107 protein-coding genes, 2 tRNA genes and 2 pseudogenes (1 of these 111 only partly in view) are annotated in these 94,625 nt (G+C 64.2%); 45 read left to right on the top strand and 66 right to left on the bottom strand.

The features are described 5' to 3' along the window. Together L867_RS28250 and L867_RS0111680 are read right to left on the bottom strand one after the other, a co-directional pair. Positions 1–162: pseudogene (locus tag L867_RS28250) on the bottom strand (IS110 family transposase); the annotation flags it as partial. A 390-nt stretch (positions 163–552) separates the two neighbouring features. Beyond that, a complete protein-coding gene (locus L867_RS0111680) occupies positions 553–1,434 on the bottom strand; it encodes a branched-chain amino acid aminotransferase (protein WP_028737055.1) in 882 nt (293 codons plus the stop codon). Between the two features lie 147 nt (positions 1,435–1,581). Between L867_RS0111680 and L867_RS0111675 the strand changes: the two genes are divergently transcribed. Further along, a complete protein-coding gene (locus L867_RS0111675; protein WP_028737054.1) occupies positions 1,582–2,622 on the top strand; it encodes a zinc-dependent alcohol dehydrogenase family protein in 1,041 nt (346 codons plus the stop codon). Positions 2,623–3,083: 461 nt separating this feature from the next. On the opposite strand, the gene L867_RS0111670 is transcribed toward L867_RS0111675, so the two are convergent. The 3 genes from L867_RS0111670 to xylF all read right to left on the bottom strand — a co-directional run bounded on the left by L867_RS0111670 (position 3,084) and on the right by xylF (position 6,393). Further along, a complete protein-coding gene (locus tag L867_RS0111670) occupies positions 3,084–3,869 on the bottom strand; it encodes an ATP-binding cassette domain-containing protein (protein ID WP_028737053.1) in 786 nt (261 codons plus the stop codon). A 12-nt stretch (positions 3,870–3,881) separates the two neighbouring features. After that, positions 3,882–5,192, bottom strand: coding sequence for a sugar ABC transporter permease (locus L867_RS0111665; protein WP_028737052.1), 1,311 nt, complete (start codon positions 5,190–5,192; stop codon positions 3,882–3,884). 160 nt (positions 5,193–5,352) lie between these two features. Then, the gene (xylF, locus tag L867_RS0111660) at positions 5,353–6,393 is read right to left on the bottom strand and encodes a D-xylose ABC transporter substrate-binding protein (protein ID WP_028737051.1); all 1,041 of its coding nucleotides are present in this window, start codon (positions 6,391–6,393) and stop codon (positions 5,353–5,355) included. Between the two features lie 244 nt (positions 6,394–6,637). On the opposite strand from xylF, the gene L867_RS0111655 reads away from it, so the two are divergent. The 4 genes from L867_RS0111655 (at position 6,638) to L867_RS0111640 (ending at position 9,699) form a co-directional block, all read left to right on the top strand. Then, the gene (locus L867_RS0111655; RefSeq protein WP_028737050.1) at positions 6,638–7,867 is read left to right on the top strand and encodes an ROK family transcriptional regulator; all 1,230 of its coding nucleotides are present in this window, start codon (positions 6,638–6,640) and stop codon (positions 7,865–7,867) included. Positions 7,868–7,943: 76 nt separating this feature from the next. Then, a complete protein-coding gene (locus tag L867_RS0111650) occupies positions 7,944–8,594 on the top strand; it encodes a haloacid dehalogenase type II (protein ID WP_028737049.1) in 651 nt (216 codons plus the stop codon). Between the two features lie 14 nt (positions 8,595–8,608). Beyond that, complete coding sequence (gene tam / locus L867_RS0111645) at positions 8,609–9,379, top strand: trans-aconitate 2-methyltransferase (RefSeq protein WP_028737048.1); 771 nt, start codon at positions 8,609–8,611, stop codon at positions 9,377–9,379. 74 nt (positions 9,380–9,453) lie between these two features. Beyond that, the gene (locus L867_RS0111640; RefSeq protein WP_028737047.1) at positions 9,454–9,699 is read left to right on the top strand and encodes a DUF982 domain-containing protein; all 246 of its coding nucleotides are present in this window, start codon (positions 9,454–9,456) and stop codon (positions 9,697–9,699) included. A gap of 54 nt (positions 9,700–9,753) precedes the next feature. Here the strand turns inward: L867_RS0111640 and L867_RS0111635 are convergent, their stop codons facing one another. Together L867_RS0111635 and L867_RS0111630 are read right to left on the bottom strand one after the other, a co-directional pair. Then, positions 9,754–10,281, bottom strand: coding sequence for a cupin domain-containing protein (locus tag L867_RS0111635; protein WP_028737046.1), 528 nt, complete (start codon positions 10,279–10,281; stop codon positions 9,754–9,756). Positions 10,282–10,310: 29 nt separating this feature from the next. Continuing rightward, complete coding sequence (locus L867_RS0111630) at positions 10,311–11,342, bottom strand: trans-3-hydroxy-L-proline dehydratase (protein ID WP_028737045.1); 1,032 nt, start codon at positions 11,340–11,342, stop codon at positions 10,311–10,313. A 174-nt stretch (positions 11,343–11,516) separates the two neighbouring features. Between L867_RS0111630 and L867_RS0111625 the strand changes: the two genes are divergently transcribed. Next, positions 11,517–12,341, top strand: a complete 825-nt coding sequence (locus tag L867_RS0111625) for an aldo/keto reductase (RefSeq protein ID WP_028737044.1) — start codon at positions 11,517–11,519, stop codon at positions 12,339–12,341. Between the two features lie 68 nt (positions 12,342–12,409). Here L867_RS0111625 and L867_RS0111620 read toward each other — a convergent pair whose 3' ends face one another. Beyond that, positions 12,410–12,709: a DUF2798 domain-containing protein gene (locus tag L867_RS0111620; protein WP_028737043.1), complete on the bottom strand. Its 300-nt coding sequence runs from the start codon at positions 12,707–12,709 to the stop codon at positions 12,410–12,412. Next, positions 12,706–13,011, bottom strand: coding sequence for a putative quinol monooxygenase (locus tag L867_RS25110; RefSeq protein ID WP_169734073.1), 306 nt, complete (start codon positions 13,009–13,011; stop codon positions 12,706–12,708). Before L867_RS25110 ends, L867_RS0111620 begins: the two co-directional genes overlap by 4 nt. Positions 13,012–13,115: 104 nt before the next feature. Here L867_RS25110 and L867_RS0111610 point away from each other — a divergent pair, with 104 nt between their 5' ends. The 3 genes from L867_RS0111610 to L867_RS0111600 all read left to right on the top strand — a co-directional run bounded on the left by L867_RS0111610 (position 13,116) and on the right by L867_RS0111600 (position 16,735). Then, complete coding sequence (locus L867_RS0111610) at positions 13,116–13,967, top strand: LysR family transcriptional regulator (RefSeq protein WP_028737042.1); 852 nt, start codon at positions 13,116–13,118, stop codon at positions 13,965–13,967. A gap of 114 nt (positions 13,968–14,081) precedes the next feature. Then, positions 14,082–14,225: a hypothetical protein gene (locus L867_RS27355; protein WP_156951561.1), complete on the top strand. Its 144-nt coding sequence runs from the start codon at positions 14,082–14,084 to the stop codon at positions 14,223–14,225. Between the two features lie 332 nt (positions 14,226–14,557). Beyond that, complete coding sequence (locus L867_RS0111600) at positions 14,558–16,735, top strand: KAP family P-loop NTPase fold protein (RefSeq protein WP_028737041.1); 2,178 nt, start codon at positions 14,558–14,560, stop codon at positions 16,733–16,735. Positions 16,736–16,852: 117 nt separating this feature from the next. On the opposite strand, the gene L867_RS0111595 is transcribed toward L867_RS0111600, so the two are convergent. After that, positions 16,853–17,242: a hypothetical protein gene (locus tag L867_RS0111595; RefSeq protein WP_028737040.1), complete on the bottom strand. Its 390-nt coding sequence runs from the start codon at positions 17,240–17,242 to the stop codon at positions 16,853–16,855. A gap of 267 nt (positions 17,243–17,509) precedes the next feature. On the opposite strand from L867_RS0111595, the gene L867_RS0111590 reads away from it, so the two are divergent. From L867_RS0111590 to L867_RS0111575, 4 genes are all read left to right on the top strand, one after another. After that, entirely contained in the window at positions 17,510–19,081 is a 1,572-nt protein-coding gene (locus L867_RS0111590; protein WP_028737039.1) for a helicase HerA-like C-terminal domain-containing protein, read from the top strand. Between the two features lie 532 nt (positions 19,082–19,613). Next, on the top strand, positions 19,614–19,838 hold the full coding sequence (locus L867_RS0111585) for a cold-shock protein (RefSeq protein WP_084638528.1): 225 nt from the start codon (positions 19,614–19,616) through the stop codon (positions 19,836–19,838). 230 nt (positions 19,839–20,068) lie between these two features. Beyond that, the gene (locus L867_RS0111580) at positions 20,069–21,124 is read left to right on the top strand and encodes a fatty acid desaturase (protein WP_051438938.1); all 1,056 of its coding nucleotides are present in this window, start codon (positions 20,069–20,071) and stop codon (positions 21,122–21,124) included. A gap of 74 nt (positions 21,125–21,198) precedes the next feature. Continuing rightward, entirely contained in the window at positions 21,199–21,486 is a 288-nt protein-coding gene (locus tag L867_RS0111575; RefSeq protein WP_028737036.1) for a hypothetical protein, read from the top strand. 409 nt (positions 21,487–21,895) lie between these two features. On the opposite strand, the gene L867_RS0111570 is transcribed toward L867_RS0111575, so the two are convergent. Further along, entirely contained in the window at positions 21,896–22,942 is a 1,047-nt protein-coding gene (locus L867_RS0111570; RefSeq protein ID WP_028737035.1) for an NAD(P)-dependent alcohol dehydrogenase, read from the bottom strand. Between the two features lie 70 nt (positions 22,943–23,012). After that, positions 23,013–23,411 carry a (R)-mandelonitrile lyase gene (locus L867_RS0111565; protein WP_028737034.1) on the bottom strand — a complete coding sequence of 133 codons (399 nt, stop codon included), beginning with the start codon at positions 23,409–23,411 and terminating at the stop codon, positions 23,013–23,015. Between the two features lie 123 nt (positions 23,412–23,534). Between L867_RS0111565 and L867_RS0111560 the strand changes: the two genes are divergently transcribed. Then, a complete protein-coding gene (locus L867_RS0111560; protein WP_028737033.1) occupies positions 23,535–24,437 on the top strand; it encodes a LysR family transcriptional regulator in 903 nt (300 codons plus the stop codon). On the opposite strand, the gene L867_RS0111555 is transcribed toward L867_RS0111560, so the two are convergent. Further along, positions 24,419–24,679, bottom strand: coding sequence for a hypothetical protein (locus tag L867_RS0111555; protein ID WP_146086598.1), 261 nt, complete (start codon positions 24,677–24,679; stop codon positions 24,419–24,421). The two genes, L867_RS0111560 and L867_RS0111555, sit on opposite strands and share 19 nt — an antisense overlap. Positions 24,680–25,052: 373 nt before the next feature. Between L867_RS0111555 and L867_RS0111545 the strand changes: the two genes are divergently transcribed. The 5 genes from L867_RS0111545 (at position 25,053) to L867_RS25105 (ending at position 27,161) form a co-directional block, all read left to right on the top strand. Next, positions 25,053–25,262, top strand: a complete 210-nt coding sequence (locus L867_RS0111545; protein ID WP_028737030.1) for a cold-shock protein — start codon at positions 25,053–25,055, stop codon at positions 25,260–25,262. A 140-nt stretch (positions 25,263–25,402) separates the two neighbouring features. Next, on the top strand, positions 25,403–25,687 hold the full coding sequence (locus L867_RS0111540; protein ID WP_028737029.1) for a hypothetical protein: 285 nt from the start codon (positions 25,403–25,405) through the stop codon (positions 25,685–25,687). Positions 25,688–25,742: 55 nt separating this feature from the next. Beyond that, complete coding sequence (rpsU, locus tag L867_RS0111535; protein ID WP_028737028.1) at positions 25,743–25,982, top strand: 30S ribosomal protein S21; 240 nt, start codon at positions 25,743–25,745, stop codon at positions 25,980–25,982. Positions 25,983–26,054: 72 nt separating this feature from the next. Beyond that, positions 26,055–26,288, top strand: a complete 234-nt coding sequence (locus tag L867_RS0111530) for a hypothetical protein (RefSeq protein WP_028737027.1) — start codon at positions 26,055–26,057, stop codon at positions 26,286–26,288. A gap of 192 nt (positions 26,289–26,480) precedes the next feature. Beyond that, positions 26,481–27,161 (top strand): phosphatase PAP2 family protein, encoded by a 681-nt coding sequence (locus L867_RS25105; protein WP_051438937.1) that lies wholly within the window; start codon positions 26,481–26,483, stop codon positions 27,159–27,161. Positions 27,162–27,201: 40 nt separating this feature from the next. Here L867_RS25105 and L867_RS0111520 read toward each other — a convergent pair whose 3' ends face one another. The 5 genes from L867_RS0111520 to L867_RS0111500 form a co-directional block, all read right to left on the bottom strand. After that, a complete protein-coding gene (locus L867_RS0111520; protein ID WP_028737026.1) occupies positions 27,202–27,693 on the bottom strand; it encodes a hypothetical protein in 492 nt (163 codons plus the stop codon). A 184-nt stretch (positions 27,694–27,877) separates the two neighbouring features. Then, a complete protein-coding gene (locus L867_RS0111515) occupies positions 27,878–28,654 on the bottom strand; it encodes a VOC family protein (protein ID WP_028737025.1) in 777 nt (258 codons plus the stop codon). A gap of 99 nt (positions 28,655–28,753) precedes the next feature. Beyond that, entirely contained in the window at positions 28,754–29,227 is a 474-nt protein-coding gene (locus tag L867_RS0111510) for a VOC family protein (RefSeq protein ID WP_210163636.1), read from the bottom strand. Between the two features lie 120 nt (positions 29,228–29,347). Further along, positions 29,348–29,836, bottom strand: a complete 489-nt coding sequence (locus L867_RS0111505; protein ID WP_028737023.1) for a DUF1579 domain-containing protein — start codon at positions 29,834–29,836, stop codon at positions 29,348–29,350. 28 nt (positions 29,837–29,864) lie between these two features. Then, positions 29,865–30,593 carry a DUF899 domain-containing protein gene (locus tag L867_RS0111500; RefSeq protein ID WP_028737022.1) on the bottom strand — a complete coding sequence of 243 codons (729 nt, stop codon included), beginning with the start codon at positions 30,591–30,593 and terminating at the stop codon, positions 29,865–29,867. 62 nt (positions 30,594–30,655) lie between these two features. Between L867_RS0111500 and L867_RS0111495 the strand changes: the two genes are divergently transcribed. Beyond that, on the top strand, positions 30,656–31,105 hold the full coding sequence (locus L867_RS0111495; protein WP_028737021.1) for a MarR family winged helix-turn-helix transcriptional regulator: 450 nt from the start codon (positions 30,656–30,658) through the stop codon (positions 31,103–31,105). Positions 31,106–31,379: 274 nt separating this feature from the next. Here L867_RS0111495 and L867_RS0111490 read toward each other — a convergent pair whose 3' ends face one another. The 3 genes from L867_RS0111490 to L867_RS0111480 all read right to left on the bottom strand — a co-directional run bounded on the left by L867_RS0111490 (position 31,380) and on the right by L867_RS0111480 (position 33,318). Next, a complete protein-coding gene (locus L867_RS0111490) occupies positions 31,380–32,141 on the bottom strand; it encodes an RES family NAD+ phosphorylase (protein WP_028737020.1) in 762 nt (253 codons plus the stop codon). After that, positions 32,101–32,487 (bottom strand): MbcA/ParS/Xre antitoxin family protein, encoded by a 387-nt coding sequence (locus tag L867_RS0111485; RefSeq protein WP_028737019.1) that lies wholly within the window; start codon positions 32,485–32,487, stop codon positions 32,101–32,103. The genes L867_RS0111490 and L867_RS0111485 overlap by 41 nt, the downstream gene beginning before the upstream one ends. A gap of 408 nt (positions 32,488–32,895) precedes the next feature. Beyond that, complete coding sequence (locus tag L867_RS0111480; RefSeq protein WP_028737018.1) at positions 32,896–33,318, bottom strand: organic hydroperoxide resistance protein; 423 nt, start codon at positions 33,316–33,318, stop codon at positions 32,896–32,898. A 144-nt stretch (positions 33,319–33,462) separates the two neighbouring features. Between L867_RS0111480 and L867_RS0111475 the strand changes: the two genes are divergently transcribed. Continuing rightward, on the top strand, positions 33,463–33,912 hold the full coding sequence (locus tag L867_RS0111475; RefSeq protein WP_037173145.1) for a MarR family winged helix-turn-helix transcriptional regulator: 450 nt from the start codon (positions 33,463–33,465) through the stop codon (positions 33,910–33,912). A gap of 157 nt (positions 33,913–34,069) precedes the next feature. Here the strand turns inward: L867_RS0111475 and L867_RS0111470 are convergent, their stop codons facing one another. The 3 genes from L867_RS0111470 to L867_RS0111460 form a co-directional block, all read right to left on the bottom strand. After that, positions 34,070–34,795 carry a L,D-transpeptidase gene (locus tag L867_RS0111470; RefSeq protein WP_028737016.1) on the bottom strand — a complete coding sequence of 242 codons (726 nt, stop codon included), beginning with the start codon at positions 34,793–34,795 and terminating at the stop codon, positions 34,070–34,072. Between the two features lie 183 nt (positions 34,796–34,978). After that, the gene (locus tag L867_RS0111465) at positions 34,979–35,812 is read right to left on the bottom strand and encodes a L,D-transpeptidase (protein WP_084638527.1); all 834 of its coding nucleotides are present in this window, start codon (positions 35,810–35,812) and stop codon (positions 34,979–34,981) included. A gap of 102 nt (positions 35,813–35,914) precedes the next feature. Next, positions 35,915–37,468 carry an MDR family MFS transporter gene (locus L867_RS0111460; RefSeq protein ID WP_037173143.1) on the bottom strand — a complete coding sequence of 518 codons (1,554 nt, stop codon included), beginning with the start codon at positions 37,466–37,468 and terminating at the stop codon, positions 35,915–35,917. Positions 37,469–37,591: 123 nt separating this feature from the next. On the opposite strand from L867_RS0111460, the gene L867_RS25100 reads away from it, so the two are divergent. Then, positions 37,592–38,137 carry a MarR family winged helix-turn-helix transcriptional regulator gene (locus L867_RS25100; RefSeq protein WP_051438936.1) on the top strand — a complete coding sequence of 182 codons (546 nt, stop codon included), beginning with the start codon at positions 37,592–37,594 and terminating at the stop codon, positions 38,135–38,137. A 179-nt stretch (positions 38,138–38,316) separates the two neighbouring features. Here the strand turns inward: L867_RS25100 and L867_RS0111450 are convergent, their stop codons facing one another. Then, positions 38,317–38,523: a hypothetical protein gene (locus L867_RS0111450; protein ID WP_037173140.1), complete on the bottom strand. Its 207-nt coding sequence runs from the start codon at positions 38,521–38,523 to the stop codon at positions 38,317–38,319. A 213-nt stretch (positions 38,524–38,736) separates the two neighbouring features. On the opposite strand from L867_RS0111450, the gene L867_RS0111445 reads away from it, so the two are divergent. Together L867_RS0111445 and L867_RS25095 are read left to right on the top strand one after the other, a co-directional pair. Then, positions 38,737–40,110, top strand: coding sequence for a TIGR03808 family TAT-translocated repetitive protein (locus tag L867_RS0111445; RefSeq protein WP_028737012.1), 1,374 nt, complete (start codon positions 38,737–38,739; stop codon positions 40,108–40,110). Positions 40,111–40,255: 145 nt separating this feature from the next. Beyond that, positions 40,256–42,082, top strand: coding sequence for a bifunctional diguanylate cyclase/phosphodiesterase (locus tag L867_RS25095; RefSeq protein WP_051438935.1), 1,827 nt, complete (start codon positions 40,256–40,258; stop codon positions 42,080–42,082). A gap of 93 nt (positions 42,083–42,175) precedes the next feature. Here L867_RS25095 and L867_RS0111435 read toward each other — a convergent pair whose 3' ends face one another. Beyond that, positions 42,176–42,700 (bottom strand): DUF2087 domain-containing protein, encoded by a 525-nt coding sequence (locus L867_RS0111435; protein ID WP_028737011.1) that lies wholly within the window; start codon positions 42,698–42,700, stop codon positions 42,176–42,178. A 304-nt stretch (positions 42,701–43,004) separates the two neighbouring features. Here L867_RS0111435 and L867_RS0111430 point away from each other — a divergent pair, with 304 nt between their 5' ends. Continuing rightward, positions 43,005–43,664 carry a glutathione S-transferase family protein gene (locus L867_RS0111430; protein WP_028737010.1) on the top strand — a complete coding sequence of 220 codons (660 nt, stop codon included), beginning with the start codon at positions 43,005–43,007 and terminating at the stop codon, positions 43,662–43,664. A gap of 53 nt (positions 43,665–43,717) precedes the next feature. Here L867_RS0111430 and L867_RS0111425 read toward each other — a convergent pair whose 3' ends face one another. Beyond that, complete coding sequence (locus L867_RS0111425) at positions 43,718–43,933, bottom strand: KTSC domain-containing protein (protein WP_028737009.1); 216 nt, start codon at positions 43,931–43,933, stop codon at positions 43,718–43,720. A gap of 184 nt (positions 43,934–44,117) precedes the next feature. Here L867_RS0111425 and L867_RS0111420 point away from each other — a divergent pair, with 184 nt between their 5' ends. Further along, entirely contained in the window at positions 44,118–44,537 is a 420-nt protein-coding gene (locus tag L867_RS0111420; RefSeq protein WP_028737008.1) for a VOC family protein, read from the top strand. A 98-nt stretch (positions 44,538–44,635) separates the two neighbouring features. Here the strand turns inward: L867_RS0111420 and L867_RS0111415 are convergent, their stop codons facing one another. After that, on the bottom strand, positions 44,636–44,992 hold the full coding sequence (locus L867_RS0111415; protein WP_028737007.1) for a hypothetical protein: 357 nt from the start codon (positions 44,990–44,992) through the stop codon (positions 44,636–44,638). Between the two features lie 130 nt (positions 44,993–45,122). On the opposite strand from L867_RS0111415, the gene L867_RS25090 reads away from it, so the two are divergent. Further along, positions 45,123–45,911, top strand: coding sequence for a DeoR/GlpR family DNA-binding transcription regulator (locus L867_RS25090; protein WP_051438934.1), 789 nt, complete (start codon positions 45,123–45,125; stop codon positions 45,909–45,911). Here the strand turns inward: L867_RS25090 and L867_RS0111405 are convergent. Then, on the bottom strand, positions 45,891–46,796 hold the full coding sequence (locus L867_RS0111405; RefSeq protein WP_028737006.1) for an AraC family transcriptional regulator: 906 nt from the start codon (positions 46,794–46,796) through the stop codon (positions 45,891–45,893). The two genes, L867_RS25090 and L867_RS0111405, sit on opposite strands and share 21 nt — an antisense overlap. Before the next feature lie 98 nt (positions 46,797–46,894). Between L867_RS0111405 and L867_RS0111400 the strand changes: the two genes are divergently transcribed. Further along, on the top strand, positions 46,895–47,644 hold the full coding sequence (locus tag L867_RS0111400; RefSeq protein ID WP_028737005.1) for an SDR family oxidoreductase: 750 nt from the start codon (positions 46,895–46,897) through the stop codon (positions 47,642–47,644). On the opposite strand, the gene L867_RS28200 is transcribed toward L867_RS0111400, so the two are convergent. The 3 genes from L867_RS28200 to L867_RS0111385 all read right to left on the bottom strand — a co-directional run bounded on the left by L867_RS28200 (position 47,591) and on the right by L867_RS0111385 (position 48,924). Further along, positions 47,591–47,878, bottom strand: a complete 288-nt coding sequence (locus L867_RS28200) for a hypothetical protein (RefSeq protein WP_028737004.1) — start codon at positions 47,876–47,878, stop codon at positions 47,591–47,593. The genes L867_RS0111400 and L867_RS28200 overlap by 54 nt on opposite strands. Before the next feature lie 202 nt (positions 47,879–48,080). Continuing rightward, a complete protein-coding gene (locus L867_RS0111390; protein ID WP_028737003.1) occupies positions 48,081–48,584 on the bottom strand; it encodes an SRPBCC family protein in 504 nt (167 codons plus the stop codon). Then, the gene (locus L867_RS0111385) at positions 48,577–48,924 is read right to left on the bottom strand and encodes an ArsR/SmtB family transcription factor (RefSeq protein WP_028737002.1); all 348 of its coding nucleotides are present in this window, start codon (positions 48,922–48,924) and stop codon (positions 48,577–48,579) included. Before L867_RS0111385 ends, L867_RS0111390 begins: the two co-directional genes overlap by 8 nt. A gap of 659 nt (positions 48,925–49,583) precedes the next feature. Between L867_RS0111385 and L867_RS0111375 the strand changes: the two genes are divergently transcribed. Continuing rightward, a complete protein-coding gene (locus tag L867_RS0111375) occupies positions 49,584–49,973 on the top strand; it encodes a cupin domain-containing protein (RefSeq protein ID WP_028737000.1) in 390 nt (129 codons plus the stop codon). A gap of 387 nt (positions 49,974–50,360) precedes the next feature. On the opposite strand, the gene L867_RS0111370 is transcribed toward L867_RS0111375, so the two are convergent. The 5 genes from L867_RS0111370 to L867_RS0111350 all read right to left on the bottom strand — a co-directional run bounded on the left by L867_RS0111370 (position 50,361) and on the right by L867_RS0111350 (position 55,930). Further along, positions 50,361–51,134 (bottom strand): hypothetical protein, encoded by a 774-nt coding sequence (locus tag L867_RS0111370; RefSeq protein WP_028736999.1) that lies wholly within the window; start codon positions 51,132–51,134, stop codon positions 50,361–50,363. Between the two features lie 2 nt (positions 51,135–51,136). Further along, the gene (locus L867_RS27350; protein WP_104368049.1) at positions 51,137–51,652 is read right to left on the bottom strand and encodes a hypothetical protein; all 516 of its coding nucleotides are present in this window, start codon (positions 51,650–51,652) and stop codon (positions 51,137–51,139) included. Between the two features lie 364 nt (positions 51,653–52,016). Then, a complete protein-coding gene (locus L867_RS0111360) occupies positions 52,017–53,024 on the bottom strand; it encodes an asparaginase (protein ID WP_028736997.1) in 1,008 nt (335 codons plus the stop codon). A 322-nt stretch (positions 53,025–53,346) separates the two neighbouring features. Then, complete coding sequence (locus tag L867_RS0111355) at positions 53,347–55,278, bottom strand: O-linked N-acetylglucosamine transferase, SPINDLY family protein (protein ID WP_051438933.1); 1,932 nt, start codon at positions 55,276–55,278, stop codon at positions 53,347–53,349. 97 nt (positions 55,279–55,375) lie between these two features. Next, positions 55,376–55,930: a TetR/AcrR family transcriptional regulator gene (locus tag L867_RS0111350; RefSeq protein ID WP_037173137.1), complete on the bottom strand. Its 555-nt coding sequence runs from the start codon at positions 55,928–55,930 to the stop codon at positions 55,376–55,378. 91 nt (positions 55,931–56,021) lie between these two features. Here L867_RS0111350 and L867_RS0111345 point away from each other — a divergent pair, with 91 nt between their 5' ends. After that, the gene (locus L867_RS0111345) at positions 56,022–56,765 is read left to right on the top strand and encodes an SDR family NAD(P)-dependent oxidoreductase (RefSeq protein ID WP_028736994.1); all 744 of its coding nucleotides are present in this window, start codon (positions 56,022–56,024) and stop codon (positions 56,763–56,765) included. A 194-nt stretch (positions 56,766–56,959) separates the two neighbouring features. On the opposite strand, the pseudogene L867_RS26830 reads toward L867_RS0111345, so the two are convergent. From L867_RS26830 to L867_RS0111315, 7 genes and pseudogenes are all read right to left on the bottom strand, one after another. Beyond that, a pseudogene (locus L867_RS26830) lies at positions 56,960–57,070 on the bottom strand (zinc-binding dehydrogenase); the annotation flags it as partial. A gap of 119 nt (positions 57,071–57,189) precedes the next feature. Then, a complete protein-coding gene (locus L867_RS0111340) occupies positions 57,190–57,732 on the bottom strand; it encodes a hypothetical protein (protein WP_028736993.1) in 543 nt (180 codons plus the stop codon). Positions 57,733–57,944: 212 nt separating this feature from the next. Further along, positions 57,945–58,946, bottom strand: a complete 1,002-nt coding sequence (locus L867_RS0111335) for an NAD(P)H-quinone oxidoreductase (RefSeq protein WP_028736992.1) — start codon at positions 58,944–58,946, stop codon at positions 57,945–57,947. A 112-nt stretch (positions 58,947–59,058) separates the two neighbouring features. After that, positions 59,059–60,861 (bottom strand): bifunctional diguanylate cyclase/phosphodiesterase, encoded by a 1,803-nt coding sequence (locus L867_RS0111330; protein ID WP_028736991.1) that lies wholly within the window; start codon positions 60,859–60,861, stop codon positions 59,059–59,061. A 184-nt stretch (positions 60,862–61,045) separates the two neighbouring features. Beyond that, the gene (locus L867_RS27345) at positions 61,046–61,186 is read right to left on the bottom strand and encodes a hypothetical protein (RefSeq protein WP_156951560.1); all 141 of its coding nucleotides are present in this window, start codon (positions 61,184–61,186) and stop codon (positions 61,046–61,048) included. Between the two features lie 16 nt (positions 61,187–61,202). Beyond that, complete coding sequence (locus L867_RS25085; RefSeq protein ID WP_084638524.1) at positions 61,203–61,739, bottom strand: RrF2 family transcriptional regulator; 537 nt, start codon at positions 61,737–61,739, stop codon at positions 61,203–61,205. 46 nt (positions 61,740–61,785) lie between these two features. Then, positions 61,786–62,250: a group III truncated hemoglobin gene (locus L867_RS0111315; RefSeq protein WP_028736990.1), complete on the bottom strand. Its 465-nt coding sequence runs from the start codon at positions 62,248–62,250 to the stop codon at positions 61,786–61,788. Positions 62,251–62,483: 233 nt separating this feature from the next. Between L867_RS0111315 and betB the strand changes: the two genes are divergently transcribed. Further along, positions 62,484–63,947: a betaine-aldehyde dehydrogenase gene (gene betB / locus L867_RS0111310; protein WP_028736989.1), complete on the top strand. Its 1,464-nt coding sequence runs from the start codon at positions 62,484–62,486 to the stop codon at positions 63,945–63,947. A 317-nt stretch (positions 63,948–64,264) separates the two neighbouring features. Further along, positions 64,265–65,917: a choline dehydrogenase gene (betA, locus tag L867_RS0111305; protein WP_028736988.1), complete on the top strand. Its 1,653-nt coding sequence runs from the start codon at positions 64,265–64,267 to the stop codon at positions 65,915–65,917. A gap of 3 nt (positions 65,918–65,920) precedes the next feature. Here the strand turns inward: betA and L867_RS0111300 are convergent, their stop codons facing one another. The 7 genes from L867_RS0111300 to L867_RS0111270 all read right to left on the bottom strand — a co-directional run bounded on the left by L867_RS0111300 (position 65,921) and on the right by L867_RS0111270 (position 71,147). Continuing rightward, positions 65,921–66,220 (bottom strand): type II toxin-antitoxin system RelE/ParE family toxin, encoded by a 300-nt coding sequence (locus tag L867_RS0111300; protein WP_028736987.1) that lies wholly within the window; start codon positions 66,218–66,220, stop codon positions 65,921–65,923. Next, a complete protein-coding gene (locus L867_RS0111295; protein ID WP_028736986.1) occupies positions 66,217–66,489 on the bottom strand; it encodes a YlcI/YnfO family protein in 273 nt (90 codons plus the stop codon). Before L867_RS0111295 ends, L867_RS0111300 begins: the two co-directional genes overlap by 4 nt. A 70-nt stretch (positions 66,490–66,559) precedes the next feature. Next, positions 66,560–67,597 carry a sulfate/molybdate ABC transporter ATP-binding protein gene (locus L867_RS0111290; protein WP_028736985.1) on the bottom strand — a complete coding sequence of 346 codons (1,038 nt, stop codon included), beginning with the start codon at positions 67,595–67,597 and terminating at the stop codon, positions 66,560–66,562. 12 nt (positions 67,598–67,609) lie between these two features. Next, positions 67,610–68,491, bottom strand: coding sequence for a sulfate ABC transporter permease subunit CysW (gene cysW, locus L867_RS0111285; protein ID WP_408605973.1), 882 nt, complete (start codon positions 68,489–68,491; stop codon positions 67,610–67,612). Further along, positions 68,475–69,329: a sulfate ABC transporter permease subunit CysT gene (cysT, locus tag L867_RS0111280; protein ID WP_028736983.1), complete on the bottom strand. Its 855-nt coding sequence runs from the start codon at positions 69,327–69,329 to the stop codon at positions 68,475–68,477. Before cysT ends, cysW begins: the two co-directional genes overlap by 17 nt. Before the next feature lie 98 nt (positions 69,330–69,427). Beyond that, positions 69,428–70,453, bottom strand: a complete 1,026-nt coding sequence (locus tag L867_RS0111275) for a sulfate ABC transporter substrate-binding protein (RefSeq protein WP_028736982.1) — start codon at positions 70,451–70,453, stop codon at positions 69,428–69,430. A gap of 247 nt (positions 70,454–70,700) precedes the next feature. Continuing rightward, the gene (locus tag L867_RS0111270; protein ID WP_028736981.1) at positions 70,701–71,147 is read right to left on the bottom strand and encodes an RrF2 family transcriptional regulator; all 447 of its coding nucleotides are present in this window, start codon (positions 71,145–71,147) and stop codon (positions 70,701–70,703) included. A gap of 259 nt (positions 71,148–71,406) precedes the next feature. Here L867_RS0111270 and L867_RS0111265 point away from each other — a divergent pair, with 259 nt between their 5' ends. From L867_RS0111265 to cysN, 3 genes are all read left to right on the top strand, one after another. After that, entirely contained in the window at positions 71,407–72,156 is a 750-nt protein-coding gene (locus L867_RS0111265; protein ID WP_028736980.1) for a phosphoadenylyl-sulfate reductase, read from the top strand. Positions 72,157–72,365: 209 nt separating this feature from the next. Then, positions 72,366–73,316: a sulfate adenylyltransferase subunit CysD gene (gene cysD / locus L867_RS0111260; protein ID WP_028736979.1), complete on the top strand. Its 951-nt coding sequence runs from the start codon at positions 72,366–72,368 to the stop codon at positions 73,314–73,316. Between the two features lies 1 nt (position 73,317). Continuing rightward, entirely contained in the window at positions 73,318–74,793 is a 1,476-nt protein-coding gene (cysN, locus tag L867_RS0111255) for a sulfate adenylyltransferase subunit CysN (RefSeq protein ID WP_028736978.1), read from the top strand. Between the two features lie 82 nt (positions 74,794–74,875). On the opposite strand, the gene L867_RS0111250 is transcribed toward cysN, so the two are convergent. Both L867_RS0111250 and L867_RS0111245 read right to left on the bottom strand, forming a co-directional pair. After that, on the bottom strand, positions 74,876–75,157 hold the full coding sequence (locus L867_RS0111250) for a DUF6522 family protein (RefSeq protein WP_028736977.1): 282 nt from the start codon (positions 75,155–75,157) through the stop codon (positions 74,876–74,878). A gap of 194 nt (positions 75,158–75,351) precedes the next feature. Continuing rightward, positions 75,352–75,428: transfer RNA gene (locus L867_RS0111245), tRNA-Pro, on the bottom strand. Between the two features lie 313 nt (positions 75,429–75,741). Here L867_RS0111245 and L867_RS0111240 point away from each other — a divergent pair. Beyond that, positions 75,742–76,140 (top strand): hypothetical protein, encoded by a 399-nt coding sequence (locus tag L867_RS0111240; protein ID WP_028736976.1) that lies wholly within the window; start codon positions 75,742–75,744, stop codon positions 76,138–76,140. A 92-nt stretch (positions 76,141–76,232) separates the two neighbouring features. Here L867_RS0111240 and L867_RS0111235 read toward each other — a convergent pair whose 3' ends face one another. Further along, positions 76,233–77,195, bottom strand: coding sequence for a flagellin N-terminal helical domain-containing protein (locus tag L867_RS0111235; RefSeq protein ID WP_408605972.1), 963 nt, complete (start codon positions 77,193–77,195; stop codon positions 76,233–76,235). Positions 77,196–77,499: 304 nt separating this feature from the next. Between L867_RS0111235 and L867_RS0111230 the strand changes: the two genes are divergently transcribed. Together L867_RS0111230 and L867_RS0111225 are read left to right on the top strand one after the other, a co-directional pair. After that, positions 77,500–77,760 (top strand): hypothetical protein, encoded by a 261-nt coding sequence (locus L867_RS0111230; protein ID WP_146086600.1) that lies wholly within the window; start codon positions 77,500–77,502, stop codon positions 77,758–77,760. 126 nt (positions 77,761–77,886) lie between these two features. Next, the gene (locus L867_RS0111225) at positions 77,887–78,216 is read left to right on the top strand and encodes a hypothetical protein (RefSeq protein WP_037173133.1); all 330 of its coding nucleotides are present in this window, start codon (positions 77,887–77,889) and stop codon (positions 78,214–78,216) included. 94 nt (positions 78,217–78,310) lie between these two features. Here L867_RS0111225 and L867_RS0111220 read toward each other — a convergent pair whose 3' ends face one another. Then, positions 78,311–78,550, bottom strand: coding sequence for a DUF2798 domain-containing protein (locus tag L867_RS0111220; protein WP_028736972.1), 240 nt, complete (start codon positions 78,548–78,550; stop codon positions 78,311–78,313). 271 nt (positions 78,551–78,821) lie between these two features. Between L867_RS0111220 and L867_RS0111215 the strand changes: the two genes are divergently transcribed. Beyond that, on the top strand, positions 78,822–79,127 hold the full coding sequence (locus L867_RS0111215) for a hypothetical protein (RefSeq protein WP_028736971.1): 306 nt from the start codon (positions 78,822–78,824) through the stop codon (positions 79,125–79,127). A 145-nt stretch (positions 79,128–79,272) separates the two neighbouring features. On the opposite strand, the gene L867_RS0111210 is transcribed toward L867_RS0111215, so the two are convergent. The 3 genes from L867_RS0111210 to L867_RS0111200 form a co-directional block, all read right to left on the bottom strand. After that, positions 79,273–79,584 (bottom strand): hypothetical protein, encoded by a 312-nt coding sequence (locus tag L867_RS0111210; protein WP_028736970.1) that lies wholly within the window; start codon positions 79,582–79,584, stop codon positions 79,273–79,275. A gap of 19 nt (positions 79,585–79,603) precedes the next feature. Further along, positions 79,604–80,272: an SH3 domain-containing protein gene (locus L867_RS0111205; RefSeq protein WP_028736969.1), complete on the bottom strand. Its 669-nt coding sequence runs from the start codon at positions 80,270–80,272 to the stop codon at positions 79,604–79,606. A 159-nt stretch (positions 80,273–80,431) separates the two neighbouring features. Further along, positions 80,432–80,506: transfer RNA gene (locus tag L867_RS0111200), tRNA-Gln, on the bottom strand. A 303-nt stretch (positions 80,507–80,809) separates the two neighbouring features. Between L867_RS0111200 and L867_RS0111195 the strand changes: the two genes are divergently transcribed. The 3 genes from L867_RS0111195 (at position 80,810) to L867_RS0111185 (ending at position 83,033) form a co-directional block, all read left to right on the top strand. Further along, complete coding sequence (locus L867_RS0111195) at positions 80,810–81,370, top strand: type 1 glutamine amidotransferase domain-containing protein (protein ID WP_028736968.1); 561 nt, start codon at positions 80,810–80,812, stop codon at positions 81,368–81,370. A gap of 440 nt (positions 81,371–81,810) precedes the next feature. Then, entirely contained in the window at positions 81,811–82,107 is a 297-nt protein-coding gene (locus tag L867_RS0111190) for a cupin domain-containing protein (protein ID WP_028736967.1), read from the top strand. Next, a complete protein-coding gene (locus L867_RS0111185; protein ID WP_028736966.1) occupies positions 82,104–83,033 on the top strand; it encodes an MBL fold metallo-hydrolase in 930 nt (309 codons plus the stop codon). Before L867_RS0111190 ends, L867_RS0111185 begins: the two co-directional genes overlap by 4 nt. Positions 83,034–83,037: 4 nt before the next feature. Here the strand turns inward: L867_RS0111185 and L867_RS0111180 are convergent, their stop codons facing one another. Continuing rightward, positions 83,038–83,949 carry a DUF1499 domain-containing protein gene (locus tag L867_RS0111180; RefSeq protein ID WP_028736965.1) on the bottom strand — a complete coding sequence of 304 codons (912 nt, stop codon included), beginning with the start codon at positions 83,947–83,949 and terminating at the stop codon, positions 83,038–83,040. A 361-nt stretch (positions 83,950–84,310) separates the two neighbouring features. Then, entirely contained in the window at positions 84,311–85,414 is a 1,104-nt protein-coding gene (locus tag L867_RS26415; protein ID WP_051438932.1) for a hypothetical protein, read from the bottom strand. 125 nt (positions 85,415–85,539) lie between these two features. Between L867_RS26415 and L867_RS0111170 the strand changes: the two genes are divergently transcribed. Further along, entirely contained in the window at positions 85,540–85,869 is a 330-nt protein-coding gene (locus L867_RS0111170) for a hypothetical protein (RefSeq protein WP_146086601.1), read from the top strand. Positions 85,870–85,885: 16 nt separating this feature from the next. Here the strand turns inward: L867_RS0111170 and ppdK are convergent, their stop codons facing one another. The 5 genes from ppdK to L867_RS0111145 all read right to left on the bottom strand — a co-directional run bounded on the left by ppdK (position 85,886) and on the right by L867_RS0111145 (position 92,260). Further along, entirely contained in the window at positions 85,886–88,564 is a 2,679-nt protein-coding gene (gene ppdK, locus L867_RS0111165) for a pyruvate, phosphate dikinase (protein WP_028736963.1), read from the bottom strand. Between the two features lie 149 nt (positions 88,565–88,713). Next, on the bottom strand, positions 88,714–89,154 hold the full coding sequence (locus L867_RS0111160) for an Ivy family c-type lysozyme inhibitor (RefSeq protein WP_051438931.1): 441 nt from the start codon (positions 89,152–89,154) through the stop codon (positions 88,714–88,716). A 148-nt stretch (positions 89,155–89,302) separates the two neighbouring features. Further along, positions 89,303–90,058: an ABC transporter ATP-binding protein gene (locus L867_RS0111155; protein ID WP_028736961.1), complete on the bottom strand. Its 756-nt coding sequence runs from the start codon at positions 90,056–90,058 to the stop codon at positions 89,303–89,305. Continuing rightward, a complete protein-coding gene (locus L867_RS0111150; RefSeq protein ID WP_028736960.1) occupies positions 90,052–91,119 on the bottom strand; it encodes a FecCD family ABC transporter permease in 1,068 nt (355 codons plus the stop codon). The genes L867_RS0111155 and L867_RS0111150 overlap by 7 nt, the downstream gene beginning before the upstream one ends. A 1-nt stretch (position 91,120) precedes the next feature. Beyond that, entirely contained in the window at positions 91,121–92,260 is a 1,140-nt protein-coding gene (locus tag L867_RS0111145; protein ID WP_028736959.1) for an ABC transporter substrate-binding protein, read from the bottom strand. Positions 92,261–92,367: 107 nt separating this feature from the next. On the opposite strand from L867_RS0111145, the gene L867_RS0111140 reads away from it, so the two are divergent. Both L867_RS0111140 and L867_RS0111135 read left to right on the top strand, forming a co-directional pair. Then, positions 92,368–93,165 (top strand): class I SAM-dependent methyltransferase, encoded by a 798-nt coding sequence (locus tag L867_RS0111140; protein WP_028736958.1) that lies wholly within the window; start codon positions 92,368–92,370, stop codon positions 93,163–93,165. 157 nt (positions 93,166–93,322) lie between these two features. Next, positions 93,323–94,234 (top strand): sensor domain-containing diguanylate cyclase, encoded by a 912-nt coding sequence (locus L867_RS0111135; RefSeq protein ID WP_028736957.1) that lies wholly within the window; start codon positions 93,323–93,325, stop codon positions 94,232–94,234. Positions 94,235–94,275: 41 nt separating this feature from the next. Here the strand turns inward: L867_RS0111135 and L867_RS0111130 are convergent, their stop codons facing one another. Further along, a protein-coding gene (locus tag L867_RS0111130; RefSeq protein WP_028736956.1) for a chromosome segregation SMC family protein crosses the window boundary here: on the bottom strand, positions 94,276–94,625 show its 3' end. It continues 3,118 nt past the right edge of the window; only the last 350 of its 3,468 coding nucleotides appear in the window; its start codon lies beyond the right edge, outside the window; its stop codon occupies positions 94,276–94,278.

Below are 94,625 nucleotides of genomic sequence, written 5' to 3'. Positions count from 1 at the left end.
GGCCAGCATCCGCTTCAACTGGCGCATCCCGGTCTTGTCATTGCCAAAGCGCCGGCTTTCGCCGAGCGGATGGAGGTGAATGTCGAGCCACTCTTTACACACGTCCACGCCGACGTAGACTGTCGCCATCGCGTTTTCTTCGAACGAAACCTTGCCTTGCATGCGGGACTTGCTCCCCATCATCTGTTCAGGACAAACGCGAGGACGGCCGGACCAATCTCATCCCCGGTTCTTGCCAAGGGGCGCGCGGTCCCGACCGTCCGCTCTCCGGCGGATGGCCATCCGCCGGAGAGCGCATCAATCATCCAACAATCGATGCAGTTTGAACATGCAAGGGGGGCGAAGCCAATTGATGACGGCGCACTTGGCCCCCTCATCGCCTCGCATTCGCTCGGCACTTCTCCCCGTTGGGGAGAAGAGGTGCGCGACCGACACCGCGACACCCGGTAATCACATTGGGAGGGAACACTGACCAGGTCACCGGCAGTCCGGCGCACGGGCTCCCTGCCCTGCGCGCCGGAATCGCTCTTGTGGTTGGTGAAAAAAGGTTGGTCAGCCGACCCGGGTGCTGCGCGCCCAGTCCATGTAGAGTTCGAGCGCCTTGCGGGCGACCGGGCCTTCCTGCAGTTCGCGGCTGTCGAGCCTGTTGACCGGGGCGACCTTGGAATAATTGCCCGAGGTGAAGATCTCGTCGGCGTCCATGAACTCCTCGATCGACAGCGTGACTTCGCGCACCTCGTAGCCCGCCTCGCGCAGGAGCCCGATGACGCGGGCGCGGGTGATGCCGGCGAGGAAGGTGCGGTTGGCGGCGGGGGTGAAGACCACGCCGTCCTTGACCAGGAAGACGTTGGACGAGGCCGTCTCGACAATATTGCCGTTCATGTCGCGCACCAGCGCATTGTCGAAGCCGCGCGCGCGTGCCTCGAGGATCATCCGGCCGGAATTCGGATAGAGGCTGCCGGTCTTGGCATCGGTCATGGCGCATTCCGGCGTCGGGCGGCGGAAGGGCGACAGCGTCAGCGAATGCGGCTGGGCCGTGTGCATCGGCGCCTCGAACAGGCAGAGCGCGAAACGGGTCGAGTCCGGATCGGCGGCGACGACGGAGCCGGGCATGCCATGTTCGGCCCAGTACATCGGCTTGATGTAGATCGCCGTCTTGCCGTCGAACTTCTTGATGCCTTCCCAGGCCAGGCGCTCGATCTCCTCGGCCGAAACGGTTGCCTTCATGCCCATATTGGCCGCCGAGCGGTTGACGCGGCGGCAATGGGCGTCGAGATCAGGCGCGATGCCGTCGAACCAGCGCGCGCCGTCGAACACGGTCGAGCCCAGCCACATGGCATGCGAGACGGGACCGATCAGCGGCGGATTGCCGGAGATCCATTCTCCATCGACATAGGTCCAGGTGGTGGTGCGGGCGGAAGTATCGACAGCCATTGGTTCATCCTCGTTTCTTGTCTTTCGCTCCCTCCGCTTTATCCGGAAAAAGCAGCACTGGGGTGAATAAATCGATCAAAAATACTCATAACCCAATCACGGCGCCCTGCGGTAGGTTGCGGCGAAATCCGCCAGGGGAGACGACCGATGAGAGCGATGTATTACGAGGCCTTCGAAGCCATGCCGGAGATCCGGGTGGTGCCCGACCCGACGCCGACGGAGAACGGCGTCGTCGTCAAGGTCGAGGCGAGCGGGCTCTGCCGCAGCGACTGGCACGGCTGGATGGGCCACGACCCGGATATCCGCCTGCCGCATGTGCCGGGCCATGAACTGGCCGGCGTGATCGCCGCCACCGGCCGCGGGGTGATGCGCTACAAGGTCGGCGACCGGGTGACCGTGCCCTTCGTGTCCGGCTGCGGGCGCTGCGGCGAATGCCGCTCCGGCAACCAGCAGGTCTGCGAGGCGCAGTTCCAGCCGGGCTTCACCCATTGGGGCTCGTTCGCCGAATATGTGGCGATCGATTTCGCCGACCAGAACCTCGTGCATTTGCCGGAGAGCATGGATTTTGCCACCGCCGCCAGCCTCGGCTGCCGCTTCGCCACCTCGTTTCGGGCGGTGACCGACCAGGCTCGGGTGCGCGGCGGCGAATGGGTGGCGGTGCATGGCTGCGGCGGCGTCGGCCTGTCGGCGATCATGATCGCCGCAGCCCTCGGCGCCCTGCCCATCGCCATCGACATCTCGGAGGAAAAGCTCGCATTCGCCCGCACGCTTGGCGCCGTCGCCGCGATCAACGCGCGCGACACCGACGACGTCGCCGGCGCGGTGCGCGAAATCACGCAAGGCGGCGCGCATGTGTCGATCGACGCGCTCGGCTCGCCCGTCACCTGCTTCAACTCGATCAAGAATCTGCGCCGCCGCGGTCGCCATGTGCAGGTCGGCCTGATGCTCGGCGCGCATGCCACGCCGCAAATCCCGATGGCGCAGGTGATCGGCCACGAACTGGAGATCTACGGCAGCCACGGCATGCAGGCCTGGCGCTACGACGCCATGCTGTCGATGATGGCCGCCGGCAAGCTCGACCCGAAACGGCTGATCGGGCGGGAGATTTCACTGGATGAGGCCGTGCCGGCGCTGGTGGCGATGGACGGCTCGACGGATCTCGGGATCAGCGTGATCACGCGGTTTTAAGGGGCCAGGGATCCTGGATCTCCCAGTCAACCGGAAAAGCCCGCGGGGCAACCCGGGGCCTGTCACGCGACACCCCGCCTCTCCCTTGGTGGGAGAGGTTACAAAATCACGGCCTTGGCGCGAGCCAAGTCGTAGATTTTGTTGGTGAGGGGGTGGGTATCCTCGCGGGGCGTATCCCCCTCACCTGCAATTTCTAGCACTTAGCTGAAGCTAAGATGCTGAAATTGCTTCCTCTCCCACGAGGGGAGAGGAAGAAAGCGTCGAGCGCCGTGGCCTCTTCTCCCCGTTGAAGGAGAAGAAGCGAAATCGGTGCCTTAGCGCCAGCTAAGTGCCAGATTTAGCAGATGAGGGGGTTGGGCGGTGCGTGGCAAATGATCCCCCCCTCACCTGCAATTTCTAGCACTTAGCTGACGCTAAGATGCTGAAATTGCTTCCTCTCCCACAAGGGGAGAGGACAGACCTCACGCCACCTGCATCGCCCCCGGCCCCGGGATTGCTCCCGGCGGGCATTTGCCGAGGATGATCATGCCGAGCACTTCGTCCTTGGTGACATCCTGGGTTCGCGCCTGGCCGACCACCTTGCCGTTCTTCATGACGAAGACGCGGTCGGCGAGGTCGAAGACGTCGTGGATGTCGTGGCTGATGAGGAAGATGCCGATGCCTTCGCGCTTCAGCTGCTGGATCAGCTCGCCGACCTGGGCGGTTTCCTGGGGCCCGAGCGCTGCCGTCGGCTCGTCCATGATCAGGATGCGGGCGTCGAACAGGATGGCGCGGGCGATCGCCACCGACTGGCGCTGGCCGCCGGACAAGGCCTTTACCGGTTCCTTGAAGCGGCGGAAGTTGGGGTTGAGGCGCCCCATCACCTCGCGAGCCTTCGCCTCCATCGCCACGTCGTCGAGCGTGCCCCAGGGGGTGCGCAGTTCCCGGCCGAGATAGAGATTGGCGGCGGCGTCGACATTATCGGCAACCGCGAGCGTCTGGTAGATCGTCTCGATGCCGTATTGCTTGGCGTCGCGCGGATTGGAAATGTCGGCCGGTTCGCCGTCGATCAGGATCTCGCCCGCGTCGCGGCGATAGGCGCCCGACAGGATCTTGATCAGCGTCGACTTGCCGGCACCGTTGTGGCCGAGAAGCGCCACGACCTCGCCGGGATAGAGATCGACCGAGGCGTTCTCGACCGCGTGGATGCCGCCGAACGAGATGGAAACATTGTTCATTTCCACGAGCGGAGTGCGTTTGTCAGTCATGATGAAATCCTCTTATCTCGCCCGCGCGCGGTAGATCGTGTCGAGCCAGACGGCGACGACGAGAACGACGCCAACGACGATGCGCTGGAACGGCGTGTCGATGCCGACGAGCACCATGCCCGACTGCAGCGACTGCATGACGAGCGCACCAAGCATGGCGCCGGCGACGGTGCCCATGCCGCCCGAGAGCGAGGTGCCGCCGATGACGGCCGCGGCGATGGTGTAGAGTTCGTCGAGCTCGCCCTGCGCATTGGTCGCGGCGTTGAGGCGGGCGGTGGAGATCGCGGCGGCGATGGCGCAGAGCATGCCCATCAGCGCAAAGATCTTGACGGTGACCCAGCGGGTCTTGATGCCGGCGAGTTCGGCTGCTTCCGGATTACCGCCGATGGCGAAGACATAGCGGCCGAAGCGCAGGCGGGTGGAGATGAAGGTCATGACGATGCCGACGCCGATGGCGATCAGCACCGGAATGGCGATGCCGTGCGAGATGAACAGGCCGCCTTCGGGCCAGGCGATGCCGTTGGCGTCGGCGAACTTGCGGGCGATCGCCACCGGCCAGGGATAGTTGTTGAAGACATAGACGGTCGCCAGAACCAGGAAGCAGCTGACGCCGGTGAGGAAATATTCGGCCCAGAGCGGGCGCAGCGGAAAGCCGAAGCGACGACGCTGCTTGCGCGAATTGACCAGCGTCGCGACGATGGCAAGGCAGGCGACGATGCCGACGATCCAGCTGGCGGTGGCGCCGATCGAGCCGTCGGTGCCGCCGCCCATCAGGCGGAAGGTCGCATCCATGGGAGCGACCGTGCGGCCCGAGGTGACGAACCAGGTGGCGCCGCGCCAGACCAACAGGCCGCCGAGCGTGACGATGAAGGACGGAACGTTGAGGAAGGCGATGATGATGCCATGCAGGGCACCGATCGACGCGCCGAGAACGAGGCCTGCGGCCAGTGCGATGACCCAGGTCAGCGGATGGTCGAAGCCGAGGATCTGCGGCAGGAGCTCGGCCTGCAGCACGCCCATGAACATGCCGACGAAACCGAGTACCGAACCGACCGAGAGGTCGATGTTGCGGGTGACGATGACCAGCACCATGCCGGTCGCCATGACAGCGACGGAGGCGGTCTGCACCGACAGGTTCCACAGGTTGCGCGGGGTCAGGAACAGACCGCCGGAAATGATGTTGAAGCCGATCCAGATGATCAGCATGGCGCCGATCATGCCGAGCAGGCGGGTGTCGATCTCGGTGGCGCGGAAAAAGCGCTTCACCGGGTTTTCGCCCGCGCCGGCGCGCGCGGCCTGCGTGGTATTCGTGATATCGGCCATGCCGTGCCGTTCTCCCACTTTTCGTAATCCCTTGCGATGGCGCGCCGCCGCAGCATGTGCGGCAATGGCGGCCGGGCCTCCCTCCGATCCGAAGAGACGCCGCGACCCTGTCCGGGTCGCGACGCTCGGAGGCTCATGAGGCCGTCAGGTCAGGCCCGTGTCAATTGCAGGCTGCAACCGAACCGGCGGTGACGCCCTGGCAGGCGGCTTCCTTGGTGATCCAGCCGGCGTCGATGACGACGTTCAGGTTGTCCTTGGTGATCGGCAGCGGTGCGAGGAAGACCGACTGCATTTCGACACCCTTCGGACCGCCGGAGAACGCGGTCACGCCTTCGATCTCGTTCAGCTTCTTGCCGCCGGCGAGTTCGACGGCGATTTCGGCTGCACGCTTGCCGAGTTCACGGCTGTCCTTCCAGACCGACACGGTCTGGGTGCCGAGCGCCACGCGGTTGAGCGCCGCGAAGTCGGCATCCTGGCCGGAGACCGGGACCGAGCCGGCGAGACCCTGGGCCGAAAGGGCCGCGACCACGCCGCCGGCGGTGCCGTCGTTCGAGGCGACGACCGCGTCGACCTTGTTGTCGTTGGCGGTCAGGAACTGCTCCATGTTCTTCTGGGCATTTTCCGGCTTCCAGCCGTCGGTATAGGCTTCGCCGACATTCTTGATCTTGCCGGCGTCGACGGCTTCCTTGAGCACTTCCATCTGGCCGGCGAACAGGAAGTCCGCATTCGGGTCGGAGGACGAGCCCTTGATGAAGACGTAGTTGCCTTCGGGCTTGGCCTTGAACACTTCGCGGGCCTGCATGCGGCCGACTTCCTTGTTGTCGAACGTGATGTAGAAGGCGGCCGGATTTTCGATCAGGCGGTCATAGCCGACGACCGGGATGCCTTCGGCAGCGGCCTTTTCGATCGCCGGGCCGATGGCTTCGCTGTCCTGAGCCAGAACGATGATGGCATTGGCGCCCTGGGCGATCAGGCTCTCGACATCGGTCAGCTGCTTGGCGGCGGAGGACTGGGCGTCGGCGGAGATATACTTGTCGCCGGAGGCCTCGAGCGCTGCCTTGATGGCGCCTTCGTCGGTCTTCCAGCGCTCTTCCTGGAAGTTCGACCAGGAGACGCCGACCACGAGGTCCTTGGCGTTGGCGACGGTATGCAGGCTGGTGATGACGGCGGCGCACGCCATCAGCTTCAAGACGGATTTCATAAAAGCCTCCCTTTGAAAGACGCGGCACGCCGGCGAACCTCCCGTTCACCCCCTAAAGCGGCCCGTCGAAGAATACTGCCTTGCCCCTGGCCGAGTGGCCGATGGTTTTTCTCGACAGTCGAGAAAATAAATGTCAGAAGAATCCGAGGCTGTCAACATCGCTCCTCGCGGCTTGCAAACCGCCCCTTCTGGTGATCTTTGTGACGGGCATATCGAGAAGGACCACGATGAACGGACGCCTGCCATGCTGACGAAATCGAGCACCGAAATGGTGCGTCAGCAAAACAGCGCGCTGGTGCTGTCCGCGCTCCGCCGCCAGGGGTCGCTCGCCCATACCGACATCGCCGCCGCCACCGGGCTTGCCTCGGCCACCGTTTCGGCGATCACCGCCGAGCTGGAGCGCATCGGGGCGCTGGAGCGGCACGAGCAGCCGGCGACCGGCGGGCGCGGCCGGCCCCGCGTGCTGTTCGGGCGCAAGCGCGATTTCAGCTATCTGATCGCCGCGCGCATCTCGTCGGACAGCGTGCAATATTCGCTGGCCGATTATACCGGCACGCTGATCGACCGGTTCGAGGAACCGCGCGACCATGCGGCGGGGTCGGGCCAGTGCTTCATCGCCGGCTTTCGCGAGGCGCTGACGCGCATGGCGAGCCGCTCGCGGCTTTCCCCCGAGCGTATCGCCGCGGTGTCGATCAGTTCCAAGGGCATGGTCGATGCCGACGGATCGCGCCTGCTCTGGTCGCCGGTGTTCGGCCGGGAGGAGATCGATTTCTCCACCGCACTTGCCGTCTCGCCGCAAACCCGCATCCGCCTCAACAACGAGACGCTGCTGGTCGCCCATGCGCTGGGGCTTCGCGCCGACAAGGATGAGGACCGCCCGTTCCATGCGCTCGCCACCCTGTCGCTCGGCCATTCGATCGGGCTCGGCATCGCCAGGCGGGGCCATTCGGGCGAACTGGAGGTCAGCGCGCCGAACTTCGGCCATATGCTCAACGCCTCCGACGGCAAGCTCTGTCGCTGCGGCTCGATCGGCTGCGTCGAGGCTTCGGCCGGCTTCTACGGCATCCTCAGGACCGCCTTCGAAGTGCCGCCCGACACGATCCCGGCGAAGTTCGTGCCGCTGGCCGAAATGGACAAGATCGCCGCCCGCGCCCGCCAGGGACACCGCATGTCGGAATATGCCTTCCGCCAGGCGGGTCTGGCGCTCGGCCAAGGGCTTTCGCGGGTCCTGAGCCTCTACGAAAACATGCCGATCGTCATCACCGGCCACGGCACGCGCTATATCGACCTGCTTAGCCGAGGCCTCGACGAGGGGCTGTCGCAATCGCTGCATGTGCGCATTTACGGCGCGCCGGACATCACCATCGTGCCGGAAGAGGCGACGCTGGTGTTCGAAGGCCATCTCGACCGGGCGCTGACCGAGATCGACCACGACGTGGCGGGGCTGAGGGCCGAAGAGGTAGCTGCGCGCTGAACCGAGCCGAATGGCGCCCTTGCCGCGCCGCCGCCCGCGTCCTATCACTGCGATGCAGTCGACCGAGGGAGGAGCGATGTCCGCCGCAGCTTATGTTTTTGATGCCTATGGCACGCTGTTCGACGTGCATGCGGCGGTGCGCCGCCATGCCGAGCGGGCGGGGCCCGAGCATCAGCGCTTTTCGGATATGTGGCGGGCCAAGCAGCTCGAATATTCCTGGGTGCGCACGCTGATGGGCAGCTATCGCGACTTCTGGCAACTGACCGAAGAGGCGCTGGACTATACGCTCGCCCGGTTTCCGAGCGTCGAGCGCAGCCTGCGCGCCGACCTGCTGTCGGCCTACTGGACGCTCGACTGCTATCCGGAAGTGCCGGCCGTGCTGAAGGATCTGAAGAGCCGCGGCGCGAAACTCGCCATCCTCTCCAACGGCTCGCCGGACATGCTGAAGGCGGCGGTGAAGAATGCGGCGCTCGACGTGATCCTCGACGACGTGTTTTCCGTCGACGCCATCCGCGCCTACAAGACCGCGCCGCAAGTCTACGACATGGTGACGACTGCCTATCGGCTCTATCCGGATGCGGTGTCCTTCCAGTCGTCGAACCGCTGGGACGTGGCCGGCGCGCAGAAATTCGGCTTCCGCACAGTGTGGATCAACCGGCTCGACCTGCCGGATGAATATGCCGATCACGGTCCGGACCTGATCCTGCGCAGTCTCGAAAGCCTCTGACGAAGGAAGGCGCCATGGCCTGGTCGGCAACGCAATATCTGAAATTCGAGGAAGAGCGGACGCGGCCGGCGCGCGACCTGCTGGCGCAGGTGCCGCTCGGCACGGCCAGACACGTCTACGATCTCGGCTGCGGGCCGGGCAATTCGACCGAGCTGCTGATCGAGCGCTTCGGCACAGAGGCCGTGGCCGGCCTCGACAGCGATGCGGACATGCTGGAGAAGGCGCGGGCGCGCCTGCCGGGCACGGCTTTCGTTGAGGCCGATCTTTCCACCTGGCGGCCCGAGGCGCCGGCCGATCTGCTCTATGCCAATGCGGTGCTGCAATGGCTGCCCGATCATCTCACGCTGATGGAGAGCCTGATCGACCATCTGGCGCCGGGCGGGGTTCTCGCCGTGCAGATGCCCGACAATCTCGACGAGCCGACGCACCTCCTGATGGAGGAGACCGGGGCAGCCGGCCCCTGGGTACCGGCCTTTGCCGGCGGCAGGCTGCGACGCGCGCGCCTCCCCTCGCCCGCCGCCTATCTCGAACGCTTGTCGGCGACGGCCGCGCGCGTCGATGTCTGGCACACGATCTACTACCACCCGATGGCCAATGCCGAGGCGATCGTCGAATGGGTGAAGGGCACCGGCCTTCGCCCCTATCTCGATGCCGCGGGAAAAGACCATGCCGAAGCCTTCCTGACCGACTACACGGCGCGCATCAGGAAAGCCTATCCGCCGATGACCGACGGGCGGGTGTTGCTTCGGTTTCCCCGTCTGTTTGTCGTGGCGGTCAAGAGATAACTTCGCTAGAAGGCAATCCCGACCCATGACGGCGCGTGCGCCGACGCCAACCGACTTTTGAAAGCCTTTAGCCGATGAGCACCCTCTGGAAGCAGCCCGTCACCCTTGCGCTCGGCGAAGAGGGCGAGGACGTGACGATCGACAGCACCGAAGCCGCCTCCTGGGCGATGATCGAGGACTGGCCGACCGAGGACGGCCCGGCGCTCGACAAGGCGCTGCTGGTCTGCATGGACGTGGTCGCCGGCAAGAAGAAGGACGAGGATGCGCGCAAGGCTTTCATCGCCGCGGCGATCGAGGCCGGGATCGTCATCCGCGACTGAGGGCGGACGCCCGAACCCGCGCACCGCGAACGGTCCGGCAAGGCCCGCGGCCCGTCAGTCGTCCGTCTGCTTCGCCCGCTCGGCCCTTCGCGCATCCGTCAATCCGTCGTGGTCGCCGATCTTCCGCTCCGGCCAGCCCTGCCACCAGTCGCGGCGCTTCGTCTCGAGGTCGCGGTTCTTCGGATAGTAGATGCGGTTTTCCGGTTTGGCCGTCTCGCCGACCACCAGCAGCGTCACCTCTTCCTCCGTATTGTTGAGAAAGCTGTGGCACTGGCCGGTGCCGGCCGGGAAGCCGACGGCATCGCCGGGTTTCAGCCGATGCAGCGCGCCGTCAAGCCAGACATCCGGCGTGCCGGTCAGCACATAGACGAATTCCTCCTCGGCGCTTTCGGCATGGGGGTAGGAAGTGCGGCGGCCGGGCGGCAGGCGTTCGTGGTGGATGCCGAGCCGGGTCAGGCCGAAATGGCGGGCCAGCGGCGCGCCGATCGCCATCAGTTCGTCGTCACCGTCGTAATGCCCATCGTCAGGACCCTCGACCTCGCGCCAATGGGCAATGCAGGCCGACCGTTCTTGCTTCGTCATGTCCATGCCTCCCGTTTCGGGTTCAACCTTCAGAGCTTCGGCCAGGTGTCCGACAGGCGGTAGCCGGCCGGCCACGGATCGTCCGGATCGAGCATCAGCTGTTGCGTGCCGGTGATCCAGGCGCGGCCGGAAATGGTCGGCACGATCGCCGCCCGGCCGCCGATCTCGGTTTCGGCCTCGATCGCGCAGTGGAATTCGGAGCCCATGATCGAGCGGCCGACGAAGCGGTCGCCGACCTTCAACTCGCCGCGGGCATGGAGCACCGCCATGCGGGCCGAACAGCCGGTGCCGGTCGGCGAGCGGTCGATCTTGCCGGGCTTGATGGCCACCGCATTGGCGCCGGTCGCCACGCCGTTTTCCATCACCACCGGCGCGGTGATCTGGCAAAACGAGATGTGGTTCCAGTTGCGATCGGGATCGGGATGGGAAAAGCCGAGCTGCTGGTTGGCGGCGTCGGTGATCTTCATGCCCATGACGGCAATGTCGCGCGCCTCGTCGGGGGCAATCGAGAAGCCGAGCGCCCGGCCGTCGGCGATGACGAAGCTGTCGCCGCCGAATGCGGTGTCGACGGTCAGCGTGCCGACCCCTTCCACCTCGATCACGGCGCCGAGCCGGTCGGCAAAGGACGGCAGGTTGCGCACCGTGATGCGCTCGGCCTTGCCGTTGCGGCACTGGGCGGTCACTTCCACCACGCCGCCCGGCGCCTCGAGCACCAGTTTCGTCACCGGCTCGGTCATCGGCAGGATGCCTGAGTCGAGCAGCACGGTGGCGACGCAGATGGAATTGGAGCCGGACATGGGCGGGGTATCTTCCGGCTCCATGATGATCCAGCCCATCTGGGCGCGCGGATCCTTGGCCGGCACCAGCAGGTTCACATGGCGAAACACGCCGCCGCGCGGCTCGTTCAGAACGAAATTGCGCAAGGTCTGGTCACTCGCGATGAAGCGCGACTGCTCCCACAGGGTTTCGCCCGGCGGGGGCGCTACGCCGCCGACAATGACGTCGCCCACCTCCCCTTCGGCATGGCAATTGACGACGTGGATGACCTTGGTGCTGCGCATGGGTGCCTCATTTTTGCGAGACCACGCTAGCAGCCAAGGCCGGCGGCGGCAATCGACCGGCGTGGCGTTTCGCCGGCTTGAAGCGGGCGGCAAAAGGGTCATGTTAGAGGGGTATCGATCGCAGCCGGGGCCTCGGGCCCCGCCGCCGCGCCGGCGCAGAAAAGGAGTTTTCCCATGAAATATGTCACCGCCAACGGCGCGCATATCCCGGCGCTCGGCTTCGGCACCTTCCGCATGCCCGGCGCCGACGTGCTGAGGATCCTGCCGCTCGCCCTGAAGGCCGGCTTTCGCCACATCGACACCGCGCAGATCTACGGCAACGAGGCCGCCGTCGGCGAGGCGATCGGCCGCTCGGGGCTTGCGCGCGGCGACATCTTTCTCACCACCAAGGTGTGGGTCGACAAGTTCGCCAGAGGTGACATGGGACCCTCGGTCGATGAAAGCCTGAAGAAGCTGGAGACCGACCATGTCGACCTGCTGCTCCTGCACTGGCCGCAAAGCCCGGTGCCGCTCGAAGAGCAGATCGAGGGCTTAAACGCGCTGGTCGATGCCGGCAAGGTGCGCCATATCGGCGTGTCCAACTATAATTGCGCGCTGATGGGCGAGGCCGTGCGGCTGTCGAAGGCGCCGATCGTCACCAACCAGATCGAATATCACCCCTATCTCGACCAGACGGCGGTGCTGATCGCCGCCCGGTCCTACGGCATGTCGGTGACCGCCTATTACGCCATGGCCGATGGCCGGGTGCCGAAGGACGAACTCTTGCAGGACATCGGCGCCCGCCACGGCAAGACGGCGGCTCAAGCTGCGCTCCGCTGGCTGATCCAGCAGCAGAACGTGGCGGCGCTCACCAAGACCGCGACCGAAAGCCGGCTCGCGGAAAATTTTGCCGTCTTCGACTTCTCGCTCGACGCCGAGGAAATGGACGCGATTTCCGGCCTCGCAAGGCCCGACGGGCGGATCGTCAACCCGGGGCATCTGGCGCCGGAGTGGGATTGAGGGGGGAGAGGTCGCCGCACAGGCGAGCCGCCGGCTCTCTGCGGCGGCTCCCGCGATCAAAGTGCCGCTCAGCCCTTTGCCTGCGGCGCCTCGACCAGGCGATCGACGATCCAGCGGACGATCGGCATGACCACCAGGGCGGAGGGGAAGGCCACCACATAGGACATGGCCCAGGCCTTCAGGATGCTGGATGCGAGATCCGGCGCGAGCCCCAGCGCGCGGATGGTGGCGATCGAGGCGACGAGGCCGGACATCAGGAACGAGAGGATCATGGGCGTGACGACAAAACGGCTTTTCGCCGGGAGCTTGGTCAGCCTGAACGGACGCGCCTTGCGCGCGCCGGGAGCTGCGGGGGAAATCTGCGTCATGCCAGCCATTCCTTTGCAACCGGCTCTGCGCTCTGGAGCAGGTTGAGGCCGAAAAAGGCGCGGGTGTGGGGCTCTTCCATATGCCGCGCCAGCGCCGCCTCGTCGGCAAAATCCTCGATCAGCACGAAGGCGCGCTCGTCCGCCAGCGATTGGAAGAACTCGAACTCCGCGCAGCCGGGCTCGGGAAGGGTGGCCTTGCGCAGTTCAAGCAGGGCCAGGCGCGCCTCGCCACCCCGGCCTTCGGCCATGGTGAGGCGGACGATGCGGCGCAGGCGGGCGGGGGATGATGGTCGATCGGTCATTTGCAGAACTCCTGTCTGTCTCGCTGTCGATGACGATCTCTTGCCTGACGGGCCCGATGCGCGCTATTCCCCAATAAGACACATCAAATGCGCGGAAATGCACGATGCTGGATTGGGACGACCTGCGCTTCTTCGTGGCGCTCGCCGACGAGGGCTCGCTTTCGGCGGCGGCGCGGCGGCTGAAGGTCGATCACGCGACCGTGGCGCGGCGGATCGCGGCGCTGGAGGCACGGGTCAATGCGCGGCTGGTGGATCGCCGGCCGCGCCGCTACCTGCTGACGGCCGAGGGCGCACGCATAGCCGAGCACGCCCGGCGCATGGAGGCGGAAGTCTTTGCCCTCGAACGCGGCACGATGCCGGCCGATGCGGCGCGGATGGTCGAGGTGTCCGTCAGCGCGCCGCCGATGATCGCGCTCACGCTGGTTGCGCCGCGCATCGCGCCCTTCCAGGCCGCGCATCCGCATATCCGCTTCAAGCTACTGGCCGAGGTGCGCCACGTCTCGCTGGTCCGGCGCGAGGCCGACGTGGCGCTCAGGCTCAGCAGGCCCACCGATCCGACGCTGGTGATCCGCAAGGCGGGCACGATGCGCTACCGGCTCTATGCGGCGCGATCCTATGGCGAAGGCCGCGCGCCGGAGGACCATGGCTTCATCGCCTTCGACGAGACGCTCAACGACACGCCGCAACAGCACTGGATGAAGGGCATCGCCGGCGCGCGGGAGATCGTGCTCACGACCAATGATCTCGGCGTGCAATGCGCGGCGGCCGCCGCCGGCCTCGGGATTGCCGCCCTGCCGGATTTTCTCGGCGAACTCTACGGGCTCTGTCCGGTCGGCGACGGGGCGGAACACATCGACCGCGACGCCTTCGTCACCTATCACGCCGACCTGCGCAACAACCGCGCCGTCACCGACGTCGCCGCCTTCCTCGCCACCTGCCTGCCCCGCCCGCGCTGAGCTGCGAAACAGGGGAGCCGGAGGGGTGTGGGGTAGCTGACGCCGGAGGGGGATTGAGGGCCTTGATCGCGACGGCGGAGGTTGTCATTCTGGTATCGGGAGCGGGAGACGCCGATGAGCGAGAACAGCAAGCCTCAACCGAACGCCGGGCCGGACCCGGACGACGCGCCTGACCTCAGCCAGGCGCCGTGGCGCGAAAAGCTGGACGCGGCGGCGGTTCGCGAGGGGCGGCCGAAGGGGGCGGGTAAGAAGGGTTGACCGGCCTCAAGCTGGGCCGGAGGGCGCGGCTTTGTCGCGAGAGCGGCCCCCCGGCTGGCAATCGCGCATCAATGCCGCGCTGCGCGACTGGCTGGCGGAGAAGGGTGAGAGGGAGCGGCGAGGTATAAGAGATGAAAGCGAACACCACACTCACGGATATCGTGGTCCGCGATCGCGCGTGAGACTACACAGAACCCTGCTTCATCGGTTTGGCCGTAACATTTTGAGATCTTGAGAACTACGCACTCAATATGACGCGAAATATGTTGTGCGTCAGTGTAGATTGAATTTGTATCAGTACTCACCTGAACAGCAGATTTTCCGGAGGTTTCTTGACCGAAAAACATGTGCTTGGCGATGATTTGCCAAAGGACAACCCTTGGCGGGATGACAAGCTGAACTACGCCCCCTTCGCGGCGCGGATCGCCAAGGTGATCATCTCGCTCACAGCGCCAAACGGTTACGTCATTGGACTTCATGGTCAGTGGGGGAGCGGCAAGTCGACGGTAATCAACTTTATTCTCGCACACCTCAAAAAGCACAATGCCGAGCATGAACTTGACCAGGTTATCCATATCGACTTCCGGCCTTGGATCGTATCCGGGCATCAAGATCTCATAACGGCTTTCTTCAAAATCTTGTCGGAGCGTCTCGGTCCAAAGGAATGCAAATGGGATCGATACAAGCGCCGCGCGCTCAATTTCCTCCATGGTACGACAGACAATTTGGTCGACGCTGCTGCCACTGTGGCACTAAGCGTCGACCCTACCGGCGCTGCGGCAGGTTTTGGTGCGAATTTGGCCAAGAAGTCGGTCAACGCTCTACTGGGGCGGTTCCTCGAAGACCCATCGCTGCAGGCCGCATACGAGAGTTTGAAGGATCAACTTGGGAGAAGTGGCAAGCGCTTCCTCGTAACGATCGACGATATCGACCGCCTCGAGAACGAACACGTCCGCTCTATCATGCAGATGGTGAAAAGCATCGGCCGGTTGCCCAATGTGGTTTACCTGCTTTCCTATGATCGTGACATCGTCTGGGATGCACTAGACCAAGGGGGAAGCCACGTAGGGCCTCGTTTCGCCGAGAAAATCGTCCAACAGGAAATCGAGTTGCCGAAGCCATCCCGCAACGCCCTACTTACCATACTGGACGGAGAGATTTCCTTCCTCACCGGCGCCGCGCCAAACACCACTCGTTGGCAATACCTTGTTCGAGACGGCGTGCACAGGTGGATAAGATCGCCCCGCGACGTTGTGCGCCTATCAAACGCGGTGAAATTCTCTTGGCCGGCGATGGAAGGAGAGATCGACCCACAAGATCTCTTAGCCATGGAGGGTCTGCGCTTGTTCGATACCTCTGCATTCGTCTGGGTACGAGAAAATCGTGACTTCTTGTTCACAGAAGGGCGCTTCATGATGTCGACAGACGAAGTGAAGCAAGAAGCTGTTGAGGGGCTAAAAAAGCGAGTACCTCCGGACCTTCAGTCTCAAGTGTTGCACATCCTTGCCCTCCTTTTCCCGCAGGCCGGAAAGTGGTTCGAGGGTCGAGATTCTTTTGGCGAAGAAGCGTTTGTCGAGACTACACGGAGAAGAGGCATGGGCAGCGAAGCAGGTTATGACACCTACTTCGGCCTTCATCCGTCCTCCGATGCAATACCCAGAGCGGTCATTAACGATCTAATGTCCAAGCTGGACAAAGCGGACGATATTGAGCGCATCATCCGCGGCTATCTCGGTAGGACAAACAGCCGCGGCGAATTGATGATCGCGAAGCTCCTCGATGAACTCCGAGTCCAATTCCGGGCACCTCGGCCGGCCCAGCCCGAGCAAGGGCTACTGGATGCGTTGTTTAGCGTCGGCGAGGCGATTATCTCGATCGATCACGATGCTGGCATGTTTGAACTATCTCCTCGGGCGCAATTGCTGTTCCTGATCAGAAACATGCTTGAGAAGTGGGGTCCAAAGGACGCTGAAGATCACATGATCGAAGCATTCCGCAAGTCCAAATCAGTTATGTTCATGGCGGAGCAGTTGGTAGACCGGGGACGAGAACTCAACGTCTTCAAGTCGAATTCCAGTGAGCCCCCCACTATAACGACGGATGCATTCGATAAGCTTGGCCGAGAATTCTTGGTCAAGCTTCGACAAGCGCTGGCTGAAGGCACGCTTAGCGATGCAGCTTACTACTTCAATATTGTCCGGGCTTGGGCGCATATAGCAGGCAGCGATCAGCCCAGACGCTGGCTAACAGAAGGCATGCTGAGCAGTGGTGAGTTCATGGCCAAGGTCGCCCGTGGCCTGGTAAATTACAGTATTGGCACACCACTTCGGCACTATACGATGCGAGATCTCCCCGAGACCGATCTGTTTGACTTGGACACGGTGATAGAGGCGGGCCACAAACACCTCTCCTTTAGTGATCTTACGGATGACCAACGTAGCATCCTGACAGCAGTTGTTCGAGGCTCAGAGAACGTTAAGCGTGGACGATCGCCCGAAGAGCCGGCTTAGACTTCCCGCAGACCGAGCTGATGGCCGCATAGACCTTCAGAGACAAAGTCCCCCAAGCACAAAAAAACCGCCGGATCGCTCCGGCGGCTTCTTCAAACTCAACTGCCTGCGCCCGTCTCAGACGAACTGGCTCAAGCCCGGGACCGAGGCGACGACTTCGTCGACGACTTCGTCGCCGGCATATTCGCGGGCAGCCGCCATGGTTTCCTTGGCGAGCTTGGAGATTTCGCCCATGCCGAGGCCCTGGGCCATCAGCTGCTGGCCAAGCCCCATGATGCCGCCGCCGCCGAGCGCGCTCATCAGGCCGCCGAGCAGGCCCTTGCCTTCGCCTTCGCCATTGTACTTGGCGACGAGGTCCAGCGCGCCGGGCACGGATTCGATCATCTTGGCGACCGGACCGTCGGCTGCTTCGCGCTGCAGGAAGCCCAGCATCATGCCGACGGACTTTTCAGCGAGGGCCGGTTCGATGCCGACCTTGTCGGCGATGCGGGTTACGAGTTCATTCATGGTGAGCCTCCTGGCGTGAAATTGACGTTAACGTCAACGTAATTCAAGTTTTCGCTGAACTCAAGCGGCCAAGGCCGCCGCCGGCCGAATTTGTCCGCGGCCGAATTGTCCAAGCCCGACGCCGGCCGCGCGGCCTTCGGGCTGTTGTCGATGTTTCACACTATCCTTATAACAGCAAGGTGACGATTCAGGGAATGACGGGGGACAGGGCCGGCGCAATTGGCCGATCTGCCCCGGTCGACGAAACAAGGGACGGGAACGAGGCGCATGCTCGAAGACGGAAAGCTCTATATCGGCACCAGCCGCAATCCCGACGACAGCCTCAACAAGGGCGAATATCTCGATCTCAAATACGGCAACCGCCACGGCATCGTCACCGGCGCCACCGGCACCGGCAAGACGGTGACGCTGCAGGTGCTGGCCGAGAGCTTTTCCAATGCCGGCGTGCCGGTGTTCTGCGCCGACATCAAGGGCGATCTCTCGGGCATCGCCGCGATGGGACAGTCGAAGGACTGGGTCGACCAGCGCGCCAAGCAGATCGGCTTTGACGATTTCGCCTACCAGGAATTCCCGGTGATCTTCTGGGATCTCTACGGCGAGCAGGGCCACCGGGTGCGCACCACCGTCGCCGAGATGGGCCCGCTTCTGCTGTCGCGGCTGATGGATGCTTCGGAGGCGCAGGAGGGCGTGCTCAACATCGCCTTCAAGATCGCCGACCAGGGCGGCCTGCCGCTGCTCGACCTGAAAGACCTGCAGGCACTGCTGAACTATATGGGCGAGCACGCGAGCGAACTGTCCAACCAGTTCGGCCTCATTTCCAAGTCCTCGGTCGGCTCGCTGCAGCGCGGGCTGCTGGTGCTGGAACAGCAGGGTGCGGAACATTTCTTCGGCGAACCGGCGCTCGCCGTCACCGACATCATGCGCACCACCAATGACGGGCGCGGGGCGATCTCGGTGCTGGCCGCCGACAAGCTGATGATGAACCCGCGGCTCTATTCGACCTTCCTTCTTTGGCTGCTGTCGGAGCTGTTCGAGGAACTGCCGGAAGTGGGCGATCCGGACAAGCCGAAGCTGGTGTTCTTCTTCGACGAGGCGCATCTCTTGTTCAACGACGCGCCCAAGGTTCTGATCGAGCGCATCGAGCAGGTCGTGCGGCTGATCCGCTCCAAGGGCGTCGGCGTCTATTTCGTCACGCAGAACCCGCTCGACGTGCCTGACACCGTGCTGGCGCAGATGGGCAACCGCATCCAGCATGCGCTGCGCGCCTATACGCCGCGCGAGCAGAAGGCGGTGAAGACGGCGGCGACCACGTTTCGCCCCAACCCGGCCTTCGACTGCGAAACCGCGATCACCATGCTCGGCACCGGCGAGGCGCTGGTCTCGACGCTTGGGGCCAAGGGCATTCCCTCGATCGTCGAACGCACGCTGGTGCGCCCGCCGGCCAGCCGCCCCGGGCCGATCAGCGAGGCCGAGCGCCGCGCGGTGATCAATGTGAGCCCGGTCGCCGGGATCTACGACAAGGACCTCGACCGGGAATCGGCCTATGAGATCCTGGCTGCCCGCGAGCAGAAGGCAGCCGAAGCCGAGGCCGCAAAGCGCGCCGAAGAGGAGCGCGAGGCGCGCGGCGAGGAAAAGGATTCAGCCGCCGGCCGCTGGTCGCTTCCGGGCTTCGGCGACAGGGACGAGGACGACCGCGCGGCAAAGCCCACGACGCGAAAGACTTCGGGCTATCAGCGCGAAACGGTGATCGAGGCAGCGATGAAAAGTGCCGCCCGCTCGGTCGCCACCTCGGTCGGACGCGCCATCGTGCGGGGGATTTTGGGAAGTTTGAAGCGGTAGGGCTTCCTGGCTTTCTTGCCGTTTGCCCCTTCTGCGAGGCTTCGCCTTACCACTCTCAGTACACCCTTGCCCCTCACCCTACCCCGACCGGGGCCGAGCCGCGTGTCTCGACCCGTCCTTCGGACCCCCGTAAACGGGGAGAGGGGATGGCCGCGGCGGCGCCACTCGTCCCTTCTCCCCGTTCACGGGGAGAAGGTGCCGGCAGGCGGATGAGGGGCCGGCGGCCAACGGCACATGACTATCAGCCTGCGTCCTCTTTGCATCCTCAATCGCCGAAGAGACGCGCCCCCTGTCCGGTACGCCAGCGGCAAAACCTCGCCGTAGAAGTGCTCTGCGGACAAATACAACCAAAAGAAGAACACAAAAGGAACACAAACAAAAAGTTGACGCCGGACAGCCGGGCGTGTATCAAGGCTCATCGATACTTTGTTTGCCGATATTTGTTTATGGCGCCTCGCGCCTCTGGACGAACTTCCCCCTCTCAAAAGTCGAAACAACCGTCGGGCGTCGTTCGGCGGAACACAATGTTGCTATGAAAGGGTTCGTCATGACCACCGGCACAGTAAAATGGTTCAATTCCACCAAGGGCTTCGGCTTCATTCAGCCTGACAACGGCGGCGCGGACGTCTTCGTCCACATCTCGGCCGTAGAGCGCGCCGGCATGCGCGACCTCGTCGAAGGCCAGAAGATCTCCTTCGAGCTGGAACGCGACAACAAGTCGGGCAAGATGTCCGCCGGCCAGCTGCAGGCCGCTTGAAGCTTCAGCTAGCCGCGACCACGGATGTACTGGCGTGGCAGGCTTAAAGAAGTTGAGAAGGCCAGGCGGATGTCTGGCCTTTTTGCGTTTGCAGGACCTTGAACGCTAGGGATGCAAACGAAACAAAGCGCACTACAGGATTGTATATCTCGAGCTCGCGCAATGATGCGCACGGCGGCGGGTCAAGCCAAGCGACGGCTTGCCGCGCCGACAGAAACGGATCGGACTTCATGAACGCCGCTATCAACATCCACGCACCTGATGCACCTGCTGCACCCACCGACGACAATGTCGGAGCGTGGTTGAAGATCCTGGCGCGCTACCGCCAGCCGCGTCTGGCGCGCAGCGTCTTCGAACTGATCGTCACGCTCGTGCCGTTCGCCCTGTTCTGGGCCATCGCCTATGTGTCGCTCATCAACGGCGTGTGGATCGGCCTCCTCGCCATCCTTCCGGCCGGCGCCTTCCTGCTGCGGCTGTTCATGATCCAGCACGATTGCGGCCACGGCTCGTTCTTCGCCCGCCGCCGGCTCGACGACTGGACCGGCCGCCTGATCGGCGTGCTGACGCTCACCCCTTACGATTACTGGCGCCAGGCCCATGCCGCCCACCACGCCACCGCCGGCAATCTCGACGAACGCGGCGTCGGCGACATCACCACGCTGACGCTTGAGGAGTATCGTGCGCTTTCGCCGCGCGGCCGGCTCGGCTACCGCCTCTATCGCCACCCGGTGGTGATGTTCGTCATCGGCCCGGCCTATCTCTTCCTGTTCAAGCAGCGCCTGCCCTTCGGCATGATGAAGGACGGCGCGCTGCCGTGGATCTCCACCATGGGCACCAATCTCGGCATTCTCGTCTTTTCGGCGCTGATGATCTGGGCCGTGGGCCTCGTTCCCTTCCTCGTCATCCACCTGCCGGTCGTGCTGATCGCCGGCGCCACCGGCATCTGGCTGTTCTACGTCCAGCACCAGTTCGAGGAGACGCACTGGTCGAAGGGCGATGACTGGAAGTTCCCGCAGGCCGCCCTGCACGGCGCCTCGCATTACGACCTGCCGCTGGCACTGCGCTGGATGACCGGCAATATCGGCATCCACCATGTGCATCACCTGGCCAGCCGCATTCCCTATTACCGCCTGCCGGAGGTTCTGCGCGACTATCCGGAGCTCGCCGGCATCGGTCGCATCACCCTGTGGCAGAGCCTGTCCTGCGTGAAGCTCGCCCTGTGGGACGAGAAGAGCGGCAAGCTCCTCTCCTTCCGAGAAGCCGAACACGCCGGCGCCACCGCCTGATTTTGCTGCCGTGGCCGGCACCAGGCCGGCCGCCGCGCCACCCCGACACGACCCTACCTTTTCAAGGAACGACCATGCACGAACTTACCCCCACCCAGATCCGCGGCCTGAAGCTTGCCAAGGACGGTGACCTCTTTCCCGCCGAGGGCAAGAAGTGGACGCATCTCAACGCCGAGATCACCTATGCGCGCAGCGACCGCTTCAAGGAACGCCCGCAGAAGATCAAGTTCCTGAAGACCGCGACGCTTAACGAACTGCGCGACTTCGGCCTCCTGCAGACCCTCAACCCCGACGTCGACGTCGAGGAATCCGCCCATGGCATCACCATGGCCGGCAAGATGTGGCTGCTGCGTAACAAGTAAGCGGGCGGAGGGCCCTTTTCGGAGAGCCTTGAAGGCCAACGTCCCGTCGGCAGCGGCCCAATCAGCCTGTTGCCCCTCATCCGCCTGCCGGCACCTTCTCCCCGCAGGCGGGGAGAAGGGACAAGCGGCACCGCCGTGGCCATTCCCTCTCCCCGCCTGCGGGGAGAGGGCTAGGGTGAGGGGCAAGGGCGCCTCGGCGAGGCGAAGCCATATGATATCGGCGCACGCCGCCCCCATCGCCTCACTGCGTTCGGCACTTGTCCCCGCTGGGGAAAGAGGGCGTGATCCGCCGGGGCTCCCCCTCACCCCGCCTCCGCTTCGCTCGGCGGACCTCTCCCCGCTGGGGCGAGGAGGCCGGACACGTCGCAGCGCGCGTCCTCCTCCCCGTCGGGAAGAAGAGGGAATTCCCTCAGAGCGTCGCGCTGTCGATGACGAAGCGATATTTGACGTCGCTCTTCAGCATCCGGGCATAGGCCCCTTCAATCTCCGCTGCCGCGATCATCTCGATGTCGGCGACGATGCCGTGTTCGGCACAGAAATCCATCATCTCCTGGGTCTCGGCAATGCCGCCGATCGTCGAACCGGCGATCGAGCGGCGCTTCATGATCAGCGGGAAGACGGCCGGCGACGGATGCGGATGTTCGGGCGCACCGACCAGCGTCAGCGTGCCGTCGCGCTTCAGCAGATTGACGAAGGCATCCAGATTGTGGCTGGCGGCAACCGTGTCGACGATCAGGTCGAACGAGTTGGCATGGGCCTTCATCTCGTCGGCATTGCGCGACACGACGACCTCGTGGGCGCCGAGATCAAGGGCGGCCTGGCGCTTGTTCTCCGAGGTGGTGAAGGCCACGACATGGGCGCCGAGCGCGCGGGCGAGTTTCACGCCCATATGACCGAGACCGCCGATGCCGACAATGCCAACCTTCTTGCCCGGTCCTGCCTTCCAGTGGCGAAGCGGCGACCACAGCGTGATGCCGGCGCAGAGCAGCGGCGCCACGGCGGCGAGCTTTTCGGCCGGATGGCGGACCTTGACGACGAACTTGTCCTTGACCGTGATCGACTGCGAATAGCCGCCGAGCGTGTGGCCCGGCTTGTCCGGGGTCCTACTGTTGTAGGTGAGGGAGGGGCCGTGCTCGCAATATTGTTCCAGACCGTCGTCGCAGGCGTAGCAACTCTGGCAGCTGTCGACCATGCAGCCAACGCCGACCGTATCGCCGACGGCAAAGCCGGTGACGGCCGAGCCGACGGCGCTGACATGGCCGACGATTTCATGGCCGGGCACGCAGGGGTACTGCGTGCCGGCCCATTCCGAGCGCACGGTGTGCAGGTCGGAATGGCAGACGCCGCAATAGGCGATGGCGATCTGCACGTCGTTCGGCCCCACGTCGCGGCGGGGGATTTCCATCGGTTCAAGCGATTTGTCGGCGGCATAGGCGCCGAAGGCCTTGGTCAGCATGGCAGTCTCCAATGATGTTGAGGGGATGAAAGACCCCGGAAGTCCGGGGCGAAGCCGGCCGCGGGGAGGATCAGCGGCCGGAATACTGGTCGTCGGTGACCTGTTCGAGCCAGTCGACGGTCTTGCCGTCGAGGGCTTCGTGGACAGCGATATGGGTCATGGCGACGGTCGCCGATGCGCCGTGCCAGTGTTTTTCGCCCGGCGCGAACCAGATCACGTCGCCGGGGCGGATCTCCTCGACCGGGCCGCCGTCGCGCTGGACAAGGCCGAGGCCCGCCGTGACGATCAGGGTCTGGCCGAGCGGATGGGTGTGCCACGCGGTGCGGGCGCCGGGTTCGAAGGTGACGGCGGCGCCGGCCGCACGGGCCGGAGACGGCGCCTGGAACAGCGGGTCGATGCGCACGGTGCCGGTAAACCAGTCCGACGGTCCCTTGCCGGAGGGCCGCGATCCAACTCTCTTGATGTCCATGATGTGCTCCTGCGGGCCGTGTGATCGCAGACGTGCGACCACACCCACCTAACAACTATAGCCGACGAGATTTATTTCAATTAGACCATATAAAAAGATTGTACTTATACCGAGGATTAATGAATGCGGCGCGAGGACCTAGGCGACCTGATGGCTTTCCAGAGCGTGGCGGAGGAACGCAGCTTCACCCGGGCGGCGGCACGGCTCGGCACGTCGCAATCCTCGCTCAGCCTGATCGTGCGCCGCCTCGAGGAGCGGCTCGGCGTGCGCCTCCTGACCCGCACGACCCGCAGCCTAGCGCCGACCGAGGCCGGGGAACGCCTGTTGGCGACGCTCGCCCCCGCCTTCGGCAGTATCGAACAGGAGCTGGAGGCGCTTGGCCAGTATCGCGAAAGGCCGGCCGGGAACTTCAGGATCACCGCCACCCAGCATGCGATCGACACCGTTCTGTGGCCAGCGCTGTCGAAGGTACTCCGGCGCTATCCCGACATCAAGGTCGAGCTGTTCTCCGACCTGGCGCTGACCGACATCGTCGCGGAGCGCTTCGACGCCGGCGTGCGCTTCGGCGAACAGGTGGAGAAGGACATGATAGCGGTGCGGATTGCCCCGGATGCCCGCCTCGTCGTGGTCGGCGCACCGGCGTATCTGGCGGACCGCCCGACGCCGCTGACCCCGCGCGACCTGACCCAGCACGACTGTATCAACACCCGCCTGCCGACCTATGGCGGCTTCTATGCCTGGGAGTTCGAGAAGGACGGCCAGGAAATCCGCGTGCGGGTCGAGGGTCAACTGGTGTTCAACGATGTCGGGCAGGTGCTTTCGGCGGCGCTGGACGGCTATGGCCTGGCCTTCCTGTTCGAGGACATGGTGCGGGACCATCTGGCGGACGGCCGGCTGGTTCAACTGCTCGACGACTGGACGCCGCCCTTTACCGGCTACCACCTCTACTACCCGAGCCGGCGCCACGCCTCGCCCGCCTTTTCGCTGCTGGTGGAAGCGCTGCGGTATCAGAGACCCGGCCCCTGACCCCGCCGCCGCTGGCGCCACGCCTGGAAGAAGGTCAGCGCCACGCCGAGGGCGAAGCCCGGAAGGGCGGCAAGCACGCCGATCGAGACGGCACCCATTTCGCAGCCTCCCGAATCGCCCGGCGTGCCGCAACTCGGATCGAACAGATGGGCAAGCGCCAGCACCAGAAGCGTCGTTATGATCGGCAGGCAGATCAGCCCGACCAGTCCATAGATCAATGCCCTCACCACCGTCCAAACCATTGCGCCCTCCCCGGCCACGCCCGTCGTCATCAGCAAGAGAATCATATGCCATTGCGGCGCGCCTGGGAAATCGCCACGGCGGGATGGCACTGGCGGCAGGCCGGATGGCTTGCGAAAGAATTCCTCCGCAGGGTCGGCATTTCCCTTGCCAAAGCCCGGTATTCGGGCGATTCTGCCATGCGCGCAGAAATCGAAATGCCGAAGAATCTTCATTCCTTCATTGCAATCTGTGGCAAATAGCCTATATTGCGAGCATCGAAGATTGCTAGTGTGTTTGTCTACGCGCCTTGGCGCACCGTCAGATTTCCTCTCAACGTCGATCAAGCCGGACGAATATCTCACCGGCGAACCAAACGATTGAAAGGATATCGTTATGAATACTGGCACCGTAAAGTGGTTCAACAGCACCAAGGGCTTCGGCTTCATTCAGCCTGACGAAGGCTCGACCGACGTATTCGTTCACATCTCCGCCGTTGAACGGTCGGGCATGCGCGAACTCGTCGAAGGCCAGAAGGTTTCCTACGACATCGTGCGCGACAAGAAGTCGGGCAAGAACTCGGCAGACAACCTCCGGGCTGCGTAATTGTCATTCGCCACGGCTGACCACGGATGTACCGGCAGTCAAGGCTTTGAGTGACAGGAAGAGGTCGGGGTAACGCCCGGCCTTTTTGATTTGTCCCAGGTTCTCGTGTTCCGCGGGACAGGTCAAGAAAGGACCTTATCATGCGCAAATCGTATCCCCGCGTGGGCGATCGGGTCCTGCTTCGGGACGGCATTTCCGGCACCAGCCGGGACAGGCTGGCCTGTCGCATCGTTACGGTTTTGCCCGCCGAACATGGCGAGCCGGAATACCGCGTCCGTTTCGACGCGGAGAATTTCGAACGCCGCGTCACCCTGTCCGACATCGACGGCATTGAAACGTCGTCGGGAACAGTGGAGAAGCAGCAGCAGGCGACGGTCAAGGCCGAACCCTGGCTGAAGCCCTCCTCGATCCGCGTCGGGCGCTAGTCTTTCAACCCTCAACCACTAAACGGCGCTCGGGCGCCGATGGAAAGGAAATCCCTTGCAGGTTCTCGTTCGAGACAACAATGTCGACCAGGCACTCCGGGTACTGAAGAAGAAGATGCAGCGCGAAGGTCTCTTCCGCGAAATGAAGGCCCGCAGCGCCTTCGAAAAGCCTTCTGAAAAGCGCGTTCGCGAAAAGGCAGAAGCCGTTCGCCGCCTGCGCAAGCTGGCCCGCAAGAAGATGCAGCGCGAAGGCCTGCTCCCGATGCCGAAGAAGGCTGCTGTCCGCACCCGCTAATGGCCTCACCCGCGGCCTGCGCCCGGTATCGGGCGCAAGCCGTCCTCCGTCCCCTTTCGGAAGGCTGATCCCATGACCGCGACCAAAGACAAATTCTTCAAGCCCGGCAAAGTCGACGCTCGCGACAAGGCAGCGACGACGGACCACACAGCCCGCGCCATCATCGCGGCGGAATCGACTGCGCGTGACAAGAAGACCGAAAAGCTGAAGGCGCTGCGCATGTTGCGCGAAGCCGAGGCCAGCCCGGACGTTGCGGCAAAGCCTGCCAAGCGGGCGACCAAGAAGGTCGCGTCGAAGGCCGACTGACGGCTCGACGACCGGCGTAGCGTTCGACCGCAGCATCATTTTCCCCACATTGCCAAACGGCCTTGAGATCTGACCGAGCCTGCGCAGGCGTTGCGCACGCGGCCGGCTGCGGTCTACAAGACCAGCCAGACGCCATCCGGCTCGTTCGGGTGTGCGGTTTTTCGGCGCGCTGGAAACGGAAAAGCACGACAGATGATCTGGAACAAAGGCGGCGGCTCAATTTCCTCCTATGCCGGCGGTGCAGCACTTGCCGCACTCCTTGGCGGCTTCGGCCTGATCGCCGACGAGGTGAGCGAGGGCGAGACGATGAAGATCGATCAGGCCGTGCTTCTGGCGCTGCGCACGCCCGGCGACCCGAGCGACCCGATTGGTCCCGCCTGGGTGGAGGAAGCCGCCCGCGACATCACGGCACTCGGCAGCTTCTCGGTGCTCTTCATCCTGATCACCGTCGTCGTCATCCACCTCTTCCTCATCGGGCGGATTCGGACGGGATGGTTTCTCACGGTGTCGGTGATCGGCGGCACGCTCTTGAGCAGCGGGCTCAAATCCCTGTTCGACCGGCCCCGCCCCGATCTCACCGGCGTCGCGCGCGTCTTCACCACCAGCTTCCCGAGCGGTCATGCGACGGTTTCGGCGGTCGTCTACCTGACGCTCGGCGCGTTGCTTTCGGAAATGGCTGAGAGCCGCGGCCAGAAGATCCTCTATCTCGGATCGGCGGCGCTGCTCACCGTCATGGTGGGGCTCAGCCGGATCTATCTCGGCGTCCACTATCCGACCGACGTGCTCGCCGGCTGGTCGATCGGCGCCGGCTGGGCGCTCGCCTGCGCGATGCTCGCGCATCTCTACCGGCAACGCATCGCCAGCAAAGCGTAGCAGGCGGCCGCGGCCGGGGGCCGGCGACCGCCCGGGCCTGTTACTTCACCGGCTTGATCGACGCGATGATGCCGACGAAGTCGTTGAGGTGCTTTTCCTGGTCGCCCTTCGATCCCCAATAGGTCATCAGCAGGAGCTTGCCGGGCCTGGGGGACAGCATGGTCACGCCGACCGAAACCGGGCCGTCCTCGTCTTCGCCTTCCCATTCGATGGTCGAGACATCCATGCCGTTCAACTTGTTGTCGGCCTCGCTCTGCGTTGCCGGGTCGACCTTCACGCCGTTCTCCTCGAGAAAGGCGAAGATGTCCTCGATGATCTTGTCGGTGGTCTTTTCGTCCGCGACTTCGATCGACAGATAGACGGCATCGTCGCCGGAGACGGCTTCGACGCCATGGTCGATCTCGGTCGGGTTCCAGCTGTCGGGAATGGTGACGCTGGCGACCGGGGCGTCGGCAGGCAACTGTATGTCGGCCGCGAGTGCTGCGACCGGCAGGGCGAAGGCGAGGAAGGCGGCGATAAGGGTCGATTTCATGAACATATCCGTGGTTGAACCAGAGCTATCCCGGGGCACGACAAAGGGTTTCGTCGCATCCGGCTCCAGCGCCATAACAGGATTTGGTTGAAAATCGGGTAAGGGCGATATGGATTTCGCCCGATCCGACCAGGATTGGACCGGGCGAAACAAGATCACGGCGAAACCGACGCGGCGCGGATCGTCAGCGCTTCGACGCGGTGAGCGCGAAATAGGCGCCCTGCGGGTCCTCGCATTGCAGGATGAAGCTGCCGCCGGGCACGGCCTCGGGCCCGAAAATGACCTTGCCGCCAGCCTGTTTCACGCGCTCGGCCGCCGCGTCGATGGCCTCGACCGTGATGTAATAGCCCCAGAAGGGTGCGGTCACCATGGGCGGCTTGGTCATCATGCCGCCCAGCACCTTGCCGTCCTTGGCGAAGCACTGGTAGGTGCCCATCGCACCCATGTCGACGGCCATGTCCTTCTCCCAGCCGAACATCTGCTGATAGAAGGCGAAGGCCTCTTCACCATTGCCGGCCATCAGTTCGGTCCAGCCGAAGGTGCCCGGCGTGCCGGCGTCGGGTTCCGGCGGCATCGGGCCTTCCGGCATGATGACCTTGAGGAGGCTGATGACCGCGCCATGCGGATCGGCCACGACGGCGAAGCGTCCGACACCCGGAATGTCCTCCGGCCCGTGGTGGACCGTGCCGCCATTGTCGGCGAACTTCCTGGCCATGGCATCGACGTCATCGACGGCGACGTAGCCCGTCCAATGGGGCGGAATGCCCCTGGCCTTCATCTCCTCGGTGAGCTGCATCATGCCGGCGACGCCCATGTCGTAGCCGGGAACGCAGAGGATGGTGTAGTCGACGCCGGGCATACCGCTGTCCCTGGCCGTCCAGCCGACAACCTTGGTGTAGAATTCAGCGGCGGATGCCGCGTCGGTGGGCATCAGTTCGTACCAGATGAAGCTGCCTTGCATGGCCGTTCCTTTCTCTTCTGTTGCGCAATATGGGTCAGATCCATGCTGCAGAGCGACCAGCGTCGCTTGTGGACCGCTGCAACATGCGTCGGTCAAGCGTCAGCCCCGGGCCGCGGCCTCGAGCCCGGCAATGTCGAATTTCACCATCTTCAGCATGGCCTCGGTGACACGCTTTGCCCTGGCCGGATCCGGGTCCGACATCAGTTCGCCGAGCCTGGTCGGCGTGATCTGCCAGCAGAGGCCCCAGCGGTCCCTGAGCCAGCCGCACTGCTCGGTCGCGCCGCCCTCGCTCAGCGCATCCCACAGGCGATCGATCTCCGCCTGGCTGTCGCAGCCGACGATGATGGAGAAGCTGTGGTTGAACGGATCGAGCGGCCCGGCCTCGATGGCCATGTAGCGCTGGTCGCCAAGCGTGAAGCCGGCGAGCTTGACGCTGCCGGCCGGGCCGCTCGGCGTATCGGCGGGAATGGCGGAGACCCATTCGACCGCGGAGCCGGGGATCAGCGACGTATAGATGCGCACGGCTTCTTCCATGCCCTTCTCGAACCAGAGATGCTGGGAGACCTTCATCATGCGTTCCTCTTCTTGGTTCCTGGCGGCCGGACCCGCGGGGCATGCGTCAGTTGGGCAGGTCGGGCTTTGCGCGGACGGACGACCGCGCCCATGGCGCGGTGTCCGGCATTTTTCCCATACTCATGCCCGGCGCTGCATCTCGCTGGTCATGAACGTCTTGAACGTGCCGTCCGGCAGACGCACGCTGCCGGAGAAGGTGCGGCGGTCATCATCGATGAAGCTGATGACATCATGATAAACGTCGGTCTTCTGCGGATCCTCAAAGCTCGGGCCTTCCGCCTCCAAAGTCAGCGTCCTGCCGTCCGGCTCGATCCAGCCCTTGTAGGTCCACAACTTGTCCATCATCGAACCGATCCAGGTGCCGACATAGTGGCCGAGCCTGGGGTCGTAGCCGAGCGTCATGATCATCTGACCGGGAGTGCCGTCCGGCATGGCGCCCCTGCCCTCGGCGATGAACCAGAGGCCGCCGACAGAGCGGACCGTCTCGGTCCACACCTTCGCCGGATCGTTCGGATCGTAGTTTTCATGGCCGGTGCTTGAGGTGACGACCCAGTCGCCGACGAGCCTTTCGAGAAAGCGGTGTTCCTCGCGCGGCTTGGAAAACTCCATGATTTTTCCTCCTCGGTTCGGGTCGTCTTCAATGGCAGCAGGCCGCCGCCTTCGACCGGGTCTCGTACTCATCGTGGCGCTTGACGAAGTCCATGGTCGAGCCCTCGTTGCGGCCGAGGGGCGCGCAGTCGAGGATCATCATCGTGCCGAGCATTTCCTCGCCGCCGCGGGCATAGTTGGAATAGGTGTGGAAAACGGTCCCATCGGTATCGCGGTAGAAGGACGACAGGCCCGGCAGTTCGTCATGGGCCTGCTCCGGCGGGGTTTCGCGAAAATTGTAGGTGACCGGGCCGGCGGCGAGTTCCTCCCTGGTGAAGGAGACGTGGTAGTCGAAATTGAACTCGGAGCCGAAGGACGACACCCATGGGAAATGCCAGCCCATGCGGCGCTTGTAGGCCTCGATCTTGTCGAGCGGGGCGCGCGACACGCAGACGAACGAAACGTCGTGGTTGTTGAGATGGACGATGGCGCCGTCCAGATGATCGGCGAGGAAGGAGCAACCGGGGCAACCGGCCTCCCAGTCGGGTCCGAACATGAAATGGTAGATCACCAGCTGGCTGCGGCCGTCGAACAGCTCGGCCAGAGTCCTGGCGCCGGTGGGCGTGGTGAAGACGTAATCCTTGTCGACCTTGACCCAGGGCAGTGCCAGGCGCTCGGCATTGATCCGGTCGCGCATCCGGGTCATTTCCTTTTCCTTCGCGAGAAGCGCGCGGCGTGCTTCCAGCCATTCCTCGCGGGATACGACAGAATGTTCCATTCTTCCCTCCTCCAGGACCGGTTTCATCTTGACAAATAGGTTGGTATCAACATATTTGATGCATGTCAACCGAGCCTCTGATTCCTTATTCCACCACCATTCATGTGCGCGATACGTGCCTGTGCCTGCATGCCCAGCGGGCCGCGCGGGCGCTGGCGCGCCGATTCGACACGGCGCTGAAGGCGCTCGGGCTCACCAATGGCCAGTTCTCGCTGATGATGTCGCTCAACCGCCCGGAGCCGCCACCGATGGGGCCGGTGGCACAGCTGCTCGCCATGGACCGCACGACGCTGACGGCAGCGCTGAAGCCGCTTGAGCGGCGCGGCTGGGTGTCGATCGAGACCGACCCCAAGGACCGGCGCGGCAAGCGCCTGCGCCTGACCGCCGACGGCGCCGCCGTCCTCTCGGCCGCCATGCCGATCTGGCGCGAAACCCATGCCGCGGTCGAGGCCGAGCTTTCCTCGGGCGACGCGGAAGGATTGCGGCGGGATCTGCTGGAGATCGCACGATGATTTTGCCACCTCCCCCTCCCCTTTGAGGGGGGAGGTCGACGCGAAGCGGCGGGTGGGGGTGACTTCTTGCTCGCCAGGGAAACACCCCACCCCGGACCTTCGGTCCGACCCTCCCCCTCAAGGGGAGGGTGTTGCCCCCCTCGTCCGCCTGCCGGCACCTCTGCCAGCCCTTCGCTTGGGTTCAGGGCGCTCGTCATTCCTCACCCCCGGAAGCGGGGAGAGGGTCAGGGTGAGGGGCAGAGATCTGGTCACGGCCGCTAGTGTGAACTGCTCCTCAGCCGAACCTTCCGTTCAACCGCGCATCTCCGGCAAAATCGGCGATCGCGAAGCCAACAAGGCGGCGGGGGAAGTCGCAGAGGGCCTGGACGCCCGTCGAGGAGAGCCGGATGCGCCAGGTCTGGCGTTCGACGGGCTCGCGCGCGGCGAAGGCGTTTGCGGTCAGGAGCGCGATGTTCTTGGCCCCCTTCGGATCGCGGACCGAACGATAGAGGATGGCTTCGATCCCGCCCGCCCGCGCATTGTCGGCGAGCACCTGACAGGCGGAATAATCGACAGGATCGATCCAGGCCGGCTCGTCTCTCGCCAAAGGCGGCAGGGTGAGGTCGATGGCACGCGCGGTGGCGATCCGGGCGGAAAAGGCGGTGTAGTCGCTGGCATTGGCAGGCAGCGGCGTGGCGGGCGATTCGGCGTAGAACAGCAGGCGGTAGAAGGCCATTTCGGCGAGCGCCGTGTCGACGTGTTCCGCCGCGTAATAGACGCCGAGCGTGCGGCCGGCGCGGCGGAAGCGCGAGCCGTGCGGATAGACACCGCCATAGCGGAACGGGGTCGCCAGCAGATAGTCGAGCCCGGCGCATTCGGGCGGGAAGGCCGGTTTGGTCTCCTCCAGCAGGCTTTCGAGCAGGGTCTGCTCCTCGACGCTGTCGACCAGCTTCATGGTCGAGACCTGATGCTGCGCCTCGACCAGCCGCCAGAAGGCGCCGGCTGCGGCGGCAGCCTCAGACGAGAGCGCGGCGGGCGTCCAGATAGGAAAGGACATCGACGAGCCCCGAGACAGTTGCGATCTTGATGAGGGGGGCGCCGCCGAGGACTGTGTTCTCGGCCTTCAGCCAGGCGCGCGCGACGGCTTCGTCGCCGCCGGTGATGGCATCCAGCGAGCGGAACAGGCGGATGAAGAGCAGCGACAGCTCGAACGGCTTGGTGCCGCGTTCGAGACGGAAGTCCAGCCGCTTCATGCGCGAGATGCTGGCTTCCGACACGCCGATGACGGCCGCCAGCTGACGCGCCGACAGGCCCAGCCGATCGGCGGCGGCGATCACCGCCTTGGTGACGGTCGCGGCTTCCGAGACAGGCGGTTTTGCATAGTCGAGCGGTTGATGCAGCATGGCACTATCCTTTCCCTGGAAAGAATATAGTGCATTTTTGTCTGAGGGCAAAGATGGAAACGCGAACATCCTTGAATTACCGCTTGTGCCCACCAGGGAGAAGCGCCGAGGGTGAGCGAGGCGATGAGGGGGCAAGTGCCCCGAGCCCTCACGAGCTTCGCTCCCCCTCATCCGGCGCGACGCGCCACCTTCTCCCCGCTGGGGAGAAGCGGAACGGACACCGCTCGCCAAGCCAAGAAATGGCCCACCGCGGTTCAAATCTGATGGAGAGATAACTTTTTCCGGCAGTCAGAAGGCCGGCACGGGGCCGGCCTTCTGGCGGTGGATCGGTTTGGAAATGCTGGGAAGGCGATGAAGCCGGGCGGCAGGCCTACTGCCTACTGCCTACCGGCTACTGCCCCCTCCCCCTCAGGCAACCGAGACCGGAACTTCGGTCGAGGTGCGCATGGCGTGGCTGTAGGGGCAGACGATGTGGGCGGCGGCGACCAGCTTTTCGGCCAGTTCGCGCTCGATGCCGGGGAGTTCGGCGGTGATCGCCACTTCGATGCCGAAGCCGGTGCCGTCTTCGCGCGGGCCGATGCCGACGCGGGTGGTGACGGTCGTTTCTTCCGACAGCTTCACCTTTTCCTTGCCGGCGACGAATTTCAGCGCGCCGAGGAAGCAGGCGGAATAGCCGGCGGCGAACATCTGCTCGGGATTGGTGCCGGTGGCGCCGTCGCCGCCGAGTTCCTTCGGAACGGTCAGGGTCACGTCGAGGACGCCATTGTCGGAAACGGCGCGGCCGGCGCGGCCACCGGTTGCGGATGCCTGGGCGGTATAGAGGATTGCCATGGGGATGCTCCTTGTTTCGCGTTGATATGAATGCTATGTATTACACAATTCAATTGTGCGCAATATGTTTTTTGCGCATTGCCCCCGAGCCGAGAATTGGCGACAGTTCTCCCGGGGATTTCGAAAGGGGCTTCGTCGACCGACATGAATGATGCGGATCTGGAAAAGGAACTGACGCTCGACCGCCAGCTGTGCTTTGCGCTCTACGGCGCAGCGCACGCCTTCAATCGCGCCTACAAACCGTTGCTCGAACCGCTCGGCCTCACCTATCCGCAGTATCTGGTGATGATGGCGCTGTGGGAAGAGGACGGGCAGCAGGTCAAGGCGCTCGGCGAAAAGCTCGGGCTCGATTCGGGCACGCTGTCGCCACTGCTGAAAAGGCTGGAGCAGGCCGGCTATGTCGAGCGCCGGCGCGATACGGCCGACGAACGGCAGGTGTTCATCACGCTGACCGAGCCCGGCCGGGCGATGAAATCCCATGCCGTCAAGGTCATGCGGGCGATCGGCGAACAGACCGGCTGCACCATGGGCGAAATCGGCACGCTGCGCGACAGTCTCAACACGTTGAAAAAGCGATTGGGCGCGCTGGAATAGACGATATCAGCCCTGCCCTCTTCGACCCGTGGAGCAGCCTGCCGGGTACCGAACCGCAGCTGATTTGCCGGCGACGGCGACTGCGTCCTCCATCAAAGCAAATCGGCGCCCGCGGCCGAAGCCGGGGCGCCGAGAATTCAAAGCGCAGAGGGCAGGTTTACTGCCAGACCAGGATGCGCGCCTTGTTGGGCACGCGCTCGTAAAGGTCGATGATATCCTGGTTGAGCAGACGCACGCAGCCCGACGAGACGGCCTTGCCGATCGAATTCCATTCCGGCGAGCCGTGCAGGCGATAGAGCGTGTCCTCGCCGTTCTGGAAAATATAGAGGGCGCGCGCACCGAGCGGGTTTTCAAGCCCCGGCGGCATGCCGCCATTGTCGGCCGAATATTCGGCCAACTCCGGCTTGCGGGCGATCATCTCGTCCGGCGGGGTCCATTTCGGCCATTTCTGCCGCCACTGGATGACGCCGGTGCCCTGCCAGGCAAAGCCCTCGCGGCCGATGCCGACGCCGTAGCGCATGGCCGTGCCGCCCGATTCGACGAGATAGAGGAAACGCGACGGCGTATCGACGACGATGGTGCCCGGCGGCTGGCCGGTCGGATCGACCACGCGCTGGCGATAGAAACGCGGGGCGATCTTCTGGTAGGGCACGGCCGGAATGACATAGCCGCCATCATAGATCTCGCCATACATGGCATCCAGCTCGGCCGACCCGCCGGCCAGCGGCCGATCCGTGACGCTGCGACCGTCGCGATAGGTGATGGTGGTGGTCATGTCCCGGCCGACCGGACCGGTGGAGGCGCAACTGGCAAGCAGGCTTGCGGCGCCGACGCCGGAAAGGGAGAGAAAGGCGCGGCGCGAAAGGGGATCCGAAGAACGCATGGATAAAGAGGCTTCCTGTGAACGACAAGGCGGATGGAACGCAGCTAAAGACGCGAGCGTCAGCTTTGTTCCGATCATGACGCAATGCAGCAGGAAAGCGGCCGGGTTGCAACCGCTATTGCCGGTCAACTCTTCGAGAGGCCTTCGTTTTGCGGCCGCGCGTGGCGGGCGATCTACAGTCGCTCAGATGACCACGATCGGCGCCTTGGCGCCCACCCGGTCGTAGAGGTCGATGACGTCCTGGTTGAACATGCGCACGCAGCCGGACGAAGTCGCCCGACCCACCGACTGCCAGTCGGGCGTGCCGTGGACGCGATAGAGCGTGTCCTTGCCGTCCTGATAGATGTAGAGCGCGCGGGCGCCGAGCGGATTGTTGAGGCCGGCTTCGAGGCCGCCCTCTTCCGCCGAGATGGGACGCAGGTCGGGCTGGCGCGCCACCATCTCGTTCGACGGAGTCCAGTGCGGCCATTTCTGCTTCATCTGGATCGTGCCGCGGCCGGACCAGGAAAAGCCGTCGCGGCCGATGCCGACGCCGTAGCGGATCGCCTTGCCGCTGGCCTGCACGAGATAGAGATAACGCGCCTTGGTATCGACGACGATGGTGCCGGGGGCCTCGTTGGTCGAATAGTCGATTTCCTGGCGCAGATAGGAGCGGTCGACCCGGTCAAGCGGGATGGCCGGCAGGGTATGGCCGTCGTCACGGATCATGCCGTACATGACGCGGTGCAGCGGATTGCTGACCGGCAGGCCGTAGGTCTGATGGAACTGGGTGGTGTAGAGTTCGCGCTTCTGCGGCACCGGCTGCGGATCGGCGGGCTGGACGCGGGCCGGGTCGTAATAGACCGGCGCCACCTCGTCCTGAAAGACGTCGATATTCATGCGGCTGGTATCGGTGACGAACAGGCATCCGGACAGCACCGACAGCAGGGCCGTGCCGGAACCGAGGCCGACCAGGCGGCGCGCCCGCGCACCGGTGCCGGCCGAAAGGAACTGCTTGGAAAATCGCTTGGACAACATCGTTCACCGCTTCATGCCGAGATATTGCCGGCAGTCTGGCAAACGCGGCTGGCGCGAAGCTGTCCTGCAGCATTCGCGCCGGCCCGTTTCTATCCCTTCGCCTTACTTCCCCTTGCCCGCGACCGGCAGGCGCACGTTCTTCAGCATCAGCGCGGCGACAAGGCCGATCGCGACGATGCCGGAGGCCGTGAGGAAGAGCGGGAAGAAGGCGTTCGCATAGGCCTCGGCGACCGCGGCCCGGCTTGCCTCCGGCAGGGCGCCCAGCATTTGCGGGGTCAGTTTCTGGAAATCGTCGACGCCCGGGATCTGGTTGGTCAGATGCGACAGGCCGGAGCCGATGATCGCGCCGTAGATCGAGATGGCGATCGCCGCACCCGACATGCGGGCGAGCGTCACCGTGCCGGTGGCGGCACCGACATCGTCGCGCGAGGCCGCGTTCTGCACGCCGAGCACCGGTACCTGCTGGCCGATGCCGATGCCGATGCCGTGCAGCAGCATGACGGCGGCGATGACGGCGACCGGCGTTCCGGCATGCATCTGGCTGAAGATCGCCAGACTGACGATGCCGACGGCCGTGGAGGCAACCGAATAGGGCTTGTAGAGCCCGCTCTTCGAGATCCGCCGGCCGGCCCACAGCGAGCCCGCGGCAATGCCGCCGGTCATGGCGATGAACAGCAGGCCGGCAAAGGTCGGGGTCAGCCCCGTCGTGGTCTGCAGGAACAGCGCCACATAGTTGACCGAGCCGATGCCGATCGCGCCCGAGGCCAGCGAGACGACCAGCATGAGATTGATGGTCCGGTTGGAAAACAGCGACAGCGGCACGACCGGTTCGGCGACACGCCGCTCGACGGCGACCCAGCCGAGGGCGCAAACGAGACCAAAGGCGATCACGACGAGGCTCTGCGTGGCGACCAGCGAGCCGAAGATCTGGGCGCTGTCGGCCCACAGCACGACGCTGGCAACGGCGCCGGCCAGCAGGATCGCGCCGGCATAGTCGATCTTCGGACGGCGGTGCGGCTTGCGGTAGGGCAGCAGGACGGCCAGGCCGGCCAGCACCAGGATGCCGATCGGCAGATTGACCAGGAAGATCGAGCGCCAGCCGAACAGGTCGCTCAAGGTGCCGCCGAGCACAGGGCCGACGGCGCCCGAGGCCATCAGCGCCAGGCTGGCATAGCTCTGGTAGCGCGCCCGCTCGCGGGCCTCGAACAGGTCGGCATTGATCGAGAAGATCGACACCATGATGCCGCCGCCGCCGAGCGCCTGCAGCACGCGGGCGGCAATCAGCGTGTCCATGGAGATGGCCAGGCCGCAGACCAGCGAGCCGAGGGTAAAGATCGCCACCGCCGCCATGATCACGTATTTGCGGCCGAACAGGTCGCCGAGCTTGCCGTAGAGCGGCATGACGGCGCTCGAGGTGAGCAGATAGGCCGAGCCGATCCAGCCGAAGCGTTCGAGCTCGCCGAATTCGCCGACAATGGTCGGCAGCGCGGTCGAGACGATCTGGTTGTCGAGCGTCGCCATGAACAGCGCCGTCAGCAGCAGGACGAAGACGACGACGCGGCGACGGGGGTCGGCGACGAGCGAGACGAAGGGCGGCGCGGCAGGCGGAGCGGGAACGGCCGGCGCGGCCGTTTGCGAAGGCGATTTCATGTCCATGGCGGGGGTCCAAGTTTGAAGTTCGTCAATTTATGTGCGTTTAGCATGTATTTGTCAATCGCACTTACATGACGCTCGCATGAAATTTGTTGGAACGCCGTCGAACATCTGTTATCAAGGGCCATGACAGACGAAACGACACCACCCTCCCCGCCCGGCACCGGGCCTGCCGCCGACACCATTGCCAGCATCGGCAGCGCCATGGCGCGCATGCGGCTGATGATCGGCCGGCGCTTCATCGGCAATCTTGTGCTCAGCCGCGTCGGCGGCGGCATGGAGCTTTCGCATCTCGACGTGGTGGGCACGGTGCGGCGGCTTCAGGCGATGCAAGAGGCGACCGTCGGAGCGATTGCCGAGGAACTGCGGGTCGATCCCTCGCGATCGAGCCGGATCGTCGCCGATCTGGTGCGCCAGGGATTGCTGAAAAGGGAGGTTTCGCAGGAAGACGCGCGGCGCACCATCGTGGTGATCACGCCGGTCGGTCACGACCTGTTGAAAAAGGCGGACGAGGTGAAGCGGGACACGATCCGGGAGATCGTCGCGGATTGGCCGGCCGAGGACGTCGAGCGCTTCGCCGAACTCTACGACCGCTTCATTTCCGGATTCGACCGGCGCCGGCAGCAATTCGAGATGGAAACGCAGGACGCGACTGGTGACGCAGAAGGCTAAGGCCAGGTCGCCGCGAAGAAGAACAGACAGTATTGCCGACAGCCAAAAACGATCCGACCGGTCCCATCCGCTAGAAGGACGGGACCGGTCGTGCCGTGCGCGCATGCAGCCACGATCCACCAGCGCCAGTCCGCCCCAGGGGACGCCGGCAGGCGCAGCGCGCGTTCAGACGCCTGCCATCAGGCCGGCGTCGAAGTGGACTTCATCGCATTGTACATCTTGCGGCCGAGGATGGCCGAGATCGGCAGGGCGACGACGCAGCCCGCTGCAAACGCACCGGCAATCTGCCACCGTTCCATCATGTTCATGGCGAGCACGGCCGTCACTGCCCCGCCGGCCAGTACCGTTGCGACGAGAATATAAAGCACTGCAGAAAGACGAAGCATCAAGCCCTCCATCGATTTACTTTCTAAGGGAAATATTAGGCTTCGCTGAAGCCTTGGCATTGATCTGGCGCAAACTGTTCCGGCCGGACGGACGATGGATGATTTGTCGCAGCCCTGCTTGCCGCGCCCGGCACTTTCGGCCAAGGTTTCGGAGATCGGATGCGCGGGCAGCCGTCTCTGGCTGCGCGGGCCAGTCTTCAACAGGGAGCGGTGATGCTGAAAAGGCGTGACATTCTGGGTGCTCTGGCAAGCCTGCCGGCCTTGCGGCTGGTGTTTTCCGCGCCCCACGCTTCCGCCCAGTCGCAGCCGATCGCCGCCGACCTGCGCGGGGCGCTGGATGCGGCGGAGGCCGGCATCGTGCCGGGCGCCGCGGACAACCAGAGCCGCAAGCTGCAGGCGCTGCTCAATGCCGCAGCCGCCGGCGGCCAGCCGGTCTTCCTGCCGGCCGGTACTTACGAAGTTTCCAATCTCGACCTGCCCGACGGCACACGTCTGATCGGCGTGCCGGGCGCCACCCGTCTCTCCTATAGCGGCGACGGCCATCTGGTAACCGCGCGCGACGTCCGCCATGTCGCGCTTTCCGGCATCACGCTCGACGGCGCCAATCGCTGGCTCGCCGACTATGCCGATGCGCTCGTCTCCTTTCGCACGGTCGATGCGGTGGAGATCGTCGACTGCGAGATCGTCGGCAGCCGCAAGCATGGCCTGCAACTGGAGCGCTGCGGCGGACGGATCAGCGACTGCCGCATCACCGGCGCCGCCGATGCCGGACTGCTGGCGATCGAGACGAGAGCGCTGGCGATCAAGGACAACGACGTCTCCGACTGCGGCAATGGCGGCATCCTGGTGCATCGCTGGACCAAGGGCGAGGACGGCGCCATGGTGAGCGGCAACCGCATCGCCCGGATCGCCGCCCGGGCCGGCGGCACCGGGCAGAACGGCAACGGCATCAACCTGTTCCGCGCCGACAATGTGCTGGTTGCGGGCAATCACGTCTCCGACTGCGCCTTCTCGGCGATCCGCGCCAACTCGGCGTCGAACGTGACGATCGCCACCAACCAGTGCCTGCGCTCGGGCGAGACGGCGATCTATGCGGAGTTCTCCTTCGAAGGCGCGCTGATCGCCGACAATCTGGTCGATGGCGCGGCCAACGGCATTCTCGTCGTCAATCTCGACCAGGGCGGCCGCCTCTCCACGGTCTCCGGCAATATCGTGCGCAACCTGAAGCTCGAAGGCCCCTACCCCCATGACGGCGCCGGCTTCGGTTTCGGCATTGCGGTGGAGGCAGACACGGTGGTGACCGGCAATGTCATCGAAAACGCGCCGAAATGGGGGGTGATGCTCGGCTGGGGTCCCTATTTGCGCAACGTGGTGGCGAGCGCCAACATCATCCGCAATTGCCCGGTCGGCATTGCCGTCTCGGTGGTCGAGGGCAGCGGTACGACGCTGATTTCCGGAAATGTGATCAGCGAAGCGAGCGACGGCGCCATCCTCGGCTATCGCTGGAACGACAAGGCGGGTGGCGAGTTGATCGAGGGTGCCGGTGACTTCGGACACCTGACGATCGAGGGAAACCGGCGTGGCTGAGGCCTCGGCCGCGGGCGGCTCGCCATACGGGCTCAGATGCAACATGCGCGCGAAAACATCGTTACATTGCTATTTTAGGGTCCTCGTAACAACTGCTTAAGGCCGACGTGGTTGTATTCGCGGACAGACAACCTCGCGTACGGCCATGCTGACAAAGCTGCAAAACAAGATCCTTGAAATGATTGCCACGGGCGTTCCGCTCGGGGAGACGGTCGATCTGCTGTGCCGCACCGTCGAAGAGATCGTCCCCGGCATCGTCTGCTCGGTGCTGGCGCTCGATCCGCAGAACCGGCTGCGCCACCTTGCCGGCCCCTCGCTTTCCGCCCACTACGCTGCGGCGATCGACGGCGTGCAGATCGGCCCCGGCGTCGGATCGTGCGGCACGGCCGCCTTTACCGGCAAGCCGGTGACGGTCACCGATATTGCCAGCCATCCCTACTGGGCCGACTTCAAGCAACTCGCCCTTCCTCTCGGGCTCGCGGCCTGCTGGTCGACGCCGATCATCGGCTCGGGCAAGGTGCTCGGCACCTTCGCCTTCTATTTTCACACGCCGCGTGGCCCTTCCGAAGTCGAAGAGAAGATCGTCGAAGCCTGCGTGCATCTCTGCGCCATCGCCATCGAGCGCGACCAGCGCGTGGCCGAACGGCGCCGGCTTGCCGAAACCGATGCGCTGACGCAACTGCCCAATCGAGGCCGGTTCAACGACGTTGTCGCATCGCAGGACCAGAGCGATTGCCCCTGGGGCGTACTGCTGGCCGACGTGGACAATCTCAAGCTGGTCAACGACACCTTCGGTCACCGGGCGGGCGACGACCTGATCCGCAATGTGGCAGCCCGCATCGCCTCCGTCGGCGAGGCCGGCATGAGCTTTCGCCTCGGCGGCGACGAGTTCGCCATCATTGTCGCCGGCGACGCGAGCAAGGATCTCTCCGCCGTCGCCGCCCGGGTGCTGGAGGCGATCAGACTTCCCTGCACCTGCTCCGACCATGTGATCTATCCGTCGGTCACGCTCGGCGGTGCTGTGGCCATGGCCGGCAACAGCGCCGAACAGGTGCGCCAGAACGCCGACTACGCGCTTTATCATGCCAAGGAACGGGCGCGCGGCAACTATATCGAATACGTGCCGGGCCTGGGCACCGCGATCGTCAAGCGGTTCCGGGCGATCCAGGACGTAACCGAGGCGCTGCGCGAAGAACGCATCGAGGCCTACTACCAGCCGATCGTCGACCTGGCGACCGGTCGGATCGCCAGCCTCGAGGCGCTCTGCCGGATGAAGACGCGCAACGGCGAAATGCTGGCGGCGGCGCATTTCCACGAAGCGACCAAGGACGCCAACATCGCCTTCGAACTGACCCGGCGCATGCTCGGCAAGGTCGCGGCCGACACGCGGCGCTGGATGGATGCCGGGATCGACTTCGGCCGGGTCAGCGTCAATTTGTCCGCCGCCGACTTCTACCGCACGGGGCTGGCCGATCGGGTCGCTTCCTATTTCGCCGAGGTGGGCGTGCCGTTGAAGAAGGTCACAGTCGAAGTGACCGAAAGCGTCTATCTCGACCAGCGCGACCAGATCGTCGCCGAGCAGATCCAGGACCTGAGAACCGCCGGGATGAGCGTCGCGCTCGACGACTTCGGCACCGGCTTTGCCTCGCTCACCCATCTGCTCACCGTTCCCGTCGACGTCATCAAGATCGACAAGTGCTTCGTGCAGCGCATGGTCAACGACCGGGCCGGCGCCGTCATCATCAAGGGGCTGATCGACATCGCCAAGGGCCTCGGCATCGGCGTCGTCGCCGAGGGCGTGGAGACGGCGGAACAGGCCGAATCGCTTTACCGGCTCGGCTGCATCTACGGCCAAGGCTACCTCTATTCGCGGGCGGTCGACCGTTCGGCCATTTCGACGCTGATCAGGGAGCACCGCATCATCGGCACCCCACTCGGCATAACCGAAACCCCGATCAGCGCGGCCGGCTGACCACGCGATCGCAGCCTTCATTTGCGCCGCAGCGCCATTGACGCGAAAGCAAGCCCCGCATGGCCGTTGCAGGACGGCCATGCGGCTCTCGCACTAGCCCCGGATCAGCGCCAGCGCATCGGGCGGCGGGCGGCGTTCGATGCGGCGGTAGCTGCGGCAATCGGCGGTGCGTGCCAGAAGCTTCAGATTGACCATCTCGCGGCGAATGAGCGCGTGATCGCCGAAAGCGTGGTGGCGCTTCAGCAGGTCGTTGACCTGGCGCTCGGTCATTTCCTCTTCGGCGGGGAAGAAGGACCACAGCTTCCACAGGCAGAGAGCCTGAAGATTGGTCTTGCCCGGCCAGCGCAGAAGAACGTCCTTGGCGTCGAAGCAGCGCGCCGCGGTTTCGACCCGGCGGAAGTCGACTTCGGGCTGCGGTTCCGGCGCCGTGGCGAGACGGGTTTCGGCGGCGCGCGAGGCCTTCAGGTGCTGATAATTGCGAAAGCCCGCCGCGCGCGACAGGATGTTGAGGATCTCGACATGGCCGGGCGTTTCGCTCCGCGCTTCGAGTTCCCGCTTGATGGTCCTGGCAAGCGCCGACAGATCGGGCGCCTCATAGGTATGGATGATACGCGACATCGTCACTTCCTCGATATCGTGCCCTGGCGAACCAGAAAAGCCGGTGGTCACCGTCTTCCGACCAGGCACGGGAAAAGTGGCTGTCGGTTTTCTTCAGAGAAAGTCAGGTTTAGCTCCCCTTGCGGGGCGGTGACGCCTGGGTGAACTGCGGACCCATGCCTATGCGTTAAGATTTCGCCGCCGCGAAGTCAACATTGGCGCCGGCGGTCATCATGGAAATTCATGGCCGGATCACCGATCTCCGGCTTTTCATCGGTGCTTGCGACCGATAGCCTTCCGGCAAATCAATCGGAGGGTCCCTTTCATGCTGAAGATCTATGGCGTCTACAAATCGCGGGCGACGCGCACCTTCTGGCTCGCCGGCGAACTCGGGCTGGCGTTCGAGCACGTGCCGGTTCTCCAGGCCTACAAGCTTGCCGACCCGATGGCGGCCGGGGTCAGGACCAATACCCGCTCGCCGGAATACCTGGCCGTCAATCCGATGGGCGCGATCCCGGCCATCGACGACGACGGGCTGAGGCTCTATGAGAGCATGGCGATCAACCTCTACCTCGCCAAGAAGCACGGCGGCCCGCTGGCGCCGAAGGATCTCGCCGAGGACGCGCTGATCACCCAGTGGTCGTTCTTCGCCGCGGCGGAGATCGAGGCCAATGCGCTGAAGATCTCCTTGGCCAATGCGCAGGGACGGCTTGCCACCGAGGCCGGACAGGCCGAGGCGGAGGTGGTGTCGCGCCTGCTGAAGCGGCCGTTCGGCGTGCTGGAAAAGCATTTCGCCGCCAATGATTATGCGGTGGGCGGACGCTTCACCGTCGCCGATCTCAACCTCGCCGAAGTGGTGCGCTACGGCCAACCCTACCAGCCGTTGATGGACGAGCATCCGCACACCGCCGCCTGGCTGAAGCGCTGCCAGGAGCGGCCCGCCTTCAAGGCCATGTGGCAGACGCGTTTCGACGAACAGGAATAGGAAAGGTGCCGGGCGCGGCGCGGCCTGCGCCCGCCCGTGACCCGGCCGTCGCCTCAGCGCAACCGCGTCATCTTGTAATCGCCCTTGCGGATATGCAGGTGGTAATAGGTGCCAGGAGATTCACAAGTGATCAGGGTCTGGTAGATGGTCTCCGGCACACCGTCGATCTCGTAGACGTCACCCTTGCGCAACTCGACTTCGAGCCGCAACGCTTCCGGATCATAGTCCACCGCGGCGATTTCGCGCGACGAAAGCGTAATCCTGCTCATACACGCACCTCATGCACATCCGGAACGGTCTTGCGGTGATGATCATTGCAGTCGACGCAAACGATTGTGCATTGCAACATTCAATTGTCAATTGCAAAAGCGACAACCGCGACACCGGCTGGATGGCTTGCGCGCGGGCCCAATGGCGCTAGGCTGGACGAAGAACACAATCGAGGAGACCCCCATGCGCCCGTTTCATCTGGCCTTTCCCATCACCGACATAGAAGCGACGCGGCATTTCTACGGCACGGTGCTCGGCTGCCGCGTCGGCCGCGAAAGCCCCGGCAAGTGGATCGACTTCGACCTGTTCGGGCACCAGATGTCGGCGCATCTGAGAGCGGAAATGCCGAGGGACACGGCCAGCGGCGCCGTCGACGGCGACGTAGTGCCGATCCCGCATTTCGGCGTGATCCTCGCCATGGGCGATTTCCTGGCGCTGGTCGAGCGGCTGGAGGCCGACCCGGACACGCGCTGGGGGCTGAAGCCAAAACTGCGCTTCGAGGGGCAGGCCGGCGAGCAGCGCACCCTGTTCATCTTCGATCCCTCCGGCAATGCGCTGGAGTTCAAGGCCTTCAACGACGACGCGGCGATTTTTGCCGCCTGACGTCTCCTGAACGCCGGGCCGCAGCGCGGGTCAGCGAACCCGGACGGTGGCCCCTCCCCTGACACGGAGGGGCGCGCCGATGATCACGGCCACCCGTCTCAGGCGCAGCCGGGCACGTCCTCCAGCCGGTACCAGACGGGAATGCCGCGTTCCGTGGCGATGCGAACATCGTTGTCCGCCCCTTTCGAGGCGCCGGGCAGGCGCAGCACGCCTTCGCACAATTGCAGCAGGCGGCCCGCCACCGGGTGGAAGATTTCTTCGTAGAGATCGTCGCCGATCGTCTTTCCCCCCGCCGCATGCCAGACCGGCAGCGCCACCCATTCGCCGATCATCGGCACGTGCCCCGCCTTGAACAGCGCGTGCGACGGCGCCTCCAGCCGCTTGAGATTCTCCGCCATCTTCACCGGGTCGTCGCCGGTGCCGGAGCGATAGGGGCCGGCAATCAGTATCAGCATGCGTTCATCTCCCATGGTTTGTCTCACCTGCATTCTGCAAGCCTGCACGATCTTGCGTGATTTTGCTGGATTGTCGAATCCATTCGCGTATTATCGTGAACATTCCGGAACGAACACGCAGGAACACGTTATGCTCGGCAGCCAGCGCAGGACGCATATCCTCGAGATCCTGCGGACCGAGGGCCAGGCCCTGGCGGGGGCGCTGGCGCGGGAACTCAATGTCTCGGAAGACACGGTCCGCCGCGACATGAACGAGATGGCGGCGCAGGGACTGCTGAAGCGGGTGCATGGCGGGGCCCTGCCCATTGCCCCCGATCTGCCGGACCTCACCGCCCGCCGCAGCGTGGCGAATGCGGAAAAGGCGGCGCTTGGCGCGCGGGCGGCGGCCCTCATTGCGCCGGGGCAGATGGTGTTCCTCGACGGCGGCACGACGACGGCGGAGATCGCCCGCCACCTGCCGCGTGACATGCCGCTTGTCGTCGCCACCCATTCGCCGACGATCGCTGCCGAATTCGAGCACCATGCCAAGGTCGAGGTGATCCTGATCGGCGGGCGGCTCTACAAGCATTCGATGGTTGCGGTCGGTGCCCGGGCGATGGCCGCGATCGACACGATCCGCCCCGACATCTTCTTCCTCGGCGTCACCGCGGTCCATCCGCGCCACGGCCTGTCGACCGGCGATTTCGAGGAGGCGGCGATCAAGCGGCACATTCTCGATGCGAGCGCGAAAACCTATGTGGCGGTGACAGAGGAAAAGCTCGACGCCGTCTCCCCCTGCCGCATCGCGCCGCTCGACGCGATCACCGGGCTGATCGTGCCGGCCGGGATCGACGGAGAGAGGCTGGCGCCCTATCGGGAGGCCGGGGTGGCGGTGATCGAGGGGGGAGGTCGCAAAATCTCAATCCCTATCGGCAACTAAAGCAAATCTCGATGGCGGAAGTCCGACGAAGCGGGTGAAGGCGGTGCTGAAGGCGCTGGCGGAGCGATAGCCGACCCGTTCTGCGACTTCCTGAATGTCGATATTGCCCTTCATGAGGAGGTTTCTCGCCAGCGTCATCCGCCAGGAAATCAGATATTCCATGGGCGCCACGCCCATCGCACGGCGAAAGCGATTGAAGAATGCGGACCGGGAGAGTGCGGCCTCGCCCGCCAGTTGCTCCATCGTCCATTCCCGGGTCGGATGTTCGTGAAGCAGGCGGATGACGGGTGCGAGGCGTTCGTCGCCGAGACCGCGCAGGATGCCGTGGGGTGCGGTCTTACCCGAGGTCGAGCGCAGGGTCTCCAGCAGCAGCACTTCCAGCAGCCGGGCGAGGATCATCTCGCGCGCCGGCCTTTCGTTGCGGGCTTCATCGGTCACGAGCCTGACCAGGGCCGACAGCCTTTCATCTCCGCGGACATGAAAGAACCGCGGCAGCAGGGACAGGAGCAGGTCCGCATCCGGCGAACCGAAGGAGAAATGGCCGACCAGCAGCCGCGCATTGGCGGGCGCGTGGGGATCGCCGTGCCTGATCTCGCCCGGAAGCCGGGTGACCGTGCGCGGATCGACCGTGTGATCCAGCGTCTCTCCGCTGCCCGACATGGTGAAGTTGCACATGCCGGGAACCAGCACGAAATCGCCCGCACGCAGCTCGACCGGGGCCTCGCCTTCCACCGCAAGGCGGGACGCGCCCTCGATCACCACACAATAGAACGGGTTTCCCGGCCCGTCGCGGGTGACACTCCAGACACCACCTCCGCTGACGGCTTTCGACAAGCCCGCGCTCGGCTGCAGCAATGTGACCATCTCGGCGAGTGGATCGCTCAAACGACACTCCTGATAATGTTTTATGGATCATAGATTATATATCGCATCCTCTGAACGATCTACCCTTCTTTCATCCAAGACTGAAAAGGAAAAGAAGCATGAAGACCGTTCTCATCACCGGGACATCCTCCGGGTTCGGACTGGAGACCGCAAAACTCTTTCTCGAAAAGGGCTGGAGGGTCGTGGCGACGATGCGCACGCCGCGCGCCGACCTCCTGCCCAGCTCGGAAAATCTCGACATCCTCGCTCTCGACGTCACGGACGCCGACAGCATCCGCAAGGCGGTCGAGGCGGCCGGCCCGATCGACGTTCTGGTAAACAATGCCGGCATAGGCTGGATGAATGCGGTGGAGGGAACGCCGATGGAGATCGTGCGCGACCTCTTCGAGACAAACACCTTCGGCACCATCGCGATGACGCAGGCGGTCCTGCCGCAGTTGCGGGAGCGCAGGCAAGGGGTCGTCATCAATGTGACGTCGAGCGTGACGCTGATGCCTCTGCCGCTGCTGTCGGTCTACGCGGCCAGCAAGGCCGCCGTGAATGCCTTTACGGAGGCTGCGGCGCTGGAACTCGAACCTTTCAACGTGCGGATGAAGGTCGTCCTGCCCGGCCGCGCGCCGGCGACCAGCTTCGGCGACACGGCGCGATCAAGAATTCAGGCGGAAGGCGGCTTCCCGGAAGCCTATGCCGCCGTGGTCAAGTCCGTGTTCGCCGGGTGGGAGCAGCAGGGAGAAGCGGAAATCACCCATGCGGACGATGTGGCTGAGGCCATCTGGCGCGCCGCGACCGATCCGTCATCGCCCATGCGCATCCCGGCGGGCGCCGATGCCGTCGCCCTTGCCGGATAGAGGAATGGTGCCTCGATCGAAAGGCACGTTTGTCAGCCGACGTCCCGACATGCAGCCGGCACAGTTGCGCATCGAGTGATTGGCCATGCCCATCAGGGCCACCTGTTCTGCGCCGTCCTTTTCGAAATAGCGAGAGAGAAGGGCAGCGATCATGCTTTCGGCGGCACGGCTTGCGCCCTGTCGCGAGGCTGGGGTGGTGTTGGAGTAAGGGGCGGCGAAGGTGGTTCCCGTCATTCTGACATCGTCGCCGACCTCCTGCTCCTGGCTGCTCCTCCCACTCTTGGCCTCCCCTCCCCAACCCCTCCCCACAAGGGGGAGGGGCTAGCCGCGGCACCCGCCGCGAGTCTTCTCCCCCCTTGTGGGGGAGATGGCCGGCAGGCCAGAGGGGGGTTGGCTCCAACAGCAAACGTTGCCCGGGTCACCTTTCCGACCCGTGCTACTCGCCCATGCTGGCAAGCAATTCGTCGAGCTGCTCCAGTTGTTCGGGCAATGCGGCGGCCGAACCCTGTATGGCTTCATCGAGCGCCTCCCTGGACGGGTAGACTTCGTGGAAATGCAGCAGCGTCTTCCCGCCCATATCCTCGAAGGTCACGGTCGTGACCGCGCCTTCTTCGCCCTCGTCATTGGTCCAGACGATGCGTTCGTTCGGGACCACCTCGAGATATTTGCCGTAGAAGGCCATGGTGTCCGAACCGCCCGCGCCGAATTCCAGCCGATATTTGCCGCCGGTGCGGACGTCCATTTCACAGGATACGAGCGAAATGCCGGATGCCGATTTCGGCAGCCACCAGCGCTGGAACAGCTCGGGCTGGCTCCACGCCCTGTAGACCGTGCTCGGCGGCGCATCGAATGTCCGCGTTATGACCAGTTCGCGATCCCCTCTGCGTTCGATTGACGTGCGGTTCTGCGCGCCTCCTGCATTGTCAACCTGCTCATTCATCGCGTCCCTCCCGGTTCATTTCGCTGATGATTTCGTCCAATGCTTCGAAGCGGGCCTCAAAGAGCCTGCGATGCGCCTCGATCCACTCGGCTTCGGCCGTGAGCCCACCTTTCCCAAGCCCGCAAATTCTCACCCGTCCCACCTTCTGCGTGATGACGAGCCCCGCCCGCTCGAGGACCTGGACGTGCTTCTTCATGCCGGTCAGCGTCATCTGGAACCTGTCCGCCAGACTGGTGATCGACGCATCCCCTCGCCCAAGCTGGTCGATGATCCCGCGGCGGGTCGCATCGGACAGCGCCGCAAAGGAGAGATCGAGAGTGGGGCTTATATACTGAACCATTCAGTTCAGTTTCTACACGACACCCACAGGAAGCGCAAGTGTCTCGAGCTTTCCTGCAGTGCGCCGCCTCACTGACCAGGATCGTATGGGCCGTGTCGATCGTCACCGCGGCAATCGCCGCGGGCGCTTACATGGGTTGGCAGAGCCACCGGTCCGTCGGAGCACTGGCGCTCGGATTTGTTGGACCAGTGGCCGGTGGCTTCCTCAGTTCGCCGTCGGTGATCATGCAGATACTGTCTTGACCGTGTGGGCGGCGACCGGCGCGCCACGGCCCGTCGACCGGCGATTTCGAGAAAGCGGCACATTCTCGACGCGAGGCGAGGGGTGGCGGTGATGGCGTGAAGGGCGGCAGAGTGGTCCCCGTGTCCGACATCACCCCCGACCTCCCACTCTTGGCTTCCCCTCCCCAACCCCTCCCCACAAGGGAGAGGGGCTGGCCACGGCGCCCGCCGCGGGTCTTCTCCCCCCTTGTGGGGGAGATGGTCGGCAGGCCAGAGGGGGTTTTTCTCGGGCGTATAGGGGAATGATGGGGCGGAGGTCGGCAACGGCGGATTTCGGGCCACGCCGGACTCTCGCACGAGACGAGTGGTGTTACCCCCCGCTCCTTCATGGTAGGCATGCTTCGCTTCAGCATGACGAGCCAAAAGGAGCCAGCCGCAATGAAATGCCTGCGCATCTATGCCAGCCCGGATGGCGAGTCGCATTTCGACGAAGTTGAATTGCCGACGACCAAGATTTCGGTGCACCCTGACGCCGTGTCGTTCGACGTTACGGCCAGCTATCCGGCGTCTCGCGTCCGCTTCACCCATATCCCGGCGGGCATGCGCGAGGTTGCCTGGCATACGGTTCCCGAGTCGGTGCTTACGATCAGGCTGGATGGCTCGGTAGAATACGAGACGAGCGACGGAGAGGTGCGCCACGTTCAGGCGGGCAGCTTCGTGCTCGTGGAAGACACGCACGGCAAGGGCCACCTGTCACGCCATTCCCCGGAGCCGCAGACTGTCATCTGGATCTCGCTGCCAAACAGCCTCGATTTGCCGCCCGCATAGTCTGTCCGGGTATGGCCGGCGCTGCCTTCCGTCTCCCCCTTGTGGGGAGATGGCCGGAAGGACAGAGGGGTGCCTCCGGCGTAGAGGGGATGATGGGGCGGAGGTCGGCGGCGGCAGATTTCGGGCTCGAAAGGGCCGTTGGAGATCATGATGTATGCATGACCGCTTCGCGCCCAAGGCCTAGTTGCGCCGATTGCATAGACGCAATTTTTTCTCTATAATTTCAGTGACTTGATTGCATTTACAGCTACGTGCCGCACGCTCCTAACTATCGCTAGTCGCCTAAACAGAGAACGTTTTCCATATGCCCGCCACCGACCGGCAACGACTGGACTACGTCGGCTTTCGCCCGTATTCAAATCGACCGATAAGCGTGGTGCTAGCCAACTACTTCCCCGTCACCAAAAGCCCGGACTTCTCGACATGCGCCTGTCCGGGCGGCAGGATTTGAACAACTCCCGCCTTCTCGTCGTATTGGACCCAAGCCTTCTTGTGCAGCGCCTTGATGACTTTTCGCTTGAAGTCGGTTCCATTCTTGTACTCGACCCAAGCCTGCAATTGGGCGACGGCGACGGGCTTGCCTTCGGCATAGAGTAGGATCATCACCTTGTCACCCGCCGTCTTTGCTGGTTCCAGAACACGCCGCACATCGCCACTTGCCCATACCATAAGGAAGCTGCGGGCGGTGACAGCCTCAACAACGGTGTGCGAGTCATTCAATGGCAGTTGAGAATAATTGCGAACGAACTCGCCCATGACCCACTTCATGCCGCGCAGGAAAAACTCCGCATCCATGTGGTTTGGACTGACCTCGGCAGACACATGGCCGATAGCTCGGTTATTCCGCAGTTCATAGAGCGCAGCCAGAACCTTCGGAACCTGCATACAGAGTGACTTGCCCTTTGTTCCGTTGTGTTGCTCTAGACGCTGACAGGCCTGTGGGAAGCTCCTTGGCTTTGATGGCTTGGAAGCATAGGTGCCCGTCGCGTGTCCCTCACAGATGCAGAATGCGATCTCGCAGAACTTGCCCGCCTTAAGGCCAACTTTCTCCCAATCGGCTACACGGTATTCGTCGAGCGCTTGGTTGAACTCCTCAATAAGCGGATCGCGCAGACCTGCAGGTATAGTTTTCAGCGTGTCTTGAAGTGTCGCTAGTCCCACAATCAGTCTCTATCCCAGTAGTAGAGCCAAGACTGACCCTCCTTTATGCGCTGAAGGTCTCCCCTCTTAACGAGGGGGCCGACGGCCGCACTTACTTGGCTGCTCGTGTGGTTCTGGGCCTTCTCAGCCAATCGAGCAACAATGTCAGCCGTGCTGCGCTTTTGGGAAAAATAGCCCTCGCCCTTCAGCTTCATAATTCGTTCCGGGCAAGAATGGCCGGCCGGAGGCTTCTTCGATGCCTTGCGAGTGCGGGCTTTTGCCTTTCCGTTTTCAGCGGGAGGCGCTTCCTCGGTTGAGTCGGCCTCATTGACAACCTCTGGCTCCGCTCCATGTGGGCGGCTGCCAAATCCAGCTTCCTCGATTAAAGGAAACAATCTTGCGAGCAAGCCTTCAACAAACTCTTTCTCGCCTTCAATGTCTATAACGCCCGCAGGCGCGTCAATATGGACCCGATTAGTCAAGTTGACCTCCGCACCAATTAAGCACGGCATGATTGCGCTAATGGTCCAGATGTTCAAGGTGTTTTAATGGGTTGCGCTATTTCCCCTGACGACATTTCGACGACAGGCAGCGGGGAAGTTTAACAGAACCGGTTCGGCCTTGCGATCACTGCAGCGTTTTCGGGAAAGCCCTGGGCATCTCGTTACTCATGGCGGGATGAAGACCGGCAATGTCGGTATCGTCTTAACGATGCCACCGATCACGCCGGTCGCAATCTGCTCATGGTTGACAGATAAGCGCACAGATGCTGGGCCTGCATTTCTGGGGCGGAGCGGTGGCGCCACTGCGGGAACGACACATCAGCCTCGGATGAGGCTGATGTGTCGTTCCCGCAGACAGTGGCAGCATCGAACCGCGCCGACCCGACTCTCGCAGAAGCCCTCACCCAAACAGCACATCCGTCACCCGCACGTCACCGACATGCAGGCCGTTCCAGTTGCGCATGGAATGGTTGGCCATGGCCATCAGGGCCGAATGCTCGGGCATGTCCTTGTCGAAATGCCGGGCGAGAAGCGCGGCGATCATGCTTTCGGCGGCGCGGCTGGTGCCGTCCTCGCATTTGACGGCGAAGGACAGGCCCTTTTCCGGCAGGATGGCGCAGAACACGCCCTCGGCGCCGGTCTTGGCAAAAATCTTGCCCGGGGCCACCTGCATCAGCCGGGTGCAGAAGCGTTTCGTGCCGGCGACGTAGAAGGGTTCGGCCATGCAGGCCTCGATCAGGCGCTTCGACGCGGCGGCCCGCACCGGCTCCAGCCCCTTGCCCGTCGCCATCTTGCCGAAGCCGCGGGCGAGCGCGACGAGCGGCACGGCATAGGTCGGGATCGAGCAGCCGTCGGTGCCGCAATTGTCGCGGCTGAGCGGGGTGCCGGTCAGGTTTTCCATGATGCCGCGGATTTCCGCCTGCAGCGGATGGTCGTAGCCGGCATAGCCGCGCGGGTCCTCGCCCGAATGGCAGCAGGCGCAGACGAAGCCGGAATGCTTGCCCGAGCAGTTGTTGTGAAGCGCCGTCGGCTTTTCCAGCGTGCGGGCCTGGTGGATCAGCACCGGCTGTTCGAACGACCAGTGGGCGCCGCATTCGAGCACGCTTTCATCGCGTCCGGCGGCCTTCAGCATCGAGGCGGCGAGCGCCACATGCTCGTCTTCGCCGGAATGCGAGGAGCAGGAGAGCGCCAGTTCCTTCATCCCGAAGCCATAGGCATCGGCCGCGCCGCTTTCGATAAGCGGCAGGGCCTGCATCGCCTTGCAGGCCGAGCGGGGAAAGGTCGCCGCGTCGATATCGCCGGCCGAATAGACGATGGCGCCGTCGCCATCCACCACCACGGCCATGCCGCGATGGCGGCTTTCGACAAGCTTGCCGCGGGTGACTTCGACGGTGACGGGATTTTCCATGGCTGGTCTCGACAGGTTGCGTTTCGTTCCCGTCCATAGACCAAACCGGGGCGCGATCGGCAAGGGATCGCAAAACGATCGGCAACAAAAAAGGGCCGCGCGAGGCGGCCCTTCCATGAGTTTGGTCCCATTCCGGACCCGGATCACGCGGCTGATCCGTAGCAAGGCGAGGTCAGGCCGAGGGCTGCCCCGTCGAGACCATCGTCTTCGCCAAGCCCGTCATGCAAACCGAAATCTCATTAGACATTCGATCACCTCCCTTTCGTTTGTTGACACTGAACAGGAGATGGGCGTCGAGGACCACGGTTTCAAGGGGTGCCGATCAGGAGGCTTCGCCGGAGAAGGGCGTGGTGCGCGGCGGTAGCGCCTCGACGTCGATATGGTCTGGCCCCAGGCCCGCCCTCGCCCGCGCGGCCATGGCCTCGTAGCCCCGCTCCAGATGGCGGCAGAAGCGCTCGTTGTCGAACAGCGGCGCGGTGAAGCGGGCCTCGTCGAGACGGGACCTCAGGGCCGTCAGCGCATAGGGGTCGCGGGCCAGCATCACGGCCTTGTCGACAAAATCCGGGTCGGTCTCGGCGATCAGTTCCGGCAGGCCGATGGCGGCCAGAAGGCTGGCCGATACCCGGCTGGCGAAGGTCCTGCCCCTTGTCGCCAGAACCGGCAGGCCGGCCCAGAGCATGTCGGAGGTGGTCGTGTGGCCGTTCCACGGGCGGGTGTCGAGCGCGAGGTCGGCGAACGGGATGCGGCTGACATGCTCGGCATAGGGCCGGTTGTCGGCAAAGATCAGGCGCGCCGGATCGATGCCGCGCGCCTTGATGGCGGCAGTGAAATTGCGGCGCGCCTCGGGGGAGCGGCAGAGGATCCATAAAAGCGAGTCCGGCACGGCGGACAGCACCGCGACCCAGAGCGACAGCGTGCCGGGCGTGATCTTGTAGCTGGCGTTGAACGAGGCGAAGACGAAGGCGTCCTCCGGCAGGCCGGCATCGCTGCGTTCCATCGGCTGCGGCCGCGGGCGGGTGCGCCAGTTGTTGGCCTGGTAGGTCTCCGGCAGGCGGCAGAGCTTTTCCGCGTAGAAGGGTTTGGCACTGTCGGGGGTAATGATCGGATCGGTGATCGCATAGTCGAGGTCGACGCCGGTGACAGAGCCGGGGAAGCCGAGATAGGTGACCTTCAATGGGGCGTCGGAGAGATTGACGATGCCGAGCCGGGCCCCCATCGTGTGGCCCTTGAGGTCGACCAGGATGTCGGTCCGGCGTTCGCAGATCAGGGCGGCTGCCGCCTCGTCGGAGAGGTGGCCGACCGGAACGATCCGGGCGCGCAAGTGCTCCGGCCAGGCTGCCTGCTGGGCGGCGGAATGGCGCTCGGTATAGCAGAACAGGGTGACGTCGAACCGCTCGAGGTCGTGGGCGGCCATGGCCTCGAGGAACAGCGTCATCGTCGCATGGCCGTGGAAGTCATTGGACAGGTAGCCGATGTGGATCTTTTCGCCCGGCGCGGAGAAGGCCCGGCGGGTGCGGCGGGTGGCCGAGGGCAGGGTCGCGGCATAGCTTAGACCCTCCTGGCTCGGACGGGCATTGAGCGCCTCGTCGTCTGACCAGAGGATGCGGCCAAGCGCCGGCTCGCGCGCCATCAGGCCGGCGGTCAAGGGTGCGTCCGGCTGGCGCATCAGCGCCTCGTGGCGCTCGATGGTGGGGAAATCCAAAACCTCGCGGGCGACGGCGAATTTCGAGACATTGAGGAACAGATCGTCGGGGCGGGTCAAGAGCGCCCGGTCGAGTTCGGCATAGAGCGCGTCGAAGCGGCTCATCAGCCGGTGATGATTGACGATCAGTGCCATGTGCCGGTCGTTGTCGCGGTCGAGCCGCTCCAGCATCGGGTCCATGTCGCCCCAGCGGCCGCGGGTGAAGAAGGCGCTGGCGACGGTGAAGGCCAGTTCCGGGTCTGAGGGGTTCAGTTTCACGGCCCGGACGCCGACGGCAAGCAGCAGATCGGTCAGACCGGCCGCCTGGGCGAGCGTCACCGCAAGCTTCAGATAGCCGGCGGCCGCCTTGTCGTCGGCCTTTTCCGCCGCGCGGGCAAAGGCCTCGGCGGCGGCCGTGCGATTGCCGGACTTGAACTGGATGTTGCCGATCAACGCCAAGAGGCCGGGATGGCTGGCGCCGCCTTCGGCCACGGCCTTTTCGGCGAATTTCAGCGCCGATGGCAGCCGCCCGGCCTGATATTCCTTCAGCGCCTGCTCAAAGCTCTTCTTCATGGCCTTCGCCTCCATCCGTCGCCGGCAGGCTTACGGATCGACGGTTGCACGAGGCTGGCGACGGGGGACGCGGGCCATTGCGGTCATGGTGGGACTTTCAGCTCTCAACGATCCCATTCATGAATACGCCAACCAAATGAGCGATGTGCGCTTGTGGTGAGCTGTCTTGCTCGGTAGCGAGTGATATTGCGGTCGCTACGCAGACTATATCGTTGAAGCTGATGTCAGGTCGAACAGCGCCCGTTTCCTGTGCAGCATGCAAAAGTCGGGCACCTTCTTCACTGGTAGCGAGACATCCGGGCGTTCCAATCTTGAGAACCGTCCCGAGAGACGCCGCAAAACCTCGATAAATATTCGTATATCGGACGAGTTCTTCAAGGTAGGCCCGCAGGGCGTTTGAGGGGGCAAGATCAACTGCTCTTGCACGGCTCGTCTCGGCAAAATCCAAGAAGCGGGCACTATACGTCGCGGCCAGGAGGTCTTCCCGACTTGGGAAGCGGCGATAAAGCGTCCCGATCCCAACCCCGGCGCGCTTTGCGACCTCGTCCAATGAAACGCCCGCGCCTCGCTCGATAAAGACTTCCTCGGCCGCGGCAAGGATTCGCTCCTTGTTTAGCTGCGCATCGGCTCGCAATGGGGTTTCGTCAGCCAAAAAATTCGCCTCACCATGACTTGTAAGCGGAGGATATCTCCATATAGTAAGTGGAGCAATCCTCCATTTACAGCGAAAGTGAGCGAATGACATGACGAAACGATTTAAGGACAAGGTCGTGGTGATCACGGGCGGAACGGACGGCATAGGCCTGACCGCAGCCAAGTTGTTCGCCGCAGAAGGTGCCCATGTGTATGTCACGGGACGCCGGCAAGAACGCCTAAACGAGGCGCTCAAGGAGATCGGCAACGGCGCCGTCGGCGTCCAAGGCGACGTCAGCGATCTTACGGACCTCGACCGGCTTTATGCGGAGGTAAAGCGTGATCACGGCCGCGTGGACGTGGTGTTTGCAAATGCCGGCGTGTCCGAGTCCGCCCCGATCGGTGCCATTGAAGAAGATCATTTCGACCGCGTCTTTCGCATCAACGTGAAGGGCATGGTCTTCACCGTGCAAAAGGCTCTGCCCCTGATGTCTGCCGGTGGTGCTGTTGTGTTGACTGGATCGGGGGCGGGAGCCAAGGGCTTTGCCAACCTGTCCGTCTACAGCGCCACGAAGGCAGCGATCCGCTCGTTCGCACGAACATGGACGACCGATCTGAAAAGCCGGCGCATTCGTGTGAACGTCGTGTCACCCGGCATGGTCCTCACACCGGCGATGCAGACCTATCTGCAGAACAATGCCGGCGCCGAAGAATGGATGCAGCAAGCTATTCCGTTCGGCAGGCTCGCCCAGACCGAAGAGATCGCCAAGACGGTTCTGTTTCTGGCATCGGACGAAAGCAGCTTCGTTGGCGGAGAGGAGCTATTTGTCGACGGCGGCTTCGTGGCAGTGTGAAAACGACTATCGGTCTTGTGACGTCCTGAAACCTTCGAGCGGTTTCGCCGCAAAGCTCCCTGGCCAAAGTCGGAGTTTTGCGGCGGAATTTTCACGGCGCCGTTGACCACTTCGGACAGAAAGTGGCCGTTAGTAGCATTCGCTGCGTAGTTCCGCGAAGAGGGCATACGGATGGGGGCCGCCGCCCCCTGCCCTCACCCCAGCGTCAGCACGATCTTGCCGATATGCTGCGAACTTTCCATCAGGCGGTGGGCCTCGATGACGTCGCCGAAGGGCAGGACGGTGTGGATGACGGGGGCGACGGTGCAGCATCGGCAGCTTGGCGCCTATAGTGGTCGCCGTTCTCCAAATACTTTCGTTTTCAGCTCAAGCCATACCAATCAGGAGAACTGCAAAGCTCACAAAAGAATCGCTCTGTGCTGACTTATTTGAGGGGTGCTGGTATCGGTTTGCCCAATTCCTGAAGCTTGATGACGTAGTCGCGCATGGCGACAGGCGCGATCATGGCAAGATTGCCGAGTTGCGCGGAGTAACCAAGCGTCACAACGAGCGTTCTGCTCGTTGGCGACGGCTGAAGACTTAGTCTGTGGATCGGCCCCTTTGGATGGAACTCATAATTTATGCCTACGTCCTTCAAGGGAAACCGGTCTTCGTAGGAACGCAATTTCACGCACCCACGCTCAACTAGCTGGTCATTTTCCACGAAGAGAACGGTACGGTTTCGCGCGACGCCAAACACGACACTGCCTGCAACAATCATGAGGACCAAGAGTCCTGACAACGCATAAAAACCAATTCTGCCTGCGCTCGCTTGCGCCTTGCCAGCGTTAGCATCGCGGTTCAAGCGCATGATGGCTGTCACGAAGAAGGAAAAGGCGATGAAACAGATCAGGGCGGTCAGGAAAGCCCCATAGCCTCGTTGAAGACAGCTCGAAATATCCGATAGATCGCCATCCAGAACCAGCATGCCTTTCCACCCCCCCGATCAGCCCTCAACCAGAAGCGCATCAGCGACCTCCAGGGCAGGCTTCTTCGAATATGACCTTCGGCTTTCAGTTGTATGAACAAGCCATGTAGGGTTGCAACGGCCGCTTCGGGTCGACAGTGGCCGTCGATGGCATTTGCTGCGTAGTCCCGCGAACAGGCATGCGGCGGACCGCCGAAAACGCCCACCAGCTCTCACCCCACCTTCATCACGATCTTGCCGATATGCTGCGAGCTTTCCATCAGCCGGTGGGCCTCGACGACGTCGTCGAAGGGCAGGACGGTGTGGATGACGGGGGCGACGGTGCCGGCTTCGAGCAGCGGCCAGACCTCGGCGACCAGTTCGTCGCGGATGCCGCGTTTCTCCTCGGCGGTGCGCGGGCGCATGGTGGAGCCGGTGACGGTCAGGCGCTTGACCATGATCGGGCTGAGGTCGACCTTGTCGGCGACGGCGCCGCCGAGGAAGGCGATGATCGACAGGCAGCCGTCCTTGGCGAGACAGGAGAGGTTCTTCTGGAAATAGGCGGCGCCGATCATGTCGAGCACGGTGTCGACACCGCGCCGACCCGTCTCGGCCTTGATGACTTCGACGAAATCCTCTGTCCTGTAGTTGATCGCCCGCTTGGCGCCGAGATCGGTGCAGGCCTGGCATTTCTCGTCGGAGCCGGCGGTGGCGAAGACTTCCGCGCCGAAGGCTTTTGCCAGCTGGATCGCGGTGGTGCCGATGCCGGACGTGCCGCCGTGGATCAGCACGGTTTCGCCTTCGGTGAGCCCCGCCATCTGGAAGAGATTGGCCCAGACCGTGAAAAAGGTTTCCGGCAGGGCCGCGGCCTTTACTGCGTCAAAACCCTTCGGCCAGGGCAGCGCCTGGCCGGACGGAACCACGCAGTATTCGGCATAGCCGCCACCATTGGCGAGCGCGCAGACCTTGTCGCCGATGGCGAATTCGGTGACGCCCTCGCCGAGCGCCACAACCTCGCCGGCAATCTCCAGCCCGAGCACGGGGCTTGCATCCTTGGGCGCCGGATAGGTGCCCTGGCGCTGGGCGACATCCGGGCGGTTGACGCCGGCGGCTTCGACACGGACCAGGATCTCACCGGTCCTCGGCGCAGGCAGCGGGCCGGTGGCAAGGGTCATGACCTCGGCCGCACCGAAGGACGGCAGGTCGACGAAACGCATGGAGGCGGGAAGCGGCATGGCGGAACTCCTATCACTCGCGTCGGAGGCTTCCGACATAGGGCATGGCCCGCGATCTGAAAAGGAGGCTCATTGACGCGGCGGCCTTTTGCGGCGCTTCACGGCAGTGCCCTTAGCGCCCCGAATAGAGGTCGATCACCAGGCCGCTGTCGCTGCTCTTCGCCTTCTTCTTCAACTCGGCGATCTCCGACGAGACGCGGTTGACGTCGTCGATCACCAGGCCCTGCGGCAATTCCAGCACGCCGATCGAGCAGCGCATCAGCGGGAACTCGCGGTCGCGCCCGTGGCGGTCCTGGCCCTGGATGCGCCCCGCCGCACGATCGTCCTCGGAATAGAGTTCGACCACGTCGTCGTGGAAATCGGACAGAAGGCGGTCGAGGATTTCGGTCAGTTCCTCACGCGTCCAGTCACGCAGGCCGATGAAGAAATCGTCGCCGCCGACATGGCCGAGAAAATCGCCCTCGGCGAAGAAATAGCGCCTCAGCACGGCGGCAAACAGCGAGATGGCGTGGTCGCCGCTCTGGAAGCCGTAATGGTCGTTGAACGGCTTGAAGTGGTCAAAATCGCAATAGCAGAAGAAGCGGGTATCGTCGCCGTCGCGGGCAAAATCCTGCATCAGGTCGCGGATGGCGCGGTTGCCGGGCAGCCCGGTCAGCGGGTTCTGGTCCTGCGCGGTCTTCAGCTGTTTCTCGTTGATGATGCGGATCAGCGAGGCGGCCGAGACGACGCCGGCATAGCGCATGTTCTCGGTGAGGATCACGCAGTCGGAACCGTCCATGTTGGCGAAGATCGACATCAGTCGCTCGGCATCCGCGTCGAGGCCGACAATCGGCGCGCGCTCGACGAAATGCGAGATCGACCGCTCGTAGACCTTGTTCTTCAACAGGTCGCGGCCGAAGGGCTGGTAGATGAATTCCTTCAGATGGAACTCGTTGATGATGCCGCGCGGCTCGCCATTGGCGTTGAGCACGGGGAAGAAGGACTGGCGCGGATTGCGGCGGAAGAGATCGAAGACGCTGTCGATGCTCTCGTGCTCGAACACGGTCGGCATGTGTTCGATCTGCCGGCGGATGAGGATTTCGTCGAGCGACTGGGCGCTGCGGCGCACCTTGCCGATCTCCTGCAGATGGGGAAAGGACGGCTTCAGCTCGTTCATCAGCGTGGTCGGGCGGGCGATGAACCAGCCCTGCACGAGGTCGACGCCGAATTCGCGGCAGGCGATGAATTCGGCTTCGGTCTCGATGCCCTCGGCAATCACCCGCACACCCAGCACATGGCAGAAGTTGACGATGTTCTTGACGAGGTGGCGCTTGCGCGGATTGCCGTCGAGGCCGGCAATGAAATGGCGGTCGATCTTCACATAATCGAGCGGAAAATCGCACAAAAGCTTCATCTCGCCATGGCCGACGCCGAAATCGTCGATCGCCAGCTTGAAGCCGGATTTCCGGAGCCGCGCCACGAGGCCGGCGAATTCCGGCACACTGGTATTGTCGAAGCGCTCCGACAGTTCGAAGCAGATCGACGAGGGCGGAATATTGGCCTGGCGCAGGTGCTGCAGCACGCTGTCGACCAGTTCGTCGCCGCGGGCGATCAGCCGGACGTCGAGATTGAGAAAGAGCGTGGTGTCGGAAAAATGCGGCAGGGTCGCGAATTTGGCGAGCGCCCGGCTCGCCACCATCTGCTCCAGCGCCACAAGATGGCCGGCGGCGGCGGCCTGATCGAGCAGATCAAGCGGACTGTCGAAACCGATCCGGTCGTGGCCGCGCATCAGGCTCTCATAGCCGAACACCGCGCCGGTGCCGACCTCGACGATCGGCTGAAGGGCATTTTCGACGACGAGCTTAGCAAGGGTCAGCAACTGGTCATTGGCGAAACGGCGCAAGATGCCTGTCTCCACCGCGGCGCCCGGAACCATGATCTTTCTCCAAAATCCATTTGTTTTTATAGCGGCAAGGTTGCCTTGCAATTCGTCAAGAAAACCTTTCTGCAGTGTGAAGGTTTGATGAAGGTTATGTGTCGTGCTCCGGAGGCGCACCCGTGACCTCCGCGGCGCGCGGCGGTCCGTAAAGGGCGGCAGGGTGAGCGGCTGAAAGCTGCGATCAGACGAACATCATCAGCACGGCATAGCCGACGGTGACCATGACCAGGCCGACGACCAACATCGGCAACAGGGAACTGCCGCCGTCGATCGGCTGGGCCGTTAGGGTCTTCGGGGTGTCGTTCTTCGGGGTCTCGACCATGGTTCTTCTCCTTGGTTCAGGGCGCAGATGGGTCAGGCAGGGTGTCCGGCGAAATCGGCGCGGCGTCACCGGCCGCAGTGACCGCCGCCGTCTTGCGGCGATAGGATCGGCGCGGCCTTTCCGGCGCATCCGGCAGGATGGCGGCGAAGGCCGTGGGCGCGAGGACGATGTCGGCGAGCGTGTAGCGGTCCAGTGTCGACAGGAAAGAGCCGATCGCCTCACCCATCATGCCCGAAAGCTTGCAAGCCCGCGTCAACACACACTGGTTGCCCGTGGCAAAACATTCGACGACGGCAAAGTCCGGCTCCGTCAGCCGCACGACATCGCCGATGCGGATCGTTTCGGCGGAGCGGGCGAGGACCAGGCCTCCCGACCGTCCGCGCATGGCGGTGAGGAAACCGCCGCGCGTCAGCGTGTTGGCGACCTTGTTGAGATGGGTCCGCGATACGCCGAAGGCGCGCGAGGCGGCCTCGATCGTGAATGTCTTCTCGCCGCTCGAGGCCGCGAACATCAGCATGCGCAGGGCGTAGTCGGAAAAACTCGTCAGGCGCATGGTCTGGCTCCCTGCTGCGGCTCTCCTGCGCCGCGTCCCGCCCCGGTCACAGCGCGTCCTCGGCGATCGGCTGAATGTGGATCGCGTTCTCACCGCGATGGAAGGCGATCGCCAGTCGGAAGCTGTGGGCGATGCGCAAGGCCCTGTTCATGAACAATTGCGCGACCTCGGGCGGACAGAGCCGCCGCACGGTGGCGCGGAACAGCGAAAGCCAGCGGCGAAAATGCCGTTCGTCGAGACCCGGGATCGCCAGATGCGGCGGCAGCGGCCGGCCGTCATAGCGCGAGGTGCGCAAAAGCGTCGCCGACCAGAAATCGCACATCTTTTCGAGATGCCGCGGCCAGGCCTCGGCGGCGATCGCTTCGGAAAAGACCGGACCCAGCAGATCGTCGCCAAGGATCTCATCGTAGAAACCGTGGACCACGGCGCGAACCATCCCCTCGTCCAGCATGTCGGGCAAGGGAATGCCGTCAATGACGATGGTCCTGTCGATCCGGCTTTCCTCGATCACCCGTCTGCCCGCCTGTCTTCCCTAATAATGATATTTCGAACCTGCGCTGTAAAAGATAGATTGTCAATCTATGTTTAAATCGTCACGCGCCGACGGCCGGCGTTGCAAGTGACCGGGATGTGTCGCAAACGGAACGGAATGTGACCCCGGTAAAAGGGGACTCTGGTCCAAGGCCCGCTTATATGCTTGGCTCACCGAAGAAGTACCGAGCCACTGCCAGACCGGGGTCGATCATGCGCGCACAGCCGAAAGCCTCTCACTTCATCGACGGGGAGTATGTCGAGGATACCGAGGGCACCGTCATCGAGAGCATCTATCCCGCCACCGGCGAGGTGATCGCCAAGCTGCATGCCGCGACCCCGGCCATCGTCGAGAAGGCGATCGCCTCGGCCAAGCGGGCGCAGAAGGAATGGGCGGCCATGAGCCCGATGGCGCGCGGCCGCATCCTCAAGCGCGCCGCCGAGATTATGCGGACGCGCAACCGCGCGCTTTCGGAGCTGGAAACGCTCGACACCGGCAAGCCGATCCAGGAGACGATCGTCGCCGACCCGACCTCCGGCGCCGACAGCTTCGAATTCTTCGGCGGCATCGCGCCGACCGCGCTGAACGGCAGCCAGATCCCGCTCGGCGGCGACTGGGCCTATACCAAGCGCGTGCCGCTCGGCGTCGTGGTCGGCATCGGTGCGTGGAACTATCCGCAGCAGATCGCCTGCTGGAAGGGCGCACCGGCGCTAGCCGCCGGCAATGCCATGGTGTTCAAGCCCTCGGAAGTGACCCCGCTCGGCGCCTTGAAGATCGCCGAAATCCTGATCGAAGCCGGCCTGCCGAAGGGCGTCTACAACGTCATCCAGGGCGACCGCGACACCGGCCCGCTGCTGGTCAGCCATCCCGACGTCGCCAAGGTGTCGCTCACCGGCTCGGTGCCGACCGGCCGCAAGGTGGCGGGCGCCGCGGCCTCCCAGTTGAAGCACGTCACCATGGAGCTCGGCGGCAAGTCGCCGCTGATCATCTTCGATGACGCCGATGTCGAAAGCGCGATCTCGGGCGCCATGCTCGCCAATTTCTATTCCACCGGCCAGGTCTGCTCGAACGGCACCCGCGTCTTCGTGCACAAGGGGATCAAGAACCAGTTCCTCGCCCGCCTCAAGGAACGCACAGAGGCGATCCTGATCGGCGATCCGCAGGACGAGGCGACCCAGATGGGTCCGCTGGTGTCCTGGGCGCAGCGCGAGAAGGTGCTCGGCTATATCGCCAAGGGCAAGGCCGAGGGCGCCACGCTCCTCACCGGCGGCGGCATTCCCAACAATGTTTCGGGCGAAGGTTACTTTGTCCAGCCGACCGTGTTTTCCGACGTGACCGACGACATGACCATCGCCCGCGAAGAGATTTTCGGCCCGGTGATGTGCGTGCTCGACTTCGAGGACGAGGCGGACGTGATCGCCCGCGCCAATGCCAGCGAATTCGGTCTGGCCGGCGGCGTCTTCACCGCCGACATCACCCGCGCCCATCGCGTGGTCGACGAACTGGAAGCCGGCACGCTGTGGATCAATACCTACAATCTCTGCCCGGTCGAAATCCCCTTCGGCGGCTCGAAGCAATCCGGCTTCGGACGGGAAAATTCGGCCGCCGCGCTGGAGCACTATACCGAGCTGAAGACAGTCTATGTCGGCATGGGCAAGTGCGAGGCGCCGTATTGATTTTCCTCTTCTCCCCCGCGGGGAGAAGATGCCCGAAGGGCAGATGAGGGGGCGCTTGCGAGGCTTCGCCCCCCTCATCCGGCTGCCGCCACCTTCTCCCCGCTGGGGAGAAGAGGGACGACGACCGGCGCCGTATTGAGATCCTTCTCCCCCTTGGTGGGGGAGAAAGCAAAATCAACAGCTTAGCGAAGCTAAATGTTAGATTTTGCAAGTGAGGGGGTACCCCCTCACCTGCGATTTCTAGCACTTAGCTGACGCTAAGATGCTGAAATCGCTTCCTCTCCCACAAGGGGAGAGGCGGCGCAGGGGGCTAGGACATGCAAAACGCAGACTTCATCATCATCGGCTCCGGATCGGCCGGATCGGCTATGGCCTATCGCCTGTCGGAGGACGGCAAGCACACGGTGCTGGTGCTGGAATATGGCGGGTCGGATGTCGGGCCGTTCATCCAGATGCCGGCGGCGCTGGCCTGGCCGATGAGCATGAAGCGCTACAATTGGGGCTATCTTTCGGAGCCGGAGCCGAACCTCAACAACCGGCGCATCACCGCGCCGCGCGGCAAGGTGATCGGCGGGTCGTCCTCGATCAACGGGCTGGTCTATGTGCGGGGACACGCCGAGGACTATAACCGCTGGGAAGAGCTCGGCGCGCGCGGCTGGGCCTATGCCGACGTGCTGCCCTATTTCAAGCGGATGGAAACCTCCGACGGCGGCGAGGCCGGATGGCGCGGCACCGACGGGCCGCTGCATGTGCGGCGCGGACCCGTCACGAACCCCCTCTTCCACGCCTTTATCAAGGCCGGCGAGCAGGCCGGCTTCGAGCTCACCGACGACTATAACGGCTCCAAGCAGGAAGGCTTCGGCCTGATGGAGCAGACGATCTACAAGGGCCGGCGCTGGTCGGCGGCGAACGCCTATCTGAAACCCGCGCTGAAGCGGCCGAACGTGTCGCTCACCCGCTGCTTCGCGCGTCGCGTCATCATCGAGAACGGCCGCGCGGTCGGCGTGGAGATCGAGCGCAACGGCAAGGTCGAGGTGGTGCGCGCCAATCGCGAGGTGATCGTCTCGGCCTCGTCGTTCAATTCGCCGAAACTGCTGATGCTGTCGGGCATCGGGCCGGCGGCGCATCTGAAGGAGATGGGGATCGAGGTGGTCGCCGACCGTCCCGGCGTCGGCGCCAATCTGCAGGACCATATGGAATTCTATTTCCAGCAGGTGTCGACCAAGCCGGTCTCGCTCTATTCTTGGCTGCCGTGGTTCTGGCAGGGGGTCGCCGGCGCGCAATGGCTGCTTTCCAAGGGTGGGCTTGGCGCCTCCAACCAGTTCGAGGCCTGCGCCTTCCTGCGCTCCGCGCCCGGGCTGAAGCAGCCGGACATCCAGTATCACTTCCTGCCGGTCGCCATCTCCTATGACGGCAAGGCGGCGGCGAAAAGCCACGGCTTCCAGGTGCATGTCGGCTACAACCTGTCGAAGTCGCGCGGTGCGGTCACGCTGCGCTCGCCCGACCCGATGGCCGATCCGGTGATCCGCTTCAACTATATGAGCCATCCGGAAGACTGGGAGAAGTTCCGCCACTGCGTGCGGCTGACCCGCGAGATCTTTGGCCAGCAGGCCTTCGACCAGTTCCGCGGGCCCGAGATACAGCCGGGCGAAGGGGTGCGGAGCGACGAACAGATCGACGCCTTCCTGCGCGAACATCTGGAAAGCGCCTACCACCCCTGCGGCACGTGCAAGATGGGCCGCGCCGACGACCCGATGGCGGTGGTGGATCAGGACTGCCGGGTGATCGGCGTCGAGGGCCTGCGGGTGGCCGACAGCTCGATCTTCCCGCACGTGACCTACGGCAACCTCAACGGCCCGTCGATCATGACCGGCGAGAAGGCCGCCGACCATATCCTCGGGAAGCAGCCCCTGCCCCGCTCCAACCAGGAACCCTGGACCAATCCGCGCTGGGAGACGAGCGACCGCTAAGGCTCAGTGGTAATCGTCCTCGCGCTGGTGGCGGATTGCGGCGATCGTGAGGATCTCGTCGCTCTCAATGCGATACAGAACGACATAGCCGGCGGAGCCGAAGGGCACGAGCAGCTCTCTTGTCAGAGGGTCGTCAGCGGCAGCCTTTCTGTGGCTGAAGGGGAATATCGCCAGAGACGCAATCGCTTGCTGCATGGAGACATAGGCCCGTTCGGCCAGGTCCAGATCATAGGCGATCAGATAGTCGTACAGCCGGTCGATATCGTCCAAGGCCTCTTGGGTATACCTGATCGTGTAGCTCATCTGGCCTTGGCGGCCTTGGCAGCATCAAGCTTCGACTTCATCATCGAAAGCACATCCTCGGTCGTATAATAAACGCCCGTGCGCTCCGACTCCGCCAGCGAAGCCAGTCCCCTGGCAATGAATTCGGCCTGGGTCTTGCGGTAGTGGATCTGGGCTTTCACCGAATTCTCGACGAATGCGGAGAGGCTTTCGCCCTCCTCGAGCACGCTTTCGGCGGCGGCCCGCAATTCGGGATCGACGCGGAGAGAGGGAAGCGTTGCGGTCTTCATGGAAACCTCATGCGTTGCAAATGCGATGCATTGTGCGACGCGGAGGGAGAAACGTCAATCCGCCGGCCCTTTATTGCCCGAACAGCTTCCACCGTGTCGGACGGAAACGGATGTCGGCGCCGACGGCGACGGGGGCGTCGAGGGGCACTTCGATTTCGAGATGGTAGGGCTCGTGGCCGTCATTGGCGACGTCGATCTCGGCGATGCGGGTGCCGGCGAGGCGGCGGCAGGCGGTGACCTTGCCGTAGAGCGAGTGGCTGTCGGTGGTGACGACGACGTCCTGCGGGCGGAAGAACAGTTCGCCCGGCCCCTCGCCGTTCTCGGTCGTGCCAACCGGTTCGCCCTGGAACAGCACGGTCTTGTCGCGGACCGTGACGGGCACATGCGAGGACTCGCCGATAAAGGAGAAGACGAAGGGCGAATTGGGCGTGTCGTAGACGTCGTCGGCGGTGCCGACCTGCTCGACCCGGCCCTGGCTCATCACCACGACGCGGTCGGCAAGTTCCAGCGCCTCTTCCTGGTCGTGGGTGACGAAGAAGGTGGTGTGGCCGGTGCGGTCGTGGAATTCCTTCAGCCAGCGGCGCAGTTCCTTGCGCACCTTGGCGTCGAGCGCGCCGAAAGGCTCGTCGAGCAGCAGAACGGTCGGCTCGATCGCCATGGCGCGGGCGAGTGCCACGCGCTGGCGCTGGCCGCCTGAGAGCTGGGCCGGATAGCGCTTCTCCAGACCCGACAGATGCACCATGTCGAGCAGGTCGGAGACGCGCTTGCGGATTTCATGGGCCGGCGGGCGGTTGGCCTTGGGGCGAACCTTGAGGCCGAAGGCGATGTTTTCCGCGACCGTCATGTGGCGGAACAGCGCATAGTGCTGGAAGACGAAGCCGATATGGCGCTCCTGCACGCTCTTTTCCGAGGCGTCCTCCTCGCCGAAGAAGATCTTGCCGGCGGTCGGCTGTTCGAGCCCGGCGATCAGGCGCAAAAGCGTCGTCTTGCCGGAGCCGGACGGGCCGAGCAGCGCGATCAACTCGCCCGAGCGGATCGACAGCGACAGGTCGTAGAGTGCCGGAAACTGGCCGAACTCCTTGCGGATATTGGTAATCGTGACATCCATCGGGAGGACCTTTCAGTGTTTGCGGCTGCCGGCGATCGCGTGGCCGTAGCGAAGTTCCAGAACGGTCTTCAGCGCCAGCGTCACGAGGGCAAGGAGAGCAAGGAGCGTCGAGACGGCGAAGGCCGCGACGAAGTTGTATTCGTTGTAGAGGACCTCGACATGCAGCGGCATGGTTTCGGTGAGCCCCCGCACATGGCCGGACACCACCGAGACGGCGCCGAACTCGCCCATGGCGCGGGCGTTGCAGAGCAGCACGCCGTAGAGCAGGCCCCATTTGATGTTGGGCAGCGTCACGTACCAGAAGGTCTGCCATCCGGTCGCACCGAGCGAGAGTGCGGCCTCCTCGTCGCCGGTGCCCTGTTCCTGCATCAGCGGGATCAGTTCGCGGGCGACGAAGGGGAAGGTGACGAAGACGGTGGCGAGCACGATGCCCGGCACGGCAAACAGGATCTCGATGCCGTAGCTCTTGAGGAACGGGCCAAGCACGCTCTGCGAGCCGAACAGCAGCACATAGACCAGGCCGGAGATGACCGGCGAGATCGAGAACGGCAGGTCGATCAGGGTGATCAGGAAGGTCTTGCCCTTGAACTCGAACTTGGCGATCGCCCAGGCGGCGGCCACGCCGAACACAAGGTTGAGCGGCACGGCGATCGCCGCGACCGTCAGGGTCAACTGGATCGCCGACAGCGTATCCGGATCGCCCAGCGCCTCGAAGAAGGCGGGAACGCCCTCGCGGAAGGCCTCGATGAACACGAGGAGCAACGGCAGGAGCAGTACGAATGCCATGAAGGCGAGCGCAACGGCCATCAGCGAGAAGCGCGCGAGCGGGCTTTCGGTCGAGGCGTCGCGGAAACGGGGCTTGGCCACGGAGGCGGATTTAGCGGACATTGGCATATCTCCTCCGGCTCCACATCTGCAGCAGGTTGATGAACAGCAGCATGGCGAACGAGATCGCCAGCATGATGCAGGCGATCGCGGTGGCGCCGGCATAATTGAACTCCTCCAGCCGGATGACGATCAGGAGCGGCGCGATCTCGGAGACATAAGGAATGTTGCCGGCGATGAAGATGACCGAACCATATTCGCCGACGCCACGGGCAAAGGCGAGCGCAAAACCGGTGAGGATCGCAGGGGTGAGCGCCGGAAGGACGACCATGCGCAGCGTCTGGAACCGGGTGGCGCCGAGCGTGGCGGACGCCTCCTCGACCTCGCGGTCGAGCTCCTCCATCACCGGCTGGACCGTGCGCACGACGAAGGGCAGGCCGACGAAGACGAGCGCCACGACGATGCCGACCGGGGTAAAGGCGATCTTGATGCCGAGCGGCGCCAGGAGTGAGCCGATCCAGCCGTTCGGCGCATAGAGCGCGGCAAGCGAGATGCCGGCGACGGCGGTCGGCAGGGCGAAGGGCAGATCGACCACCGCGTCGAGCAGGCGGCGGCCGGGAAAATCATAGCGCACCAGCACCCAGGCGACGATGACGCCGAACACGGCATTGATGGCGCCGGCCACAAGCGCCGAACCAAAACTCACCTTCAGGGCGAGCATGGTGCGCTCGTCGGTGGCGATGGCGAAGAACTCCTCCCAGCCGAGCGAGGCGGAGCGCCAGACCAGTCCCACCAGCGGGATCAGGATGATCACCGTGAGATAGAAAATCGTATAGCCGAGCGTCAACCCGAAGCCCGGCAGGATGCTCGGCTGGCGCCAGTTCTTCATGGTTCGTCCTGTCGTCATTCCCGTGTCCCGTCGTCCATAATGCCCCGAATTGCGCCTGCGACAAGCCCCGGCCTCATCGCGAGGTCGGGGCTTGTCGCAGGCGGATGGACGATCGCCTACCGAGCCGGCTTGTAGATCTGGTCGAAAATGCCGCCGTCGGCGAAGTGGGCGGGCTGCGCCTTGGCCCAGCCGCCGAAGATCGGATCGTCGATCGTGACGAGATCGATCTTGGCGAATTTCGCCAGGTCTTCTGCAGCCACCAGTTCCGGCTTGGACGGACGGTAGAAGTGCTTCACCGCGATCTTCTGGCCTTCTTCCGAATAGAGGTACTGCAGATAGGCTTCTGCGACCTTGCGCGTGCCCTTGGCGTCGACATTGCCGTCGACCACGGCAACCGGAGGCTCGGCGAGGATCGACTGCGGCGGCGTGACAATCTCGAAAGTGTCCGCACCGAATTCGGCACCGGCCAGATAGGCCTCGTTTTCCCAGGCGAGCAACACGTCGCCGATCTGGCGCTGGGCAAACGTCGTCAGGGCGCCCCGCGCGCCGGTATCGAGCACGGGCGCGCGCTTGAAGAGCTCGGCGATATATTCGCGGATCTTCGCCTCGTCGCCGCCATACTGCTTGTGGGCCCACGCCCAGGCGGCGAGATAGTTCCAGCGGGCACCGCCGGAGGTCTTCGGGTTGGGGGTGACGATCTGCACGTCGCCCTTCACCAGGTCGCCCCAATCCTTGATCCCCTTGGGATTGCCCTTGCGGACCAGGAAGACGATGGTCGAGGTGTAGGGCGAGGAGTTGTTTTCGAGGCGGCCCCGCCAGTCCTTGGCGATCTTGCCGGTCTTTTCGGCGATGGCGTCGATGTCGCCTTCGAGCGCCAGCGTCACGACATCGGCATCGAGGCCGTCGATCACGGAGCGGGCCTGCTTGCCGGAACCGCCGTGCGACTGACGGATGGCCACGTCCTCGCCGGTCTCGGCCTGCCAGCGCTTGGCGAAGGCGGCGTTGTACTCCTTGTAGAGTTCCCGGGTGGGGTCATAGGAGACATTCAGCAGGGTCGTATCGGCATGCGCTGAAACCACGAGGCCGGTCGACAGGGACAGGCCGACAAGGAACCTGGCGAGCTGTTTCGTAAAGCTGTTCATCGCAACCTCTCCTTTGCTCCAATTCGTGAGGTTAAGACTACTGGACAGGTCGTGTTAGTCAACGCGAGCGGAAAAATAGCAAAACAGTACCCTGAGCCGCAGGGCGCGGGAAAACGCGGGACCGTCCCCCGTGCAAGAACGCAGGTAATTTCGTTCGCCAAACAGCGATGTCACAGAAAAGTCACGTTGGCGAAATGCACCGGCCACGGGCACCGGAGCGAAATATTTCACGTCCCGGACGGCAGACTCAAGCCGTTTCCTCGACCGCGACCGAGGCCGGGTGTCCGTTGAGCGCATCGGCGATCGTCGTGGAAAACAGCACGGCGCGCGTTTCGTCGGCGACGCGGGCAAAGACGTGGCGGACCTCGCAATCGCTTTCGCCGTTGCAGTCCTCGCAGCGCCGATAGGCGGTCAGCGACAGGCAAGGCAGCGGCGCGATCGGCCCATCGATCAGCCGCAGCACCTCGCCATAAGTGATCTCGGCCGCGGGTCTCAGCAGAAGATAACCGCCCTGCTTGCCGCGACGGCTGGTGACCAGGCCGTTGCGCTTCAGGTCCAGCAGGATCTGTTCGAGGAATTTTTTCGGGATGTTCTGCCGATCGGCGATGTCGGAAATCTGCAAGGGCTCGCCGACCTCGGCGCGTGCCAGGGCCGAAAGCGCTCGCAAGGCGTATTTGGCTTTCTGCGAAATCATCGAGGAACCGATTGCTGGCCGATGCGGTCTGCGGACCGCCTGTTCCGCAGCGTTTAGCCCAATTCGCATGGAAAAACAAATTTGCGCCGGCTATTCTGGCGGACGGACGAGGAAGCGGGCGCGGCGGCGGCTTTTCTTCCGAATGCGCCCGCGAGAGAGATATTTGCTCGCCGGTCCGGTTGTTTGGGAATGGCTGTTTCTCGTCGTCCCGGCATTTTGTTGCGATACTTTCACATAGCTCAGCTAGCAGGATCGACACATGACCTCCCAAGACCAGCAGATGCGCGCGGCACGGCTCGATGCCGAACTGGCCAACCTCGACCTTTCCGGTCGGCTTGCCCTCGTCGCCGCGTTCGGCGGCCGCGCCGTCTTCACCACCAGCCTCGGCATCGAGGACCAGGTGATCACCGCCGCGATCGGCCTGGCACGGCTGCCGATCGAAGTCTCGACGCTCGAGACCGGCCGGCTGTTCAAGGAAACCGTCGACCTGATCGGCGAGACCGAGGAGCGCTTCGGCCTGTCGATCAAGCGCTTCCATCCGGAACAGGACGACATCGACGCCTATGCGGCGAAATACGGCCTGAACGGCTTCTATGAAAGCGTCGAGGCCCGCCATGCCTGCTGTCATGTGCGCAAGCTCGTGCCGCTCGCCAAGGCCCTTTCCGGCGCCGCGATCTGGGTCACCGGCCTTCGCCGCGGCCAGTCGGGCAACCGGGCAACCACGCCCTTTGCCGAATACGACGCCGAACGCAATCTCATCAAGGTGAACCCGCTGGCCGACTGGTCGCTCGAAGACATCAATGCCTATGTCGAGGCCGAGGCGGTGCCGACCAATCCGCTGCACAAGCGCGGCTATCCCTCGATCGGCTGCGAGCCGTGCACCCGGGCGATCAAGCCCGGCGAGCCGGAGCGCGCCGGCCGCTGGTGGTGGGAGAACGACGAGAAGCGCGAATGCGGCCTGCACGTGCCGGAAGCGGCAGCGACGCCGCTGGAACGCACGCCGGCCTGAACTGGAAACAGGAATTCACCCCCCTCTGTCGCTTCGCGACATCTCCCCCTCAAGGGGGGAGATTGGAGCGCCAGACCACCGCCGACCCACTGTCCCGGAAGATAGGGACGACAGTGGCAAGCGATCTCCCCCCTTGAGGGGGAGATGCCCGGCAGGGCAGAGGGGGGTCCACGAAACGCCGCCATCGGTGGCGCCAAGGACAAGAGACAATGCATCATTCGGAATTCGACCCCCATTCCAAGGATCAGCCGGCCAAGCCGCCGCTCGATCCGCATCTGAAGGCGCTGGAGAACGAGGCGATCCACATCTTCCGCGAAGTGGCCGCCGAATTCGACAAGCCGGTCATGCTTTATTCGATCGGCAAGGATTCGTCCGTGCTGCTGCACTTGGCGCGCAAGGCCTTCTATCCGGGCCGGGTGCCCTTCCCGCTCTTGCACGTGAATACCGGCTGGAAGTTCGCCGAGATGATCGCCTTTCGCGACGAGATCGTCGAACGCTACGACCTCGACCTGATCGAGCACATTAATCCGCGCGGTGCGGCCGAAGGCGTCACCCCGTTCAGCCATGGTTCGGCGCTCTATACCGACATAATGAAGACGGAAGGGCTGCGCCAGGCGCTCGATGCCGGCCAGTTCGACGCCGCCTTCGGCGGTGCGCGCCGCGACGAGGAAGCGAGCCGCGCCAAGGAGCGCATCTATTCCTTCCGCACCCCCGACCATCGCTGGGATCCGCGCAACCAGCGGCCCGAACTGTGGAACATCTACAACGGCCAGATCCGCCGCGGCGAGAGCGTGCGTGCCTTCCCGCTGTCCAACTGGACCGAGGTCGACATCTGGCGCTACATCCAGGCCGAGGACATTCCGCTGGTGCCGCTCTACTACGCCAAGAAGCGGCCTTACGTGGAGCGTGACGGCATGATGATCCTCGCTGAGGATCCGCGCCTCGAACTGCTGCCCGGTGAAGTCAAGCAGGAAGGCATGATCCGCTTCCGCACGCTCGGCTGCTTCCCGCTGACCGGCGCCATCCGGTCCACCGCCTCGACGCTGGACGAGGTGATCGCCGAGCTTGAAATCGCCACCGTGTCCGAGCGCCAGGGCCGGGCCATCGACCGCGACCAGTCGGGATCGATGGAGAAGAAGAAACGCGAAGGATATTTCTGAGATGACCGCCGCCATTACCGCCCTCGCCGCCGAGCTTCCGCAAGTCCATCCGGCCTTCGTCACCCGCGATTCGCGCCCGCTGCGCCTCATCACCTGCGGCTCGGTCGACGACGGCAAGTCGACGCTGATCGGCCGCCTGCTGTGGGACACCAAGGCAGTCAAGGAAGACCAGGCCGCGACGCTGCACCGCGATTCGGGCAAGCAGAACGACCTCGGCCTGCCCGACTTCGCGCTTTTGCTCGACGGCCTGCAGGCCGAACGCGAACAGGGCATCACCATCGACGTCGCCTATCGCTACTTCGCCTCGGACAAGCGCTCCTTCATCGTCGCCGACACGCCCGGCCACGAGCAGTATACCCGCAACATGGCGACCGGCGCCTCGACCGCCGATCTCGCCATCCTGCTGGTCGATGCGCGTACCGGCCTTTTGGAGCAGACCCGCCGTCACGCGACCATCGCCTCGCTGATGGGCATCAAGCAGTTCGTGCTCGCGGTCAACAAGTTCGACCTCGTCGGCTACGACCGCGCCGTCTTCGACCGGATTGCCCATGATTTCAGGGAACTGGCGCTGACGCTCGGCGTGCGACAGGTCACCGCCATACCGATGTCGGCACTGAAGGGCGAAAACGTCGTCTATTCCGGCGCGGCCGTCATGCCATGGTACGACGGCCCGACGCTGGTCGAAGCGCTGGAACTCGCAACCCTGCGCTCCGCCCAGACCACCGGCTTCCGCCTGCCGGTGCAGCGCGTCTGCCGCCCGGGCGAAAGCTTCCGCGGCTATCAGGGCACGGTCGCCGGCGGCGCGGTGAAGCCCGGCGACGGCGTGGTGATCCTGCCATCCGGCCAGATCGCCAACGTCAAGCAGATCGTCACCTTCGACCTGGTGCGCAATGCGGCGGTCGCCGGCGACGCCATCACCCTGGTGCTCGACCGGCAGGTGGACGTGTCGCGCGGCGACATGATCGTCTCGCTCGACAGCCAGCCGCAGACGGGCCTGTCCTTCGACGCGCATCTCGTCGCGCTGCAGCCGGACGGCATCCAGCCGGGCAAGCGCTACTGGCTGAAGTCGGGCTCGCGCCGCCAGCGCGTGCAGGTCAATCCGGTCAGCCAGCTCGACCTGAAGTCAGGCAAGTGGAACCCGGCCGAGGCGCTCGCCATGAACGCCATCGGCAAGGTGCATCTCGCCTTCGACGAGGCGGCGATCTTCGACCCCTATGAGCAGAACCGCTCGACCGGTGCCTTCATCCTGATCGATCCGGACACCAACAATACGGTGGCCGGCGGCATGATCACCGCCAAGCGGGCTGATCTCGGCGGGCTGAACGCCAATGACGGCCGGGTGATCCTGTCGCTGCCGGCGGATCTCGCCGAACAGATCATGGCGACCGAACTGCTCGCCAGCCGCCGCGACGAGGTCGAAACCCGCCGCGTCACCAATGCCGCCGCCCGCGACCTGTTCGACCGCATCGACGGCTAACCTCTCTCTCCCAGGACGCCAAGCGTCCCGCATGCCCGCTCCCTTACCCGGAGCGGGCTTTTTTCGTTTCCGAGGGATCGAATCAGGGCTTGCCGTCGCGGCGGAGCGGAGCGCCGCGGGCGATGTTCAGTTCCTCGCGCATCACCCGGCCCTCATTGTCGAGAACGGCGCGCCAGATGCGATTGCCGATGCGCAGGCTCAGGCGGCTGGTGCCGGCATCCTCGCCCTCGCCCACTTCGACGGTGCTCTTGACCAGGCCCTGCTCCTGCTGGCGGCGGAAGTCCTTCGGCGCGAGGCCGAAACGCTGCGCGATCTCGACCGGATCGAGAATGAAGTCGCCATTGCCGTCGCGTTCGATCTGCATGACTGGGTCGCTCCTCGCCGCGCGTTGGAGGTTCGCGGCCACGCCGCCACAACGCCATGCGTTCGGCGCGCGGTCAAGGACAGAGAAGGGCAATGGACGAGACGGGCTCCAAGCGCCGTCCCGGGCGGCAGGCGCCGCATCGCGGCACACAGGGCCAGAAAAGAAAAAAGCCCGGTTTCCCGGGCTTTTCTAGCTGGTCGGAGTGGAGTGATTCGAACACTCGACCCCCACGTCCCGAACGTGGTGCGCTACCAGACTGCGCTACACTCCGTGCCAGCGGCGCCTCTATAGACCAGCGTTTTTTGTTGCACAAGCGGTGATTTGAAGAATTCCGCCGAAAGACAAAAATTTCATGACAGGCTCCGGTCCGCGCCGATCGCCCGGGATGGCGGGAACCCCTGTCACGGCGCCAGAACGTGGCCGCTTGGCATCAATGGCGAAAAATCGCGCGATGCGGCCAAAGGAGGCGATTTCCATTAACCCGGATTGGGGCTAAAGCCCGAGATGCGAAACCGCGCCGACGGGCGGAGAATCAGGGGTCTCCCGGCACGCGTTTCGCCGAGAAAAATTCAAGGGACAGAGAAATGAATTTCCGCGTGATCACCATGGCCGGCCTTGCGCTGGCGCTTGCCGGTTGCACCACAACGGGTGTCGCCACGAACCCGATCGAAGCCCGCTGGAACGGCCAGCAGGCCGGCGCCTTCTTCGCCAAGTTCGGCCCGCCCACCACCGACACCCAGACCGGCGGCACGACGCTCTACACCTGGCGCGGCGGCTACAAGAACCGCACGGTGCCGGCCGTCTACGAGGACCTCGGCAATGGCAAGAAGGGCAAGATCCTGACGCCCGCCCGCACCGAATACCTGCGCTGCGAAGTGCAGCTGACGGTTTCGCCGGACTATGTGATCCGCGGCATCCGCACCGTCGTCGACAAGCGCACCGGTGGCAACAGCTATTGCGAGGAATTCCTCGCCGGCGCGTGATCGCCGCCGACACATAGGCACGCGACATAGAGAAAGCGCTCCGGTCGGGGACCGGAGCGCTTTCTTTTTGTCGGTGTTTCAAACGCGGCGCGTCAGAGCAACAGATCGAGGAAGCGTTCGGTCCCGGAATTGGCGATCTGCAAGGCCTGGATGCCGAGCTGTTCCTGGGTCTGCAGCGCCCTCAGCCGGGTGGATTCGGCATTGAGGTCGGCATCGACCATCTTGCCGACGCCGAACTCGATCGAATCCTGCAGGTCCTTGGTGAATTCGGTCTGCAGCTCGATGCGGGTGCCAATGGCGCCCAGCATGGTCGCCACATCGATGGTGCGCTCGGCCATGGCATCGACGACGCTGATCATTTCCTCGATCTCGGCGCCGGTCGTCGTGTCAGTCAGGGTGATCTCGTCGTAGGCGCCGCCGTTCTCGCCATTGAACAGCACCCAGTCCTTCGAGGTGCCAAGCTCGGCGGCAAAGCCGGCCCCCGTCAGGATGCCGCTGTCGCCCGAAAAATCGTCGACCAGGAAATTGACGTCGGAGGTGCCGGCCGTCCCGGCGATCTCGTAGGTGATGTTCGTCACCGTCACGCCGCCATCAGCATCGCGCCGGAAGGAGCCGACCAGCTGGCGGTCGACGTCGTCGGCGACATCGGTGCGCTTCAACCAGTTCTGTTCGGCGAAGCTGGACGAATTGGCGATGGTCTTCAGCTGATCCTTCAACTGGTTGAGATCGGTATTGATCTTGTCCCGGTCGACCCCCGCCTCGCGCGACAGCACCAGGAGCTTCTTGAACTCGACCAGCACGTCGGTGGCGGCGGAGTAGCCGTTGGTGGCGCTGTCGACGATCCCGCCCGCAAGGCCGAGGGCATCCTCGACGGCAGACAGCATTTTGTTGTCGGAGCGCATGGTCGTGGCGATCGACCAGTAGGCGGCGTTGTCGGCCGCGGTGGCGACGCGCTGGCCGGAAGAGACCCGGGACAGAGTGTCGTCGCGATTGCCCGTCGTCGATCTGAGGACATCCAGCGCAAGAATAGCGCCGTTATTCGTGTTAAAACTCAACATAAAACACCTACGCAATACTTGGCTTCTTGCGGAGGACGCCGTGGATGACGCCCTCCTAGAAGAAACTCAAAACAAACACGCCTCACAAACGCACTACCTACTGGAAGCATGGTCTTTATACATGCGTTAGGGTTAACACTTGCCTTACGCGCTTTAGAATTTATGGTTAATATTCAGTATATTACATCGCGGCACTGGAAATGCGCGCAAAGGCCTGCAACTCTTGCGTCAACAGGCGACGGCGGCGGGCGGGATTGCGCTGGCCCTTGACTACGTTCCCGTTTTGTTTCATTTGCTTTTCATGGCCGTCAGCATCGACACCCTCGGCAAGGCGATCCGTCACCACATGTTCGTGGTGGCGACCTGCCGCCGTTGCGAGCGCCAGGCACGCTTTCTCGCCAGCGACCTCGGCGGCGTCTACGGCCACGGGCGCGACCCGCGCAGCCTGCCCTTCCGCTGCACCGTGTGCGACAGCCGCGACTGCAGGGTGACCCTGATGGAGCCGCCCTTCGACCGCACGCCCGAAACGATCGTCTGGCGGCCGGTGAAGATCCGCGGGTGACCGCCGGTCGATGGATCGCCATCGCCGCATGGTGAATGAAAGGCTAACGATCCATTCACTCGGGGTTCAGCCGCGATATCGATAAATCCCCCTCGCCCGATATTGGGTGTCAAAGGATTGTCTCACATGCATAAACTGAAACTCGCCCTGATCGCTTCGACGCTGGTCCTGTCCGCCGGCGCTTCCCATGCGGAAGATCTCGTCTTCACGCTGAAGAACGGCACGAAGTCGGTGCTGAACAATTTTCACGCCTCGCCGGTCGGCGTCGACAAGTGGGAAGACGACATCTTCGGCCAGGACGTTCTTGAGCCGGGCGAGAGCATGCAGATCACCATCGCCGACGGTCGCGACAACTGCGACTACGACATGCGCTTCGAATTCCAGGGCGACGCGCTCGAAACCACGACCGACACGCAGAACCTCTGCGAAATGGGCGAATACACGATCCAGGAATAAGCGGCACGCCTCGCCGCTGCCCTTGTGCCCGCCGGGAGGTACCCGGCGGGCTTTTCCTTGTCTGGGTGCGACGGCAGACCTTCAAGTCAGCGTCTCACTTGCCGGCGATCGACTTCCTTCCGCAGATCCGGACGGCCAGACCAAAGCCGAGCCTGCTGACGAACAGGGTCAGGACGAAGGCAATCGGCCAAGCCATGGCGAACTGTCCGGGCCAGGCATGCAGCCACTGCGCGGTCGGGCCGAGGACCAGCAAGGACATGATGCCCGACATCGAGGCGGCCATCATGAAGGTGATGAAGACCTGGGCAAGCAGAAGGGTTTTCTTGTCGTACATAGGGGCTCACTGTCTGAGGGTCGTGCGTGACAGGAGCCAAAAACTGTCACGGCACCACCCTGATTGGGGTTGGTGCCGTGGGTTCGCGAAACGCGACCATATCCCGCAGGGCGGGGACCGGAATAACCACACCGGTCTCGAATTTTTTCGGCAAGCGCCTGACTAAAGCAGGCAGATCAGAAGTCAAGTCCAATGCCGGACCGGCGCCCGCCCCGTCTTGCGAAATCCACAAAGCCATGGGAGGCTTGGGCGATCTCAAGGGAAGACGCGCATGAAGTACATTCTCGCCACGACCATTCTCTGCACCGCTCTCGCCACGCCCGCCGCCGCCGCCCTTTCGGGTTATTACGACAGCGCGGAAAAGATCACCACGATCCTTGCCAGCAGCACTGTGGCGGATGCCGTGCGCCAGGCGCCGGTCGGCTCGATCTCCAACACCGGCACGCGCAAGGACGGGGCCAGCGAATGGCAGGTCCGCACCCAGGAATGCGATCTCCTGGTCTACCTGATCCCCGTCCTGCCGGACGGTCCCGGCAAGACCACCTACAAACTCGAGGTTCCGGGCAAGTGTGAGTAGCGGACAGGCGAAACGGAACGGCGGCAAGACCGACGCCGTCCCACGGAATATCTCCGCCCGCCACCGCCAGTCATACCCGATCGCGCGACAAGCTGCCTGCGCTTGACCTGACTGTCCTGCGAACGGTCGCCACGCTCGTCACCCGTCAGATGCCGACCATGCCCGAGGGACGTGCCTCGGGCGCTTCCATCCGATCCTGCCGCGTGCTGTGGCTGCTCGAGCAGCGCATCCGGCCGCTCATTTCGTCGCGCAGGCAGATCTCGTAGCCGTCTTCATCCAGGAAGAAGGCCGCACAGGTATTGCCTTGCATCCCGTCCGGCAGGAGGCAGATTTCCGCCATCGGATATTCGTCGCTCTCGCCGGCGTCCGGCGCCACCGGCATCTGCCCTTGCGCGGACAGCGGCAGGGCCAGCGCGGCGAGAATCGCAAAAAGGGTCGTGAGTGTGGTCGATCGCATGACGTCTCGTCTCCGTTCGTCAGGGCCGGAAGACGCGGGTGCCGGTTCCCGTGCCGCCACGCGGGCCGGTCCTCGTCACCGTGCAAGTGCGGTCGTTGGCGCTGCAATTGCGCACGCGGGACGCGCTGTTGCCGGAGGGGCCGACCACGTTTCGGGTCGCCGTGCACTCGCCACCGGAGCAGGTGCGGGTGTGGTTGGCGGTGCCGCCATAGACACCGGTCGTCGCACGGTTTGCCGTGCAGCTTCCGTCGGCGCAATCGACCGAGCGGTCGTAGGTGCTCACCCGACCGGCCGGATAGCGGGCATAGACGCCCCAGTTCCGGTACCACGGATAGGCGGCATAATAGGTGTCCCAGTAGACGCGGTTATAGGTCACGACGGTGACGCCGACGACCGGGGCAACGGCGGGTGTCAGCACCACCGGGGCGCCCTGGTAGACCACCTGGACATAGCTGGCGGCGACCCAGCCGCGATAGGATCCATAGGCAATGTCGCACCAGGTGTATCCGGCAACGCAGCCATGCGTGACGATGCGGGCGCCGACCGGCACCACGGTGACGACGGGATAGGCCGTCGACGGGCCTGCCCGCAGATTGACGTTTCCGGTCGCAATGGCAACGGTCGCCGCCGCGGCAACTGTCGAGGCGCCGGCCAGGATGGCAAGCGCCAATAGCAGTTTCTTCAGCATCGCTCTCTCCTCATCTCCAACCCGCCGGGGCAGCGGGGATGGCTCGAGAGTGCCTGCCGGACTTGGCTGGCGTCTTTCACGCCCGTTGCGATTTGTAGAGTTTTGTATCCGCCGACAACACGCGGCGCGGCCTTCGGTCCGGAAGGAATTTGGAAAAAATGGCTGGGGCGCCAGGATTCGAACCTGGGAATGCCGGTACCAAAAACCGGTGCCTTACCGCTTGGCGACGCCCCAACAGAGCGGCGGCAAAGAAGCCGCTCGCGGATGGTCGCCTGATTAGCAAAGGCCGGCCCGAGCGGCAATGACCTTGTGACGGATTTTTTCAAGGCGGCAAGACGGCTCTTCGGGCCGTCGATCGTATCGTCCGAGCACGCAGGAAGGCCACATCTTCACATTCTTTTGCTGAAGCGACCGGCTTTTGCTGAAGTGACCGGCTTTTGCTGAAGCGACCGGGCTGTTGCGGGAACGATCGCGGCGTTCGGGGGTTTTACCTTGCATCCACCCCAAGCGAAACCAAGCACAGACAAGGAGATCTTCATGCCCTCCATCAATTCGGCACGTATCCTCATCCTCGCCACCGACGGCTATGAGCGCTCGGAGCTCAGGTTCCCGCTCGACAAGCTGAAGGCCCATGGCGCCAAGGTCGAGATCGCTTCGCTGGAGAAGGCCCCGATCAAGAGCTGGGCCGACAAGGACTGGGGCGACAGCGTCGATGTCGATCTCGTCGTCGGCGACGTCTCGGTCGACGACTATGACGCGCTGGTCATCCCCGGCGGCCAGATCAATCCCGACCTGTTGCGCGCCGACGCCGATGCGGTCGATCTGGTCAAGCGCTTCGTCCGGTCCGGCAAGCCGGTCGCCGCGATCTGCCACGGTCCCTGGCTGCTGGTGGAAGCCGGTGCCCTCAAGGGCCGCAAGGCGACGTCCTATGCCTCGATCAAGACCGACCTGATGAACGCCGGCGCTGCCTGGCGCGACGAGGCCGTGGTGACCGATCAGGGCATCATCACCTCGCGCACCCCCAACGACCTCGATGCCTTCGTCAGGAAGATCGTCGAGGAGGTCGAGGAAGGCCGCCACGAGCGCCGCGTGGCATAATCGAACGACGTCTCATGCCCCGGCCCTCCCCGGGCCGGGGGTTTCCTTTGGCCATGGCGGCGTGGCCGGGTCGCGTCTTGGCTAGGAGCGCGTCGCGCCAATGAATCGTCAGGCTCTGAGGCTTGGGCGTGGATCCTCGGGTCAAGCCCGAGGATGACGGTGTCGTAAGGGGTTTGCTCCGGGCTTCCTCGTCTTCCACATTAATTGGACGCTTCCTCGTCTCCCACATTCTATTGCAGAGTGCATGGGCCAGGTGCCTCGCGTCCTTTGAAACTCCGTCATCCTCGGGCTTGACCCGAGGATCCATACCCACGCCCCAGCCCGCAGCCCGCCAACGTCAATGCGCGGTCGCGACCGCCGCACATCGTCTTCGCCCTTTACGCCGACCCTTTTGCGGTGCGATACCTCTCGCCGAGTGTCGCACGCCAAGAGGAGCCACCATGCCCGGATATTCCGCCCGCCCGCCCGCAATGCCCACCGTTCTGGTCGACGACCAGGTGGTCCGCATCACGCGCTGGGATTTCGAGCCGGGGGCTGCGACCGGGCATCATGTGCATGGCATGGGCTATGTCGTCGTGACCATGACGGAATGTGAATTTCTCATCGAGGACGCGACCGGCGAGCATCGGCTGACGCGGCCGGTCGGCGAGGCCTATCGCCGCGACGCGGGCGTCGAGCACAATGTCGTCAACGGCGGCAAGAAGCCGATGTCCTTCATCGAGATCGAGTATAAATGAGCGAGCCGCGCGACGCGCCCAAGAGCCCGGAATTCGACCTGGCCTTCCAGCCCGCCCATGGCGAGGCCGTGCCGGTGGCCGGGCATGTCCAGCGCATCACGGTCAACAATCCCGGCCCCTTCACCTTCCACGGCACCAACAGCTATATCGTCGGCGACGCTTCCGTTTGCGTGATCGATCCGGGACCGGAAGACGAAGCGCATTTTTCAGCGCTGATGGCGGCGCTCGCCGGCCGCGAGGTGACGCATATCGCGGTCAGCCACACCCACAAGGACCACTCGCCGCTGGCCCGCCGGCTGAAGGCGGAAACGGGTGCCCTGATCGTCGCCGAGGGGCCTTATCGCCCGGCCCGGCCGCTGCACGAGGGCGAGGCCAATCCCTTTGCCGAAAGCTCGGATCTCGACTTCGTGCCCGACATAACGCTTGCCGACGGCGACGTGGTGGAAGGCGACGGCTGGCGGCTGACCACCATCCTCACGCCGGGGCACACGGCCAACCATGCCGCCTTCGCGCTGGATGACGACGGCATCGTCTTTTCCGCCGACCATGTCATGGCCTGGGCGACCTCGATCGTCGCACCGCCGGATGGCGCCATGGGCGACTACATGGCCTCGCTGGAGCGGCTGCTCACCCGCGACGACCGGATCTATCTTCCCGGCCACGGCGGGCCGGTAAACGAGCCGGCGGCCTTCCTGCGCGGGCTTCGGACCCACCGTCGCATGCGCGAGCGGGCGGTGCTGGAGCGCATCCGCGCCGGCGACCGGCTGATCCCCGACATGGTCAAGGTGATCTATGCCAGCACCGATCCGCGCCTGCATGGCGCAGCCGCGCTGTCCGTGCTCGCGCACCTGGAAGACCTGGTCGAAAAGGGCCAGGTGACGACCGACGGCCCGGCCCGGCTGGCCGGCGTCTACCAACCCGCCTGAACGGTCAGTCCCCGGCAATCCCCAGGAGTTCGGCGTCGAGCACGTGCATGTAGTGCTCGGCGATTTCCGCGCCAATGCCGAGATCGTGCGGGCCAAAGCGGCTGGCGACGCGCAGGTCGACCAGCGTCGTCTCGGCCTCCTCGCGCAGCCGGATGACGACGTCGAAAGGCAGACCGAGCGCGAAGGTGCGGGTGGTCGCCTGAAGGCGCACTGTGCCCACCGGTTCGGGCGGCAGCGATGGCGCCGCAAGCTCAGGCTCCGGGCGCGGCAGCGGCACGGGCACGCTGAGTGGTTCGGCATTGGGGTCGGCGGTACCGGCCGGCGCGGCAGGCGCCAGCGGCTGGAACTCCGGAACGGCAAATTCCTGGCCGCGCTCGGCGATGATGGTCAGCCCATTGGCGCCAGCGACCTTGCGGACCGCCTCGTAGACACGGTCCAGCGCCCCTTCGTAGCGCCGCCCGGTCAGTCCCGGATAGGCACTGGATTGCGCCTCGCGGGTGGCCGAGGTGATGGGCGGCCGTTCCATCCATTGCTGGTTGGCGGCCGGTGCGCGCAGCCATTGTGGTGGGTCGACGAGATCGCTCGAGACATCATAGATCGGCGGACGATCGAGATAGTGGGCGGCGGCCCAGCCGGTGAGCCCCAGCGGCAGCGTGGCATAGAACAGCGCCCAGGCTGCGGCCACGCCGCCGAGCGCGCCGACCTGCCAGAGCCGGGCAAGGCCGATCAGGGCAAGCGGCACGGCAAGCGCTGCGGGTACGGTGGAGATCGCCACCAGCGCGACGAAATCGGGCGTGGTCAACGGGCCGAAGCGGTGCGCCAGGATGACGATCGCCAGCATGCCGGCGGCAAGCAGACCAAGCCGCCAGGCGAGAAAGGCCGAGCGCGATACGGGTCTGTCGTAGCGGATGGTCATCGGGGGCGGCACCGGGTCAGGCGGAGGGACAAGCGAAGCAGTCCCCACCTGTTTATCGTCTGGCCGCAGGGGCGACAAGCGGGCGGCGGGATTGTCGCGATCGAGCGGTTCATATGGGATACCCCTGCCCTCCTGCGTTCACCGAAGGACGGACATGCCTCCCCGCAGGCGCGGAGATCGGTCAGGCCTATCCGTGGTCTCGATATCCGGCGACGGAGAGAGCGGAACCGCGCGATCGATGCCGGGCGACAGTTTTCGGTCGAAGCGTGGGGACGCTTGGCGCGTCGATCTCCCCTTGAGGGTCGGAGACCCAGCCGGACCAAGGGCGTTGCGGAGCGTGCGCTGTCGGTGGCCGCCGCGCTTACGGTTTGGGTGGCGTGGTCTGAGCCGGGGCCGGTTCTGCAGGAGCTGAAGGCTCGGAGGGCGATGAAGGCGCCCCGGGCGCCTGCGGTTCGGCGGCGCCCTCCAGATCCAGCACCTCGCCGTTCAGCGTCGGGGCAGAGCCGTCGTCGGGGATCTGCAGCTCGATCGCGCCGCCGTCCGGCTGCGACGGGTCGGGGAGCGCCGGCGCCTTCAGCGGCATGGGCACGTAGAGCGACACCAGCACGATGATACCGATGACGACCAGCCAGCTGCCGACGATGCGCGACGGGATCCTCAGCCAGGGGCCGCGGAAATGGCGGAGCATCAGGGCGGGTGCCAGCACCAGCCAGAGCGCGCTCAAAACCGTGCCGAAGGCGAAATCGATGAGGCCGACCCCGATGTCGTCAAGACCGACGAACAGCGAGAAGGCAAAGGCAACGACGGCCGCGGCGAGCATGACGGCCCATTGACGGTAGCGGCCCGTCAGCCAGAGCGAGGCGCCGGTCAGCATGACGGCCGTCGGTGCGATCAGGTAGAGCACCTCGCCCAGCGGCGACGAGAGAATGACGCGAAAGATCGGATCGAAGAAGGTCAGCATGACGACCAGCACGGCGAGGAAGACGCCGACGACGGCGGCGAAGTCGCGGCGGGTCTCGGCCATGGCGGCGCCGAGCGCCAGGCCCAGCATGGCGAGCGCCAGATCGTAGACCGACAGCGTGAACAGCGCGCCGAGCTCGAGGAAGCCGTAGTCGTGCGGAATGCCCTGCGACAGAAGCAGGCCGATCACGCCGGCATTGAGCAGCCAGAGCGAGCGGCGAAACGAGGGGTTGGCGAAGATCGCGGCGAAATCCGGACGATTGCCGGCGGGGACCGGGGGTGCGTCGGACGCGGCGGCCCGGGCGGAGGCGGCGGCTGCACTGGCAGTGGATTTTCCGCCGACGGTGGCGGTGGCTTTGGCGGTGGCCTTGGTCTTGGCTTCGGCCTGCCCTTTCGCCGCGGACGATGCCGCCTCGGGGCGCGGACGCTGGCCGTTCGCCGTGCTGCCGTCGGCCCTTACCCTTGCCTTCGGACGGGATCTCTGGCTCTGGCGGCGCTTGCTCATCTGTCGTCCGGGCTTTCTGCTGTCTCGATTGAAAGGCTCGACCTCGCCTATTCCACAAACGGCTTGCTTTGTCATCCGCCGTGACGAGAATCGTCCTCAAGCAACCACCGACGGGAATGGCCGACATGATGCGGATTCTGATGCTGAACGCCGTCACGCGGCGCGAGCGCAAGGACGCCACCAGCTTCGTCTTCGACACCGTCAACCGCCTCGGCGGCTGGATCGACGACGTGCAGATGTATTCCAACCTGATGAACACGATCCGCCTGACACTGTCCGCCGGCGCCTACCCTGCCCTGGTCGCCGCGCTGCGCGAGGGCGGCATCGCGGTCGACGAGCCCGGGACGGACCTTGTCGGCAACGATCCGGCGGCCGAGCGCATGGCGACCCTTCAGCTCACCTTCATCCACGACGAGCCGGACATGCGACGCGAGGTGCCGGCGGTGCCGGGTTAGGGATGGGCAGGCTGCCTCAGGGATCGACCTTCGCGGCACTGCCGATCGCCGCCTGGGCGGCCGACAGCCGCGCGATCGGCACGCGGAAGGGCGAGCAGGAGACGTAGTCGAGGCCGGCGCTTTCGCAGAAGTGGATCGAGGCCGGGTCGCCGCCGTGTTCGCCGCAAATGCCGAGTTTCATGTCGGGCCGGGTCCTTCGGCCGCGCTCGGCAGCGATGCGGATCAGTTCACCCACGCCGTCGAAATCGAGCGAGATGAAGGGATCGTGCTCGATGATGCCCTTGCGCTGGTAGGTCGGAATGAAGGCCGATGCATCGTCGCGGGAGATGCCGAAGGTGGTCTGCGTCAGGTCGTTGGTGCCGAAGGAGAAGAACTCGGCGGCCTCGGCGATGACATGGGCGCGAAGGGCTGCGCGCGGCAGCTCGATCATCGTGCCGACGAGGTAGGAGATATCCAGTCCCGCCTCGGTCATGACGTCCTTCGCCACCTTGTCGATCAGGGCCTTGACGTAGTCGAGCTCGGCTTTCAGGCCGACCAGCGGCACCATGATTTCCGGAACGACGGCCGCACCCGTCTCGCGGGCGGCGGCGACGGCCGCCTCGAAGATGGCGCGCGCCTGCATCTCGGCGATCTCGGGATAGGAGATGGCGAGACGGCAGCCGCGATGGCCGAGCATGGGGTTGAACTCGTGCAGAGCATCGACCCGCTGGCTGAGCAGCTGCGCATCCATGCCCATGGCGGTTGCCACTTCGGCGATCTCTTCTTCCGTCTTCGGCAGGAATTCATGCAGCGGCGGATCGAGCAGGCGGATGGTCACCGGCAGGCCGTGCATGATGGCGAAGAGTTCGGTGAAGTCGGAACGCTGCATCGGCAGGAGCTTGTCGAGGGCCAGACGGCGGCCGGTCTCGTCCTCCGCGAGGATCATCTCGCGCATCACCTGGATGCGCTCGCCCTCGAAGAACATGTGCTCGGTGCGGCAGAGGCCGATGCCCTCGGCGCCGAAGGAGCGCGCGGCGCGCGCATCGACGGGCGTATCGGCATTGGTGCGCACCGTCATGCGGCGCGCCTTGTCGGCCCACACCATCAACTGGGCGAAATCGCCGGAAAGCTCGGGCTGGAGCATCGGCACCTCGCCCTTCAGCACCTGGCCGGTGGAGCCGTCGATGGTGATGACGTCGCCCTTCTTCAGCGTGACGCCCGTGCCGATCAGCAGTTCGTTCCTCAGATCGACACGCATGGTGCCGGCGCCGGACACGCAGGGGATGCCCATGCCGCGCGCGACGACGGCGGCGTGGCTGGTCATGCCGCCGCGGGTGGTCAGGATGCCCTGGGCCGCGTGCATGCCGTGAATGTCTTCCGGGCTGGTTTCGACGCGCACGAGGATGACCTTGCGGCCCTCTTCCTCCGCCACCACCGCCTCTTCGGCGGTAAAGACGATGGCGCCGGTGGCGGCCCCCGGCGATGCCGGCAGGCCGGAGCCGATTACGTGACGCTCAACCTTCGGGTCGATGGTCGGATGCAGCAGCTGATCGAGCGAGGACGGCTCGATGCGCAGGACGGCCTGCTCCTCGGTGATCAGGCCTTCGGCGACCATGTCGACGGCGATCTTCATCGCCGCCTTGGTGGTGCGCTTGCCGGAGCGGGCCTGCAGCATCCACAGCTTGCCGCGCTCGATGGTGAATTCGAGGTCCTGCATGTCGCGGTAGTGCGCTTCCAGCCGGTCGCAGATGCGGCCGAATTCGGCGAAGGCCTCGGGCATGACCTTTTCCAGCGACGGCTTGTCGGAACCACTCTCGATGCGCGCGGCCTCGGTGATCGACTGGGGCGTGCGGATGCCGGCGACGACGTCCTCGCCCTGCGCATTGACCAGGAACTCGCCGTAGAGCGATTTTTCGCCGGTGGACGGATTGCGGGTGAAGGCGACGCCGGTCGCCGACGACGAGCCGAGATTGCCGAAGACCATGGCCTGGACCGTGACGGCAGTGCCCCATTCGGCGGGAATGGCGTGCAGCATCCGGTAGGTCACGGCGCGCGGGTTCATCCAGCTGGCAAAGACCGCGCCGATCGCGCCCCAGAGCTGGACATGCGGGTCCTGCGGGAAAGGTTGCCCAAGCGATTCCTCGATCACGTCCTTGTAGAGGCCGGTGACATGCTGCCACTCGACGGCCGAGAGATCGGTGTCGAGCTCATGACCGAAGCGGGCCTTCTCGTCTTCCAGGATCTCCTCGAAGACTTCGTGGTCGATGCCCATCACGACGTCGCCATACATCTGGATGAAGCGGCGGTAGCTGTCCCAGGCGAAGCGCGCATCGCCGGAATTGTGGCCGAGCGCTTCGACCGTCTGATCGTTGAGGCCGAGATTGAGGACGGTGTCCATCATGCCCGGCATCGAGGTGCGGGCGCCGGAGCGGACGGACAGCAGGAGCGGCAGGGAGGTATCGCCGAAACCGCGGCCGGTCGCCGCCTCCATGCCCTTGATGCCGTCAAGCACCTGTTCCTTCAGGTCGTCGGGCAGGCTTCGGCCATTCTTGTAGTAGAAGGCGCAGGCGTCTGTGACGATGGTGAGGCCGGGAGGAACCGGCAAGCCAAGGCTTGCCATCTCGGCAAGGTTGGCGCCCTTGCCGCCCAGATGGTTGCGATCGGCAGCACTACCCTCGGCCGCTCCGTTGCCGAAGGTATAAACCCATTTCCTCATGCCTCATCTCCACCCGAACAGGCTTTTTCCGACGGTTTACAGCATATGTGACGGAATGAAAACGCCGAGCACGCATGATTATGCTGCATTGCATCATAATTGCGGCAGACAGTTAATGCGGAAGAGCCGCGGGCGCCGCCGGCGGATACTTACTCCGCAGCCAGAACACCCGCCTCGGCCGGCGTCGGATCGCCGAGCACGACAGTCCCCAGTTTCAGGTCGGCGACGCGCATCACCGCCCGCTTGCCGTCTTCGGAATAGAGCAAGCGGATCGCGCTTGCGGCACAATTTCCCGCCTGGCAGGCGGCAAAGAGCTGCATCGACTTGCCCTCGACCTCGACCCGCCTCGATGCCAGCGCGACGTATCGGTCGCGGCTCACCATGTTGCGCACCCAGGCCGGCAGGCCGGGCTTGCCGCGGATCAGGTGGACCAGCGCCGCGCGATGCGGCTCGGAGGTGGCAATGACCGCGGGGAGGAAATTGCCCGCCAGGGACGGTTCGGCGGCGGTCGAAACCGACAGGCCGGCGAAGGCCAGGCTCAAACCCAGCAGCAGAGCTGAAGCGACCGTCCTGCGCGCTCGTCCTTCCATGGAATTCGTTCCTCCCGCGCCGAATCGCAAGTCACGGCGCCACTCACATCCTTCCGCGATGCGCGGTCGATGGGAAGAGCGGAATTGCGGACCGGCGCGCGCCGCCCCAATAGAGGTCGTGCCGGTCGCCCCGGAGCGCGGCCTGCGATCAGAGGATGGAGCTGTCGACGATCACCATGGGCCGGCTGAGCGAGCAGCGCTCGACGCGGGCATCGACGCGGTAGATGTCGCGCAGCATGTCGCGGGTGATGACCTCTTCCGACGGGCCGCTGGCGACCAGCTTGCCCTCGGCGATCACCAGCGTGCGCTCGCAATAGCGCAGGGCGTGGTTCAAATCGTGCAGCGCGATGACCACCGCCATGCCGGTGCGCCGGGCGAGCGCCGACATATAGGTCAGCACTTCGATCTGGCGGTAGAGGTCGAGCGCCGAGGTCGGCTCGTCCATCAGCAGGATTTCCGGCTTGCGGATCAGCGCCTGGGCGATGGCGACGAGCTGACGCTGTCCGCCCGAGAGTTCGCCGAGATTGCGGAAGGCCCAGGGGGTGATCTTCAGCGAGGCGAGCACCCGGTCGATGTCGGCCAGCTCATGGTCCTCGACCTGCCAGCCGGAACCCTGCTTGGCCGCCATCAGCACGGATTCGTAGACCGAGAGCACGGCATTGCAGGCCGTATCCTGCGGCATGTAGGAAATGCCGGCATCGCCCTTCTGGCCGTCCACCACGACGACGGTGCCCGCTCCCTTGGCAAGGCCGGCGATGCGCTTCAGGAAGCTGGACTTGCCGGCGGCGTTCGGGCCGATGACCGCCGTCAGCCCGCCCGGGGATGGGATTTCGGCGCTGATGCCGGAGACGATCTCGGTGCGTCCGTAGCGGACGGAGAGATCCTGCATTGCCAGGCCTACCATGCGCGCCTCCGCTGGGTGAAAATCAGGACGAAGAAGAAGGGTACGCCGACCAGCGCGGTGATCACCCCGATCGGCAGGATGGCGCCCGGGATGATCGACTTGCTGACCACCGAGGTGGCCGAGAGCAGCAGCGCGCCGCAAACCACCGAGGCGGGCAGGAAGAAGCGCTGGTCCTCACCGACCAGCATGCGGGCGATATGCGGCCCGACCAGACCGATGAAGCCGATCGTGCCGACGAAGGAGACGGGAATGGCGGCGAGCAGCGCGACGACCATCAGCGTGGTGAGCCGCAGCCGACGGACGTTGACGCCGAGGCTAGCGGCCTTCTCGTCGCCCATGCGGAGAGCGGTCAGCTGCCAGGCATTGCGGGCAAAGAGCGGGATCGCGATGACGAGCATGACGCCGGTGACCGCGACCTTGACCCAGGTCGCCTTGGTGAGGCTGCCCATGGTCCAGAAGACGACGGCGGCGAGCGCCTGTTCGGAGGCGAGATATTCGAGCAGCGACAGGGCAGCGTTGAAGGTGAAGACCAGGGCGATGCCGAGCAGCACGATGGTTTCGACGGTCACGCCGCGCAGCGTCGAGGCGAAATGGATGAAGAGGGCGGCGAGCATGGCCATGATGAAGGCATTGATCGGCACCATGAGGTGCACGGCGATCGGCACGAGCGAGACGCCGGCGACGAGGCCGAGTGCGGCGCCGAAGCTCGCGGCGGCGGAAATGCCGAGCGTGAAGGGGCTCGCCAGCGGATTGGCGAGAATGGTCTGCATCTGCGCGCCGGCGAGCGACAGCGAGGCGCCGACGGTCACCGCCATCAGCGCGATCGGCATGCGGATGTCCCAGATCACCACCTGGCGCTGGACGTCGACGCTGTCCTTGTAAAACAGCGCCTTCAGCACTTCGGCAATGGTGTAGTTGGCCGGCCCGACCGCCATGTCGGCGGAGACCGACAGGAACAGCAGACAGCACAGGAAAGCGATCAGCAGGATGCGCCTGAAGGACAGGGCGCGGTAAAGACCGCGCCCTTCCTTGATCGTGACGGTTTCGACAGCCGCGGCCATATCAGTTGCCGGCGTTCAGCGAGACCCAGTAACCGGGCCGGTAATCGACGGGCAGGAAGCGCTCGTGCAGGCTGCGGAAGGTCTTGTCCGGATCGAGATCCTTGAACAGGTCAGGATGCAGCCACTTGGCGATCTGCTGGATGGCGACGAACTGGTAGGGGTTGTTGTAGAACTGGTGCCAGATCGCATGGACATTGCCGTCCTTGACCGCCTTGATGCCGGTGAAGGCCGGGCGTTCCATCAGCTTGGCGAGCTTTTCTGCACTCTTGGCCTTGTCGGCACCCGGGCCGACGCCGACCCATGCACCGCCGGGGACATAGAGCTCCCAGTTGGCGCCGGTGATGATGACCTGGTCCGGGTTGGAGGCGATGATCTGCTCGGGATTGACGGTGCCGAAGGTGCCGGGGATGAAGTCCGAGGCCATGTTGGTGCCGCCGGCGAGCGCGACCATCTGGCCGAAGTTCTCGTTGCCGAAGGACATGCAGCAATCATCGGAATAGCCGCCGGCGCGCTCCATGAAGACGCTCGGACGCTTGAGATCGGCGACCTTGGCGAGCACGTCGGTGACCTTGGCGATCTCGGCGGCGCGGAAGGCGATGAAGTCCTCGGCGCGGTCCTGCTTGCCGAAGAGTTCGCCCATCAGGCGCATCGACGGCTCGGTGTGGAGCATCGGCTTCTCGCGGAAGTCGACATAGACCAGCGGAATGCCGACCTTGCCGAGCTTCTCGATGTAGCCGGCTTCCTCGGTCGCGGTCTTGGCGTCGATGTTCATGATGATGACGTCGGGCTTCAGCGCGACGGCCTGCTCGATGTCGAAGGTGCCGTCCTTCATGCCGCCGAAGGTCGGCAGCTTTTCCATTTCCGGGAATTTTTCCAGATAGGCGTTATAGCCATCGAGATCGGCCTTCTTGAAGTCGTCGCGCCAGCCGACAACGCGGCTGAAGGGCTCTTCCGTATCGAGGGCGGCGACGAAATACATCTGCCGACCTTCGCCGAGGATCACGTGCTCGACCGGTACGCTGACCTCGACCTCACGGCCGGTGATATCGGTGAGTTTGACCTTGTCCTTCGCCGAGGCCGCCCCTGAAAAAAGCACAGCAAGACCCAGGGCGGCTGACGCCACCTTATTGAAGATATTCATTTTTCTCTCCAGCACTAATTTATCGTTGGAATAGATTTCATGATCTTTACAGTCAAGATTTATCTTTTATAACGTTTCCAAACTCAAGACGTGTCGGAGCTGAGAGAATGAACCTGGCGAGCAATTACAGCCTGAAAGACGAGATCAAGGCCTATTGGTCGGAGCGCGCGGCGACCTTCGACGAGCAGCCCGGCCACGAGATCTTCTCCGAGGGCGAACGCGCCGCTTGGCAGGCGCTGTTTCTCAAGCATCTGGGACGCGGCGAAGGACGGCGGGCGGTCGATCTCGCCTGCGGCACGGCGGTCGTCTCCCACTTGCTCGACGATATCGGCTTCCGGGTCACCGGCATTGACTGGGCCGAACCCATGCTGGAGCGCGCAAGGCGCAAGGCTGCGGCCCGCAAGCGGCCGATCGAATTCCTGCTCGGCGACGCGGAAGTGACGATGGAGCCGGACAATTCCGCCGATGTGGTGACCAATCGCCACCTGGTGTGGACGCTGGTCGATCCGGCTGCGGCGTTTCGCGAATGGCACCGCATCCTGAAACCCGGCGGCAAGCTGCTGATCATCGACGGCGATTTCGTCAATCCCGGCCCGCTGTCGCGCCTGTTCTCGACGCTGTCCGGGCTTGCCCAGAAGATCGGCCTGATGGCGCCGGACAAGCGCCATGGTCCCGGCGCGCTTGGCGAAACCCATCGGAGCATCCTGTCGCGCGTCTACTTCTCCAACGGCGCGCGGGCCGACGAGGTCGTGCGCCTGTTGACCGAAGCGGGTTTCACAGACATCCGGGTCGACTTCGACCTGAAGGCCATTCATCGCCAGCAGCGCCGGAATTTCTCGCTGCTCAAGGGACTGGAGCGGGCAACGCAGCACCGTTACGCGATCTCGGCCGTCAAGAAGGCTTAAGGAGCGGCCGGACCGTCACAACGGGGCGGACCGGCCTCCCCTATTGAAGGCGCAGGGTGGAAATCTGGTACATAAGAATTCCACCATTTATTCATATTTCATTGTTCGCGCCCATACTGTCCGTCGAAGTAGCGTGAACGACGGGAACCGATCGCCGGTGGATACAGAACAGGTTTCGGAAAAACTGGCCTCACTCCGCGAAGAATCGGCGGCCCTGATTGCCGTCTACGATCCGGAGGACCGGCTGCGTTACGCCAATGCCGCTTTCCGCAAGACCTATTCCGTCGAACCCGACGAAACGCCACTATGGCCGGAGCTGATGCGCCGCAACTGGCAGGCGGGCCGCGGCGCGATCATCGCCCATCCCGACATCAATGCCTGGCTCGCCTCGGCCATCTCGCGCCGGGGCAAGGTGCCGCGCCGCTCGTTTGAAAGCGATCTCGTCGACGGGCGGTGGCTGTGGATCGTCGAGACGGTGCAGCCGGACGGCTGGATGCTGTTCATCGCCACCGACATCACCGAACTTCGGCGCGAGGAACGCGAACTGCGGCAGTTGCGCGACCTTGCCACGCGCGCCTCGCAGACCGACGAGCTCACCGACATTTCCAACCGCCGCCACATGTGGGCGCTGCTGGAGAATCTGCTGAGCGGCACGCATCCGTCCGGCACGCGACAGGGCTGCCTGTGCCTGTTCGACCTTGACCTCTTCAAGCAGATCAACGATCGCTTCGGCCACCAGGCCGGCGACATGGTGCTCGTCGACTTCGCCCGCACCGTTCAGGGCAATATCCGCCTGCGGGACGGCTTTGGCCGGATCGGCGGCGAGGAATTCATGCTGCTCATGCCCGACACCTCGATCCTCCACGCGAAGAAGATCGTCGACCGGGTGTTCGGTGCCATCCACGAGCGCCGGCCGCTGCCGAACGCGCGAGATTTCACCTATACGTTTTCCGCGGGCCTTGCCGAAATCAAAGCCGAGGACACGCCCCAGGCCGTCTATTCGCGCGCCGACCAGGCGCTCTACCAGGCCAAGCACGAAGGCCGCGACCGCCTGATGCTGGCGGCGTGAAACCCTGTTTCATCTGAAAACTGTGGACTTATGGGGTCGCTCTAAACCGCGTCGCGCTCGCGCAGCGCTTCTGCCGTTTCCAGATCGACCGACACCAGCTGGGAGACGCCCTGTTCGGCCATGGTGACGCCGAACAGGCGGTTCATGCGGGCCATGGTGATCGGGTTGTGGGTGATGATGACGAAGCGCGTCTCGGTCGAGGCGGCCATTTCGTCCATCAGGTTGCAGTAGCGCTCGACATTGTGGTCGTCGAGCGGTGCGTCCACTTCGTCCAGCACGCAGATCGGCGCGGGGTTGGTGAGGAAGACCGCAAAGATCAGCGCCATCGCCGTCAAAGCCTGCTCGCCGCCTGACAGAAGCGTCATGGTCTGCGGCTTCTTGCCGGGCGGGC

Source organism: Paenirhizobium selenitireducens ATCC BAA-1503 (genome assembly GCF_000518785.1).
In the GTDB taxonomy this organism is placed as follows: domain Bacteria; phylum Pseudomonadota; class Alphaproteobacteria; order Rhizobiales; family Rhizobiaceae; genus Allorhizobium; species Allorhizobium selenitireducens.
Note: the sequence above shows the minus strand (reverse complement) of the source record. Positions and strands in the feature narration are given on the sequence as shown.

Coding starts and splice junctions, on each gene's coding strand:
- L867_RS0111270 (WP_028736981.1), bottom strand. CDS start 71,147: ATGATTTCGCAGAAAGCCAAATACGCCTTGCGAGCGCTTTCGGCCCTG.
- L867_RS0111400 (WP_028737005.1), top strand. CDS start 46,895: ATGAAGACCGTTCTCATCACCGGGACATCCTCCGGGTTCGGACTGGAG.
- L867_RS0111670 (WP_028737053.1), bottom strand. CDS start 3,869: ATGACTGACAAACGCACTCCGCTCGTGGAAATGAACAATGTTTCCATC.
- L867_RS27345 (WP_156951560.1), bottom strand. CDS start 61,186: ATGGTCGAGACCCCGAAGAACGACACCCCGAAGACCCTAACGGCCCAG.
- L867_RS0111575 (WP_028737036.1), top strand. CDS start 21,199: ATGCACGAACTTACCCCCACCCAGATCCGCGGCCTGAAGCTTGCCAAG.
- L867_RS0111385 (WP_028737002.1), bottom strand. CDS start 48,924: ATGGTTCAGTATATAAGCCCCACTCTCGATCTCTCCTTTGCGGCGCTG.
- L867_RS0111640 (WP_028737047.1), top strand. CDS start 9,454: ATGAGCACCCTCTGGAAGCAGCCCGTCACCCTTGCGCTCGGCGAAGAG.
- L867_RS0111345 (WP_028736994.1), top strand. CDS start 56,022: ATGACGAAACGATTTAAGGACAAGGTCGTGGTGATCACGGGCGGAACG.
- L867_RS0111520 (WP_028737026.1), bottom strand. CDS start 27,693: ATGAAATCGACCCTTATCGCCGCCTTCCTCGCCTTCGCCCTGCCGGTC.
- L867_RS25100 (WP_051438936.1), top strand. CDS start 37,592: ATGACAGACGAAACGACACCACCCTCCCCGCCCGGCACCGGGCCTGCC.
- L867_RS0111580 (WP_051438938.1), top strand. CDS start 20,069: ATGAACGCCGCTATCAACATCCACGCACCTGATGCACCTGCTGCACCC.
- L867_RS0111150 (WP_028736960.1), bottom strand. CDS start 91,119: ATGGCCGCGGCTGTCGAAACCGTCACGATCAAGGAAGGGCGCGGTCTT.
- L867_RS0111420 (WP_028737008.1), top strand. CDS start 44,118: ATGCGCCCGTTTCATCTGGCCTTTCCCATCACCGACATAGAAGCGACG.
- cysT (WP_028736983.1), bottom strand. CDS start 69,329: ATGACGACAGGACGAACCATGAAGAACTGGCGCCAGCCGAGCATCCTG.
- L867_RS0111425 (WP_028737009.1), bottom strand. CDS start 43,933: ATGAGCAGGATTACGCTTTCGTCGCGCGAAATCGCCGCGGTGGACTAT.
- L867_RS0111295 (WP_028736986.1), bottom strand. CDS start 66,489: ATGAAGACCGCAACGCTTCCCTCTCTCCGCGTCGATCCCGAATTGCGG.
- cysD (WP_028736979.1), top strand. CDS start 72,366: ATGCATCATTCGGAATTCGACCCCCATTCCAAGGATCAGCCGGCCAAG.
- L867_RS25085 (WP_084638524.1), bottom strand. CDS start 61,739: ATGCGCCTGACGAGTTTTTCCGACTACGCCCTGCGCATGCTGATGTTC.
- L867_RS28200 (WP_028737004.1), bottom strand. CDS start 47,878: ATGACGGGAACCACCTTCGCCGCCCCTTACTCCAACACCACCCCAGCC.
- L867_RS0111650 (WP_028737049.1), top strand. CDS start 7,944: ATGTCCGCCGCAGCTTATGTTTTTGATGCCTATGGCACGCTGTTCGAC.
- L867_RS0111545 (WP_028737030.1), top strand. CDS start 25,053: ATGAATACTGGCACCGTAAAGTGGTTCAACAGCACCAAGGGCTTCGGC.
- L867_RS0111375 (WP_028737000.1), top strand. CDS start 49,584: ATGAAATGCCTGCGCATCTATGCCAGCCCGGATGGCGAGTCGCATTTC.
- L867_RS0111450 (WP_037173140.1), bottom strand. CDS start 38,523: ATGCTTCGTCTTTCTGCAGTGCTTTATATTCTCGTCGCAACGGTACTG.
- L867_RS0111240 (WP_028736976.1), top strand. CDS start 75,742: ATGAATTTCCGCGTGATCACCATGGCCGGCCTTGCGCTGGCGCTTGCC.
- L867_RS25090 (WP_051438934.1), top strand. CDS start 45,123: ATGCTCGGCAGCCAGCGCAGGACGCATATCCTCGAGATCCTGCGGACC.
- L867_RS0111470 (WP_028737016.1), bottom strand. CDS start 34,795: ATGCGTTCTTCGGATCCCCTTTCGCGCCGCGCCTTTCTCTCCCTTTCC.
- L867_RS0111160 (WP_051438931.1), bottom strand. CDS start 89,154: ATGGAAGGACGAGCGCGCAGGACGGTCGCTTCAGCTCTGCTGCTGGGT.
- L867_RS0111675 (WP_028737054.1), top strand. CDS start 1,582: ATGAGAGCGATGTATTACGAGGCCTTCGAAGCCATGCCGGAGATCCGG.
- betA (WP_028736988.1), top strand. CDS start 64,265: ATGCAAAACGCAGACTTCATCATCATCGGCTCCGGATCGGCCGGATCG.
- L867_RS0111290 (WP_028736985.1), bottom strand. CDS start 67,597: ATGGATGTCACGATTACCAATATCCGCAAGGAGTTCGGCCAGTTTCCG.
- L867_RS0111505 (WP_028737023.1), bottom strand. CDS start 29,836: ATGGAGTTTTCCAAGCCGCGCGAGGAACACCGCTTTCTCGAAAGGCTC.
- L867_RS0111360 (WP_028736997.1), bottom strand. CDS start 53,024: ATGGAAAATCCCGTCACCGTCGAAGTCACCCGCGGCAAGCTTGTCGAA.
- L867_RS0111180 (WP_028736965.1), bottom strand. CDS start 83,949: ATGACCATCCGCTACGACAGACCCGTATCGCGCTCGGCCTTTCTCGCC.
- L867_RS0111530 (WP_028737027.1), top strand. CDS start 26,055: ATGACCGCGACCAAAGACAAATTCTTCAAGCCCGGCAAAGTCGACGCT.
- L867_RS0111275 (WP_028736982.1), bottom strand. CDS start 70,453: ATGAACAGCTTTACGAAACAGCTCGCCAGGTTCCTTGTCGGCCTGTCC.
- betB (WP_028736989.1), top strand. CDS start 62,484: ATGCGCGCACAGCCGAAAGCCTCTCACTTCATCGACGGGGAGTATGTC.
- L867_RS0111330 (WP_028736991.1), bottom strand. CDS start 60,861: ATGGTTCCGGGCGCCGCGGTGGAGACAGGCATCTTGCGCCGTTTCGCC.
- L867_RS0111335 (WP_028736992.1), bottom strand. CDS start 58,946: ATGCCGCTTCCCGCCTCCATGCGTTTCGTCGACCTGCCGTCCTTCGGT.
- L867_RS0111210 (WP_028736970.1), bottom strand. CDS start 79,584: ATGCGATCGACCACACTCACGACCCTTTTTGCGATTCTCGCCGCGCTG.
- L867_RS0111475 (WP_037173145.1), top strand. CDS start 33,463: ATGAATGATGCGGATCTGGAAAAGGAACTGACGCTCGACCGCCAGCTG.
- L867_RS0111445 (WP_028737012.1), top strand. CDS start 38,737: ATGCTGAAAAGGCGTGACATTCTGGGTGCTCTGGCAAGCCTGCCGGCC.
- L867_RS26415 (WP_051438932.1), bottom strand. CDS start 85,414: ATGAGCAAGCGCCGCCAGAGCCAGAGATCCCGTCCGAAGGCAAGGGTA.
- cysN (WP_028736978.1), top strand. CDS start 73,318: ATGACCGCCGCCATTACCGCCCTCGCCGCCGAGCTTCCGCAAGTCCAT.
- L867_RS0111460 (WP_037173143.1), bottom strand. CDS start 37,468: ATGGACATGAAATCGCCTTCGCAAACGGCCGCGCCGGCCGTTCCCGCT.
- L867_RS0111355 (WP_051438933.1), bottom strand. CDS start 55,278: ATGAAGAAGAGCTTTGAGCAGGCGCTGAAGGAATATCAGGCCGGGCGG.
- L867_RS0111555 (WP_146086598.1), bottom strand. CDS start 24,679: ATGGTTTGGACGGTGGTGAGGGCATTGATCTATGGACTGGTCGGGCTG.
- L867_RS0111190 (WP_028736967.1), top strand. CDS start 81,811: ATGCCCGGATATTCCGCCCGCCCGCCCGCAATGCCCACCGTTCTGGTC.
- L867_RS0111570 (WP_028737035.1), bottom strand. CDS start 22,942: ATGCTGACCAAGGCCTTCGGCGCCTATGCCGCCGACAAATCGCTTGAA.
- L867_RS0111540 (WP_028737029.1), top strand. CDS start 25,403: ATGCGCAAATCGTATCCCCGCGTGGGCGATCGGGTCCTGCTTCGGGAC.
- L867_RS0111665 (WP_028737052.1), bottom strand. CDS start 5,192: ATGGCCGATATCACGAATACCACGCAGGCCGCGCGCGCCGGCGCGGGC.
- cysW (WP_408605973.1), bottom strand. CDS start 68,491: ATGCCAATGTCCGCTAAATCCGCCTCCGTGGCCAAGCCCCGTTTCCGC.
- L867_RS0111680 (WP_028737055.1), bottom strand. CDS start 1,434: ATGGCTGTCGATACTTCCGCCCGCACCACCACCTGGACCTATGTCGAT.
- L867_RS0111610 (WP_028737042.1), top strand. CDS start 13,116: ATGCTGGATTGGGACGACCTGCGCTTCTTCGTGGCGCTCGCCGACGAG.
- ppdK (WP_028736963.1), bottom strand. CDS start 88,564: ATGAGGAAATGGGTTTATACCTTCGGCAACGGAGCGGCCGAGGGTAGT.
- L867_RS0111155 (WP_028736961.1), bottom strand. CDS start 90,058: ATGGTAGGCCTGGCAATGCAGGATCTCTCCGTCCGCTACGGACGCACC.
- xylF (WP_028737051.1), bottom strand. CDS start 6,393: ATGAAATCCGTCTTGAAGCTGATGGCGTGCGCCGCCGTCATCACCAGC.
- L867_RS0111500 (WP_028737022.1), bottom strand. CDS start 30,593: ATGGAACATTCTGTCGTATCCCGCGAGGAATGGCTGGAAGCACGCCGC.
- L867_RS0111435 (WP_028737011.1), bottom strand. CDS start 42,700: ATGTCGCGTATCATCCATACCTATGAGGCGCCCGATCTGTCGGCGCTT.
- L867_RS0111620 (WP_028737043.1), bottom strand. CDS start 12,709: ATGACGCAGATTTCCCCCGCAGCTCCCGGCGCGCGCAAGGCGCGTCCG.
- L867_RS0111480 (WP_028737018.1), bottom strand. CDS start 33,318: ATGGCAATCCTCTATACCGCCCAGGCATCCGCAACCGGTGGCCGCGCC.
- L867_RS0111560 (WP_028737033.1), top strand. CDS start 23,535: ATGCGGCGCGAGGACCTAGGCGACCTGATGGCTTTCCAGAGCGTGGCG.
- L867_RS0111265 (WP_028736980.1), top strand. CDS start 71,407: ATGACCTCCCAAGACCAGCAGATGCGCGCGGCACGGCTCGATGCCGAA.
- L867_RS0111230 (WP_146086600.1), top strand. CDS start 77,500: ATGGCCGTCAGCATCGACACCCTCGGCAAGGCGATCCGTCACCACATG.
- tam (WP_028737048.1), top strand. CDS start 8,609: ATGGCCTGGTCGGCAACGCAATATCTGAAATTCGAGGAAGAGCGGACG.
- L867_RS25095 (WP_051438935.1), top strand. CDS start 40,256: ATGCTGACAAAGCTGCAAAACAAGATCCTTGAAATGATTGCCACGGGC.
- L867_RS0111565 (WP_028737034.1), bottom strand. CDS start 23,411: ATGGACATCAAGAGAGTTGGATCGCGGCCCTCCGGCAAGGGACCGTCG.
- L867_RS27355 (WP_156951561.1), top strand. CDS start 14,082: ATGAGCGAGAACAGCAAGCCTCAACCGAACGCCGGGCCGGACCCGGAC.
- L867_RS0111635 (WP_028737046.1), bottom strand. CDS start 10,281: ATGACGAAGCAAGAACGGTCGGCCTGCATTGCCCATTGGCGCGAGGTC.
- L867_RS0111300 (WP_028736987.1), bottom strand. CDS start 66,220: ATGAGCTACACGATCAGGTATACCCAAGAGGCCTTGGACGATATCGAC.
- L867_RS0111515 (WP_028737025.1), bottom strand. CDS start 28,654: ATGCAAGGCAGCTTCATCTGGTACGAACTGATGCCCACCGACGCGGCA.
- L867_RS0111585 (WP_084638528.1), top strand. CDS start 19,614: ATGAAAGGGTTCGTCATGACCACCGGCACAGTAAAATGGTTCAATTCC.
- L867_RS0111495 (WP_028737021.1), top strand. CDS start 30,656: ATGTCAACCGAGCCTCTGATTCCTTATTCCACCACCATTCATGTGCGC.
- L867_RS0111430 (WP_028737010.1), top strand. CDS start 43,005: ATGCTGAAGATCTATGGCGTCTACAAATCGCGGGCGACGCGCACCTTC.
- L867_RS0111590 (WP_028737039.1), top strand. CDS start 17,510: ATGCTCGAAGACGGAAAGCTCTATATCGGCACCAGCCGCAATCCCGAC.
- L867_RS0111185 (WP_028736966.1), top strand. CDS start 82,104: ATGAGCGAGCCGCGCGACGCGCCCAAGAGCCCGGAATTCGACCTGGCC.
- L867_RS0111225 (WP_037173133.1), top strand. CDS start 77,887: ATGCATAAACTGAAACTCGCCCTGATCGCTTCGACGCTGGTCCTGTCC.
- L867_RS0111490 (WP_028737020.1), bottom strand. CDS start 32,141: ATGTCCTTTCCTATCTGGACGCCCGCCGCGCTCTCGTCTGAGGCTGCC.
- L867_RS0111170 (WP_146086601.1), top strand. CDS start 85,540: ATGATGCGGATTCTGATGCTGAACGCCGTCACGCGGCGCGAGCGCAAG.
- L867_RS0111625 (WP_028737044.1), top strand. CDS start 11,517: ATGAAATATGTCACCGCCAACGGCGCGCATATCCCGGCGCTCGGCTTC.
- L867_RS0111145 (WP_028736959.1), bottom strand. CDS start 92,260: ATGAATATCTTCAATAAGGTGGCGTCAGCCGCCCTGGGTCTTGCTGTG.
- L867_RS25110 (WP_169734073.1), bottom strand. CDS start 13,011: ATGACCGATCGACCATCATCCCCCGCCCGCCTGCGCCGCATCGTCCGC.
- L867_RS0111215 (WP_028736971.1), top strand. CDS start 78,822: ATGAAGTACATTCTCGCCACGACCATTCTCTGCACCGCTCTCGCCACG.
- L867_RS0111390 (WP_028737003.1), bottom strand. CDS start 48,584: ATGAATGAGCAGGTTGACAATGCAGGAGGCGCGCAGAACCGCACGTCA.
- L867_RS0111595 (WP_028737040.1), bottom strand. CDS start 17,242: ATGAATGAACTCGTAACCCGCATCGCCGACAAGGTCGGCATCGAACCG.
- L867_RS0111220 (WP_028736972.1), bottom strand. CDS start 78,550: ATGTACGACAAGAAAACCCTTCTGCTTGCCCAGGTCTTCATCACCTTC.
- L867_RS0111140 (WP_028736958.1), top strand. CDS start 92,368: ATGAACCTGGCGAGCAATTACAGCCTGAAAGACGAGATCAAGGCCTAT.
- L867_RS0111250 (WP_028736977.1), bottom strand. CDS start 75,157: ATGCAGATCGAACGCGACGGCAATGGCGACTTCATTCTCGATCCGGTC.
- L867_RS0111485 (WP_028737019.1), bottom strand. CDS start 32,487: ATGCTGCATCAACCGCTCGACTATGCAAAACCGCCTGTCTCGGAAGCC.
- L867_RS0111630 (WP_028737045.1), bottom strand. CDS start 11,342: ATGCGCAGCACCAAGGTCATCCACGTCGTCAATTGCCATGCCGAAGGG.
- L867_RS0111205 (WP_028736969.1), bottom strand. CDS start 80,272: ATGCTGAAGAAACTGCTATTGGCGCTTGCCATCCTGGCCGGCGCCTCG.
- L867_RS0111195 (WP_028736968.1), top strand. CDS start 80,810: ATGCCCTCCATCAATTCGGCACGTATCCTCATCCTCGCCACCGACGGC.
- L867_RS0111465 (WP_084638527.1), bottom strand. CDS start 35,812: ATGTTGTCCAAGCGATTTTCCAAGCAGTTCCTTTCGGCCGGCACCGGT.
- L867_RS0111415 (WP_028737007.1), bottom strand. CDS start 44,992: ATGCTGATACTGATTGCCGGCCCCTATCGCTCCGGCACCGGCGACGAC.
- L867_RS0111340 (WP_028736993.1), bottom strand. CDS start 57,732: ATGCTGGTTCTGGATGGCGATCTATCGGATATTTCGAGCTGTCTTCAA.
- L867_RS25105 (WP_051438937.1), top strand. CDS start 26,481: ATGATCTGGAACAAAGGCGGCGGCTCAATTTCCTCCTATGCCGGCGGT.
- L867_RS0111510 (WP_210163636.1), bottom strand. CDS start 29,227: ATGATGAAGGTCTCCCAGCATCTCTGGTTCGAGAAGGGCATGGAAGAA.
- L867_RS0111655 (WP_028737050.1), top strand. CDS start 6,638: ATGCTGACGAAATCGAGCACCGAAATGGTGCGTCAGCAAAACAGCGCG.